The following is a 115,343-nucleotide window of genomic DNA, read 5'->3' as shown; positions in this document are numbered from 1 at the left end:
GAAGTTTTAATAAGATAAAGTTAAACAAAAGAAGCCGTCTGTAAAAAAGAGGGCTTCTTTTGTTTAAAAGCGGGATATTCTTATTTATTTTTCGTATATGACGTAACGCTTCTTAAGAAGATTCCTAGTCCCGCAAAAAAGAATCCTAAGCATAATAAGCTGCCTGGCGTTCCCCAAGTAATTTGATCTAGCATTTATTATCCCCTCCCGTTTATCATTATATAGAATTTATTGGAAATTATCAAAAAATTCTTTTTTAAGGGTTACTGATGAGTCTTCCTACCTTATACGAGAAGAATATATTTGAAAAGAATTCTTTTCTTTATATTTCTTTATTCTTATAATACGTTTTTGATTCTTATGATATAGTAACAACAAAGGGGGCTTAAAAATGGAAATTATTCACGAAAGAGCAAAGTTGCGGTTAATGGATAATACTGATGTCGAAACTTTGTTTTCGATTGTAGAAGGAAATCGGGATATTTGGGCGTATTTAATCTCTAAAATGGATAGTGTGCAAGATATGCAACAATACGTTCAAAAAGCGATAAAGGGTTACGGAAGAGGTACTCAAATACCTTTCATAGTCGTAGATCAACAGTCGAATAAGATTGTAGGAAGTACACGTTTATATAATATTTCAGTAGAAGATAAGACAGTTGAGTTAGGGCAAACGTGGTATCATCCGAGTGTGCAACGTACGAGTATAAATACAGAGTGTAAGTATATGCTTCTTCAGTATGCTTTTGAAAAATTGCATATGCTGAGAGTGCAAATTAAGACGGATACAAGAAATGAAAAAGCACAACGAGCAATTGAAAGATTAGGCGCAGTAAAAGAGGGTGTGCTTAGAAATGAAAGAAAATTACCGAATGGTTATGTGAGAGATGCGGTGGTGTACAGTATTATCTCGAGTGAATGGCCAGGCGTAAAAGAACAATTGTTAGAAAAATTAGAGTTGTATAAAGAAAAGTTATAATTCGTGTTTTGAAAGGTATATTGTTCGTGAGATATGAAAAATATACCTTTTTTCTTACAAAATGCTACTTTATTTTAATTCCTTTTGTTTCATCGTTCCCTTCTGAGAAAAAATTCGTTACAATGTAGTTGTATGGTAATAAACTTATGAATTTAAAAAATGTAATGAAAACCGCAAATGAAAATGAATTGATAATCCTCAATTTTAAATGAAAACCCTTTTATACATAAATAACAAGTAAAGTTCCTTCTTTTAAATAAACTCAAACAAAACGATTTGATATAAATGTTTTTTATAGAAGTATGGATGATGTACGGAGGCAATTACAAATGAAAGAAAATAAGAAAAGTAAGAAAAGACGAATCTTTCAAGTATTTTTACTAATGATTTGTTCTGCTATTTTATATGTAAGTTATGCAGCTTACGATATTTGGAGTTATCGTTTTAAAGCAAATGATGACGTGAAAACGGATGCTGGTATCGTACTAGGCGCAGCTTCATGGAATGGAAAACCATCTCCTGTATTTAAAGAAAGAATTAATCATGCGATTTCTTTATATAGGAACGGAAATATTAAAAAGATTATTTTTACAGGTGGTACAAAGTTCGAGGCAGAACTTGAGGAAGCACGTACTGCAAGAGTATATGCAATGAAACAAGGTGTAAAAGAGGAAGATATTTTAATTGAAACTAAATCCCTTTTCACTGAAGAAAATTTAAAAAATGCGAAGCAAGTTGGAATAGAGAACGGTATACAAACATACACGATTGTAAGTGATCCACTTCATATGAAACGCGCAATGAGAATCGCAAAACATATTAATATTGAAGCGTATGCTTCACCAACGCCGACATCAGCATATAAAACGTTAGATACAGAAATACCATTCTTCTTTAAAGAATTATTCTCGTATATTGGATATGTAACCTCTTTGCCGTTAAAAGCATTGAAGGGGGACTAATATAAGAAAAGGATCTATCCTTAAATAGGAACTTTTCTTATTAGTCAAAAACATTGTATTTTTATCGGAATAGTGAAACAATAGAGAGGTAGCTTCATATAATCATAATGACAAAATGAACGGTTTATGAATCGAGCATAAAGGAGATTATAGTATGGCACTCTCATTTGTTGAAACAGAAGAACAGTCTTTAATTATTGAGAAAATAAATAAATTGATTCCGAAGTTCATGGAAAGGGAGCATCAGCTAAGTGAATTAGGATCATTTCCGTATGAAAATATAAATGATTTGAAAGATATTGGATATACGAAATTAACGTTACCGAAGGAATTTGGTGGTAGTGCGATTTCTTTATATGACTTCGTTTTATTTCAAGAGAAAATCGCGGAAGGCTGCGGAGCTACTGCATTATCGATTGGCTGGCATCTTGGCATTGTGAAGGAGCTAGCGGAAAATCACTCTTGGAATGATGAGATGTTCAAATGGTTTTGCGAAGAAGTACGTAATGGTGCGCTCTTTAACAGGGCAGCAACAGAACCGAAAACAGGGAGTCCGACGCGTGGCGGCAAACCAGAAACAATAGCGGTTCAACAAGGCGAGAAGTGGGTTATAAATGGAAGAAAAACTTTTACAACGATGGCGCCAGTACTTGATTATTTTATTATTTCAGCAAGTATGGAAGGCCGTGAAGAAGTTGGTGAGTTTGTTATTCCAAGAAATACACTCGGTGTATCTATTGAAGAAACGTGGGATAGCGTTGCAATGCGAGGGACTGCTAGCCACGACCTTGTCTTACAAAATGTAGATATAGACAACCGCTTTTTTACGGATGTAAAAGGCGGGAAAGTGAAACAAAAGGGTATTGGCTGGTTGCTACATATACCAGTATGTTATTTAGGAATTGCACAATCAGCAAGAAATTATGCAGTTCAATTTGCGGGATCATACAAGCCAAATAGTTTAAACCATTCTATTAGTTTATTACCGAATGTTAGAAAATTAGTTGGAGAATTAGAACTCGAGCTTATGCAAGCTCGCGTCTTTTTATATCAAATTGCGAAAAAATACGATGAGGCAGAAGATAAACTGTTACTGCAAGCAGAATTAGCGGCAGTGAAATACGCCGTAACAAATGCGGCGATATCCATAGTGGATAAATCAATGCGCATCGTAGGAGCAAAAAGTTTATCAGAAAAAAATCCGCTTCACCGTTACTATTTAAATGTCAGAGCAGGATTACACAATCCACCGATGGATGATGCAACATTGTCTATGCTGGCGGATGCGGCGTTTCGGTCGTAGTATTTAAAGCTTACATTTTATTGTTTATGGATATTATAGTTGTTTTGAAAGCACGGGTTTGATTAGTAATCAAACCCGTGCTTTTTATGTGTATGAAGTACTTGGTTGAGATGTAGGTTTTTAATATAAATGATTATCATGGTTTTTTGATTGTTTCTTGTTGAAAATTCTTATTGTAATGCCAGTTTGGAGGCTGTATAAACATTTTTCGTATTTAATCCCAAATTAATGGTCTTTCTAAGTTTACCATTCGTAAATATTGTAAAAATTGACCTGCATGGACCGCATCATGATAGGCAATTCTTAATAGCATATCACCTAAATATCGTTGATAGCCAACATCACTTCTATCAATAAGTCTTGAATCTAGCTCGGCTATGCTTATTAATTGAACATATTCTATGAAGTCAGTAAAGTATGATTGTGCCAATTCAATTTCTTTTTTTACACAAGTAATTGGCTCGTCATCATACGGGGTACGTATGTCGTTTATTGAACCGTTGTTTTTTATAATCATATGATAGTAAAAAGTTGAGCTCCATACGTGACGAATCATTTCACCAAAGGACATAGCCTCAGGATCAGGCTTCCAATTAAGAAAATTATCGGGAAGAGAATTCCATAATTTTTCTGAGCGCCTTCTCGTTTCTTTTAAATTTAATATACTAAGATCAATTGCATTCATAATACATTCTCCTTTACTATTAAACTTAAAATAATTGTATCAATTTAATAGTTAGGGTATCATCGAAATATGAATGTATATCCGAATATCTCATATATAGCTAAACTAATTGCTGAACCTACAAGAGCAATCATCTTAGAGTGTCTAATGAATAATCAGGCACTACCTGCTAGTGAATTGGCTTATATGGCAAAAGTGTCACATCCAACAATTAGTTCGCATCTTTCTAAATTAGTAGAAGGGAATTTACTTACAGTTGAACAACATGGTAGACATCGTTACTATCGACTTGCTAATCAAGAAGTTGCAGAAGTGCTTGAAAAGTTAGGGACAATTGCACCAACAGTTCAAGTTCGCTCTTTAAAACAATCAAGCCAACTAAAACAAATTCGTTATGCTCGAACTTGTTATGATCATCTTGCAGGCAAACTCGGTGTAGAGATAACTGAAAAATTACTTGATAGGAAATTTATAATTTTAGAGGATGGAGAATACATTGTAACGGAACAAGGTAAGAAATGGTTTCTGAATTTTGGAATAAATATTGATAAGGCAGATATAAAAAGGAGGGTATTTGCAAAACCTTGTCTTGATTGGAGTGAACGACGCTACCATATTTCTGGTTGGTTAGGGTCTGCAATTGCAAAACTGCTTTTTGAACAGGGATGGATTACGAAAACGGATAAGAACCGAGCTGTCCATCTTACAAAGAAAGGTGTAAAGTTATTAGAAGATCAATTAGGCATTGATATGAAAACTGAGGAAAGAAAAGCTTGAAATTAGAAAAGTCCGTCAAAATGACGGGCTTTTTCATTATGGTAGGAGTGTACATGAATAATAGGATGTTATCAATAATCGTTGCTAATAAAAAATCTTTCTTTTCATTCTTCTTTTTTAAGTTTTAAAGGAGAAAGCTAGGCTTCTTATTTTTACTAATGTTATAATAAGAAAAAAGCACGAAAAGAGGTCATCTCATGCTAGAGGTTATTGCAACATGTTTAGAAGATGTAAAACGAATTGAAAGTGCTGGCGGGAAGCGGATTGAATTAATTTCATCTTATACAGAAGGTGGTTTAACACCGAGTTATGCTTTTATAAAGAAAGCGGTAGAAGCGGTAAGTATACCAATTCATGTTATGATTCGTCCGCATGCGAAGTCTTTTACATATACGGAAGAAGAAATTGAAATGATGAAAGAAGATATTGTAGTTGCTCAGAAATTAGGAGTAGCTGGTGTTGTATTAGGTGTATTAAATGAACGAAATGAAGTGGATGAAGGGAAATTAGCGAACTTACTATCTGTTGTAGATGGAATAAATGTAACGTACCACCGTGCGATAGATGATATAGAAAATCCAGTAGAAGCAATGAACACTTTAAAGAAGTTTCATAAAGTGACTCACGTTTTAACTTCAGGTGGACAAGGAAATATAGTAGAGAATATTCCGGTGCTTACAGAAATGCAAAAGGTAAGCGATGGTCAAATTCAGCTTGTAGCTGGAGCTGGGGTGACGAAAGAAAATATAAAGCGATTGCTAGATGAAACTGGAATTTCGCAAGCTCATGTCGGTACAGCGGTAAGAGAAGGAAAATCATGTTTTTCTGAAATAGACCCTAATTTAGTACAAGAATTAGTTGAAATCATAAAATAAGTGCTTAAGAAAGAGGAGAAACGATGAAGGAAAATACGAAGAAAGAATTATTCTCTTGGGCTAAAACGATAGGTTTTACCCTTGTATTAATTGCTATTATTCGCGGTGTTTTATTTACACCTTCTTTAGTGCAAGGTGAATCAATGATGCCCACTTTAAAAAATAACGAACGAGTTCTCGTGAATAAGATTGGTTATAGTATAAGTGGATTAGATCGCTTTGATATTATCGTCTTCCACGGAAAAGAAGGATACGATTTAGTAAAACGAGTAATTGGTTTGCCAGGCGACACAGTTGAGTATAAAAATGATGTTTTATATGTAAACGGAAAAGCGATGGAAGAACCATATTTAAAAAAGTTTAAAGAAAAAGCAGTAGGCCGTGTATTAACTCCAGACTTTACGTTAGAACAAATCACTGGGAAAACGAAAGTGCCAGAAGGCCAAGTATTTGTTTTAGGGGATAATCGTGAAGTTTCTAAGGATGGTCGCATGTTTGGCTTTATTTCAGAAGATGAAATTGTCGGAAAAGGACAAGCTGTTTTCTGGCCGTTGGAACAAGTAAGAGCGTTATAAAGAAAAAGTATGGGAGAAATATTCTTCCGGTGGATTTAAATTACATTTTTTTGTAAAACCGAATGTTCAATTAAGAAAGACAGAGGTCATTTTGATTATTACTTTTCAAAATGGCCTCTGTTTATTTGAAGATAGTATTGCAAGGAGGGAATTTAAATGATAAAGAAAGAATCAGAAATTATCTTAAACAGGAAAGGAGCCAGGAAAGTAAACGAAATTCCTAAAGAGGTCTTACAATTACTACAGCAAGGGAAAGTAGAAAGTGTTAATCTAACAGAATGGCTAGCTATAAATCATATTGAACTACTTAAAAATGTCTTACCTTCAATAGGACTCAAGAATAGTTTGGAATGTATAGTAGCTGAATTAGAAAAACAGAACGTTGAAACAGGAATGAAAGTCATACGAATAACAGGGACTTTATTGGATGAAATTATACTCAAAGAGAATGATAGAAATAAGGAAGACGTACTGTTAAAATTATCTAATCATATTTCAGATAGTGTACGATGTTGGGCAGCGTTTATGAATAAAAAATCAAATGACACATTAAAAGATACATTAACATACATTCGACCTTTTGCGGCGGATCATCATTTTGGTGTTCGAGAAATTGCTTGGATGTCTATTAGAGAAGAACTTTCACAAAATATAGAAGAAAGTGTGGAATTGTTAGTAGAATGGGCAAAAAGTGAAGATGAGAATATTCGCAGGTTCTCTGTAGAATCTATTCGTCCTCGAGGTGTATGGAGTAAACATATTGAAATATTAAAACAAGAACCTGAAAAAGCACTTCCTATTCTTAATTTACTTAAATCAGATCCATCAAAATATGTACAAGATTCGGTTGGAAACTGGTTAAATGATGCAAGTAAAACTAAACCGGATTGGGTAATGAACCTGTGTAAAGAATGGGAAAAGGATGCTGACATAAAATCAACTAGTAGAATTATTAAAAAAGCTAAAAGAACGATTTTGAAAAATAAGTAATATACAACTAATAGACTCAGTAGTTGTACGAAGGAACATTCAATCATGTTAAAAAAGAATAATTTGAATAACTATGAGAAGAGCATGTATTGATCAATACATGCTCTTTATATTTACTTTTTTATTGCAGCTTTTATTCTAATAGGTTTGTAGCAATGTGAACGTTAGAAATTGAACCGTCGTGATTTCTAGGGTTAATTTTATATTCACTGTCAGGAAGCGAATCACTCCAATATAAATTACATTCACTAATAGTTCATTCTTCACGTGTTAAAGTTTTTTCAATCATCCAAGAGCCTTTCATTTTATATAAATCACATATTATTTTTGTTTTTTAATAGCGGACAAAATATATCGGATTATGTACGTGAAAAAAATATTGATAGAATTGAAAGAATATTTTATAATTTTAAATTATATGTTTGTTTCGAAAAACGGAATTTAAGTTCCGTTTTTCGGAACGAAAGGGAGATAGAATGAGTATAAATAAAACGGCAGTTAAGACAATGGATATTTTAGAGTTGTTTTATGAGCATGAAGAGCTAAGTTTAACTGAGATGGTTCAGCTTACAAATATGCCGAAAACATCTGTTTATCGTTTAATTGGTTCGTTGGAAGAGATGGAGTTTTTACAAAAAAACGAAAAGGGGAAATATCGTTTAGGGGTCGTATTTTTACGGTTCGGTCAACTTGTTTCACACCGATTATCAGTAAGAAATATAGCAATTCCTTATATGAAAGAACTTAGAGATAGTTTAGGACAGGCAGTTAATTTAATAATTCAAGATGGTAATGACGCAATTTATGTTGAAAAGCTGGAAGGTGTTCAGCCAGTACGCGTGTATACGGCGGTTGGAAGAAGAGCACCACTTTATGCTGGTGCATGTCCGAGAATTTTACTATCGTATTTTTCTGAGGAAGAGAAACGGAGATACATAGAGGAAGTGGATTTAAAACAGTTTGCAGATGGAACAATTGCTAGAAGTGTTGCAAATGGCAAAAAAGGAAGGCTACACAATTAGTTATTCTGAGTTAGAAAATCATACAGCCGCAATAGCAGCGCCCATTTTCGCAAGTGATGGAACGGTTGTAGCAGGTATGAGTATTTCGGGATTAGCAATTGAGTACAGCGAAAGTAACATTTCATATTTTATCGCTAAGGTGAAAGAAACAGCACATCGCATTTCGAAAGAACTCGGCTTTTTGGCATAGAAAGAGGGAGTAGGATGAAATTTTCTGCGTTAGGGGATCAAGCAATTATTGTTACATTTGGTGAAGAAATTAAGATGGATATATATGAGAAAGTACAGCGGTTATTTCAAGCACTGCAGCAACATCCGTTTGCAGGAATGATTGAGTGCGTTCCGTCGTTTACTTCATTAGCTGTTTACTACAATGTATACGAAGTATGGAAGAGAAATGAGAGAAGTGAAAGGCCATATGATTACGTTCGCCAGTATATAAAGGAGCTGTGTGATTCTTATAAAGAAGAAGTAAAACAGGATGTGAAACATATTTCTATACCAGTGTGCTACGGGGGAGAATATGGACCTGATTTAGAAGAGGTTGCACATTATAAAGATTTACAAGTAGAAGATGTGATTCGAATACATAGTGAAACTACATATTTTGTATATATGTTAGGTTTTACACCAGGGTTCCCGTATTTAGGAGGACTATCAAAAGAATTAGAAACACCTAGAAAAGAAACACCACGGTTACAAATCTCTCCTGGTTCAGTAGGTATTGGCGGAAATCAAACAGGTATATATCCGCTTGAAACACCAGGAGGATGGAATATTATCGGCCGAACTCCTATTTCATTATTTAATCCGGAAGAAGAAATACCAACATATATTCAAAGTGGTATGTATTTACGATTTATCCCAATAACGAAGGAAGAGTACGTATCACTTGAGGGGGCTAAAGAATGGATGTAGAAGTTTTGCATGCGGGAATGTTTACAACAGTCCAAGATTTAGGGCGATCTCATTATCAACAATACGGTGTACCAGTTGGCGGGACTATGGATCAAATTGCACTTCGGATGATCAATATGTTAGTTGGTAATGAGGAGAATGAAGCGGGACTCGAAATGACGATTATGGGACCTAAATTGTTAATAAAGAAAACGACTTTACTTGCGATTGGCGGAGCAGATATGGAACCGTTATTGAATGGAGAACGTATCCCGTTATGGCGTCCCATTTTAGCGGAAGAAGGTAGTATGCTTTGTTTTGGAAAAGTGAAAAGTGGTTGCAGAGCGTATGTAACTTTTGCGGGTGGTATACATATTGAGCGTACAATGGGAAGCAAAAGTACGTACATACGTGCTGCGATTGGTGGTATAGAAGGAAGAATGTTGAAAAAGGGTAACTACTTCCAAATTGGTGCACAACCAGAAATGGCGAGTCGTTTCATTCAAGATTTACAAAAAGATGCGAGAATAAAAACGAAATGGGCAATTAGCAACAGAGTACTACCAAAGTATAAGAAACATCCAAAGCTTCGTGTCATAACTGACTTTGAATATGATCAATTTACAGAAGAAAGTAGAAAGGCATTTTTTACGAAAGAGTATAAGGTATCTAATTATGCTGACCGTATGGGCTATAGGGTTGAGGGAGAAGTTTTAAATAGGAATGAAGAAAAAGAGATTTTATCGAGTCCTGTTACATTTGGAACCATTCAAGTTCCTAATGGTGGACAGCCGATTATATTAATGGCAGATAGGCAAACGACAGGTGGCTATCCGAGAATGGGAAATATCATTTCAGTAGATTTACCTCTTCTTGCCCAGCTAAAGCCGGGGGACTATGTTTCTTTTGAGAAAATTACGCTTGAAGAAGCGGAACAATTGTACATAGAACAAGAAGTAAATATGAATCTATTAAAGAAATTCATCGCTTTACGAAGCTGAAATTAGGAGGAATACATTATGACTACAATCGATTTAAACTGTGATTTAGGAGAAAGTTTTGGCGCTTATAAAATGGGGAATGATGATGAAATTCTTCCGTTCGTTTCCTCTATAAACGTTGCTTGCGGTTTTCATGCGGGTGATCCGTCTATTATGCGTCAAACTGTTGAAAAAGCTTTGGAGCATAACGTAGCAATAGGGGCGCATCCTGGATTTCCTGATTTAATTGGATTTGGTAGAAGAAACATGAATATTTCAGCAAGTGAAGTATACGATTATGTTTTATATCAAACAGGCGCATTAGACGCATTTGTGAAAGCGGCAGGCGGGAAAATGCAGCATGTAAAGCCGCACGGTGCCTTATATAATATGGCGGCAACTAATCCGGAAATTGCAGATGCAATTGCAAAGGCAATTTATTATATAAATCCAAGTCTATTACTTTATGGTTTAGCAAATAGCGAGGCGTTTATACAGGCTGCAGAAAAATACAAAGTAACTCTTGTACAAGAGGCTTTTGCGGATCGTACATATAAGCAAGATGGTACATTAACGAGCCGTACAGAAGAAAATGCGCTTATAAAAGATGAAGACGAAGCGATAAAGCAAGTACTTCAAATGGTGAAAGAAGGCCATGTAAATGCGGTCAATGGAGAGAAAGTAGCAGTTCAGGCGCAAACAATTTGTTTACACGGTGATGGGGAAAAAGCAGTGCAATTTGCAGAAAGAATATACAGAACATTCAAACTTAATGATATTTCTATTTGTGCACCGAAATAAAAAATAGGGGGAAGTGCTGGGATGATTAAATTAATCGGAATACTACTTGTTGCAGTGGGCTTTTTATTTAGATTAAATACACTTTTAGTAGTTATGGTTGCAGGTATTGTTACTGGTATGGTTTCAGGATTAAGTTTTTATGATGTGATCAGCATGTTCGGTAAATTTTTCATAGAAAATAGATATATGTCTATGCCAATTATATTAACTTTACCGGTAATCGGAATTTTAGAGCGTTACGGTTTAAAAGAAAGAGCAGAGGCACTTATAACGAAATCAAAAGGAGCAACAACTGGAAGAGTATTAATGTCATATTTTACGATAAGAGAATCATCAGCAGCACTAGGGCTTAATATTGGTGGGCATGCGCAAACAGTAAGGCCGCTCGTTGCACCGATGGCAGAAGGGGCCGCGCAAGGTAAATACGGTAAACTTCCTGAAAAATTAAGAGAAAAGATTAAAGCAAACGCAGCAGCAGCTGAAAATACAGCTTGGTTTTTCGGAGAAGATATTTTCATCGCAACTGGAGCTATTTTATTAATGAAAGGATTCTTCGATTCAGTAGGTATGCATGTCGGAGTATGGGATATGGCACTTTGGGGCATTCCGACAGCAATATCTGCACTTATTGTAAGCTGGATTAGATTTAGAAGGTTTGATAAATATATAGAGAAAACAATGAAGGCAGAAGGAAAAGAAGAGAAGGAGGCAATTTAATATGAACATCATCACAATGGATACAATCTATTATGTATTAGGGATAATCGTTGCTTTTATCGCTGTTCGTATCGCATTCGATCGTGAACATCCAAACAGATTCGGTTCTAGTTTATTTTGGGCATTGTTTGCAGTTACATTTTTATTCGGAAATGTAATTCCTTCGTTTTACGTTGGCTGTATAGTGCTCGCTATGGTCGTTTTAGCTTCACTAAATAAAGTAACAAAATCAGAGGAAAAAGAAGTTCCAGTACAAGAACGTGTGAAACATGCTGAGAAATTAAAAAATAAAATTTTTATGCCTGCACTATTAATTCCTATTTTTACAATTATCGGTACGTTGACGTTAGGGAAAATTAAATGGGGAAATGTCTCTCTTGTTGATCCAGATAAAGTAACATTAGTTGCATTAGCGCTTGGTGCATTACTCGCATTCGTTGCGGCGATGCGTATTACAAAATCAAAAATAGCAACGCCTGTACAAGAAGGAAGCAGACTATTACAAGCTGTCGGCTGGGCTGTTATTTTGCCACAAATGTTAGCAGCACTTGGCGGTATATTCGCGAAGTCTGGCGTTGGGCAAGTTGTTTCAGATTTAGTCGGACAAGTGCTGCCGACAGAGTATCCGTTCGTTGCTGTTATGGCGTACTGTTTAGGCATGATGCTATTTACAGTCGTAATGGGAAATGCATTCGCAGCGTTTGCTGTTATTACTGGCGGAATTGGCTTACCTTTAATAGTTCAAATGCACGGCGGAAACCCAGCAATTATGGCAGCACTCGGTATGTTTGCTGGATATTGCGGAACGCTGCTTACTCCAATGGCAGCAAACTTTAATATCGTACCTGCGATGCTTTTAGAGCTAAAGGATAAAAATGCGGTTATTAAAGCACAAGTACCAATTGCTCTTTCAATTTTTATCATAAATATGTTTATTATGTACGGCCTTGTATATCGTTTCTAATTAGGAGGATAAAACTATGAAAACAGTATTATTAACAGGGTTTGATCCGTTTGGCGGAGAAAATATCAATCCAGCTTGGGAAGTAGCAAAAGGTTTGCATGAAAAAACAATTGGAGAATACAAGATAATAAGCAAACAAGTACCAACTGTATTTCATAAATCAATAAGCGTATTAAAAGAGTATATAGAAGAACTAGCGCCGGAAATTATTATATGCATTGGACAAGCTGGGGGCAGACCAGATATCACGATAGAACGTGTCGCCATTAATATTGATGATGCAAGAATTGCTGATAATGAAGGGAATCAGCCGGTAGATGTACCGGTTGTAGAAGAAGGAGCGATTGCGTATTGGTCCACACTCCCGATGAAAGCAATTGTAAAAAAACTTCGCGAAGAGGGCATACCGTCATCTGTTTCACAGACGGCAGGTACATTCGTTTGTAATCACTTATTCTATGGACTTATGCATGAACTAGAGAAACATGATAAGAAAATAAAAGGCGGATTCATTCACATTCCGTTCTTACCAGAACAAGCGATTAATTATCCAGGGCAATCGAGTATGTCACTTTCTACTATTCGTAAAGGGATAGAATTGGCAATCGAAGTAACGACGACAGTTGAAGTAGATATTGTAGAGGTTGGGGGCGCAACGCATTAAGTAAAATGAATTGTACAACACCTCCTGTAAACAACTGGTATAATAAGAATAGGAAAATACATAGAGGTGATTTTTGTGCAACAATTTGAAGAAGTACGTTCAATTTTAGAAAAAGCGAAGAAAATTACAGTATTAACAGGCGCTGGTGCAAGTACGGAAAGTGGTATTCCAGATTTTCGTTCAGCAAATGGATTGTATGCTGATGCGAATGTGGAGATGTACTTATCAAGAGGGTACTATAACCGAAGTCCGAAAGAATTTTGGAAGCATTATAAAGAAATCTTTCAAATTAATACGTTCCATCAATATAAACCAAATCGTGGCCATCGCTTTTTAGCTGAGCTAGAAGAACAAGGGAAAGATATTACGATTTTAACGCAAAATATTGACGGTTTACATCAATTAGGTGGCAGTAAGCATGTCATCGATTTACATGGAACACTTCAAACAGCACATTGTCCAAAATGTAAATCAGGCTATGATTTACAGTATATGATTAATCATGAAGTGCCGCGCTGTCAGAAGTGTAATTTCATTTTAAATCCAGACGTTGTTTTATACGGAGATACATTGCCGCAATATCAAAATGCAATCAAACGTTTATATGAAACAGATGTGCTTATCGTTATGGGAACGTCACTAAAAGTACAGCCTGTCGCTTCATTCCCGCAAATTGCAAAGAGGGAAGTAGGAGCAACAACTATTTTAGTAAATGAAGAGTTAACAGGACAGGAATATAACTTTGATTTTGTTTTTCAAAATAAGATTGGTGAGTTTGTTGAAGGGTTATCGTCGGTTAAATAAGTTATTATTTTTATGAAAAACTGAGGTGTATAGAGAACACCTCAGTTTTTTGTTTGAATAAAATTCATGTTATGACGTATGAAGGGGAATGGTAATAAATAGGTTATAAAATCAAAAAACTGAAAATTAAATCTTTTATTTCTTTAGTAATTAATATAAAATTCTATATATATCATATAAATAAATTTGATACATAATGATTTTGCGTAGAAATGTTAATAGAATGAAGCGAGGGAGCGAAATGAGACAGAAAAAGGAGCAGAAAAGACAATCGAAAAAGAAAAAGACTCATATTCCATTTCGGTTAAATGTACTATTTTTTATTGTCTTTCTTTTATTTTCAGCTATTATAATTCAATTAGGTAAAGTACAAATCATTGATGGAGAAACGTATAGAAATGAAGTAAACAAAAAGGAAGATGTAACGGTAAGTACTCCCGTTCCTAGAGGGAAAATGTTTGATCGACAAGGTCACGTTATTGTAAATAATAAACCATTACGAACCGTTACATATACGAAAATGAGAGGAGTGGACTCGAAAGAAGTTTTACAAGTAGCAAGAGATTTAGCTAAGCTAATTGAAATGTCGCAAGAGGACATGGATAAGTTAACAGAGACAGATAAAAAAGATTTTTGGATGCAGTTAAATGAAAAGCGGGCAGCAGCGAAAGTAACGAAAGAAGATGAGAGTAAATTTAGAAAGCAAGAAATAGAAGGAAAAGAGTTAGATAAAAAAGTAGAAGAACTGCGCCGGGAAAGAATTACACAAGAAGAATTAAATGAGCTTTCAAAGGAAGATATAGAAGTATTAGTAATTAAAAGCAAAATGAATGCGGGATATAAAATGACGCCGCAAATCGTTAAAAAAGATGTAAGTGAAAATGAATATGCTGTCGTTAGTGAAAGGTTGGCAAGTTTACCGGGAGTGGATACAACAGTAGATTGGGAACGTGAATACCCAAATGATAAAATACTGCGCTCTATACTAGGTAGCGTTTCTAATGAAAATGAAGGGTTGCCAAGAGAACAATTAGATTATTATTTAGTTCGTGATTATAATCGAAACGACCGTATTGGTAAAAGTTACATCGAAAAACAATACGAAGATGCACTACATGGAACGAAAGAACAGTCTAAAAATATTATGGATAAAGCAGGGAAGATTGTTCGAACAGAAAAAGTGACTGAAGGAAAAAGTGGAAATAACTTGATGTTAACAGTCGATATGGATTTACAGAAAAGAGTAGAGGGAAGCCTTGAAAAGAATTTACGAGCCTTTCATGCTGCAGAGCCGATGATGGATCGTGCGTTCGTAGTAATGATGAATCCGAAAAACGGTCAAATTTTATCAATGGCAGGAAAGAAAATTGTAAATAAAGATGGCGGTATGCAAATAGAAGATTATGCATTAGGAACGATGACAAGTTCTTATGAGTTAGGGTCAACTGTAAAAGGGGCTACTTTATTAACTGGATATCAAACAGAAGCGATTAAGCCGTATACACACTTCTTTGATGCGCCAATGTATTTTAAAGGAAGTTCTAAGCCGAAGAAATCGTGGAAAGAATTTGGGGATATTGATGATTTAAGAGCTTTGCAAGTGTCATCGAACGTTTATATGTTTAATACAGCTTTAAAAATGGCAGGCATTAATTATGTTCCAAACAATCCATTAGATATTAAACAAGAAACATTTAATAAAATGCGCTACTATTTTAGACAATTTGGCCTAGGTGTGTCGACTGGTATTGACCTGCCAAATGAATCGATCGGTCAAATAGGTAGAACTGATAACATACCCGGATTTTTACTTGATTACGCAATTGGACAGTATGATACATATACGCCGCTTCAGCTTGCGCAATATATTTCAACCATTGCAAATGGCGGTTACCGAATGAAACCACAAATTGTACAAGAAGTTAGAGAGCAACCGAATAGACCAGAGGATGCAGGAAAAGTCGTTCGGTCGATTGAACCAGTTGTATTAAATAGAGTGGATATGGAAACTTCGTACATTAATCATGTAAAAGAAGGATTTAGAAGAGTTTTTCAAGAAGCTGACGGAACTGGAACCGGAACATTTAAAGGTCTACCATATAAACCAGCGGGAAAAACAGGAACAGCTGAGACAGTATATGGTGGAGAAAGTGATATTGGAAGAGATGAGAACAACAACCGAAAAAAATGTTATAATTTAACTCTTGCCGGTTATGCACCATATGATGCGGATCCGGAAGTAGCTTTTTCAGTTGTTGTACCATGGGTGAATGATGATAAATCAGGAATTAATTCTGCGATTGGTAAAGAGATTTTGGATGCGTATTTTGAATTAAAAACAAATAGATCAAATACAAATTCAATTCCAGTAGAACAACCGAACAAGGCACAGTAAAAATAGTATCACTGCATGGAAACATATTGTGCAGTGATATATTTTTTGAGTTAAAAAGCGCTTTATAAGGTGGGAATGGATATGAAAAAGGAGATTAAGAGAGGCTGGGGAAAGTACATACTATTTATATTGGTGATAGTCATAGGCTACCATTCTTTTACTTTATGTAAGGTGGAAGGGGAATCGATGCAGCCGACTTTATATGAAGAAGACTACGTATTTGTAAATAAAGCGGTAGTACGTCTTTCTAATTTACAACACGGAGAAATTGTCATTATAAAAGAAGAGGATGAATCGAAATATTATGTGAAACGTGTAATAGGGCTTCCTGGTGATGTAATTAACATAACGAACGGAAAGGTATATGTGAACGATAAAAAGCAAGAAGAACCATATACGAACAAAGATTTATTTAACAACACACAAGTGTTTTATAACTTTCAAAAGACAAAAATTCCACCAAATAAGTTATTTGTAATGGGAGATAACCGCGAAGTAAGTAGAGATAGTCGAAATGGCTTAGGATATATTGAAGAAGATAACATAATTGGCAAGGTGGAATTCGTATATTATCCTTTTTCAAAAATGAAAATGATAGAATAAGTGGGGGATGAGCAAAACCCCACTTATTAAAGTTTCACTTTATTTTCTTAAAAAAACCTTTTGGATTAAATGATATGAAAAATTTATGTTTAGACTCGTCGATTATGAAGTTATTGTTTTTAGTTAAAAACTCTTCCACAGCTTCCATTGGGCCAGGACCCCAATCGGGAAGAAGCGGATTTCCGTTAATGGAGGTATCTTCTACAATTATATAACTGCCAGTAGTGACGATAGATTTATATAGCAAGAGTTCTTTGGAAACATGCTCTTTACTATGATCAGAATCTAAAATAACTAAAATCACATCATCAGGTTTGCGCATACTTACTATTGTTTGGATGGCCTGCACAGAAACAGAAGATGCTGTTAAATACGTAATCCGATTATGTGATGGCCGATTTGGCTGCGGAGTTATATCGATAGTAAGTACGTGACCTTTTCCAATTAAATCTAACATAGAAGCTAAATACATTGCACTACCACCGTGAAAAGTCCCGCATTCAATAATTAAATCGGGCTTTAATTCATAAATGATTTCTTGATACAAAAAGAGATCAGAGGGAAGTTTACAGATTGGAACTCCAAACCAATGTGTATCTTTTAACCACACAAGGCTGTCGTAATATTGTTTTAGAAATTCATTGCTTATAGTATCGATTTTAAATTCTCCTTTCTAAAAAGGATTCTCTCGTTTGACGTAAAGTGTTTACGCATGAAAGTTGTACTATATATTATGTAGTAAGGAATTGTAAGGCGAGTGTTTTTACTTGAAAATAAGCCAAATAACTCATGTGGAAAATGAAAGGAAATGATCGTATGTACAAATACACAATTTGCTTTATTAGAAAAAGCGATAAAATACTGCTATTAACATAGAAATAAAAAGCCGAATATGGGGATGTGGAATGGTGTTGGAGGAAAAATAGAAGAGAATGAAACGCCATACGAAGGAATAATTAGAGAAACGTTTGAGGAAACGGGTATAGAACTTTCAAGTGTAACGTATAAAGGGACTGTTGGTTTTAAAGGTAAAGATGAGCCCCAGGCTAGTGAAGGAATGTATGTGTTCGTTGCTGATTTGCCAGATGGAATGCAAATGAATACACCATTACGTACGGCTGAAGGCTTATTAGAATGGAAAGAAATTGATTGGATATTAGATGGTGATAATAGAGGAGTAGTTAGCAATTTACCAAAATACTTACCGACAGTATTAACAGAAGAAAATAAGTTAAAACATATATTCACGTACGATAACCGGAATATTATTCATTACACAACTGCATGTTTGAAAGAAGATGATGCGAACAAGCGATATGAAAAACAACTTATTTCTCAATAGAAGAGGAAAGTGAAAAATCACGTTTTTGCTCTCGTTATATATGCGAGGTGATTATAAGTTTCAGAAATACAATTCATTGGTCATAATTGTAATATGTATGATATAACTTTTCTTATGGTGAAAGAGTAGAGAACATACGTAAACGGAACAAAAAAGGAGGTGGCTTTGCCACCTCTTTTCCGTTAGTCACGAATCGCCTTAATCATAAATCGATGTTGCTTCACATCAAAATAATCTTTTTGTAAGATGATTTCATGTATACGATATAATTCCTCATAATACCTTTTGACAGTAAAATCAGAAATTTGCCATGGAATTGCTTTTAAATAATAGACGATAGCGCCAATATCATAAAATCGTTGGAAAGGGAATTCTTCTTTTGCTTCAAAGATAGTAAATCCGTTTTCCTGTAGTTCATTACATGCCGCTTCAAGCGACCAACTTGCAAATTCACTATTTAGTGGTGTGTCAAATTGGTCATTAAGTTCCGCGCAATCGAGACCGCCAACTTGTTGTGTAAGAAATGTTCCATTTGGAGAAAGGATTCTTTTTACTTCAGAAGCAGCATATGATTCATGTTGGTTTAGGATTAGATTAAACTGACCATCTTGAAATGGCAATGCAGTATCATCGTTCACCTCTACAACAGTAACCCCCAAAGGCTCTAATTTCTTTCGAGCAATTGGCACGTTTGGAGCGTAGCCCTCAGTAGCATAAATAGTTGACGGGAACGGTTGTAACATAGATAAAAACTCTCCGCCGCCAGTCCCCATATCGAGCATTGATTCTGCATGCTGCATAAGCTGGAAAGCTGTACTGCCATATGACCACGATAAAGGCTCGCTCTTCATTCGACCCGTTTCTGAAATAAAAGAAAAATCCCAACCGCTAAAATTTGTATTAGCACTTTCTAATAAAGTTAAAAATAATGGATCACGTTTCATAATTGTATCCTCCTATTTTGTAAGTAAATGATATGGTGAGAAAAGAAAAAAGGAGGACCTCTTATGAAAGGGGAACGGTTTTACGTTTCGTGTTCGAATAGATTCATATAAATTCGCTCCTTGTGAGAATAGTAATTTATATATTCGGGATAATCGAGTGGGAATCCTTTAAAATTATGGGAGAAGGTAGTTGTTTGATGAAAGATTGGATGGAGTGTACAGAAAAAGGTTGCACTCAAACTTTAGAAAAGGTATTTAGTAAACTTAAATTTCCGCCCAGCCCTTTTATGAGATATGTGATATTTCTCACTACTATTATGTAACAATAAAGTCGTACTGTTTATAAAAGAAGTGACGTTTTTGTATCCCTTTGGATTTACTTATCTATGGGATAAGTAAATAAGTAGACATATAAACTGAATATAAAAACGTTTTAATTCTTTGGAAACATTCCATAATTTAGTATTGTTATATATGGAATAATTTATTTGTACGAAAAGAGGAATAAGATGTTTATACAAAAGTATAAGGATTTGATGCTAGGGATAGTTGGTGCTGTATTAGGAGTAATATCCTTTGTTTATTTTAAAGATTTAGATTATATATAAGACGGGCCTTAAGTTATTATCTGTAACATTAATCATTATAGGTCGGGTTATTGCCTGTGATTCGATCCGTTTCAATAAAAAAGAGAATAATAACGTATAAGATTATTATTATATAAATTTAGCTTGTTGAGCATGGGGAATACTAATCTTACAAAATTGTAAGATTAGAAGTCACATAGTTAGATAGAAGTCATTAACTTATGAAAAAAACTCATCTATAATCCAAATATAAATCATTTACTAAAGGAGTATTCTAATGAAAAAAATTATAAGTTATACGGTTGTTATTGCTATTTTTATAGGAATAGGATTAGGAGTAAAACGTTATGTGCAAGGTCCAGGACAACCAGTCGATGGGATTCTAGTTAGTGGTACTGCAACTGACGTAGAAAAAGTTAAACAAGAGTTTAAAAATGACACTAAACAATCAATAGACTATAAGGTAAAGTACGTCACAATAACAAAAAGGATTCCATTATCAGAAGAAGATAAGAAACAAAATGATACAAATGAAGAATTTGAAATCAACACTACAGAATATGTAGTTATTAATAGTTCTACCGCGGTAAAATTATTTAATAAGGGACTTCTAAGAGCTAGAAAAGATCCAAATTCAGCATCTATTATTTCTGAGAGGGTGAAAGATAAAAATAAAGTATCTAGTGATCAGAATCTATTATTTTCTTATGCGGGTGATAATTTTGAAAATAACCAGTTGAATTTGAACGGTAAGATAGTACCTGCTCAGTATGTTAAACAGCAAATTTGGATTGGGTATGTTCCAATGAACCTTGTTATTCTAAACGACCAAGAATATAATACAATTTCTGAATCAGAGTCAATAATGAAATTGATTCAATTTCAAAAACGTAATTTTGATTATAAAAACAAACAAGAAGTAGACAAAGTTTTACAACAGATTGATAAGCTCTCTTCGAATAATCAGAATAAAATAAACTTTGTAGAGGTACAAGACTAAATTAAAATGAAAATAAGGTGATATAAATGGAAATCGTAAGAATAGAAAATGTAGTCAAAAGTTATGGTGAAGGAAATAGTAGGGTAGATGCTTTGAAGGGCATAAATCTTTCTATACAGCAAGGGGAATTTGTATCAATCGTAGGAGCTTCTGGCTCAGGTAAAAGTACATTGTTACATATTTTGGGAGGGTTGGACCGTCCGAGTTCAGGACAAGTATTTATTGGAGAGAACAATATTTATAATTATTCAGATAATGAACTTTCGATATTTAGAAGAAGAAAAGTTGGTTTTATATTTCAGTTCTTTAATTTAATTCCTGTATTGAATGTGCAAGAGAATATAGCTTTGCCCACTTTACTAGATAATGAACCTGTAGATAATCCTTATATGGACGAAATTATTGAAATTCTGGGACTTCATGAAAGACGAAATCATTTACCATCTGAATTATCAGGAGGTCAGCAACAACGGGTTTCGATTGGGAGGGCACTTATAAATCGCCCACATTTAATCTTAGCTGATGAACCTACAGGAAATCTGGATACTCAAAATACAAAAGAAGTCATGGATTTATTAAGATTGACAGCAAAAAAATATAATCAAACTATTGTATTGATTACTCACGATTTAAAAATTGCATCAACTTCTGACCGTATTATTACAATTGAAGATGGCCAAATCATTTCCGATCAGTGGCTATCCACGAATAAGCCTAAGACGGGAGGAAACTAATCTTGATTGGTAATTATAAACAATTAAGCAGGAGATACTTAAAGGGAAATAAGAAACGAACAATTTTAACTTTGATAGGAATCGTACTCTCTGTATCGTTAATTTCTACAATCGGCCTATTTATGAACGGTACTCAGATTTCTCAAATCGAGAATACGAAAAAGAGGCAAGGGTATTCTTTTCATGCCGTTGTATTAAATTACGATGAATCGATATTGAAAAAAATTAAATATAACCCGCAAATTGAATCATTTGGTTTAATGTCACAGGGAGAAACAGTCCAAGTTGGAGAGGCTGCTGTACAAATGAATTTTGCTGATGATAACGCCTTGGAATTTTTAAAATACAGTATTATTAAGGGCAGATTGCCATCTAATGATCAAGAAGTTGCTGTTGATCCCTGGGTATTACCTTATATAAAAGAAAATATTCAAATAGGTGATTCATTCGAATTAAATGAAAAAAAATACAAATTGGTTGGTTTTCTAAGTGATAGTACATATACACAGGAAAATAAGGTGGGACGGTTACTAACCTATAAGAGTAAGTTTAGCGCTGGTGAAGGAAAAATATTAGTTGGAATTAGCTCAAAAGCAAACTTTAATGAGGTTTTAGAGGGATTCAAGACCATTTCCGGAGAAAATAATATTAATATAAGTAATGAATTAATTCAATTAGAGAAACCAGGTTACAATAATTCGATTATGGCTACGCTAATTATTACAATCAGCATTGTTGTGATAGCGACAATTGTTGTGATTTACAACGCTTTTCAAATCAGTGTCGTAGAACGAACGAGGCAGTTTGGCTTGTTGAGAAGCATTGGTGCAACACGAAAGCAAATTAGACAAATCGTTCTGAGAGAAGCTACTTTTCTGGCTGTTATCGCTATACCAATTGGAATTATATGTAGCCTAATAGCACTTGCCTCTCTGCAGTTCACTTTTTCACTTTTAATGGAAAATAGTAAAGCGGTCTCGATATTTCATGTTGATTGGAATATTTTACTAATCAGTTCGATTATTACCTTGCTTTCTGTAATAGCGTCAAGTTTGTACCCAGCTTATTTTGCAGGGAAAATCTCCCCTTTGTTGGCAATTAGTAGCAGGTTGTCAATTAAAAAGGAACAAATCAAAAAACAAAAGAATTCCATGGTGAAAAAACCTTTATCTATTCCTTTGAGCATGGCTATGAAAAATGTTAAGCGAAATAAAAATCGCTATACCATTACAATCTTATCAATTATTATAAGTAGTGTGTTATTTATTACTTTCTCGTATTTAATGAGTGTTGCATTTGCATCTAAATCTTTTGATAAGTTATCTGTTAAATCGGATATTACAATTAAGATAGTGGATAATAATCCAGATCATTTAGCTGAAAGTGAACAAGTTTTGCATCAATTGAAATCACTTGAAAATATATCTAAAGTATACGAAAAAAAGGAGAATAGCTTTGAAACTAAATTAAAGGATGTAACTCAATCTTCCGCGACAGTAAAGGAAATAGAAAACACGATTGGAAAAAGCTATTCCATTACAATCGTAAATAATTATCAAGAAAATAAAACAAAAAAAGAAGAAAAACTTACTTTACAAGTGCTTGCATATGGTTTCATTACAGTCATTTCTTTAATTAGTAGCGTTAATATCCTCAATACTATAACTATAAGTATCATGACTAGACGAAAAGAATTGGCCGCTTTGAAATCCATTGGTATGTCACAAAAGGATTTGAAAAAAATGATTACCTATGAAGCTTTGATTTACGGTTTTTCGGGAAGTTTACAAGGAATCTTTTTTGGCTGTATATTGTCTTATATTATATATTTAGCTATATCTGATATGTTGAAAATGACATGGACGATTCCTTATGAGGCTTGTATCATTACGTTTGTTTCAGCTTTAATAATTAGTTATTTATCAGTCTTAAATCCATTGAAAAAAATTCAACAAGATAATATTATTGATAATATTAGAGAACAATAATATTATAAGCCTGGCTAGATTATAGCCAGGCTATTGTAATTGGAGTATAAGCTAGGGGAAAAAAAGGAGAGGGCATACTTGAATAAAAAAATATTACTAGTTGAAGATGATGAAGCTCTTGGCATAGCCATCGAATTTTCATTGAGAAATGAAGGTTATGAGGTGATTAGAGCGTCCAGTGTAAAAGAAGCTAAACACCAGTTTGTTCACAATACATTTGATTTGTCCATCCTTGATATCGGCCTACCAGATGGTAATGGTTATGACTTATGTTTGTATTTTAAAAAGAAAAACGAGAATTCGATTATTATTTTCTTAACTGCACTAGATGAAGAAGCAAATGTGGTAATGGGGCTGGATATAGGCGGTGATGATTATATAACCAAACCTTTTCGGGTTAGGGAACTCATGGCCAGAGTGAAAGTACAATTGCGTAAACAAGCGTCGCTAGAAACGCCATCTCAAATTTTAAGATCTGAGAATATAAGAATCGATACGAACCTAGTCAAGGTTTATAAAAATTGTGAAAGTATTACATTGACGAATTTAGAATACAAGCTGCTATTGAATTTCATGAAGAATTCTCACAAAGCATTAAAAAGAGATGAACTCCTACAACAAATAACAGAAGGAGAAAATGTTTTTTTTGATGAAAACACGTTATCTGTATACATAAAGCGTTTAAGAGCTAAAGTTGAAGACAATCCTCAAAAACCACAGTTTATCGTTACCGAAAGAGGATATGGTTATCGTTGGAGCAAGGACGTGATTGGGTGAGCAAGATAATGAAAAATACCGAGTTAAAAAGCTATATGACGATACTAGCCGTCCTTTTATCTATATTTGTGATTTACCAATTTATTATTCAACAATTATTTTATGATCATTTGAAAAGAGACTCTATTGCAACATGGGGGGAAATTACAGCTAGGTTGGTAGAGCAGAATCCAGAAAATGAAGCGGAAATTATGAAAGTCTTATCAAGTCATTCGTCTCACTCAAGTAAATATCAGGAAAAAGGGACAGAGATCCTAAAGCAATATGGATTATATGAAGACTTGGATTCAAAATTTTTTCCTCACTTAAATAATCTAATTATTAATCACAATCAATTTATGATGTGGGGATTGATTGCTTTTGGATTTTTACTTTTTGTTGCAAACTACATGCAACAAAAAATTATTTTCAATAAGATTAGCCAGCTTACTAGAGCTGCAAAAAAGATAATCGAGGGAGATTACTCGGTTGTCATCAATGAAAATAAAGAGGGGGATTTTGCGAAACTGGCGATTTCATTTCGTTCAATGAGGGATATCATTAGAAAAAATATGCATGATTTGCTTGAAGAGAAACGGTTTTTAGGAGAAATGTTGCAGGATATATCTCATCAGTTAAAAACGCCGCTTTCAACTATTTCTATCTATAATGAAATGTTGTTAAATGAGAAACTATCCCGAGAGCAACAAGCTCAATTACTACAAAATAATGATATTCAGATTTCTAGAATGAATGTCTTAATTCAGAATTTGTTAAAAGTAGCAAAAATTGATGCAAAAGCGATTTCGTTTGATAAAGAGCCAGGGAATTTAGTAGATACGACTGAGGAAGTACTAAATCGCTTGCAAAGCATGATAAGTGATAAAAATATTTTGATTGATTGGAATGCCCCAAGAGAAATAGTCGTTATGCATGACAAATTATGGATGCAGGAAGCTTTGTTAAACCTGTTGAAGAATGCAATCGAACATTCTAAACCCGGTGGTAAAATAATGATTCAGGCCAAAAATTCTCCAATCTATACAGAACTAGTAATCCAAGACTTTGGAGAGGGAATTTCAGCTGAAGAATTACCTCATATTTTTGAACGATTCTATAAATCAAGTAGTTCTAAAAAGCACGGATCGACCGGAATTGGATTGGCACTTGTCAAAGCTATTATAGAGGCACATCACGCCTTAATTACAGTTGAAAGTGAAAAAAATGCTTATACAAAATTTACAATTATTTTTATGAAATTTTAATAACAGTTTGGTATATATTTTAATCTTTTTAATATAAAGGGGTTTTTTTATGTTTAATAGATTGAAGTGTTTTCTTTTATCTGAGAAAGAAATAGTTGATACTGTGAAAAAATACAAGGAGGAAAAAATACACGTTTCCATAATAAAAGATTTTTTAGGGGATTTAATCTTAATAAGAACTTTTACATTTTTAATGTTTGTTCCAGTATCAACTTTTATTTTTTCAGTTATAATTTATGGAGCTGTTTTCTTTTTATCAGGCATTAAGATTACTGTTTGGGGCATCACTATAATGTTATTAGTTCCAATAACATTACTTTTCTATATGAATATAACTAATACATCAATTATTATTACTGATTTAGTGAGAAAATTTTTATTAACCATAAAATATCTAAATCCATTTTACTCAATCATAAATAAACCTTGGCTCTTTATTTTTGAATTATTAATTGGTTTTTTATATGTATTTCTGCTATCTTTATTTTCTATTTGGATAGTATTACATTCATTAGAAATAGATTTTTCTGAATTTAGTTCGGAGGACAATCGAAGTTTTCAATTTTCAATTATTATTTTACATACAGCAATTTATTTGTTTATAAGAGTTCATGGCCAGTATTGTAAGACAACTAAGCAAAAAATTAAAAAGCTGAAAATGAAGTTTTATTTATGGTTTTGTTCTATGATTGCAAGTATTGTATATATATTTGAATCACTCTTTAATTATATGAATGGAATCCAAGCAATTTATTTTATTTTTGTTTTAATGATTGCTTTAGAAAGAACAGTGACACATTATAAGAAATTTATAGATTTTTTAGAATGTGAAAATTTGTATGAAAAATATTTTTAGAGAGAAAAGTCTTTTGAAATATAAAAAGTTATACTTACTAAATACTGGACGAGTAAAAAAACGCTATTCTTTTTCTAGAATCATAGGAAAAGATAGCGTTTTTGTTTAATATACTCAAAAACAAAAATCTTTTGGTAAAGTACCATTTTTAATAAATGTTCTTAACCCATGTTTTATAATCCAAGGATTAATAGGATGCTGTTTATCACGTAATTGCTGTAACCACTGAAAAACGAGTTCTTTATCTTCTTTCGTAATATCGTTAATATGATTGGCTACAGATTTTTGAACATATTTAGAAGGGTCATTCATTAATGGTTCAAGAAGTTGTAAATTGTACTTAAAATCACCTTTTAGAGCTCCTATTTTTTTAGCCCAAGGAAGCCTTGGTCTTGTACCTTCAGAAACTAATCTCCTAATGTGGCTGTTTTCATCATGAATCCACTGTTGTAATATGTTTAGTGTATCTTCATGGTATGTTTCAAGAAAGGGCCGAATGGCATATTCAGCAGTATTCCTTTTCGTTATTTCATACATTGCATTAAACGAGATTTTAAAATCGTTAAGCCCATATTTTTCAACGTATTTTGCAACAGGCATGTACATATATCCATTTGTAAATGTGCCTACTTCTGTTGTGTTTTCTGGTCCTAATGTTTTCAGTAATATATGTATTGCGGCATTAAAATCTTTTTGTAAAGCATTGTGTAATTCATCTGCAATTACTTCAATACGCTGTTTTAACTCTAAATTTTCAACTTTACAAGCTACAGAATCTACAAAGATGCTTTTAGAGAAACAAGGATCGTGTTTACAAATAGAATCAGCTATTTTTTCTGCTAATTCTTCATTAAATAAAAATTTTAACGGAATATATTTACCCATTTTTTCACCTCGGTGGTCAAATGAAAACAATTTTTATTTTTTAATCGACAATCCATAAACCAAAGTCTCACTCGGAGTCGTAATACTAAAACCTGTCGTCTTATAATCAAGTTTCACCGTATCACCAGTGTAGTCTTTCGTGAATGAATCCATTTGTACGATAAGCTCTGCATCTTCATATACAACATCATCTGCGTTATATGTATCCCAAATTAAATCGACATCAACGAAAATACTACAAGAGTTCGTCATTGTTCCTCTAATGCGAACGATCTTTTTATCTTCAAGTTCTAATCTATGTATAGCTGCTTTCGCTTCATCAGTAATGCGAATGTTCATTGTATCCCAACCTTTATTTATATTTCCTTTATTATTGCAAAAACAGGAGCAATAGGGAAGTAAAGAGGTTTGCAACAAAAAACGAGCAAACAAATTTGTTTGCTCGTTTCACTTTATTTTAGTTCACATTTATCAAGTGGAATCACTTTTGTTTTTTTCGTAAATTTATAACCTAACCATAGTACTAAGAAGAGTGGTAAACCGATGTAAGAAACGAGTACACCGTTCCAATCAATTGCTTCACCCATAAATGCGCCGTAGTTTTGTCCTAAAATTACGATGATACAAAGTGTAAATGCGAAGATTGGACCGAATGGGAACCATTTTGCTCTATATGGTAAATCATTTAAATCTTTTCCTTGTGCGATATATGCTTTACGGAAACGGTAATGACTAATTGCAATTCCAACCCATGCGATAAAACCAGACATTCCGGATGCGTTTAATAACCAAATGTATACAACACCATCACCGAATAAAGAAGCAATGAAAGCAATACTCCCAACAATTGACGTTACGATTAACGCGTTAACAGGTACACCGCGGCTATCTAATTTACCAAGAAACTTTGGTGCTTTTCCTTGGCGAGCTAAATCCCAAAGCATACGAGTTGATGCATACATACCAGAGTTACCAGCAGATAGTACAGCAGTTAAAATAACAGCGTTCATAACAGAAGCAGCAAAGGCAACGCCCGCTTTTTCAAAAATAAGTGTAAACGGACTTACTGTAACATCACTTGCAGCAAGGCTTTCAGTTGTATAAGGAATTAATAAACCGATAACGAGAATCGCAAGGATATAGAATAAAAGAATACGCCAAAAGATTGAACGAATTGCTTTTGGGATATTACGTTCTGGATCAGACGTTTCACCAGCAGCTACTCCTAATAGTTCAGTTCCTTGGAATGAGAAACCAGCTGCCATAAACACACCGATAATTGCCATGATACCGCCGTTAAATGGTGCATCTGCAACAGTGAAGTTTTTAAATCCAACCGTTTCACCGCCCATAATTCCAAAAATCATCATGAAACCAACAATTAAAAAGATAATAATCGTAACTACTTTAATAAGTGCGAACCAATATTCAGATTCACCAAACCCTTTAACAGATAAATAGTTTAAAAGGAAAATAATAGCTAAACATAATCCGCTCCAAATAAGAGAAGGGGTATCTGGGAACCAAAATTTCATAATTAATGTTACGGCTGCAAGTTCAGCAGCAATCGTAATTGCCCAGTTATACCAATAGTTCCATCCAAGTGCAAAGCCAAGTGATGGATCAACAAATTTTGTTGCATACGTGCTAAAAGATCCAGTAACAGGCATGTAAGCTGCAAGTTCAGCTAAGCTTGTCATTAAAAAATAAACCATAATTCCAATTGCGGCGTATGCAATTAATGCGCCACCAGGTCCAGCTGTATGGATGACACCACCGCTGGCAAGAAATAGTCCGGTACCAATTGTACCACCGAGAGAAATCATCGTAAGGTGACGAGATTTTAATCCGCGTTTTAATTCACCTTGTCCTTGTGTAGTTTGCGTTTTAGAGGTAGATTGATTTGTTGCGCTATTCATGTTCAACACTCCTTTTCTTGTAGGTTAGGAAGGAGCGGGGGAGAAAAATACAAAAAACCGCCAAAGGAATTTGGCGGAACGTTTCACAAATAACCACCCCATCATACCCTTCCGTTAAGATAGCACCCCACGTTTACACGGTAATTTTGTAAACGTGACAGTTCTGTTCCTTTCGGAGACAGCCCCAGCTCATATTTCCAGAGAAGAAATATAAACTTCGGCAACTTTTCCTTTCAAACGGAGTCAGCTGACATTCTCTGTGTCTCGTCCGTTTTACTATTAAAAGTCGCAACCTCTACCTCATCGGATTGATGAGGATTTATATATTGCTAAGATTTTTAATATATGGCAATTGTAATGACTTTCTGAATATATTGCAAGATATTTTGTTAGGAAAAGTCAAAAAATATCGGTTATTGTATAGGAAACGCTTGCAAAACTCCACCCGAACCTACTATTATGTAGCAATAAGCAAAGAAAAAATTGTTATACAAATGTTTCGCAAAAAATATTGAAAAATCCTCTAAATTAAAAGAAAATTCAGAAAAATATAATTCGACATAACTATCAAAAGAGGATTATTCCTTAAATTCGTTTCAAAGAATAAGTATAAATTTAACGAATAGGATGAATATTCTTTTTATTTTTTAGTAAAATTGGGGTATTGTTTAATTGAAAAGGGGAAATCAATATGAAATTAGAAACAGAAAGGCTCTATATAGTGCCGTGTACAGAAGAGAGAATTCAAATTGCTAACGAGCAAGGATACAATAGCGGTCCGCATATTGTAGGGCATGTAAAGAATGTAAAACAAGATGCAGCTATATTACCATGGGGCGCGTGGTATGTTCTTCGGAAAGAAGATGATAGCGTTATAGGTGATATTGGGTTTAAAGGGAAACCAAACGAGAATCAAACAGTGGAAATTGGCTATGGATTTATTGAGAAATATTGGAATAAGGGCTATGCAACAGAAGCTGTAAGAGAACTAATCGATTGGGCTTTCAAAACAGGAGAGGTAGAAACAATAATTGCAGAGACACTTCTAGATAATTATAGTTCGATTCGTGTTTTAGAAAAGTTACATATGAAGAGAGTAAATGCTACAGAAACGATGATTAATTGGAAAATAGAAAAATAAAAAATACCGCTCTAAATTGGGCGGTATTTCTTATAGTTATGGTAGCATTTGCTTCTGATCATTTGGATACTCAGCCGTTGATGCGTTAGGACGATTGGAATGATTTCGAACAGCAATGAAAATAGAAATAATAACGACAAGACCAACTGCAACGTAAGAAAGTGAAATAATAGTTGGATCCACTTTAAATGTAGTAAGCAGTGTACGTATATTCGTAAAGATAATAAGACCGCCAACTAATACCCCAAGTAAATGTGCTGGAACGATACGAACTAACCATGCAGCAATTGGAGCTGCGACAATACCGCCAAGCATTAAGGCAAATACCCAAACCCAGCTTACTTGTTCCCAGCCAAGTGAGATGAAGAAGCCAATTGTTGCAGCGAGTGAAACAGGAAATTCACTCGTATCTACAGATCCAATAACTTTTCTAGCTTCATTTCCTCTTGCTAGAAGAACAGGCGTCGTAATCGGCCCCCAACCACCGCCACCAGTTGAATCAACGAATCCAGCGAATAAACCAAGCGGCACAAGTTGTTTTGCAGACATACGCTTATTTGAAGTGACAATTTGTTTTTGAATGATGAATCGTAATAAAATATAAACCCCTAAAGTAAATAAAAATACGGAAATGTACGGTTTGATTACATCGCCAGGCAAATTACTTAAAAAACATGCCCCAACAAATGCGCCGATTGCCCCAGGTAATGTAAGCCTGGAAACTGTATATTTATCAACGTTTCCAAATTTGATATGAGCTGCGCCAGAAGCTGCAGTTGTAACGACTTCAGCTAAATGAACCGATGCGGAAGCTACAGCCGGTGCAATACCAAACATTAATAATAGTGAAGTAGACGTTACCCCATACGCCATTCCAAGTGCTCCATCGATCAATTGAGCGAAAAATCCAATAATAGCAAAGACAATTAATTTTTGCATAAATAATCCCCCTGTAATAATAAATGAAAAAGACACTTTTCCCGTATGAGAAAAGTGCCTTTGGTTTTTCCAATCAGCAATAATTAAATTTGTTTCATTATAATACATATTAATCGTATAAATCAACTAGGTTTTAAAGTTTTTGAATTGAATGAAAGAAAAATAAAATATACAATAAAAGGATGGAGAGAAAGGGGAGAAAGACATGTTACGATTTGATCATCTCGTTCACACAGTTCATGGTACACCGGAGGAAGCGGCAAAACAAATGCAGGAACTTGGATTTCATACTGTATTAGGCGGAGAGCATACGAACTGGGGTACTTGGAATAGTTTAAGTTATTTTGACTTATCATACATAGAATTTTTGGCAGTTCAACATGAAGAAAAAGCGAAAGAAGCAGAAAACCCATTAGTACAAGAAACAGTGGTGAAACTACAAAATGGAGAAGGAATGCTACAAATCGCAATCCGAACAGATGCAATTGAGGAGCTAGCAGTTAACTTTAAGAAGCACGGCTTACATACGATAGGGCCATTTGAAGGGAAACGCATGAGAAAAGATGGCCGGCTTTTAGAATGGAAAATGTTATTTGTTAAGCAAGAAGAGAACGGACCGAAATTACCTTTCTTTATACAGTGGAATGAAACGGATGAAGAAAGAAGAAACGATTTACGTAACAGTGGGACGATTACTGAACATAAAAACAAAGTACAACAAATTGAAACGATTCATTACGCAGTGAAAAACGTTCGAGAAACAGTGCGGAAATGGAAAGAAGTAATGGGACTATCTACAAGCTCAGTTGTGAAAAATGAAAACTGGAATGCTGAGTGTCAAAGTGTAGTATTTGGAGATATTCATGTGCAGTTTTGTGAACCGATTGGAGAAGGGCTAGTACTAGAACATTTGAATAAGAATGGTGAAAATCCATTTGCAGTAGAGTTTACAGGTGGAAATAAAAGAGAGCATGAAGTGCTAGGTAGTTTGTACATATATTAATAGAGGTGAATGTTGTGGAAGAAATCCTCAGAGAGATAGAGAGAATACTAGAATGGCCTCGTATGTTAAAAGCGACTGTTATTTCAAAAGGCTTTTCATTCGATGAGAAATATAAAATTGAATTAGAGAGTGGGGCCTCGTATTTTATTAAAGTATGCGATTCATCATATTTTGAACGGAAGCAGGAAGAATATGAATATATGCAGCAGCTAGATTCTTTACATATTCCTATGCCAAAATTAATTCATTTTATTAGTCTTACTAAATTCAATAAATGTGTACAAGTTTTTGAATGGATTGATGGATTAGATGGTGAAGATATATTAAGAACGTTGTCTACAGAAGAGCAGTATAGGGCTGGAAAAAAGGCTGGAGAAGTACTAAAAAAGATTCATTTAGTTGAAAAAGAAGATAAAAGTAATTCATGGGAAATGTCTATATGGAGTAAATATGAGAGATACTTAGAAGCGTTGAAAGAATATGAAGTAGACTTTTTTCGTTTAAATACAGTGATAGATTTTGTAGGAAATCATAAAGATTTATTAAAAAATCGTCCCATCGTATTTTTACATGACGATTTTCATCCGGCTAATATAATGATTGACCAAAATGAGTTTCGGGCTGTCATTGATTTTGCTAGATTCGATATTGGTGATCCTATTCATGATTTTTATAAAGTAGCACTATTTACAACGAATATAAGCAAACCATTTGCGGTTGGACAAGTTCACGGTTATTGCGGAGGAGAACCTGATCTACATTTTTTGAAACTGTACTCATTATATGCAGCAATGATATTCCCGGCTGATATCGTATGGACAAACCGAAGCACACCATATTTATTAGATGATATGAAGGAAAGATTAAATGGAATTTTAGAAGATCATAATGATTTTTCATCCTATATTCCAAAATGGTATCAATCAAGCGAATTTAATAAATAAAGGAGTAATTTATATGGATAAAATAGCAGTAATTTCAGATATTCACGGTAATATTCAAGCATTAGAATCCGTGTTGAATGATATTAAATTAAGAGGAATCGAGCGCATTATTTGTCTTGGAGATTTAGTAGGAAAAGGACCTCATTCCAGTGAAGCAATTGAAATCATTCGTAAAGAATGTGAAGTAGTCGTAATGGGAAACTGGGATGATTTTATTACAAAGCCGACTGAATTTGAAGCATTAAAATGGCATCAAAAACAATTATCAGAAGAACAAAATGACTATTTAAGAAGCTTACCATTTTCAATCGAGTTTTATATGAGTGGAAAACTCATTCGTATGTTCCACGCTTCACCGAGAAGTTTGTATGAAAGAATTCAACCACACGCTTCAAGAGAAGAGCGTATTAGTATGTTCGAAAATAGTGATTTGACTGAAAATATAGAAGGGGAAAGAAAACCAGATGTCGTTTGTTACGGTGATGTTCACCAAGCGTTCGTTCAAAATTTCAGAGGGAAAACGTTATGTAATGCTGGTAGCGTAGGAAACCCACTTGAAATAACACAAGCTTCCTATTTAATATTTGAAGGGACTTACAATGAAAAAGAAGCAGCAAGTTTTTCTATCCAACTCGTACGAGTACCGTATGATATTGAATTAGCTATCAGACTAGCAGAAGAACTCGAAATGCCAGAAATTGCAGAATACAAACAAGAATTACGGACTGCACTGTATCGAGGATTTAAGGGGAAATAAGGAGAAATATAAATCAATATTTGTTGTTTATAATTATGTTATGTAGACTAATTACAGGGGAGATATTAGATGGATAAAAAAGAGAATCCGAACGATTGGCCTGTATGGGCGAATGAGTCAGTAGAGATAGTTAGTGCAAATCCTGATTGGCAAGATAAAGGCCGATGTGAAGAACAGCAACTATATGAACTGCTTGCTCCTCTCGGTATAAGCAAAGTAATACATATAGGAAGTACATCCATACCTGATTTACCTGCAAAACCTATCATTGATCTAATGGCTGAAATAGACTCATTTGAAAGAGTACTAGATATTTCAGCTACATTGGCCATATATAATTGGCATTATGTAAGCCCAGAATTAGATGAAAGACCTTGGAGAAGGTTCTTTGTGAAAGTTAAGAATAATAGGCGTGTAGCTCACCTGCATTTGATGGTTAAAGGAACTGAGCGATGGGAGCAACAACTTTTATTTCGCAACCACTTACGAGAAAATCCACAATTAGTTTATGAGTATTCAAATCTTAAACAAGATTTAGCTAAAAAATTTAAACAAGATAGAGAAGCATACACAAAAGCTAAAACAGAATTTATTAAACAAGTTCTAAAATGATACAACCTTGGATTGTAACTATGTTTGAATACAAAAGAAAAAACAAACTTTATTTTATAACTTAAACTTACATGAAAGGCATGTAAACAAAGTGATAGACTGCGATATTTTAATGTATTTCCTTTTATTTATTAGGATAAATTATATATAATTGAATCAAGTTCATATAAGGATAGGCAATTACAGGGGATAAGGCGAAAATATGTTAAAAAACGCAAAAAGGGGACAAGAAATATAATGAATGAAGTACTAGAACTAAAAGAAGAACTACTACAAATTAAAAATAACAATTATGCTGTACCAAAAGACGTAGATGCATATCCATATGCGCAGTGGATGCTAGATTATATCGGATCACCTGATGCTGAACTGCGTGATGATTTGATATATAGTACGCTTCACAAATGGATTACAAATGATGTATTTAGACAAAAAGAGTTAAGAGGATTAATGTTACAAGCAATTAGTCCTGATTATTTATTTTATAAAATTGGTGAAAAGGGAACAGACTCTGTATTTAAACGTGCATTCTCCGTATTAATTCCACCACTTATTTTATCTGTTCATGAAAGAGAACCGTTGTTATCGGAAGAACAATTGTACAGTGTGGCAGAACAAGTGTTGGAATATGTATATTTAGAAGAAGATGTAAGGGGCTACGTAGAAGGAAAAGGCTGGGCACACTCTACTGCACATGCAGCAGATGCGCTCGATGCGTTAGCACGTACAATTCAAAATCGTGAGTTTTCATATGCGATTCTTGCGGCTGTTCGTCAGAAGGTTCGATTGAGTGATTACGTATATGTACACTTTGAGGATGAGAGATTAGTAAAGCCAATTATGTCGTTACATAACCAAAAGCTTTTAACTGAAGAAGAGTGGAGCAATTGGTTACATAGTATAGCAACTGTTGAAGACATCCGACATCCGCAGCATGCTATTTTAGTACAAAATATTAGAGCTTTCTTAAGAAGTTTATATTTTAGAGTTTTAGAGACAGAGGGTAGCACATCCTTTACAGATGATATATTGGAGACTTTGAAAGGGTTGCGTAGGTATTAAAAATACGTTTTTCTAAGAGAAAAGTACATAAAACCACTACCTCCCAACCATACTAATAAAATGTGTTGGAGGTGAGTTTTATGGACAAAAAAGACTTTGAAAAAGTGTATAATGATTATTTACATCAAGGAGAAGAGCAAGCTCAATTTGAAATAGCTCAGGAAGTTACTTCAGGAGCAGAACAAATTGTTGCCGTTCGTAAAAATGATGATGGAGATTTAATAGCGTTTAAAACAAGTAGCGGGAGAGAGTTAGATTATATGACTGCTCTTAATGAAGCAAAATCAGGGAAGTTAGCTCATGTGGACGTATTTCATAAGTATGGCAGAGATATTATACGTAGTGAACCGGATGGAATAAAAGAAAATAACTTAGATAATTTACCTTCATTTTAAACGGGTAAACCTCAAGAAGAGAATGTACATTACGATATTCTCTTCTTTGTTTTGCGAAGTTTTCCTAGCAAATAGACGATTCATTTTTAAAGTGAGATCATACTTTTAAAGAGTGCTCTAAATTTCTCTTTATCTTCTGCTGTAAATGGTTTCGGTCCCTTTGTACGTTTACCACTTTTTCGAACCATTGCACTTAAATATCGTGTTTGTAACAATTGTTCAATGTTATCATTCGTATACTTATAGCCTTTATGGTGTAGAACGATACAGCCTTTTGCTAAAGCGAGCGAAGCAAGACCGTAATCTTGTGTTACGATTAAATCTTCTTTTTTTGCTAACTGCATAATTCGGTAATCTGCAGCATCTGCTCCAGAATCAACATAAATTGTTTCGACACCTTTTGGCTGCTCTGCATTAGAATAATGTGAAAAACTAGTAACGAGGGTAACAGGAATTTCCACATTCGTAGCCTCAAAAATAATCACATCTTTTACAGGACAAGCATCTGCATCAACGTAAATCTTCATTTTATCACTCCTATAAATAGGTTCGAGTTGATAATAATGGTAGATTTAGGTTTTGTCAAACGAGAAAGCTTTATTTAAAGTTATTTTCACATACCAAAATAGCCTGGCGTAAACGAGAAATACCTTCCGCAATTTGATCAATATCCACTTTTCCATAAGATAAACGTATATAACCATCTTTCGCACCGAAAATACTACCTGGCATAAAAGCAATTTCTTGTTTTAAACTTTGCATAATGAGTTGTTTTTCGTTTATAGGTTCTTTTAATTTCCCCCAAATGTATATACCACCAGTAGGGTTTGAAAAAGAGATTTTATCATGAAGTTGCTCGTTTAGGGCACGAACGATAACGTCTCTTTTTTCTGCTAATTGTTTTCGTAACGGTACGATATGAGACTGAAATGGTACGGTTTCGAAAAATTGCTGCATAAGCCACTGCGGGAAAATACTCATTCCTAATTCCATTTGGTGCCGTGCGTCTGACAATCGCTCTACGACAGACTGTGGGGCGACAAGCCAACCGACTCGTAATCCTGGCGCAATCATTTTTGATAAAGAATGTACATAAATGACAGTTCCGTTTTCATCTATTGATTTCAAAGTAGGACAAGGTTGTTTCTTTTCTAGCGTCAGCAAACTAGAGGGATCATCTTCAACGATTGCAATTCGTAAATCTGCGCAAAGTGATAATAGTTTTTTTCTACGGTTTGGATGAAGCATCGTCCCCGTAGGATTTTGGAAGTTTGGATTTAAAAAGATCATTTTAATACGGTGTTTTCTATATAACTCCTGTACATCATTTGGATTAATACCATGTTCATCGACAGGTAACGGGAAAATACGAATACCTGCTGATTGGAATAACGGCAAGGAATAACAGTGTGAAGGACTTTCGAAAGCAACAGCATCACCTGGATTTAATAAACATTGCACGATAAGGTGAAGTGCTTGCTGTGCGCCAGATGTAATCATAATGGATTGTTCAGTCGCCTCAACTTTTAAATATTCCTTCATATATTTTACGACCGCTTGTCTTAGCGGGAGATAGCCTTGCGGATGATCGTAACTTAATGAATGCGTTAACGGTTGTTCACGTAAAATCGCTTGTAGTTGATCGTGGGGATAAAGATTACAACCGAGCTCTCCGTTTGCAAAATCAATAATATTTTCATTTTGTTGTACTTCTGCCCGAATATGGCGAAGTAGTGGTAAGTTTGGTAAAAAAGTACCACCTTCAACGAAATTTCTCCAGTTCGGCGTTAATGTTGGAGAAACACCCCACATATGTGTACTCACTCGTGTTCCTTTACCAGTCGTACTCTCTACAATTCCCATAGCACGTAGTTCATTATAAGCAGTCGTTACTGTACTTCTGTTTACATTTAACTGCGTAGCTAATTTCCGTTCTGAAGGGAGGAAGCTTCCTGGAGGAAGTTCTCCATATGTAATACGTTTTTCAATAAAGTCAACAACTTGCTGATAAATAGGGATTTTACTGTCACTATCTAGTTTCCATTCCATAAAAAACGCCTCCGTATCTCTTATATACATCAAGTATAGCAAATTGGCTGGGTAAAAAAACAGCCAATTGGACGGTGTTATATCCAGCCAATTTTACTATGCTAAATAGGGAAGGGGAGATTCGGATGAAACGATGGCAAATGGAATGGCTCCTAGTATCAGTTGCATTAGTATGGGGAGCAAATTATACAATAGGAAAGTATGGAGTGGCATTTATGTCATCCATTCAATTTAATAGTTTACGATTTTTAGTAGCATCACCGGTATTATTACTTATCACTTTTATGATGGAACGCTCATTACGTATTGAAAGAAAAGATTGGTTACGATTAGTAGCAGTCGGTATCGTTGGTACAACAATGTATCAAACGATGTTTATGCTATCTGTGAAATATACTTCAGCAACAAACGCCTCATTATTAATTGCAATGTCACCTATTTTTACAGGGATATTAGCAGTATTGCACAAACAAGAACGTTTTTCGATGAAAGTACAAATTGGTTCAATAGTGGCCTTTGTTGGTGCAGCATTCGTTTTATTAACAGGGCATACAGGAGGAGCTACTTACGAATATGCGTGGCTCGGAAACATAATTGGATTAGTCGCAGCGATTGCGTGGGGATGGTACCCAATATTAGCGCAACCTCTTATAACAAAATATTCCGCAATGAGAGTCACATCTTGGTCAACTTTAATTGGAATTGTACCTCTCGTTGTATATTGTTTATTCAACGTAAATACATTAACGTGGCCAGTAGACATGCCAAGCTGGGGGTCTCTAGCATATTCAATCGTCTTCGCGACAATCTTCGGACTTGCAATGTGGTATGTCGGTATTAGTAAAATAGGCTCAACGAAAGTAATGGTTTATATGTATCTTGTACCATTGTTCGCAGTTATCTTCGCGGCAGTAACTATCGGAGAGCAAATCAACATGATGCAACTCGTTGGCGGACTTATAATCTTTATCGGTTTATATGTTGTAAAAAAGGGTGGAATTCAAAAGCCAGCTCTCAATTTGAAAAAAGTAAGTTAACAATAAAAAGGATCTCTTTCATATAGAAGGAGATCCTTTTGGTTTTTGTAATAAAAGCGCTTGTTCAACAGCCCATTTTTGATGATCATGAATGAGAAGCTCTACAGCAAGTAAAGGAGACATCCACCGCAAAACATGATCTTCCTCACAGTTTTCAGTTTGTGTCTGCACCATGTGCGCAATATAAAAGAACCCATCGTTTAAATAATAAGTATCTTCTTTTTCCGCATAAAAATATCGCATTGCATTACCGATATATTGATTAATTTCAATTACCCATCCTAATTCCTCTAGTAGTTCACGATGTAAGCATTCATCTTTTGTTTCGGTACCTTCCATACCGCCACCAGGTAAAAAATAACGGTCTCCTTTTTGGATAATAGCAATGTTTGAAGAAGTTGAGTTAAAAATAATTGCATAACAACTAGGCCGTAATACATATGCTCAGTAGGCTTTTTATAACCAAAAATAAGTTTAGATATCATAAAACACGTCACCTCTCTATAAAATACACAAAAGGAATAATAAGGTAAAAATAGAATTGTATAAGTATAATCTTACGAGATTGGAGTGATAACAAAATGATAAATCGAAAGTGTTCGCGCTGTAAAGAAATTACAGGTACATTGCACGGTGGTAAAAAAATTAAGGAAGAATTTCTATGTGAGGACTGTTTGCAAAAAGGAATTGCGAGTGGAGAAATCGAATTATCACAAGTGGAAGAAAAACAAACTTCGTATCTTTCTATAAAAATATTAAAAATAATGAGTGTGATTTATTTAATAGGATCTATTTTAATGGCTTTTTCAACTGGTCCATTTATACATAATCTGGGGTTTGATGAAATGTCCATTTCAGGATCAGAATTAGGTTTAATAAGTATTGTTATGCTAGGTTCTATATTTCAGTCAGTTCTCGTATTTTGCGGGATATGGGTATTTATCCTATTAGTAGAAACAGTCATTAAAATTTATGAAAAAATGAAGTGAGTGAGAGGGAGAAACATATGCGAGTAAGAAACATCCAAGGGGAAGATTATGTAAAGATTCATTCTGTTTTAAATGATTGGTGGGGCGGGAGAGACATGGCTACCATGTTGCCAAAATTGTTCTTCATTCACTTTCAAGAAACGAGTTTTATTATTGAAGAAGAGGGAGAAACGTTAGGTTTCTTATGCGGTTTTTTTTCACAAACATATAAAGATGAAGCATACGTTCATTTTATCGGTGTGAATCCGAAGTATAGAAGAAGAGGAATTGCATCGACATTGTATTCTTATTTCTTTGATATCGCTCGTGCAAATAACCGTAAAGTTGTAAAAGCAATCACGTCACCAGTAAATAAAAAATCAATACAGTTTCATAGGGAGATTGGCTTTCGAATTGAGGCTGGGGATGATGAAATAGAGGGTGTATCGGTACATACAAATTATGATGGGAATGGTGGTAGTAGAGTATTATTTTTGAAAAATGTGTAAAAGTAGGCTAGCACAAAGTTAGCCTTTTTGTTGTGAGGAGCTAGAAATATGGAGAGTAAACAAAGTAGAAATGAGTATTTAAGACGCATACATAAGGTTCAAGATTATATAGAATCAAACATAGACAGTTCACTATCCATTGAAAAGCTAGCGGATATAGCAGGATTTTCGAAGTTTCATTTTCATAGAATTTTTAAAGGAATAGTAGACGAGCCGTTATCACGATATGTAAATCGATTGAAGTTAGAAAGGGCAACAAATCTTCTTACATATCGATTGGATATGACGATTACGGATATCGCTTACCATTTTGGTTTCACAGATTCAGCAGTTTTCTCCCGAACATTTAAAAATTATTACGGTGTAAGTCCGTCTCAATATCGAAATGACAATAGCAAGAATTGCAAAGACGTAAGGGGAATTCCTCAATACAATGAATGTAAGCAGGTTCGAGGAAATGTTGAAATTGTAACAGCGGATGATATAAATGTTGCATACATAAGACATATCGGTACATATGGAGAGTTAACGATAGCTTTTCCGAAAATGATAGAGAAAGTATTTCATTACGCAGCTAAACAAAACTATCATGTATTTGATGATACGAAAGTATTAACCATTTACCACGATCATCATGAATTTACTGAGGACTATCATTTAAGAACAAGTTTATGTATAACAATTCCGGATGCGTCCGCAGTAGAAACGAACGACATAGGAATAATGATAATACCTTCTGGAAAGTATGCAGTAGGACATTTTGAAATATTCCAAGATGAATATAAAGGGGCATGGGACTTTATATACGGTGAGTGGCTGCAAAATAGCGGATATAAACCGAGAGATTCATATCCTTTTGAAATGTATAAAAATGATCCAAGACGGCACCCGGAAAAGAAACATATAGTTGATATATATGTACCTATCGAACCTTTTTAATTATAGGTTAAAGGGGAATGAATGATGAAAAATGCTGAAAAGTTAAATCTGATTATAAAAGAAGAATATGAAAATATGAATGGGATGTTAGTAGTGCAAAAAGGGGATTATATTTTTGAAAACTATTATAACGGTCATGGTCCAAATGATGCATTTCATATAGCGTCAGTTACAAAAACGGTAATCTCTGCCCTAATTGGGATATGTATAGATAAGGGCTATATAAAAAGCGTTGATCAAAAAGTAATAGAATTTTTCTCGGAATATAACGTTAATTCATCTGAAATAACAGTACGACATCTGTTGACAATGACAGCTCCACATCCTTTCGTAGACTGGCAGGAGCCGTTAGAAGAACTATGTATGCAACGAGATTGGGTACAGTATACGTTAAATAGGATAGGACAAGGCGGAGAAATTGGATCTTTTAAATATTCATCTGCAGGAGCACATGTACTATCAGCGATTATTACGAGTGTAACAGGAAAAAGTGCCCGTGAGTTTGCGAATGAATACTTATTTCAACCACTCGGCATGAGCGAAATTCCAAACTACAATATGAAAGCATTTGGATTTGATGACTTATTCGGAAAAGCTGTAAAGGGATGGGTTCACGATCCAAACGGTATTTCGACGGGTGGCTGGGGACTAACGTTAACGGTTAGAGATATGGCTAAGTTTGGACAGCTGTATTTGAATGAAGGTATTCATAATGGAAAACAAATACTATCAAAATCATGGATAAAAGAATCAATAGCGATGAATTCAAATCAATATGGTTACTTATGGTGGTTACGAGAAGAAGAGGGTGTCTATTCGTATTGTGCAATGGGTGATGGTGGGAATATGATTTGCTGTATTACGGAGAGGGAATTGGTGGTGGCGATTGCGTCTGAAAGTATACCGAATGCAGGGGATAGATGGAAGTTAATTAAAGAGTGTATACTTCCTTATTTAAAAGATTAATATGTTTATATTATGAAAATAAGAATAAAAGGTCTAGTTATACTTGTTTTGTTTTCCATAATATAAATAAGTGTTGTGAGAACAAAATTGTTCAACTAAGATTATAAAACTTCAACACCTATACGATTATTGAATAATTGCAAGGTGTTGAAGTACTTTATGAGCAATTAAAGGTACTTTCAACTAAAAGTGGAAACACCTTTTTTCTTTAGTTTTAATTATTCTTTAACTTTGTGATGTATAAGATACATTATGCCGAGCACAATTGCTAGTAAGATAAATTTAATTAATTCTATTAGGCTGGCATCCCACTTGTTTTGCACTACATCTGTTAAATAAAATACATTAAACATACCATGTAAAATTGCGGGTGATATTACAGAACCACCGTATTCTCTCGCGTATGTCAAAATTATAGATAATATAAATAATAAAGCGAGATAACTTAATATTCCTACAAACCAAAACTCATAATTTTTATAAAAGATTGCTACTGGTAAATGCCATAAAGACCAAAACGAAGCTGTAATAATAGCTGTTTGCATGAATGAATATTTTTTTCGTAAATAGTAATGAAAATTTCCGCGCCATATAATCTCTTCTAATAATGCAGATAAAAATCCAACTGTAAGACCAACGAGTAAGAGAAATCCTAATTCATTCCAATGATTATATAAGAACTTAATATCATAAATATAAAAATAAAAATGGAGACATAGTCCTAGAAGTAGTGGGAATAATATGGAGAAGATTAGTGTTTTTATTTTTGGACGTGTAATTCCAAATGTGTGAACTATTTTTTGCTTCTTATATAATTTTTGATATAAAATAACAGCTAAAAACGGAACAACCATCGTAAACCCCAAATAATTACGACCATTTTCTATGTTCAGCAAGATGACATATACAAGTGATGTAAGAAAATAAATACATAATGTTGAATGATAAACTATGTGTTTATTAATATTTTTCACCTGCCTAAGTATGTATAAGTGGTTAATCGAATATCCGATATTTTAATTATATATGAAATGGAAATCGACAGAATGAATATTTCCATATTATTGTTTTTAAGATAGAAAAAGTGTCGAAATTGCATATATTGAACTTGTAGAAAAAATTTAATTATCCCCGTAACTTTTCACAACAAAAAATCGTTAAACAAAAGAATAGATTTTTTATCACGAATGGGGGAGAACCATGAAAATTCTAATACTAGGCGGTACACGATTTTTAGGAAGAGCTTTCGTAGAAGAGGCGTTGAAAAGAGGGCATGAAGTTACAATATTCAATCGTGGAACAAACAATGAAATTTTTCCAGAAGTGGAACATTTAATCGGTGACAGAAATGGTGATGTATCAAGTTTAGAAAATCGAAAATGGGATGTTATCGTAGATACGTGTGGGTTTTCTCCGCATCACATTCGGAATATTGGAGATGTCTTAAAAGATAATTTAAAACATTATATATTCATCTCAAGCCTTTCCGTATATAAAGATTGGATTCCGCATGACATAAAAGAAGACTATATATTACAACCTGAACCGACGGAAGAGCAAATAAAGGCTGTAGAAAATGGTGAAATATCTCCTTATGAGCATTATGGTGCGCTGAAAGTATTATGCGAAAAAGAAGCAGAGAAGTATTGGCCGGGGCGTGTTTTACACGTAAGAGCAGGACTTCTTTCAGGAATGTTCGATTATACAGATCGACTTCCATACTGGATCGGGCGTGTAGCAAAAGGAAGTAAAGTGTTAGTTCCAGGAAGAAAAGACCATCCAGTACAGATAGTTGATATAAAAGACGTCGCAAACTGGGGACTAAACATGGCAGAAAACAAAAATGCAGGTACATTCAATGTAACAGGTCCGAATTATGATTTGACGATGGAAGAGCTATTAAATACGTGTAAAAAAGTTACGGATAGTGATGCTGAATTCGTTTGGATAGAGGAATCGTTTATGAATGAACATAAAGTGCAGCCTTGGACAGAGATGCCTTTATGGCTTCCAGAAACTTTTTCATTAGAAGGTGAAACGAAGCCGTGGAAAGGTGGATTTTCAATTAGTATTGAAAGTGCTGTTAAAGAAGGACTTACTTTTAGAAGGTTAGAACATACAGTTACAGATGTGTATGAGTGGATGAAGAGTGTGGACGAATGGGAATTAAAAGCAGGGATTTCAAGGGAAAGAGAAAAGATGTTATTGGATAAGTGGTATGGAATAAAGAGAGTTTAAATAAGAATCTTGTGAAAAAAGGACTCTGTTTATTGGTTAAACAGAGTCCTAATATGAATCTACCACTCAATCGGTTCTTCCCCGTACATCTCCCATAGTGTAGGAAACATCTTTTTTAAACCTTCCTCATCGTCTTCATCCCAATCTAACTCGATATCAACTTCCTCAAACTCTTCATTTGTTAAGACATGGTATAGTGTAAAGTAAGTATCATCTTCATCCCCAGTCTTCTCCATGTAAACTTCTTGCCCGAAATATAGAGTAAGTTCTTCAATCTCTGGGACGTCATACTCACTCAAGTTTTCTAATACAGGAATTAATCGTTCTGGATCTTCAATACAAGCTTCGTATGTCTCTTTTCCTTGATATAATAACCATCCGCGGAAGTAATCGAAAGTATCATCTGAACAGCCACCCATAATAATATAGGCTGCTGTCCATAAACGGGAGGTATAGGAGTCTTTCAAAAGGCGATGCATATGCGTATCAAAAGCTACAATTTCATGTACTGTACGTTTAGCAAGGTGAGAAGTAAGCCATTCTATTTGTTCTTCTTGGTCCTCACCTTTCGTTTTTGCACGATGAAGTAGTTCCCAAAATTCTTCTTCGGTTATCGTTTTTTCTTTTATGTAATCTTCCCCAGGCAACGGGTCTGTATATCCTTTTTTACGTTTGGAAGCAACTAGTTTATTAGCTTCTTTCATACATTCTTCTTCTGTTTCAAACTCTTTAGCTTTCACACTGCCAGCTGTGCCAATTTTTCCGTAAAACACAACATAGTCTTTTTCTTTCACAACGATTTTCCAAAACTTATTTGATTTCTCAGTTTGCTGGATTAATAACGTTTCCATCCGTACCCCCATAATGTTTTCTAGTGTGCAATATGATTGTAACATATGTATATACACTTGTAATGATGAAAAATAATAGTTTAGAAAATTCAAAAATCATTGAATGAAGTGAATAAATTTAGTAACCTTATTTGTACAGTAATTACATAATATTTTTGTAATAATTCGATATTTATATGAGGGGGCATTACGGATGGATCTTACGTTTAAAGTTGAGGAAACATGTTTTAATTACCGCGTTGGAGCAATTTGTAAACATGATAATAAAATACTCATTCTGCAAGGTGACGGTGAAGATTTTTGGTATGTACCCGGCGGTAGAGTAAAAATGCTAGAGAATAGTGAAGATGCATTAAAACGAGAGCTTGCGGAAGAGATAGGTGTTCCTATTAAAAGGAAAAGGTTAATATGGTCAGTAGAAAATTTCTTTACACTTTCTGAGCGAAAGTTTCATGAAATTAGTTTTTATTATGAAGTAGAGCTACATGAGTTACCTGCGAGTGGAGCGGATCAATATATTTTGGAAGAAGAGGGTAGAACGTATTTGTTTAGATGGGTGCCAGTAGAAGAACTGCATACATATAACTTACAGCCTGCATTTATAAAAGAGAAAGTAAAGGATGTATCAGTTCACACAGAACATATCGTATTACAAAAGTAAATGTATTCGGAGGGGAAAATGGTGAAGGGAACTAAAAAAGAGGTACATATAAATGACAAACTAATTCGTTACACACATATCGAAAAAGGTTCTAGTACGGTTTGCTTTATGTTTTCAGGTTCAGGATACAATTATGATAAGCCGTTATTTTATTACGCAACGATGTTAATGCTTGAACATAAAATAGATGTAGTACATATTCATTATTCTTATGACGAACAAGTAATGAATAAATCAATGGAAGAAATAACGAAAGTAATGATGGATGATATTAATCCTATAATGAAGGAAGTATTAAAGGGTAAGCAATATAACGATACTATGTTTTTAGGGAAGTCACTTGGAACAATTCCGATTGCAAATGATTTAATGAAGAGAGAAGAATTCGCGCAGTCAAAAATGATACTACTTACACCTTTACTAACTTTTGATTCTATTTTTGAGGCGATTTTACATAGTCATCATGAAGGGATATTAGTAATTGGAGATAAAGATCACCAATATAATGCAGATCAAATTGATCAGTTGAATAAAACGAATCTAACGATCGATGTTGTTAAAAATGCAAATCATTCTGTAAATGTTGGGGAATATGAAACAGAGAATTCAATTGAGGCGATAGCAAATATAATAGAAAAACTTAAAGAAGTTATTAGGACAAACTAACCTATCAATACATGCAAAAAGAGGTGCAATTTGCACCTCTTTTTTACTTAATAAGCCCTCAAAACATGAAGTAAATAATCCTTACGATTCAGCGGATTATAATCAACACGTTTTCGAGTAGGGAAGGGAGCCATAAGCTTTGTGAAACCAGCTGGCTTCGTTGTAAATATGCCTTCTCCTTCTGTAAATGAATGTAGTATTCGTTTGAAACTCTCTGTTTTCGCAACAGGTAATGATCCTGTTAACTGATAAGAATTGTAATTGAATATAGGCTCTGCAAAAGTTGCTGGAACGGCAGCGAGTTTATACATTGCGGTACTAATTGCATGCTCCGGTACAGTTAATTCAAACTCATTTACTGGTTCATATACATATGTTTCAGCTTGCTTTAAAGCATCCATTAATACGATCGGTGTCAAATTTCTAAAGTCACTTGCTGTTGTAACAGGACTAGCATAACCAGTATGTGTTAACGTGACGATAATATCTGTAACTTCCCATCCGTATAAACCTTGTTTTAACGTTTGAAATACAGTATCTTCAATTGCTTTATGAAATGCTAATGGAAGTGATCCCAGTTCAACACCTAACTTATATGTTACGCCAGAATTAAGTTCATCACGTTCGATTTTAAAACCAATTGTTGCGTAAAATGGATTCGCTTTTTCGCCCATTACTTCAACACTTTTCCCTATGCCAATGGGTTTTTCAATACATACGACACGCGTATTTGAGAAAGTAACTTGCAAATTATATTTCTCATAAAGAGTTGTTTCAATTACTTCTTTTTGAACTTCACCGAAAAGGCGAATATATAGTTCATTATGAATATCATCTTTCCACACTTTAATAAGCGGATCTTCTTCACATAGCTCCATAAGTGCAGCGTATAGATCATGAATACGTTCTTTTGGTAATGCTTCAATAGCAGCTTCCATTTGTGGTTCGGCAAAGTGAATATCTTTTATATAATCAGTCCGTTCACCGATAATATCACCAATTTTAATATCACTAAGTCCCCACACTTTGCAAAATTCTCCGCTAGGAACGATTGAAGCTTGAACTGCATTTCCGTTATGAAACATACATATTTTCTTAATCTTTTCTTTATGAGCTAGAGCATCATCACGCAGTATATGAACATATTTTCTAACGTGTAAACGACCAGAAAAAACTCTTACATATGCAATCTTTTCCCCAGAAGGTTCACGTTCAATTTTAAAAACAACACCGGATAATACTTCATTTTCTGCCGACTTATTAGCGGGAATTAAGTCTGAAATATTTTCGAGCAGTTCAGTTACACCTGTACCTGTCATGGCTGAACCGAAAAAGATAGGGAACACATTTGCTTGCGCTATCTGTTTAATGAGTTCCTCTCTTAATAGTGCGCCCGGTACGATTTCATTATTTACATATGACTCAAGTAATGATTCATTATATGGTGCTAACAGTTCCATACAATTTTCATATGATTTGTATTCAATGATTCGGGCTTCTTTCGTTCCTTCGTTTTCTACAGAGTAGAAAGGGAATGCTTCATTTGAAAGAACCTCTTTTATTTGTTTCATAACTTTTTCAGTATTTGCACCGCTACGATCAATTTTATTAACGAATAAAATAGTCGGTATGTTTAGTTTCTGTAATGTTCGCATTAAAATTTTTGTTTGCGCTTGCACACCTTCAGCAGCAGAAATAACTAAAATTGCACCGTCTAGAACACGAAATGATCGCTCCACTTCAGCGATAAAATCAGCGTGTCCAGGTGTATCAATGACATTTACTTTTATGTCATTGATACAGAAAGAGACGACAGATGCTTTAATCGTAATTCCGCGTTGTCTTTCTAATTCCATTGAGTCAGTTTGCGTATTACCACTATCTACTCGGCCAATTTCTTTAATCACATTTGTTTCATAAAGAATACGCTCAGTCAAACTCGTCTTGCCAGCGTCTACGTGCGCGACAATCCCTATATTTATTGTTGTCATATGTGAATATCCTCATTTCATTTTCCATTTTTAATTCCTCATTTCTATTTGTGTATTGCCGCATTACAATCACTCTCCAGTCATTTAAATTAGTACTATTATAGTGCAATTAACATTATTTGTAACGCGATAAAGCGCCTTAATTTGGAAAAATATAAATGAAAACAAAATGCTTGCATTCTAAATAGATATAGATTATATTAATTGACATATCAACTATTGATATATCAAACGTTTTTATTTTGTGTATAAAGGAGGGATAGTTTGACAAGTTCATGCTCAAAAGAAGCGATTATTTTATATAAATTACACTTTCTAAATAAAGAAGTAAGTTCGAAGTTTGAAGGTTGTACGGGTATGAGCCAGTCCCGATTAGAGCTTATACTTCAGTTATATGAAGTAGGTGAAATTAGTCAAAAAGCACTTCAACAAGAAGTGAATATTGATAATGCTGCGATAACGAGGCATTTAAAGCAGCTTGAGGCAAATGAAATGATTACAAGACGTAAAAATCCAGATGATAATAGAATTACGTTAGTTTCTCTTACTGAAGAGGGACGAAATAAAATTCAGGCGTTTCAAGAGGAAAAAGAACGTTTTGCAGCTTCAGCATTTAAAGGGTTAAGTGAAGAACAGCGCGATAATCTTTTAACTATGTTAAATCACATTCAAGAAAATATAAAAGAACTATAAAAAGGGAGAATTCAACTATGACTAACTCAGTAAAAACAAATAATTTTAACGAAATTTTAACAGGACGCCGTTCAATTCGTAAATACGATTCTTCAGTGAAAATTAGTAAAGAAGAAATGACAGAAATTCTTACAGAAGCAACACTTGCACCATCTTCTGTAAACATGCAACCATGGAGATTTTTAGTGATTGAAAGTGACGAAGCGAAAGCGACACTTGCACCACTTGCGAAATTCAATCAATCTCAAGTAGAAACATCTTCAGCAATGATTGCTGTATTTGGTGATTTAAACAACTTTGATAACGCGGAAGAAATTTACGGTACAGCTGTAGAGCGCGGTTTAATGCCAGCAGAAGTAAAAGAAGATCAAATGAAAAAACTTTCAGCTTACTTCTCAATGGTTACACCAGAAGTTATGAAAGATACAGTACTAATTGACGGTGGTCTTGTAGCAATGCAATTTATGTTAGCGGCTCGTGCTCACGGTTATGATACTTGTCCAATTGGTGGATTTGAAAAAGACCAAATCGCAGAAGCATTCGGATTAGATAAAGAACGTCACGTACCAGTTATGTTAATTTCAATCGGAAAAGCTGCTGACAGTGGTTACCAATCAGTACGCCTTCCAGTTGAAAAAGTTGCTGAATGGAAGTAATTTTATAAATACAGAAATAAGTGAGATATGAGAGGGGAAACATCATGATTATAATTCACGCAATATTTCAAGTAGATCCAGCAAAACAACAATCATTTTTAGAAGAAATTCGTCCGCTAATTCATAGTTCAAGAGAAGAAAGTGGAAATGTATCTTATGATCTTTATAAAGATACGGAAAAAGAAAATGTGTATACGATGGTAGAAGTATGGAAAGATGAAGCAGCAGTTGCAAGTCATAATAAGAGTGAACACTTCACATCTTTCGTTAGCAAAGTAAAATCGTTTTTAACTGCTCCTCTTGATATAAAAGCTTATAATGGAGCGTTAGTAAAATAATATGGTGAAAAGGATATCCTTAGCGTTTGCTATGGGTATCTTTTTTTATTTTGATAGGAATATATTTACTTCTACTGTGATGTGTTATAATTTGGAAATGAATAATTCTTAATTTTCAGAATAAATAAAGTTAGGAGATATATACATGAGTACATTAAAGAAAATTACGGACAATATTTCGAAGGTTATTATAGGAAAAGATGAAGCGATTGAACTTGCAGCTATAGCACTTATAGCAAGAGGGCATATTTTATTGGAGGATGTACCTGGGACGGGGAAAACAACATTAGCGAAAAGTTTGGCTAAAAGTATAGATGCTAAATTTCAAAGAATTCAATTCACAGCGGATACTTTGCCTGGAGATGTTATTGGTCTCGAATATTTTGATGTGAAGGAATCGGAATTTAAAACGAGGTTAGGTCCTATTTTTGCAAATATAGTAGTAGTGGATGAAATTAATCGAGCTGTACCAAGAACGCAATCTTCGTTATTGGAAGTGATGGAAGAACGTACTGTTACGATTGCGAAACAGACACATTCATTACCAGAACCTTTTTTAGTTATTGCAACGCAAAATCCTCTTGAATCGGCCGGTACATTTCCTTTACCTGATGCACAACTAGACCGTTTTTTACTAACTATACGTCAAGGCTATCCTACGAGAGAAGCAGAAAAGGAGATGATGAATCGTTTTCAAATGAATGATCCGTTAGAAACGTTACATTCAATTATTTCAACTGAAGAAATTATTACAGTGCAAAAACGAGCAAGAGAAGTGTTAGTAGGGAATGATGTGCAAGATTATCTACTTGAGATTATTGAGGCAACGCGTAAACATGAGTTAATTGAAATTGGAGTAAGCCCGCGGGGGACGTTGGCATTTATGAGAGCGATTCAAGCAAGGGCAATATTAAATGAAAGAGATTATTGTACGCCAGATGATATTAAGACGCTCGCAGCATCTGTTTGCGCTCATCGTTTAACGTTAACGATTGAGGGGGAGATGAAAACAACGAGAGAACAAATCATGAAAGAAATTCTTCATACGATTAATGTGCCAGTGGAGAATGTACAATGAATCAACAACTTGTGTATACACCTTTAGCGGAGCCTTTAGTAATGGGAGTTATGTCAGGTGTAGCCGTTATTTTATGTGTATTTTCAAGTAATCTATTGTTTTTATCTCTCGTATTTTTGTATGTAATTTTAATAGGTGCGATGCATGTATACATACGTAAAGTATCTCGTGTTGAATGGGAATACAGTCAAGGGAATTCAAACGTTTTTATAGGTGAAGCGAATGTGTGCAAAATGAAAATTTCAAACAAGTCGTTATTCCCTATTTTCAATATCGTATTTCGATTTAAATGTGAAAATAAGTTAACTTGGAATCATGATGAAATAAACAAAAATCATAGTACAGGTTCAAATTATTATATAAATTTTAATATAAAAGGAAGAGAATCAGTTTCATTTGATTTGCAAGCTGTAGCTGTAAAAAGAGGAATTGCGAAATGGGAAGAAGTTGAAATTGTCATTACGGATCCCTTTGGATTCATAACGAACCATATAACGTATAAACAAGTTGAAACGCCGTCTTATTTAGTTTTACCAGCTGTTCCGAAAATCCAAGTTCCTGAATTGCAAGAATGGTCACGAGGGTTTCGAAAAGCGATGTCATCCCCCTTATATGATGAAACGAAAGTAATGGGAGTGAAGTCGTATGAAAATGAAGATTTTCGTTCTATCCACTGGAGTGCAACAGCGAAAACAGGGACGATAACCGCGAAAAAGTACGAGCGAACACAATCAGATAAATATGCGATATATCTCAACTTGCAAAATAAAAGCGGTATTTCTTTGCGAAATGATACAGAGGAACTCATTGAATTAACGGCAGGCATATGTAAACAACTGCTTATGCAAAACTGTTCATTTGAAGTATGGATCAATAGCGTAAAAGATAACGGTTTGCTACATATAAAGAACGGTCATAACCGAAAACATTTGCAAAATGTATTAAAAGTACTTGCCTCAATATCGGACCAAGATACTCCTGTATCGTCTACTTATTTTTACACAGCAGGCTTTCGGCGAAAAGAATTGGATGCAGTTCCTTTAATTCTTGGTACTTCCCCAAAGAAATACAGTAGAACGAATAAATGGGTCGTAATTAAAGAATAAGAAGGGGTTTATGTTATGGCTAATAAAGAGCGACATATGAAGGTGAAGATCTGGAGTATTAGAGTTTTCATGATACTTTTCTTTACGGTTAGTGCGATAACGTTATCACAAGGTGTTGTGCATGTACAAGACATAGTAAAAGGGCTTTTTTCTAGTAAGACGGAGACAATATCGGAAAGAAATTATGATTTTACTAGTTTAGACGAACAGTTTGATGAACCTGAAAGAATTATAGATGAAGAAACAGGAGTTGTAGATACAAGAACAAAAATAGATAGGAAAATTCCACTTTTTGTACGAAAAAATTCATGGACTGATGTGTTTTCTGTTCTTTCAAATTCATGGATTAGTGTCGTTTTTTATGTAATTATTGCAGTGGTCATTCTATATGCTTTTTATAAATTAATGAGGAAAAAGGTAATGAATTCAGAAATAGAACAGGATAAACAATCGATAACAAAAGAAAATACGGATAGAACCGAAAAGAACAAGAAAGTGAAGCATCAGTTTGAACAGCCGTTACCTAAAGATAAGATAAGGCAAACGTTAGTGGAATGGGAAAGAACTTTACCATTTCACGAACAGAGAAGGTCATATGAAACGATGCAACAATGGTTAAGTAGAATTTGTAGAACGCGAGATATTATTCCGATATATGAGTCTGTCCGTTATGGAGAAAAGACGTATACGGAGTTAGATGTAGAGAAGACTGTACGATGGATAGAGCGAGACGGGAAAGCGTGACATTAATATAAGTAAATGAAATTAACTGTAAATTAATTTCATTTACTTATATTTAATTACATGGTAATGTATACTTACTTTTTTATATCTCTACCAATGGAAAAAAGTTGCCTTAGTAGAGTATTGCTCGTTACATTTTTTATGAGTTTATCTTCGCTTCATCAGTATAGAATGAAAAAGAGATGAATTGATTACGGGTAGCATGTAAATAAAAAATTATAATTTATTTTTAAATTTTTATAAGGGTGTGAAAATAGAATGAAACCTGTATTGAAAAACATACTCCTTTCCTTTATTTTTTCTGCAGCAGGGATGTGTTGGTTTCTGTTTATGTTAGTTAGAGGAGGCGGAGACTGGTTATTGTCTTGGGTAGGTGTATTCATGGCCTTTTTATCTTTATACACGTTAATAGATTTATATTGTAAGTATACATACGATAAAAAATGGAGTAAATTGTTTATCAAAGCAACAGTTACTACCTTTAGTTTTGCAGTATTGGGAATCACCTTTGGTATTGTACACGAGCTATTACAGCCATGGAGTCTCAGTTTAATGGTTTGGTATTGGTTGTTAGTGTTACTTTTATTTGTAACGACCATAATATTATTAGTTTTTGTATTATTTGTTAATCGTAAAAATTATAATATTCCTGGGAGATATAGAATACTTATACTGCTTAATCTATTTCTTACGTTAGCACCAGTGCTGTGGCCATTAATACTTACTATTATCGGGAATGGCATGAACGCTAGTGCAGGATGGTAAAAGTAAATGAACTAAAAAGTTGATATAGGGTTTTAAATATGTAAAAGAACGAGTTTTCAAAAATTGAAAACACGTTCTTTTTTTATTTTCATACATTACTTTTTCTCATCTGGGCGTCTAATTTTGAAAGTAAGTATTTCGTAAGGAATGGATAAGAAAAAAGAGAGTTTTATCATTTAGGATGAAAGTATAGCTTGAATCAATACGATATGAATAGAGGAGAGAAAGCCTTATGAAAAAATGTTATTCCATTAAGTTAGCGAGTTTGGCAGTTTTATTAGCGGGTACTACTTTATTCACACCCGGTTTTACTGTGAAAGCAGAGTCTATTCAAAATATTTCTAATTCATCAGAAGCACATGACCAAAAGAATCGGAATGGTTGGAAACAAGTCATGCAGGAAACAATCCAAATTGGAGCGCCAGGGGTATTAGCTAAGACGTATAATAACGGTAAAATTAGTAGTTATAATGCTGGTTTGGCGGATTTAAATAGTAAGAAACCAATGAAATCGGATTATCGTTTTCGGATTGGAAGTGTGACGAAGACTTTTACTGCTACGACTGTTCTTCAATTAGTAGGAGAAAATCGTGTGCAGCTTGACGATTCGATTGAAAAGTGGCTGCCCGGCCTCATTCAAGGAAATGGTTATGATGGCAATCAAATTACGATACGTCAACTTTTGAATCATACGAGTGGTATAGCTAATTATTTAAAGTCAAAAGACGCTGATATTATGAATTCGAAAAAAACGTATACAGCAGAAGAAATAGTAAAGATAGGACTTGCTCTACCCCCAGATTTTTCGCCAGGTAAAGGTTGGTCGTATTCAAACACAGGATACGTAATACTAGGAATGCTTATTGAAAAAATAACGGGTAATAGTTACGCAGAAGAAATCGAAAAGCGCATTATTGAACCTTTGGATCTATCAAATACGTTTTTACCAGGGAATTCACCCGTTATTCCAGGTAAGAATCATGCTCGAGGGTATATGAAAATTGACGAAACAAGTGAATTGAAAGACATGACGTATTATAATCCGAGTTTAGCTAATTCAGCGGGAGATATGATTTCAGATGCAGACGATTTAAATAAGTTCTTTTCATCTTTACTCGGTGGTAAGTTATTGAAGGAACGCGAGCTAAAAGAAATGCTTACTACAGTTCCTGTAGAAGGAAAAGGGGTTGGTGATGGATATGGTCTTGGAATCTATGAGACTAAACTTCCAAATGGTGTCTCAGTATGGGGTCACGGAGGATCAATTCCTGGGTTTATGACTTTTGCAGGCGGAGTAATGGGAGGCAAGCATACATTTGCTGTCAATGTTAATTCTTTAGGTCCGGTTGATATTCTTACACAGTTTGATAAAATGATGCAAGTTGAATTTCAGAAATAGATGGAAAGAATGTGAATGGAATCCTGCTTTAAAGGACAGTATTAACATTCATAGTAGAACATCAAGAGTAATTCAACAATAAAAAAGGATGTCAGTTACACGACATCCTTTTTTATTGAGAATCAAAGAAGTATGTTTTGAATTTTGAAAATTGTTATTTTTGCAATTGTTCCATATAATGAAGGGTAGAGGGGTTATACAGGGGAGTTATGAATGGAGAATACTTTAGTTAGTTAATTGTTTTTATTTTAATAAATAAAAGTAAATTGATGTGGAGTGAAATTCATTGGGAGAAAATCAGTTTAGATGGAGTAACAAGCAATTACGAGAACATGTTGAAATAATAGACGGTACACGAAGTCCACACAAATTATTAAAGAATGCAACATACTTAAATTCCTATATACGTGAATGGATGCAAGCAAATATTTGGATTTATGATGACCGTATTATATATGTAGGAGAAAAGTTGCCAGAGCAACTATATAAATGTGAAGTCATTGATTGTGATGGAAAGTATGTCGTTCCCAGTTACATAGAACCGCATGCACATCCATATCAGTTGTATAACCCAGAGACGCTAGCAAATCATGCGATGCAATTTGGGACAACGACTTTTATTAATGATAATTTAACTCTATTTTTCACATTAAAACGTGAAGAATCATTTCGTTTAGTAGAGGAATTTAAAAAGATTCCAGCTACTATGTATTGGTGGTGCCGTTTTGATGGACAGACTGAATTGCAAAACGGGGAATCTTTGTTTAATAGTAAAGAAATAATAGAATGGCTGAAACAAGAAGCTGTTCTTCAGGGTGGGGAGTTAACAGCATGGCCAAAATTATTACATGGTGATGATGAAATGTTAACTTGGGTGCAGGAAACGAAGCGATTGCAGAAGAAAGTAGAAGGCCATTTTCCGGGTGCATCTGAAACGACTTTAGCGAAGTTAAAACTGTTAGGTACAGATTGTGATCATGAAGCGATGACAGGGCAGGAAGCTTTCACTCGTCTTATACAAGGTTACACCGTTTCTCTTAGAAATTCTTCCATTAGACCGGATTTAGAAGTTTTATTAAAAGAATTGTTGGAATTAGGCGTGAAACAGTTTGATAGATTTATACTTACTACAGACGGCTCACATCCTTCGTTTTATGAAAATGGAATGACAAACGTAATGATTTCTACCGCGATAAAACAAGGAGTGCCAGTAATAGATGCATACCATATGGCAAGTTATAATATTGCTCGCTATTATAATATGGAACATGTACATGGTTCGATTGCGACAGGTAGAATTGCTAATATCAATATTTTAGAAAGTAAAGAAAACCCAGTACCAATTAGTGTCCTTGCAAAGGGGAAATGGGTGAAGCGTGACGGTGTAAATACGCATGAAGCATTACATATAGACTGGAGTAAATATAAAGTAACTCCATTATCATTAGATTGGTCAATAGAAAAAGAGGATATGATTTTCTCTAATAAAACGGGGATACACTTATTAAATAACGTTATTACAAAACCATATACTAGTGAAATCAATATAGACTGTGATGAATTATCCACAGATCATGATGAATGCTTCCTCATGATGATTGCTCGTGATGGTACTTGGCGAGTAAATACAGTTGTAAAAGGTTTTGCGAAAGAATTAGGTGGTCTTGCTAGTTCTTATTCCGGCACAGGTGATATGATTCTCATTGGAAAAAGTAAAGAAGATATGCTTACAGCTTTTCGTAGAGTAAAAGAGCTCGGTGGTGGAATGGTCGTAGCAGAAAACAATGAAATGTTACACGAAATAGCATTACCATTGCTCGGGATTATGTCTAATTTAAAAATGAGTGAATTAATACAGGAAGAGAAACAGATGGTGAAATTACTACAAGAGCGTGGCTACGCGTATGATGATCCAGCATTTACAATTTTATTCTTTTCTGCGACGCACTTGCCTTTTATACGAGTAACACCTATAGGATTATATGATGTGAAAAGTAGTAAGGTACTGGCTTCGCCGGTGAATTTAATAAAGCAATATTAAAAGGAAAGGCCCTATAATAGTCTAAATTATAGGGCCTTTTACATTATTAGTATAAGAATATTGTAAGCCTCAAATGATATAGTATCTAAATCATTTGAGGTGATATGTAAATATGAAAAAAATATTTTACATTTTAAGCATATTTATTCTGTGTGTATCGATACAACACGTTGTACATTCCCAATCAGATGCACCAAGGTTATCTTCGGATTGTCTCGAAGAAAGAAAAGTTCGAGATGAAAAGTATGTGAAGAATATAATACAGGACATTAAATCCACATTTAATTTAAATATTGATGAACATAGTTTTTGGGAAGTAAGTAAAAGAGATCTGGAGGCTGCCCATTTGATGTATGGTGGAAAGGAAAATGATTCTTATTATAATTCGCTAACTAAAATTTATGATAGTGGTGGATTTAGCGAACAGCCCAGCTTATTTGTGAGGGCGCAAGAAGCATTTTTACTTTATAAAGAAAAAGATAATATCAATGTAATGAAACGCCTAAAACTAGACGTTGAAAAAGGGGAATGGCTCGTTATAAAAACGAAAAAGAAGAAAGGGAAAAAAGTGAAATTCAAGCCTTTGCAATGTGAAAAAGATTATATGAAAAAGAGAAATGAATAACAAAATACTTATTCATGCTGTTTTTATTCAATGATATTTTGCTGTTGATTTGAAATAGAAAAAGGTAAACGAACATATTAGCTTTATGGAATATGTTTGTTTACCTTTTTTTGAGAGATTTAAAAATTGGGGATGTTTTTAGTTGGAAATTATGTACTGGCTAATGAACTTATAACATTCAATGAATTTGTTCTTCATAAACATTAGATTTTGTGTCAAATGATTTATACATTGCCGAACCACCTATGTATATTTTATTCTACAGTATTTATAAAAGAATATTGGCCATGCATAAGAAATATGATTGGCACAGTTTTTGCTTGTATTAAATGTAAGGAAGGGAGATTGTATGTAAGGAATCTGTACTCGTAATAGTATAAAACAAGCTACTATTGCATTATTAATCATAGTTGTATTTATAGCGGAACTGTAAATACATACAAATAAGTAGGTTTTCGGTTTAAAAATTCTGAATTTTCTTTTAAATTATTAGGGGGCAATGGTATGGTTAAATATTCGAAAATTTCTAAGTGGATTCTTGGTGTTGGACTAGTGACAATAACATGTAATGGTTTGCAAATTCAAGCAGAGACAAAAGAGAAAAATGTGAAGAACGTATTACAAATGGAGCCGGTAGGAATACAGAAATCTGTTGATGAATTGGCGCACCCTTCAAAAGTACAAGAAAATGCATCTTTTACAAAACGGTTAAAATTAGCGGATTTATCGCAGCGTCCACTAGCACCAAACGATAATATTAAACCGTTAGCTGAAGAAAAAAAGTATTCAATGGCTGAGTTAAATCAATTAAATAATAAACAATTAACTGATCTTCTTGTGACAATTAAATGGTATCAAATTCCAGAATTATTTCAGTTTAATAGTGATAGTCTTAAATTCTATCAAGATGATAGTCGAATGCAAGCAATTATTAATAAACTAGCAGAACAAGGACAAGCTTATACGAAAGATGATTCAAAAGGGATTGAAACATTAGTAGAAGCTCTACGTGCAGCATTTTATTTAGGTTTTTACCATGATGAATTAAGCAAACTAAATGAGCGTAGCTACCATGATAAATGTTTACCAGCTTTAAAAACAATTGCAAAAAATCCAAATTTCAAACTTGGTACATCAGAACAAAATAAAGTAATTGCATCATATGGAAAATTAATTGGAAATGCATCAGCAGATGTTGAAACGGTTTTATATGCAGGTGAAATTTTTAAACAATATAATGATAATCTTGCAACTTTCATTGAAGACCGAACAAAAGGAGACGCTATATATGAGTTGATGAAGGGAATTGACTTTGATATTCAGACGGATATGTACACGACTGGAAAAGAGCCAAAAGATACGATGTGGTTTCGAAATATTGATAACTTTATTAATGAAGTAAATCGTTTTGCACTACTTGGTACAGTAACAAATAAAAACGGATGGTTAATTAATAATGGAATTTACTATGCTGGACGATTGGGCAAGCTTCATAGCACGCCGACAAAAGGACAACAAGTTGTTACAGATGCAATGCGAATTTATCCATATTTAGGAGAGCAATACTTTGTTGCGGCAGAACAAATTACTACAAATTATGGAGGAATAGATGCGAACGGAAAAACTGTAAATTTAGATCAAATTCGAGAAGAGGGTAAAAAGAAATATTTACCGAAAACGTATACGTTTGATGATGGAGCAATTGTCTTTAAAGCTGGGGATAAAGTTAGCGAAGAGAAAATTAAACGTCTATACTGGGCGGCAAAAGAAGTGCGTTCTCAATTTTATCGTACAGTTGGTAGCGATAAACCACTTGAAAGTGGACATGCTGATGATGTGTTAACGATGGTTATTTATAATAGCCCAGATGAGTATCAATTTAATCGTCAACTGTACGGATATGAAACGAATAATGGTGGGATTTATATTGAAGGGACAGGGACTTTCTTTACATATGAACGTACACCAGAGCAAAGTATTTATAGTTTGGAAGAATTATTCCGCCATGAATTTACGCACTACTTACAGGGAAGGTACGAAGTTCAGGGATTATGGGGACAAGGAGAAATGTATCAAAATGAACGTTTAACATGGTTTGAAGAAGGAAACGCAGAGTTCTTTGCAGGTGCAACGCGATTAGATAGTGTAGTACCGCGAAAAAGTATAATTGGTGGGTTATCTAATGATCCTACAAAACGTTATACAGCATCACAAACATTAAATGCGAAATATGGAACGTGGGATTTTTATAATTATTCGTTTGCGCTGCAATCATATATGTATAATAAGCGCCCTGAAATGTTCGATAAAGTGCATGATTTGATTCGCGCAAATGATGTTTCAAGTTACGATGCATACCGTGCTACATTAAGCAAAGATAATAAGTTAAATGAAGAATATCAATCTTATATGCAAATGCTTATTGATAATCGCGATAAGTATACAATTCCACAAGTATCAGATGAGTATTTAACTCAGCATGATCCAAAATCGCTTTCGGACATTACTTCAGATATTACGAATGAAGCGAAATTAAAAGATGTGAAAGTAACAAAGAATAAATCACAATTCTTTAATACATTTACACTACAGGGGACATATACAGGAAGTGCGGCTAAAGGAGAAGTTGAGGACTGGAAAGTGATGAATGAAGCAACAAATGATATGTTGAAACGTCTTTCAGGAAAAGAGTGGACTGGATATAAAACATTGACTGCTTATTTTGTAAATTACCGTGTAAATAATGCTGGGCAATATGAATATGATGTTGTGTTTAGCGGAGTGAATACGGAAGAAGGTACGGCTGTAGAAAAAGAACCAAATAATTCATTTGAAACAGCAAACCCACTATCTTTGAATATTTTGTTAAGAGGAACCTTGAGCGATCAAGATCAGGGGGATAAATTTGTTATTGATGTAAAGGATCAAAAAGATTTACAAATTTCTGTTACGAACGAACAAAATCTTGGACTGAACTGGGTATTATATTCTGAATCAGATCTAAATAATTATGTAGCTTATGCAACGAAACGTGATGGAAACAAATTGCTTGGAAATTATAATGCAAAGCCAGGGAAATATTACTTAAGTGTATATAAGTATGGTGGTGGAACAGGGAATTATACGGTACAAGTAAAATAGTTTACTATAATTTATTTTGAAAGGAAACTTATTGCATTTTTTAGCAAAATAAAGTATGTAATGTTAAAAATTAAACTATATCAATATATCCCTGTTCTAATTATAGAACAGGGATATATTGGCTTTATATTTTTAAATTAAATAATCTCATTGGATTTTGACAAGAAAATAATTAATATAGATTTGAATCCTCATTCGTAAAGAATACTTTAATCTTCTTAATGCTCTTTCATTTTTGTCTCAATGCTTGTTTTCAAATCAGTTGATACTTGATTGAAATACCCCAAAACGATCTCCCTAATATCATCAGATATAACTTTCAAATCACTAGCTAAGTTCTCAGCGAGATGTTCTTTTTCTATCGGTTTTAACTTCGTATAAAATTCACCAGCCTGCGTAAAGTCATTCTGTTTTGCTATAGAAGTTCTTTCAAGTTTACCTTCAACGTACCTTCCGTCACCGCTTGTAATTTGATTAGCGGGTGTCCAATCTTGCTGTTGGTTAATCGTTAATTTGCGAAATTCGGGACCAATTCTTCTTCTTTGTGAATCACTGTAAATGTTAGCGCGCCCTTGCAACATTTTATCATCTGATAGTTCTGCACCATCCAGTAAATTAGAAGGGGAGAATGCGACTTTCTCTACTTGTTCCATAAAATTTTCAGGATTTTTATTTAATACCATTTTCCCGACTGGTATGAGAGGATACGTCTGTTCATCCCATACTTTTGTGTCATCTAAAGGATCATAAGATAGGTAAGCTTCATCTTTCGGATCCATGAGCTGGACGTATAAACCATACTCCACTGGTTTACCATTTTCAATAGCATCATATAAATCTTTCCCGCTATAATCAGGATTTTCAGCAGCTAGTTTAATTGCTTCTTTATTAGTAATGTACTGTACACCTTCAAATGGGTACCAATGATACTTTACATACTTTCGATTACCTTCCGCATTTCTCCATACATATGTATTAACACTATGTCCTGGAATGTGGCGAAGACTTTTGGCCGTACCATTATTAGAGTATAAACGGAAAACAAAATGAATAGATTCAGGTGCTTTAGCGACAAAATTCCAAAATCTATTAGGGTCTATTAAGTTATTTTTAGGTGAAGGCAATAATGCTTGAATCGTTTCAGGGAAACGCATTGGGTCACGAACAGAAAAAACAGGAATGTGATTACATAAAAGGTCAAAAATGCCTTCTTTTGTATAAAATTTTGTAGAAAAACCGCGTACATTTCTAGCAGTATCCGGTGTTCCTTTCGTACTAACAGCTAACGAAAATCGCACCATAACAGGAACTTTCTCATTAGAATTTTGTAAAAAACTTAATTTAGTATGTTCAGACATCGAATATATCGTTTGAAAATAACCGAACGCACCAAATCCTTTTACATGAACAGGTCTTTCTAAAATTTTTTCATGAATAAATTCTTGTAATGACTCATGCAGTACACTATCTTGCTCTAGTACGGGTCCACGTGAACCAACTGTTTGAGAGTGAAGTTTAGCTTGTTCATTATGTTCGTCATTTTCATTAAAGTCTTTCCCTAGTATAGATTGCCCCTGTTTATCATAGTTTTCATCCATCGATATAGCCTCCAAATCTTTTTTGTCCAATGTTACTAAATATGATTCTATAGCCTTAATTATGTATGACACGCACAGTTCAAAGCAGTAACATACCGCTAGATGAAAAAAACACATATGTAGTGGACCTGTTGAAATAGAAGAAATTATGGAAAAATGAATATCGGGAAGAGAAAGCACGCGTTTTACTAAAAATGTGGAAGAAAACCACTATTAAAATTTCAATCTTAAAACTTAATTTATAAACGATTATATAGAGAATGAACGTTAAAAAAGGAAAAATAACTAGGAGGAATTTAACATGTCGGATTGGTTTCAATTAGATAAAGAATATATGATGTCTACATATTGTCGTACAGAGGTTGCAATGGAAAGAGGAGAAGGGTGTAAACTGTATGATGTAGATGGTAAAGAGTATTTAGATTTATTTTCTGGCGTAGGAGTAAATGTATTAGGATACAATCATCCTAAAATTGTACAAATGACAATGGAGCAAGTTGCGAAATCGTTGCATTTACCGTTTCATTTTTTAAACCCAGTTGCAATTGAGTATGCAAAGAAATTAGTAGATTGTACTTTAAAAAGCGGAAAAGTCTTTTTTACAAACTCTGGTACGGAAGCGACAGAAACAACATTAAAATTAATTGATAAATATAGATTTATTGCGAATGAAGAGCGTGATGGAGTAGTTGTGTTAAAAGATAGTTTTCACGGGAGGACGTTAGGGGCACTGCATTTTACGAGACAAGAAAAGGTATATCAAAATTTCCCTAAAACATCTATTCCTGTATATGAAGTAGAGCGCGAGAATATAGACCAATTAGAAGAAACCATTATTAAAGAAAATCCAATTGCGATTATGCTAGAGCCTGTTTTAGGTAGCGGGGGGATTTATCCTTTATCAAGTGAATATTTACATGGTGTTCAAAATTTATGTGAAAAATATAATGTACTTCTTGTCGTTGATGAAGTTCAAAGTGGTATGGGGCGAACGGGAAAATTATTTGCTTATCAAAATTTTAATATTACACCAGATATTATTCAAATTGGTAAAGGAGCAGGAGGCGGGATACCGCTAGGAGGAATTATTGTAGGTGAAAGGTTATGTGATGTATTTTCACCAGGAGATCACGGGACAACATTTGCTCATTCATCAATGGGAACAGCTTTAGGTTTAACTGTATTAAATACATTACTTGATGATGGGTTAATGCAAGAAGCTTATGAAACGTCACTATATTTGAATGACAAACTGCAAGATATTCAGAAAGAAAATGCTTATTATATTCAGGAAGTACGTCATGCGGGGATGATGTTTGGGATAAGTGTGAATGACACGAATGAAAATGTAAAGAAATTACAGATTGAGTTAATGAATAAAGGGATGTTAGTCGATGTAACACAAGGGAATATTATTCGATTACTTCCGCCGTATATTATTACGAAAGAGGAAATTGACGCATTCACTTATGAGTTTATTTCCTGTGTTCATAACATAGCTGCTACAGCAAGTATTTAAAAAAATATAAAAAAATATAAAAAGCTGAAGAAGCCGCTATTTTAGCGGCTTCTTCAGCTTTTTAAAATAGTAAATTACTTAACATAGAGAGCATCTCATTGGACAAATAATTAATTATGTGAAACAATAATAACAGATAAGGAGACGTTAATTTTCCTTAAGTGCTTCGAATTAATTTTATTCAATAAGAGAAGGTGTGCTTAAAGAAGTTAAATTAAATAAGGAGCTGTTTTATTATATGCAACAAAATAATGATTTAAATTTTGAACCTCAAGACGTTAATATTGTCAATCCTAAACAAGCCAGGAAAGCAGTAATTGCTACTGGTATAGGGAACGCAATGGAGTGGTTTGACTTCGGATTATACGCGTATTTAGCGGTTATCTTAAGTCAATTATTCTTCTCAGGTGTTGATAATAGTGGATTGCAACTTGTACTTACATTCGGTACATTTGCAGCAGCCTTTCTCGTTCGACCAATCGGAGGTGTATTCTTTGGTAGAATAGGAGATAAGTACGGCCGAAAAATCGTGTTAAGTACTACTATTATTTTAATGGCACTTTCTACATTATTCATCGCATTACTACCAACCTATGAACAAATTGGTGTATGGGCACCAATACTACTTTTAGTTGCCCGAATGATTCAAGGCTTCTCTACAGGCGGCGAATATTCAGGAGCAATGGTTTATATCGCAGAATCTTCTCCAGATAAAAAGCGTGGTATACTCGGTAGTGGTCTTGAAATTGGAACACTCTCAGGTTACATTGCTGCATCGGTAATTGTTACCATTTTGACGTTATTGTTAACAGATGAGCAAATGCTCAGCTGGGGATGGCGTATTCCGTTCTTAGTAGCTGCACCAATTGGTTTGGTCGGTTTATACTTACGCCGTCATCTAGATGAATCTCCAATCTTTGAAGAGATGGAAAAAGCACAAGAGGAATCTGAAGACAATGAACAATTTTCATTTATGGATATTATTAAATATCACAAAAAAGACTTCTTATTAAGCACAGTAATTGTCGCCTTCTTTAATATTACGAATTATATGATTCTTTCGTATATTCCTTCTTATCTAACTCAAGTACTTAAAGTCAAAGAAACAACGGGCTTATTAATTATTTCTATTACGATGGCACTTATGATTCCACTAGCACTATATTTTGGTAAATTAAGTGATAAAATTGGTAATAAACGCGTCGTGCAAATTGGTTTACTTGGTTTAACTGTATTTGCAATTCCAGCATTTTTACTAATAGGTAACGGACATATTGCAGCTATATTTGCAGGTATTTTCGTACTAGGTTTCTTCTTAAGTGTATATGAAGGAACATTACCTTCATTATTACCATCACTCTTTTTCACTGATGTACGTTATCGAGCACTTTCGATCTCATTTAATATTTCTGTATCAATATTCGGTGGAACAACACCGCTCGTATGCTCATACTTAGTTCATGCAACTGGTAACCCGCTTGCGCCAGCATTTTATTTGACGGGTGTAAGTATTATTGGATTAGTTGTATTTAGTGTATTATTTGTTACGACTTCAGGGCGTGCGCTAAAAGGTTCATATCCTACAGTAGAAACGAAAAAAGAAGCACACCTAATCGCTAAAGAAGACCCTGAAGAAACACTTTGGTGGCATGAAGAGTCATTAGAAATTGAAGCAGGGAAGAATGCTTCCATTTAAAAAGCAGCGTAGAAGTATAAAAAGACTCCTATGAATATAGGAGTCTTTTTGTTACGTTATTTCTTTCGTTTCTTCAAACTTTTCTGATAGGCATAAAGCTTATGAATCTCTTCCTTAAATTCATGCAGAAGTACAATGCTTTTACCATTTGAATAACGCACCGTATTATAAGCATCTATAATAATATCACTTTGAATATTTACATCTTCTTCATCATTTATTCTTTCTAGCCAAGCTTCAACAGTTTCTCCCCGTTTTCTATTTAAAGGAGGGGTTAACTTACTCTCTAGCTTGAAAATTTCCTTCCGAATTTCGTTATGCGGCGGTTTATTTCGTTTAAAACGATTTTGGTTTGTTCCTTCTTTATTAGTAATAATAGTAGATTCGAAGGCGGGCATATTTGGTAAACTGAATTGTTTTCGTTTTTTTACTATTTTCCAAACGACGTAAATAGCGATAGCTGTACATGCTATTATGGTAATGCTATTTATGAGTGTGGGGTCAAAATCAGGAAGTTTTTCCCCATTGTCTTCAATTTTAGGTTTTAAGAGATGCCCTTTACTTGCCCAAACCCCTTCAGTATCTTTCAATTCAGCTGCTATGAGAAATGGATTTATAACATAACCGACTCCTAACGCGACTACTTCTGTGATAAAGCTAAAAATAAGACGAATAAAAGGAAAAACTAAAACAAGTACTATACTCATTACACCAATCGTAATGATAGAAATGAAACGTAATAACTGTTGATTCCGATTTGCCCCAGTTAACCAAAATGTAATCATAATGTGTATAACTAATAGTAACAGCTTCCACAAAGGTGGAAAGGGCGCATAAAATATGGCTGAAATACTAAACCAAACAATACCGCCTAACGATTTTTGAACTGGATATCCTGGTCCGACTACATGTACGATAAAGAAGAAAAGCGGTAACATAATTGTGCCGAATAGAGAGAATGGGAGAAGGAAAGAACAACCAATTATTTGAGTAATGAACAGTATGACAAATCCGTTTGTTTTTTTATTCATAAATTTATGAATAAGAAATACACCTATATAGCCTGTTGCTAAAAATATGGCAATAGCAACAAGGTCATCCCTTTCTGTTAATAATGAAAGGAGGAGAAGCAAAATAAAGTCATTAACGTGATAGAGCCAAGTTTTCAACCGATTCCACCATCCCTTCGCTATTAATGAGGAACGTTGGCTGCGAGAGAAGAGGGAGTTCATTTTTCTGTAAACCAATGTATATCATTGTAGACGAACGTTCTCTCTTTCTCGTTACATAATGAAGGAATCCTTGTTTCGGAAGTAACGTACTATCATCTGAAATACGTGCTAATTCTTCTAAAGCTTTTGCATATTGTGTTTGCCCTTCATGTAACGATAAATGTAATGCACCACCTTCTGCTAATACACTAATAAATAATTCAAACGGTATGTGATGCTTCGTTGCATATTGGCAAATGTATGTTGCGAATGAAATTAAATCTTCAACATTATCTTTCCAACCAAATCCACGATCGGCAGCTAAAGAAAGACAAATCGTCCAACTATAATTTTTTACAGGTTCAAATTGCTTCGCTTGTAATTCTTGCATTTTAGCAGATGCCTTCCAATGAATAGAGCGGAAAGACTCACGCTCATATCGCTTTACACCGATAATAGATGTTTCATCATTGTAAAAAGAAAAATTAGTTCGATAAGAACCAGTTAGAAGTTGCTGAAGTTCTTGCAAACCTGCTACTTCTTTAGGAGAAGGATACACAATAATTTCAGTTTTTAACTTATCGAAAACAGGTAAGTGTACATTTAATAAATGAAAAGGATCTTTTAAAACGCATTCGAACTGTTCAATTTGAAACACACCACGTTTCGTTGCGGTTAATGTTAAATCCCATTTTTGCGCCGAATGTGCAGGTTGTGAAAATGGAAAAGAGAATAACGTTTTTGATATTCGTTCAATTCCTTGATCTTTATGCTGTATAAGAGACGAATCTAAATGAAAATAACAAACACCATTAACGAGAGGGATATGTGCACCGTTTTTCAAATGAATAAAAAACTTTCCAGATTCATCAGGGAAAAGCCGAGTTGTTTCTCTCTCGTTTATAACTTCAAATTTTTTCTCTATGTAAGCGACATATTTATAAATGAAAATCGCAAATAAATAATAGGAGAAAAAGAGAAACATTATAATTCGTTGCGGCATAAAAAACGTAAATAGTATAGCGCCTGGCACAGTTAGTTGAATAATATGGAGTTGAAAAAATAAAGGTACAGTTACAACACGCTGTCCATTCATACTTGCTCAATCTCCACAGGTACGTCAACTTCTTTTAAAATACTTTGCATTATATCATTTTTAGTTGTGCGCAGGGCACCTTCCATTGATAAGACAATACGGTGATTCCAAACAAAAGGAGTTAAAAATTGTATATCTTCAGGGGTGCAATATTCTCTCCCGCGTAAGAAGGCTAATGCTTGAACTGCGCGCACTAAAGAAAGTGTGGCACGTGGGCTTACACCGTTAGCGATGTAATCGTGATTTCGAGTAGCTTGTGCAAGTTTAATTATGTAATGTTCTAACGGTTCTGATATGAAAATTTCTTTTATTCGTTTCTGTGATTCTAATATATCTTCTAAAGAGATAACAGGTGTGACACGTTCTAGCGGTATATCGTTACGAAAACGTCGCATCATTTGTAACTCATCTTCAGGAGTTGGATAACCGATTGAAATCGTCATTAAAAAGCGATCAAGCTGTGCATCTGGAAGAGGGAAAGTCCCTTGTGATTCAATTGGGTTTTGTGTTGCAATAACAAAGAACGGTTTTGGGAGAGGAGTAGACTGTTTTTCAAGCGTCACTTGTCGCTCTTCCATCGCTTCTAACAAACTAGATTGTGTTCTCGGCATTGCACGGTTAATTTCATCTGCTAGCAAAATGTTTGTCATAACGGGTCCAATTCTTAACTCAAATTCACTTGTTTTTGGGTTAAAGTATTCAATACCTGTTACATCACTTGGAAGTACATCAGGGGTAAATTGAACACGAGAAAAACTACCGCCAATACTTTTTGAAATGGTTTTCGCCAGTAACGTTTTCCCAGTACCAGGCACGTCTTCGAGTAGTACATGTCCATCAGCAAGCAGTGAAACAAGCAGTAGATCAATAACGTTTTCTTTACCAACAAACACAGATCCTATGTTTTCTTTCAATTTATTTATCATATGTACCATTCCTTTCAGTATAAAAGAGCTAATATTTCTATATTTTAACAAATTATTCAGAAAATTAGTATGATTTTTTAATTCAAAGAAATAGATATTTAATTATTAAATTAAGCTTGCATATTTTGGAATATGATTATACAATATCGGTATACGATGTATCGTAAGTCGATATATCATAAGACGATGTATCGGAGGTAGTTATAATGAATGCGAAGGCGCAAAAATATATTCCGTTAACTGAGGCGACATACTACATATTATTGTCACTTGTAAAGCCAATGCATGGTTATGGAATTATGCAAATGGTAGAAGAGATGACAAATGGAGAAGTAAAACTCGGTCCTGGTACGTTATACGGGAATACGACGAAATTACTAAAAGAAAAATTAATTGTTGAAGTTGCCTCTACAGATAGAAAGAAGTGCTATGAGTTAACAACGTTTGGGAGAGAAGTGTTAGAGCTCGAGTATAACAGGTTACAGAGATCTGTAAGGAATGGGAATAGTATATTAGGGGAGTGAATGGAATATGGAGACAAAGAAGGTATTCAAACCTTTCGCGATATGGAGCTTGGAAAAAGAAGAAGCTTTTTTAAGAAAAATGCATCAAAAAGGATGGGCTTTACAAAAGTATAATGTAATGTATACGTTTAAGAAAACTGAACCGAAAGATGTAATATATAAAGCGGATTTTAGACTGGATTATAAAGATTCGAAAGAAAAACAACTAGAATATATTGATATATATGAAATGTGTGGCTGGAAACATGTAACGAGTTTTGCGAAATGGAATTATTTCTGTAAAGAAGTAGACGAGGAAAATGAGTTACCTGATATTTATTCAGACAAAGAAACGAAGATACAAAAACTTGTTGAATTGATACAGTTCGTTGCAATTATGTTTGTAACGTTAATTCCAGTGCTTTACTTATGTTTTCTTGGAGTATCAGAATCAGGATTATATAGAGGTATGGTAGGGTTTTTAGTTTGTATATATTCATATGCGTTTATTAATTTATTTAGAAATCTTAAAAAATTGAAAAAGGAAATATTTTAACAAAGAGTGATATTCTTAGAGAAGATATATTGGGAAATCATCTTCTCTAATCTTTATATATATTTATTTTGTTCATTCTTTTTTACATAATAAAAGACTACCTTTTTAATTCATAGAATTAACAGTTACAAAGATAATACCAGTAACAATACCTAAAAAAATCATAAATGAAGAAGAAATAATTAATAATAAAGAATTAGCAATAAATATCACTTTATTAGATTTTTGATTTTTAAAATGGTAATAAAGTAAAAGACCACAAATAGTAGAAACAATCCATATTGTTAGACCGTAAGGAGTCGTTATTTTTTCAAAATCGAAGATCCAAAAGTAAAAGATGACTATGTGGCAAGTTACTAGTAGAAATGTTGATGGAAGCATTATCTTTTTATTTAAAATCGTTTGTTATACCCCCCTTATGTAAATATTACCAAAGGGGTGTGGTTTTAATATATAATAAGGAAGAAATACATCTTTAATTAACTTATTAAATGGAAAAATCCCTTATAGAAAAATCTATTTCTACAAGGGATAATAATGTTTTTATTAGAAAGACTGATTTTGCGCAGGTTTAATAAATTGTTCTGGGTTTTCAACAAGTCCGCATACAGCACATTGGACGCGGTATGTAGGTCCTTGATAGGCCATATGAAAAGCATTCATCGTTTCATTTGTGTATTCTTCTTCTACTTGACCAGTTTGTGGATTTAATTTGACTGGTTTTACTTGTTGTTCAAGAATATTAAAGCGAGTACGATTCGTTTTACAGCTTGGACATAGCATTGGTTCCATATGTATACACCTCCATTTGTATCATTTCTTAAAATCTTTAATTTTATGCAAGCAAAAAACTTTCTCAATATAAATAGGTGTTTAATGTATTTAAAATTCAGAAAAAATAAAATATAATAAAAGTACGAACTGGTTATGTCCAAACCAAATCTCCTGTTTTATGCCAATAAGCTGGGGGGCCGAGAAATCGGCCTCATTTTTTTTGCTCATTACTACAAGGAACAAGGTTTTTGTGAGACTTTTGTCGAAATTTTAGGGATAGATATAAAGGGGGATGTAAAATGGATTTGAAAATGAAGTACATCATTTTATATGTAGAAAAGTTTGAGGAATGTTTAAAATTCTATAAAGATATTTTACAGTTACCTATAAAAGCAGAGCATGGTACATATATTGAATTTAATACTGGAACTACCATTTTAGCGATGAATACGCGGCAAGATGTGAAAGAATTAACAGGACTACCGCTTACAGAAGGTGAATTAAAGTCTTCTCATTTCGAATTAGGATTCGTTGTTGAGAATGTACAAGAAACGATTGAGCAATTTAGAGAACAAGGAATCAAGATTTTAGTTGAACCTATTGTAAAACCGTGGGGACAAACAATTGCCTACATTGCTGATCCAGATGGAAATTATATTGAAATTTGCAGTTCATTAGAATAGAGGGAGAAAGAGAGATGGGATTTCCAAAACTAGAAACAGAACGTTTACTCTTAAGAGAACTTACACTATTAGATGCAGAAACGATGTTCCAATATTTTTCGAAAGAATCAGTTATACGTTATTTCGGAATGGATTCTTTTGAAAATATTGAGCAAGCGAAAACAACGATTCAAACGTTTAAAAATCGTTATGAAGAGGGCAGTGTATTTCGCTGGGGAATCGAGAAAAAAGGGACGGGCCAATTAATCGGAACGTGCGGATTTCATTTAATTAATAATAATCATAAACGAGCTGAAATTGGTTATGAATTAGATGATACATATTGGGGACAAGGATATGCATCGGAAGCATTACAAGCGATTTTAGCTTACGGATTTGAAATGCTGCAACTGATAAGAATCGCAGCGGTTGTATATGTAGAAAATAAAGCTTCTCAAAAGTTGTTAATAAAAGCAGGATTTCAAGAAGAAGGATTACTTCGAAAACATATGATTCAAAATGGAGTTGCTCATGATACCATTTTATATTCTTTATTAAAAGAAGAGTGGATGAAGTAATGAGTACAAACGAACTTATAACGATTATGAAGAATCATAGGGAAAATAGATTCATTTTAGGTATAGATGGTTTAAGTCGTTCAGGAAAAACAACATTCGTAGCAAATTTAAAAGAAAATATGAAACAAGAAGGCATTCCGTTTCATATTTTCCATATTGATGATCATATAGTGGAGCGTAATCGACGCTATTATACAAACCATGAAGAATGGTATGAGTATTATTGTTTACAGTGGGATATTACATACTTGAGGCAGAAGTTTTTTCAGAAGTTACAACATGAGACAAAATTAATTTTGCCTTTTTATCAAGAGGAAACAGACTCATGTGAAATGAAAAAAGTACAGATTCCTATTGTAGGCGTAATTGTTATTGAAGGAGTTTTTCTGCAGCGAAAAGAATGGAGAGATTTCTTTCATTATATGGTCTATTTGGACTGTCCAAGAGAGACAAGGTTTCTACGTGAGAGTGAGGAGACACAGAAAAACCTTTCAAAGTTTGAAAATAGGTATTGGAAAGCAGAGGATTATTACTTAGAAATGGAATCGCCGAGGGATAGGGCGGATTTAGTCATTAAATGATTTGAACATAGAAGGTGAATAGAATGAATATTTTATGGGATTTTGATGGGACGTTATTTGATACGTATCCTGCATATACAATGATGCTTTCTGAAATATTAGGTGATTCAGTAGAAAAACAAGAAATATACAAAAACTTAAAAATATCATACTCTCATGCAATTCAGTATTATAATATTTCATGCGAGCAGGAAGAAAAGATTAAAGTTTTGAAGGGAAAATTCACGTCAAAAGATATGAAACCTTTTGCAGGTGTCGAAGAGGTTTTGAAATTTGCAAATAAAAATGTGATTATGACCCATAAACATAGGGAAGGGGTTATGGGTATTTTAAAATATTACGGCTGGGAAAAATACTTCGTAGATATGGTTACAATTGACGATGGCTTTCCTCGAAAGCCAAACTCTTTAGCTTATAATCATCTGCATAAAAAATACAATATTGATTTAGCTATTGGAGATAGAGAATTAGATTTATTACCTGCAAAAGAATTAGGTATTTCAACATGTATGTTTCAAGGTAATTGTGATGTAGCGGATTATTCTTTATCACATTACTCGGAGTTTTTTAAGGTAGTGAGTGATAGAGAGTTTTCTTTATAAAAAAAGTTATTAATAAAGACTGTATCTTTCATTTTAAAGGTACAGTCTTTATTTTTTAGAGCTATTATATACCAATTGCCGTGGATTAAAGAATGATTGTATATCTTTAGTAAAGAAATAGTCAGGTTAGTTGTTAGATAGAAATAAACTGACAGATAAAGTGATAGTGTCCGTTTTATCTGCTTTTTATCATAACCAAATTATGGTTATTCATGCTAATATAAACTCATAGCTATATAGAAGGGGTGGGATTAGTATGAAAACAGAAATAGTTCCTAAAAAGAAGTACAGTATAATAAGCTATATATCTTTACTCATCGGCATTTTGTGTTTTCTATTCGTTTTTATAACGCCAACAAGGATAGCGAATGCAGGTAATATAGTTGGAGATTATATTACAATTGCCCTGACAGGTGTAGGTATCATGCTTTCAATAATCACAATGACGAAAAAAACAGAGAAGAAGGGGATTGCTATCCTTTCATTAATACTGTCCTCATCATTTTTTATATTTTGGATCATAGCGATTATCCTATTGTTTACTGGTCAAATTAGTTTTGCGCCGTAATGTGAAATAAAAAGAGTCCTTTTCGTATGATAACGGGTATAGTTACGGGAGTGAAAATATAAAATAACATACAAATTAGGGATGTAAATCACTTATGATTTAGCATCCCTTTTTTTATTGTTATTTCAGTGTTTAAGCGCTTTTATATAGTTAAATAGCGTTCTAAATAATAAGATAAATGGAAAATTTATGTTAAAATAATTATAGAGATTGTGAAAAAATGTTCTTAAACTAGCGTTCAGATTACTTTAAGAAGGTTTTTTCAAAGGTAATGGTAAATATCATATTTTGAAGGGGTGATTGTAGTGGATTAAGTGATTTTTTTAATCTTGGTTAAATACTTTGAAGATAGGGGTTTATAACTATGAATACAAAACTAATAATAGTAGAAGGGTTACCTGGATTTGGAAAATCAACCACTGCAAAGCTAATAAATGAAATTCTAAGCCAAAATAAAATTGAAGTTGAACTATTTTTAGAGGGAAATTTGAACCACCCAGCCGACTATGATGGTGTATCTTGTTTTAATAAATTTGAGTTCAATAGATTATTATCTAACAGTGGAGATTTTAAAGAAGTGCTCCTTAAGAAAGTTCTAAAAAAAGGAAGCAATTATTTATTACCATACAGAAAGATGAAAAATGAGTTTGGTGACCAGTTTTCGGACGAATTATTTAACATTATTTTAAAAAATGATATATACGAATTACCATTCGATAAAAATGTTGAATTAATTGCTGACAAATGGAATGACTTTACTGAAATCGCTCTAGAAGACAATAAGGTTTATATCTTTGAATGTTGTTTCATACAAAATCCATTAACTATTGGGATGATTAAATATGGTGAACAAAAAGAAAAAATAATAAATTATGTAATGAAAGTTGCAAAAATCATAGAGAATTTAAACCCAATGTTATTGTATGTAGAACAAGATAATCTTGAATTTTCATTTAGGAAGGCGTTAAAAGAAAGAACTCCAGAATGGTCCACAGGAATTATCGACTATTACACTAACCAAGGCTATGGGAAAGAACATCACCATTCAGGTGTAGAAGGAGCGATAAAAGTTCTTGAAGCTAGAAGGAATTTAGAATTAGAAATATTCGATATGTTAAAAATGAAAAAAGAAACAATCAATAATACAAAATATGAAATTGACTCATATAGGTCAATGTTAAAAGATAAGTTAGCCATACAAATGGTGAAATAGCTTTTTACACTAACTGGTGCTTTAGTTGAAGAAGGAAATAAAAAACGCTCAGAATATTTTCTGAGCGTTTTAGTTTGTTATTTCTAATGTTTATTAGCATTTTTCTCTTCCTAAACTGAACCCATTACTCGTATGAAGGACTCTTTTTATTCGGTATCTTTAGGTTGATATTCTAAAATATCCCCCGGTTGGCATTCTAATGCTTTACATATTGCTTCTAAAGTTGAAAAACGGACTGCTTTTGCTTTTCCATTTTTCAAGATAGAAAGGTTAGCCATTGTAATTCCAACCTTCTCCGAAAGTTCTGTTACACTCATTTTTCTTTTTGCTAACATTACATCAATATTAATAATAATTGCCATATTATTCACCTCAGACCGTTAAATCATTTTCTGATTTTATATCTATAGCATCTTTTAATAGTCTTTGGAGAACGGCAGCAAAGACCGCGATTACCATTGAAGCAAAAATCATAATCATTCCGATAATAATAATGCCAGGGGCATCATCTCTCTCTGCCACGAGATAGAAAAGTGGCATACCTAATACATATAATACACTAATTGCCAATGCGCTGTACTTAATATTTTTTAAAGCTTGAACAGATAACTCTGAGAATGCGTTGTTTTTATCAATATAGTTTAAAAGCTTAAATGTTTGGTACAGTGCGAAGTAATAAGGTATTGCTGTTGCGTATAAATTGATAAATACAAGATATTTAATATATGAAATATCTGGATATAATTCTGCGGCGAAATTTCCTATTTTAGGGACTAAAAAAATGCACATAGCAAGAACGGGGATTCCGATCAGAATCACAACGGTCTTTAAAAAGAGTGTGGATCCTTGTTTCATAAAAAGCACCTCATTTATTTATTATCTTATTAATTTAACATGAAATTTATTGTTTAACAATAAATTTTTATTCCTTTTAATCGAGGATTTATTGTTACGCAAGTAATTAATGAAAAGGATGCTAAATCTTTTTTATAAGATAGATGACACATACCGGTATTTAATTAAGGAAAGAAAGAGAAAGTAACTATTGTTAGCTTTATAAGAATTGGGAACTAATAAAACATATGTAGGTTGTGGAATGAAAAAGGAAATAAGGTGTATTGAAATGAATGCAAAGTTTATGGAGGAACAATCATGGTTAATTATGGTGTGAAGATGAAAAAATTACTATTAGTGGGAGCTATAATAGTAAGCGTATTAAGTACGGAAAGTATGATGAATTATCATGCGGCCAAAGCTAAGGTGAAAAAAGTAGAACACCAGCCTAAAAATATAATTATGATGGTTATGGACGGAACGAGTTCAACGGCGACAACATTGGCTCGCTGGTATAAAGGGGCACCGCTTACGTTAGATCAAATTGTAACAGGAGGTGTTCGTACGTTTTCGGCGGAATCAGCTATTACAGACTCAGCGCCAGCAGCAACAGCATTAGCAACTGGAAATAAATCGAATTCAGGATATGTAGGCGTACTACCTTCTATTGTAAATTCACCTAACTTAAAGCCAATAAAAGAAGAGGACAAGTTACGACCGGTCGCAAACGTATTGGAAGGTGCAAAACGTACTGGCCGTGCAACTGGAATTGTTGCTACATCTGAAATTCAGCATGCTACTCCGGCGGGATTCTCGGCTCACCATGTCAATCGCAAGCAATTTGACGTAATTGCGAAGCAGCAAGTATATCAAAATATAGATGTCGTATTAGGCGGGGGAAAAGCGGCGCTGCTACCTATGAAAAGTAATGGAATCCGAAAAGATGGTGAAAATTTAGTAAAGGTGATTCAAGACAAAGGATACGATTTTGTTGAAACGAAAGATGCGTTATTGAACTCCAAATCTAATAAAATTTGGGGCTCTTTCTCAAATCATGCTCTTGCGTTTGATATAGATCGTATAGCAACAAATCCAGAACAACCAACACTTTCTCAAATGACAGAAAAAGCAATTCAAACATTATCAAAAGACAAAGATGGTTTCTTTTTATTCGTAGAAGGTAGTAAGCCTGATTGGGCAGCGCATGCTAATGATCCAATTGGGATGATTAGTGATGTATTGGCATTTGATGAAGCGGTAGCAAAGGCGTTACAATTTGCGAAGAAAGATGGGGATACGATGCTCATAGCTTTAACTGATCATGGTAACAGCGGTATCTCTATAGGGAATAGAAATACGACAAAAGGATACAATACTACACCGGTTTCTGCATACATTGATTCATTGAAAAAGGCGAAAATGACACTTGAAGGAACTATAAATAAACTGAAATCTGATTTATCAAATGTAGAAGATGTAGCTAAACTATACGGTTTGGATAATCTAACTCATGATGAAAAAGAAAAATTAAAAGCGGCAAAAAAGAAAATGGATGTAGGACGAATTCTTACTACATTATTGGCTAATCGTGCAAATATCGGCTTTACGACAGGAGGACATACAGGTGAGGATGTATTTTTACATTCTTATGGACCTCAAAAACCAGAAGGCTTAATCCAAAATACAGACATTGCGAAGACGATGGCGAAAGCGATGGGCTTTAACTTAGAAGAAGTAACGAATAAAATATTTTTAGAGAGTGAACAAGCCTTTAAGAAAGTCGGTGCAACTGTAACAGCTGACAAAACCGAAGGAGCAAACTCGTTACTCGTGGTAAAACATAATAAAGTAGAAGCACAACTATTTGGTAACAAAAATATAATTCGTATCAATGGTAAAGGGTATGAATTAGGAAGTATTATTGTAGAGAGTAATGGAAAGTGCTATGTACCAGAAGAAGCAATTCAACTATTTGTAAAGCATTCTCGTTAAAAAATTGCTAACCAGTTAAGCTAACTGGTGGCAATTTTTTGCGTTTATTCTAAATATAAGGGTTCGGATTGTTTTGGAAAGTTTTCCAGATGAGACTTGTATAAATGTTAAAGGGGAATTATATTTTTTTCTTACATTAAAAAATTTCGTTTTGTAGAATAGAGAATTTATACATATAGTAAAGTCTAATGTATTATCAATTAATATTTATGAAAAATATATTAATACTTTAGAGTTTCTTTAATTTTCATTATTTCTTATTTAATATTATTCGTTATATTTATAATATGTTTATTTCAATTTATCGTATTGTAGCGCAGTTTCATATAATTATAAAGCAAGCATCAAAATAAAATCTCCACTAGAGTAAATTTATTATTTTTTTGCGTCTTTTTTATCCCGCTATTTGCTGGGCAGTAAGACCCCCACCTCAAAATTCAGCGAAAGCAAAGAAGTTAGGTGGGGATCGGGCTGCCTGTAAAAGCCCGATTGGTGAGGGCTGATTAAAGTTTCACTTTATTTACGAAAATTATTATGCAGCTAAGAAAACTGTAGTTCATTGAATTAGAGGTATATTAGAATTTGGTTGAAGAAAGAGAGAGGGAATAAAATGAATATAGTGCACTTACGTCCTAAACAGCGGTCTAAGTATCGCATTATGCTAGGGACGTGGTATTACTCTACAAAGAGATACATTCAGTGGTTAGTAGACGGAAAAACATATGCAAAAAGGCTCCAACAAGAAAAGCTACCTTGTACAGCAATTCAGCACCGAACGATATTACTTCGTAAGCTCAAAGATGTAGATATGTGGTATCAACAGAATAAGGTTGTTAATTTGAAAATTGCTGTTAAAAAACTAAATGGTATCGTCATTAGACCAGGAGAAAAATTTTCTTACTGGCGTTTAATAGGTAAGCCTACGAGGAAAAAAGGGTATGTAGAAGGTATGGTATTACACTACGGATCTTTTCAAACAGGTATTGGAGGAGGTCTTTGTCAGCTTTCGAATTTAATATATTGGATGACTTTACATACACCACTGACAGTAACAGAACGATATCGTCATAGCTTTGATGTCTTTCCTGATTCTAGGCGAACTCAACCGTTTGGGAGTGGAGCGACTTGTTCCTATAACTATTTGGATTTACAAATTAAAAATGAAACGGACCAACCGTATCAACTTCACCTTTATATGACAGATGAATATTTAGTTGGTGAATGGAGAACAGTCTATCCGCAACTTTATCAATATGAAGTATATGAGAAAGAACACTCAATTCAACCTGCATACTGGGGCGGTTATATACGACATAATGTGATTCAACGTAAAGTATATAATCAACAGAAACAGTTAATAGAAGATCAATATGTAACGGAGAATCACGCTATAATGATGTACGAACCACTATTAGCTTGTAATAATGAGAATAGTGAGTAATGTGGTAATCCATAGATTAAATAGTATAGAAAATATTTAATTCTTATTTTTATTAAAAAAATATAAATCTCAGATTTACTGGATTTTGATTGTAACTAAGAACATATAAAAGTTCACTGTTATTTATAGGAGAGCCTATTTGTTTTTCTATCTTTTGTATTTCACTCTGCATAAAAAAATATTTCTCAACATTTTATTTGTTGAAAAAGATTGAATATTCGTATTATAACGAATATTATGTTGTTATCGGCAAAAAACGATAATTTGCAGACACTGGGGAGGAAATACATTGAAAAAGAAAAAGAAATTAAAACCATTAGCGGTATTAACAACAGCAGCAGTACTAAGTAGTACGTTTGCTTTTGGAGGTCACGCAGCGTATGCTGAGACACCAACATCATCTCTACCAATAGATGAGCACTTAATACCGGAGGAGCGTTTGGCTGAAGCGCTAAAACAACGGGGGGTAATTGATCAATCTGCATCACAAGCTGAGACTTCAAAAGCTGTCGAAAAATATGTTGAGAAAAAGAAAGGGGAAAACCCTGGGAAAGAAATCTTAACAGGAGATAGTCTTACGCAAGAAGCCTCTGACTTTATGAAAAAAGTAAAAGATGCAAAAATGAAGGAAAATGAACAGGCGCAGCAGCCTGAAGTAGGCCCAGTAGCTGGACAAGGTGCAGCATTGAACCCTGGGAAATTAAATGGAAAAGTACCTACTACATCAGCGAAGCAAGAAGAATACAATGGAGCTGTTCGAAAAGATAAAGTACTTGTTTTACTTGTAGAATTTAGCGATTTTAAGCATAACAATATTGATCAAGAGCCAGGATACATGTATTCTAAGGACTTTAATCGTGAACATTATCAAAAAATGTTATTTGGTGATGAACCATTTACTTTATTTGATGGATCGAAAATTAACACATTTAAGCAATATTATGAAGAACAATCTGGTGGTAGCTATACAGTTGATGGGACTGTAACAGAATGGCTTACTGTTCCAGGAAAAGCATCAGATTATGGTGCTGATGCGGGTACTGGGCATGATAACAAGGGGCCTTTAGGACCAAAAGATTTTGTGAAAGAAGCATTAAAAGCAGCGGTAGCAAAAGGAATCAATTTAGCAGACTATGACCAATTTGATCAATACGATCAAGATGGTGATGGAAATAAAAATGAGCCAGATGGAATTATTGATCATTTAATGGTTGTACATGCTGGCGTTGGTCAAGAAGCTGGCGGCGGTAAATTGAAAGATGATGCGATTTGGTCACATCGTTCAAAACTAGGTTCAAAACCATATGCAATTGATGGCACGAAATCTTCTGTTTCGAACTGGGGCGGAAAGATGGCTGCATACGATTATACAATCGAGCCTGAAGACGGAGCGGTTGGTGTGTTTGCACATGAGTATGGCCATGATTTAGGCTTACCAGATGAATATGATACAAAGTACTCAGGACAAGGTGAACCTGTTGAGTCATGGTCTATTATGAGTGGTGGTAGCTGGGCTGGAAAAATTGCAGGAACAGAGCCAACGAGTTTCTCACCACAAAATAAAGAGTTTTTCCAAAAGAATATGAAGGGGAATTGGGCGAATATCCTTGAAGTAGATTATGACAAACTTAGCAAAGGCATCGGTGTTGCGACATATGTAGATCAAAGTACTACAAAATCTAAACGACCTGGAATCGTTCGTGTTAACTTGCCGGACAAAGATATAAAAAATATCGAATCGGCGTTTGGTAAGAAGTTCTATTATAGTACAAAAGGAAATGACATTCATACAACACTTGAGACACCAATATTTGACTTAACAAATGCAAAGGATGCTAAGTTCGATTATAAGGCATTTTACGAACTTGAAGCGAAGTATGATTTCCTTGACGTATATGCGATTGCAGAAGATGGAACGAAGACACGCATTGATAGAATGGGCGAAAAAGATGTAAAAGGCGGCGCGGATACAACTGATGGTAAGTGGGTTGATAAATCATACGATTTAAGCCAATTCAAAGGAAAAAAAGTAAAACTGCAATTTGAGTACTTAACAGATATTGCAGTAGCTTATAAAGGATTTGCGTTAGATAATGCAGCATTAACTGTAGATGGAAAAGTTGTTTTCTCTGATGATGCAGAAGGTCAGCCAGCAATGACGTTAAAAGGCTTTACTGTGTCTAACGGATTTGAACAGAAAAAACATAATTACTATGTAGAGTGGAGAAATTACGCTGGTTCTGACACTGCGTTACAACATGCACGTGGCCCAGTATTTAATACAGGAATGGTTGTATGGTATGCGGATCAAAGCTTTACAGATAACTGGGTAGGCGTTCATCCAGGTGAAGGGTTCTTAGGAGTAGTAGATTCCCATCCAGAGGCAATTGTAGGGACATTAAACGGACAACCTACTGTGAAGAGCAGTACGCGTTATCAAATTGCCGATGCGGCATTCTCATTTGATCAAACACCAGCATGGAAAGTAAATTCACCAACTCGCGGTATCTTTGATTATAAAGGATTACCAGGAGTGGCAAAATTTGATGATTCTAAGCAATATATCAACAGCATCATTCCTGATGCAGGACGTAAGTTGCCGAAACTAGGACTGAAGTTTGAAGTAGTAGGCCAAGCTGAAGACAAGTCTGCAGGTGCGGTTTGGCTTCATCGATAAAATAAGGTAAAACGAAGAGGAGCTGCCACAAGTCGGTGAAACTGACTTATGACAGCTCTTTTCTTCTTGTGAAAAAACTCTCTGTTTTTTTATGTACTTATTGGAAAAATTCGAAGTTTCTTTGATACATAAAATGCTCCGTCTGTCCAATTATAGAAGCTATTTTGGACGTAAGAAATTTGTAAGTAATGAGTAAGAAAAAAGAGATTTTCATAGTATAAAATATTTATTATAGCTACTTTTAACACCTGATACTAATAGTGTGCTATAATATGAATTAGCAACAAAAAGGAAAGGAATTAGAACAATGACCTTAGAAAATACTAAAAATTTAAAAAAACAAGTTGCTCCTTTTGAAAAATCAACGATTAAAAAAAGTGTTTGGCAACTGATCAACACAATCGTGCCATTTATTATTTTATGGTACCTTGCTTATAAAAGTTTGTCAGTTTCTTATTGGTTAACATTAGTTCCAGCACTGTTAGCCGCTGGATTTATGACAAGGATTTTCATTATTTTTCATGATTGCACCCATTATTCGTTCTTTAAAAGTCGACGTGCAAATAGAATAGTTGGAACGTGTATGGGTGTTTTAACATTATTCCCATTTGATCAGTGGGGGCATGAACATTCTATTCACCACGCTACAAGTGGTAATTTGGATAAGAGGGGTACAGGGGATATTTGGACGCTTACAGTAGATGAATATGTAGCAGCACCATTTAGACTCCGTTTAGCATATCGTTTATATCGCAATCCATTCGTTATGTTTGGGTTAGGCCCGATTTATGTTTTCCTGCTTAAAAATAGATTTAACCGAAAAGGTGCTAGAAAAAAAGAACGTATGAACACTTATTTAACAAATATTTTAATCGTTGCTATTATAGGAATGCTTTGCTGGGCAATTGGATGGCAATCGTTTCTTTTAGTACATGGTTCTATATTTTTAATAGCAGGTTCAATAGGTATTTGGTTGTTTTACGTACAGCACACATTTGAGGATTCTTATTTTGAAGAGGATAAAGATTGGGAATATGTGAAAGCGGCAGTGGAAGGAAGTTCTTTTTATAAGCTTCCTAAAATTTTGCAATTCTTAACTGGTAATATTGGATTCCATCATGTTCACCATTTAAGCCCAAGAGTACCTAACTATAAACTAGAAGAGGCACACAATAATACGCTTCCGTTAAAAAATGTACCAACGATTACGCTTGCTACAAGCTTACAATCACTACGTTTCCGTCTTTGGGATGAGAAAAGTAACAATTTTGTTAGCTTTAAAGATGTCAAAAATATAATTAAAAATAATGTTTCTGTTCGAGTGAAATCTGAACTATAATTGCATCGTATATAATACTCCCCTTAATCATTTTCGATTTAAGGGGAGTTTGTGTTTAAAGAGTAGATGCCAGATAAGAAGAAAATTTACATAATTCAAATTGTAATTGAAGCAGATTAGGAATAGCTCGTACGTAAGTACAAATATAAGATGACAGTAAATGCATTATGTTAACAAATTTATAGTAAATGGGGAATCGTACAACATTATATCCAAAAATAAGAAAAGACTTGAACGGAAATTCCATTCATTTTTCTTGGTGTTCCTCATTCCATACACTTAAATAGGACGCATATTCTAATTCATCTGGATTCTTATGTAACATAGAAATGAATTCTAATTTATTTCCATCACAATCTAGAAAGTATACACTTGCAGCAGGCATCCACCTTTGGACAATTGGCTCTTGATTTCCTTTTCCTTGACTTCCTATCACTGCTATTCGACGTTCCTCTAACCACGCTTTAGAAGTCATTAAAAACTCTAAATTTACACCAAAAGCAAAATGTCTCGGCTCAAAGTCTTCAATGTTATGTACTTCCCATAGTCCAAGCATTTGTTGTTTATTTTCTCCGACCCAAAAGAAAGCCACTCTTCTTTTGGAGAGTTTTCTTGCTAACGTTAATCCTAGCTTGTTTTGATAGAAATTTATTGCGTTTTCTAAATTTCTTACATGTAAATGAGTTTCGTATATGTTCTGTATTATTATGATCATTCCTTTCTTTATTGGTAACTACCAATTAAATAGTGAATGTAATTTTAAAGTTGAAATATGTATAAGCCTAGTAATGTACATCTATATCCGATATACCTAGTTACTATTATATTGAAATTGGAATGTGATAAATCCCACTGAGGTAGTAAGTGTTTAAATGAACACTCTACTACTTTTGTAGGAGAGGGGATATATCTATTAAATTCAGATGAAATCATATTTAAATAATGAAAAACGCTATTCTTTTCGTAAGAATAGAGTTTTTTTATGTTTTTAAGTTGGTGGCCATAGGGTAGAATTTGAAAAATGAGGATTTACAAAGCTAAGAAATTTGACTCCACAAAAAAATCGATTTCCTGTGGAGTTAAAGGAATCGACTTTTTTATTTACCTTGATATATTAACGCAGCTATTAACTTAATAGTAAATAAGTATAATCCACTATTTCTCCCAAAGTTCGATCAATCGACCTTCAGGATCCTTAATCCAAATAAACTTTCCAAATTCACTGATTTCTTCTTTCTTCTCAAGAGGTACACCAATATTCTCAAGATGCTTTATAGTCTCGTTTAGATTATGTACTTCGAAATTTAACATCACTTGTTGTTCTTTTGGAAAATAATTGTCATTCTCTGTAAAGAAAGAAAAGATGGTCTCATTTCCTAACTGGGGTTTAATCACAGTTCCATTCCAATCTTCTATATCAAGTTTCAACACTTCACTGTACCATTTTTTTATAACTTCAAGATTCTTAGTTCTCCAAAATATTCCTCCAAAACCTTTTATCATCGTATCTAACTCCTGTCTATCTTTAAATATATATTAAATATATCAAAACAAAACAGTAATAGTAAGCAGAATCATCAACTTATGAATAGTAAAAATAGTAATTGTTAGTATTATAGTATTTACTACATTAACACTTTCTACAACATCATTAGCAGAACTTGAAATTTCGGGAAAGGTATAGAAATGCTCATTTTTCAACCCAAAGTTCACCTGAGCAATCCAGAACTTAAAGTGTTATAAATAATTCTTTCAATAGTAGGGGGAAATGAGAGAAGGAACGATAAAAGACCACACATGAAGTGAAACGCCATGTGTGGTCTTTTATGTATCGTCAAATATTACGAAGTCTCGCTAATTTTAGTTTCACTATGAGTGTTAGTAGAATTTCTTTTCTTAACTTTAAAGTGATAGTAAGTGTAGCAAAAGATGATAAATGGGACAGTGCAATAGATTCCAAGTCGTTGTTCTGGGATAAAAATAAGACTGATTAATATAATGCCATACAATCCAAAACCAAGAATTGGTACGAGTGGATAAAGTGGCGTTTTAAATTTTAAGTCTTCTAATTTTCCGCCGTCTGCTAAATAATGTTTGCGGAAAAAGAATTGAGAAACACAAATTGACATCCAAACAATAATGGTAATGACTCCGGAAATTGAAATGAGCCACAAGTAAACAGTTTCAGCAGCTACTACGCTTGTCAAAAGAGAAAAAGCAGAAATAGCTATCGTCATGATTAAAGCGTTGAGAGGAATCCCACGTGATGATAATTTCTTTAAAAAGGCTGGAGCCATTTCGTTTTTTGATAAAGACCAAAGCATTCGAGTAGCAGCGTATAGTCCTGAGTTTGCAACAGAAAGAACAGCAGTAAGAATAACAAAGTTCATAATATCAGCTGCATATGGAATACCGATATTATCAAAAACAGCAACGAATGGGCTCTTTGTTAATCCAGCTTCTTCCCAAGGAATTAAAGCAACAAGAACAAAGATTGCTAAGACGAAGAAAAACATCGTGCGCCATATAATATTTCTAATAGAACGAGGTAAAGTTTTTGCTGGATCTTCACTTTCACCTGCTGCGATTCCAACAAGTTCTGTACCTTGGAAGGAATAGTTGACTGTAACCATTGTTAAAAGAATAGCGGCAAGTCCATTTGGGAATAAACCACCATGATTTACGAAATTTGATAATAGCGGAGCGGGTTCGTCACCTTTTAAATCAATAAAACCGAACATAGCGGCGCCGCCAAGAATAATGAAAGCGATAATGGCAGATACTTTTATACTTGAAAACCAAAATTCTGTTTCTGCATAACTACGAGCAGATAATGCGTTAATAGTGAAGATTGTAACGCCAAATATTAAACACCAAACCCAAACAGGAATATCAGGAAACCAGCGCTGCATTGTAATGCCGGCAGTTGTAAATTCAAGACCGGTCGTATTCGCCCAGCTTAACCAATACAACCATCCGATTGTAAAGCCAGTTGCAGGATTGATGAACTTAGTGGCATATTCTTGGAAAGAACCTGAAACAGGCATGGCTACAGCAAGTTCACCAAGACATAGCATAACGAAATACATTAATAATCCACCGGCCATAAAAGCAAGTACGGATCCGCCAGGTCCAGCTTGACTTATAATAAAGCCAGATCCGTTAAATAACCCCGTTCCAATCACACCACCGAGTGCAATCATGAATAAGTGTCTACTTTTCATCGTCCGTTTTAATTCATTGTTTGTATTGCTTACTTGCGCCATTGTTTTCCTCACTTTCATAGTTGATAGAATAAAGTTTGATGTTTTTCCGTATTATGGAATGTATTCCGTGATGTGAAATCTTGTTATAATTTTCAGATAATTAAAAAGAAAAGTCAATATTTTTTTGTTTGCGTTTTCAATTCTTTGTTAGTGATATGTTTTTATTGTTAGAAAATTAAATAAATAGATTGATTTCATTTCGAATGTTTGCTAAATTGATAGTTAATTAAGCATACTAACATATTACGAGTAAAGTTGAGGCGAGTTATGGTACAGTCCATTGATCGAGCGATAAGTATTATTAAATTATTGAATTCTACAAATGAAAAAGAGTATTGGGCTATTTCTGATATAGCTGATGGAACACATCTCCCGGTTAGTACAGTACATAGATTACTTAACTCTTTAATGGAGCATGGGTTAGTTACACAAATTTCAGAGACAAAACAGTACAAAATTGGACCAATGTGGATGGAAATAGGGTTACGTCAATTGGAGAAGGTAGACTACAGATCTGTTGCAAGAGAAGTGATGAAACGTTTAGCTGCTGAAGTGGAGGAAAGTGTCTATTTAAATATTCCAAACGGAACACATTCTATTATCATTGAAAGAATTGATAGTCCTTTAAAAATTCGAGTTATCGATAATCTAGGGGAACAAATTCCACTTTCAATTGGTGCCGCAAATAAAACGATGCTTGCCAATATGAAAACGAATGAAATGGAACATATTGTAGAAAATTTACTTTCTTCATTACCAGAACAAAAGCAAATTCTTCTTAATCAAATAAAGCAAATAAAAAATGAAGGATATGCTGTCAGTTATGGTGAAAAAACAGAAGGGACAGCTTCAGTAGCTGCACCTATTATCGGATTTAATCATAAAGTAGTAGGAGCATTAAGTGTTGGGTTAATTAGTCATCGTATTAATGATGATCGACTATCTTTTCTTATTAGCAAGGTAAAACAAGCGGCTCATGAAATATCAATAAAAATCGGCAGTACATCAGAACTATAATTTTGATAGCTGTCGTCATTTTTTTTATTCATATACTGGAATTAGTTTTCATAATGCGGAAAAATAGGGGGATTTATATGTCAAAGTGGCAATCAAAAGAACAATTGATTCAATTATTAAGCGGTCTTGTTGAAATTCCTAGTATTACCGGTTCAGAAGCTGAAGTAATATTGCCAGACTTTGTTGTGGAACAGTTATCTGATTTACAGTACTTCAAAGAAAACCCGCATCATTTACAAAAAAATCCGACAGGGGACGGACGATATTTTGTTACAGCACTAGTAAAGAAAAGCGATAGTACAAAAAATACTGTAATTCTAGTAAGTCACTTTGATGTTGTAGATGTACAAGATTACGGAGTGTGGAAAGAAGATGCATTTAATCCTAAAAAGTTAACATCTATGTTTTATTCTCATAAAGATGAACTTCCAGACCATGTACGTGAAGATATAGAACATGGAGAATGGCTGTTTGGTAGAGGAACAATGGATATGAAATGCGGCCTCGCATTACAAATGGCAATGATTGAACAAGCATGTGAAGGAAGATTCGATGGGAATGTTCTTTTATTGGCTGTACCAGATGAAGAAGTGAATTCTATAGGGATGAGGGCGGCTGTTCCGAGATTGTTAGATTTAGCAAGAGAGCATAACTTAGATTATAAAACGGTCTTAAACTCAGAGCCTATGTTTTCAAGACATCCTGGTGACCAAAATAAGTATATTTACACTGGCTCTATTGGTAAAGTGTTACCTGGTTTTCTTTGCTATGGAAAAGAGACACATGTAGGTGAACCTTTTGCAGGCTTAAATGGGAGTTATATGGCCTCATTAATAACAGCAGAATTAGAGTTAAACACAGACCTTTGTGATATTGTAGAAGGGGAAGCGAGTCCTCCGCCAACTAACTTACTTCAAAGGGACTTAAAGGAGGATTATTCTGTACAAATTCCGCATCGTGCAGTTACATTATTTAATTTGTTTTTATTAGAAAAATCAATGACAGATGTAGTTTCATTGTTACGTCAAAAAGTAACGAAAGTAGCAGAGAAAATAGAAGAGTCGTATGAAAAACATGCATATCGTTTTTCTAAATATAATCCATTTATACCACCTAATCTTAAAGTAAATGTATTAACTTATGAAGAGCTTATCACATATGCAATTGAGCAACATGGACAAGAAAAAATAAATCATATTCAATCTAATATTATAAAAAATAGAGAAGATAAAGATGATCGTGCGGTAACGATTGATTTAGTAGATAAATTAGCGATTTTATGTAAAGAAAAGGCACCGATGATTGTACTTTTCTTCGCTCCGCCGTACTATCCAGCTGTGAGTTCGCGCAACAATCCTTTAATAAAAGAGGTAGTTGTAGAAATGGAAAAGTATGCACACTACAATCATAAGATTACATTTGAAAACCAAAATTATTTTGGGGGGATTTCAGATTTAAGCTATGTAGGCTTGCAGTATCCACTGGATTCAATGAGTTCTCTTGTAGACAATATGCCATTATGGGATAAAGGTTATTCAATTCCACTTCAGGAATTAGAAGAGTTTGATGTTCCAGTATTAAATATGGGGCCGGTAGGAAAAGATGCACATCAATGGACAGAACGTCTAGATGTAAACTACGCATTTGAAACACTAATAGATATGTTACCGAAATGCATTGAAAAATTATTAGTTTCTAATAAAATTACACAATCATAGTAGGGAATAGGTAAGGGATAAAACAGAACCTTTAAAGAAGATTCGAATGAAATTATTTTAATATAATTAAAAAGCGGAACGGCCAAGCTCAATTTTATATGAGTTTGGCCGTTTATCATGTAGTGAATTTTTAATTAAAATTATGTGAATTCATAGCTAACGTAATCTCTTTTATAGTTTTATTTTTTAGTTTGACCAGATAGTTCAACAGACTTTTGCGTACAACGTTGCATAGCTGAAATAATCGCTGTTCGTAATCCTTTTTCCTCTAATGTTGCTACAGCTTCTATTGTCGTTCCACCAGGAGAACAAACCATATCTTTCAATTCACCTGGATGTATTCCTGTTTCTAGTACCATTTTTGCAGAGCCTAACACAGCTTGAGCAGCGAATTTATATGCTTGATTTCTTGGCATACCATCTAGTACAGCAGCATCTGCCATCGCTTCTATAATCATATATACATAAGCTGGTGAAGAACCACTTACAGATGTTACAACATCCATTAATTTTTCACTTACGATCTCTGTTTGACCAAAACTATTGAAAATGTTTAGTACATCTTCTAAATCTTTTTCTGTCACCATTTCATTAGGGCATAATGCAGACATTCCTTCTCCAACAAGAGCAGGAGTATTAGGCATTACTCTTACAACCTTTAATTTTTTATTAAAGGCATTTTCAGTACTTTCAATACTTTTCCCAGCAGCGATCGTAATGATGATAGCATCGTTTTTGATTACTTCTTTTATTTCATTAATTATTGATGCGTATAGGTCTGGTTTGATTGATAAAATTAAAATATCAGCATTTTTAGCTACTTTATTGTTGTCGGTAGTTGTAGTTAGCCCATATTTTTCACTAGCATTTTTTAAATTAGCAGTGTTTAAATCTGAACAAATAATATGATTTGAAGACACTATATTTTTGTTTATCATTCCGCCAATCATAGCCATTCCCATATTTCCGCAACCGATGAATCCAATTTGTTTATCCATAATAACTCAATCTTGCTCCTTTTATAATCAATTATATCGGTTTGATATTATTTTCTTAGAATAAGAATAACATCCCTGTGCAATATAAAGAAACATTCTAAGAGAATATATTCCTTTTTGCAACACTAAAAGATAAAAATTAATTATATTCGACATTATGTAAATATATACACTATAATTTAAGATTTTATGTTTATGAATATGAGTTAAACTTATATCATTTTGTATTTTCATTCAGTAGGGCGATAATTTCATACAAATAACTTGTGGCTCTATTTATTTTTTAAAATACCTCTTGACACCGAATCGAACTATATCGCATAATATAAAAAAATTAGATTGAAAATCGTTGAAGGGAATTAGTACATATGTCTTCTTGCGAAAGAGAGTGGAATTCACCGGCTGAAAGATTCCTCGTATAGAATATATCGAACCTATCCCTGAGTCTTAAATGAAAGTTTAGGCGTTCGCCTGCGTTATAGGCACCAAGTGGATATCTATGTATATCAATTAAGGTGGTACCGCGGAACAATGACCGTTTCGTCCTTTTTATTTTATTAAGGGCGAAGCGGTCATTTTTATTTTGCTCTTAAATACTTCAGTGCAGCATTGATGAGAATAGATATAGTTACAAAGTGAATGAAGTGTAATTTATAAAAAACTTTGATTTTAGACTTGGAGGATAAAAAAGTGAAAAAACAACGAGTTGTTGTAAAGATTGGGAGTAGTTCCTTGGCAGATAGTCACGGAGGCATCTCTACAGAACAGCTTTCAGATCACGTTGCCGCATTGGCTCGGTTGAAAGCTGATGGGCACGAGGTTGTGTTAATTACATCTGGAGCCGTCGCTGCAGGTTTTTCAGCGCTAGGATATCCTAGCAGACCTGTAACGATTAAAGGGAAACAGGCTGCAGCAGCTGTCGGACAAAGTTTGTTAATGCAGGCGTACACGGAGGAATTCCGTAAATATGGCATCGTTACTGCGCAACTTTTGTTGACGAGAAGTGATTTTTCTAGAAAAGAACAGTATAGTAATGCTTACGCTACGTTAGGAGAATTATTAAACCGTTCCGCTCTTCCAATTATTAATGAAAATGATTCCATCTCTTTAGAGGAGCTGACGTTCGGTGATAATGATATGCTGTCAGCTTTAGTAAGCGGGCTTGTTTCGGCGGATATGCTTATGATCTTTACAGATGTGAACGGGTTATATGACAAAAATCCTCAGAAAAATGCGGATGCAAAAAAATATTATTTTCTTCCTGAAGTTACGGAAGAAATTTCTTCTCTTGCAGGAGATGCTGGCTCAAAACTTGGGACTGGCGGTATGAAATCAAAAATCGATGCTGCAAAGACAGCACTCTCTCTTGGTGTGAGTGTATTTATCGGAACAGGACGTGGACAGGAAAAGTTTGTAGATGTTTTGAAGGGTAAGGGTGATGGAACGTATGTCGGTAATGCTCCTCAAAAAGAAATGAAGATGAACAAGCAATGGATTGCCTTGCATTCGCTTGTTAGCGGACAAATTGAAGTAGATGCTGGGGCAGCTACTGCCATCATTCAGCATGGTAAGAGTTTACTTCCAGCTGGTGTTACGAATGTATCAGGATTTTTCCAAGTGGGTGAAGTTGTAGAGGTTGTAACGCAACAAGGGCGCGTAATAGGAAAAGGACAATGCACATATAGTGCAGAGGAACTAAGAGATGTAAAAGGTATGCAAAGCCAAGATATTCAAGTAAGAGGCGAGAGACATAGTTATGAAGTCATCCATAGGGATCATTGGGTTTCACTTTAAAAAGGAGGAAATAAAAATGAATGAAGTGTTGGCAAAGGGGATAAAAGCAAAAGAGGTTGTTAGGGAACTTGTACTAAAATCTACAAATCAAAAAAACGAAGCACTTGCTGCAATTGCAAATCAATTAATAAGTGAAACAGCTTATATTTTAGAGGAAAACAAACGGGATATAGAAGAAGGTAAGGCAAAAGGGTTTTCTGATTCTCTCCTTGATCGCCTTATGCTGAATGAACAGCGTATTGTTGATATGACAGAAGGGATTAAGCAGCTAATTGAATTACGTGATCCTGTAGGAGAATGTGTAAGTGCATGGGAAAGGCCAAATGGACTATCTATTCAGGAAATGCGCGTACCACTTGGTGTTGTTGGGATGATTTATGAGGCAAGACCGAATGTAACAGTGGATGCTGCTACAATTTGTTTGAAAACAGGAAACGCAGTCATATTACGTGGTAGTTCTTCTGCTATTCATTCTAATAAAGCGATCGTTGCCGTTATTCACAGGGCGCTCAAACAAACAAGCTTACCTCAAGAAAGCGTCCAGCTTATAGAAGATACAACGCGAGATAGCGCAAAGCAGTTGTTTACAATGAAGGATTATCTAGACGTTCTTATTCCAAGAGGTGGCAAACAATTAATCGATACTGTTGTGAGAGAAGCGTCTGTTCCAGTACTTGAAACAGGTGCGGGAAATTGTCATATATTCATTGATGAAACAGCGGATAAACAAATGGCATTGGATATTATTATAAATGCAAAAACGCAGCGTCCATCTGTATGTAATGCGATTGAAACGATTGTTCTTCATGAGAAGTGGGCAGAGAAATATGGTAGCGAGTTGTTTTCTTCTTTGAAGGATAGAGGTGTGGAGCTACGTGGTGATCAAAAAGCATTTGCAATGGATTCTTCAATTGTACTTGCTTCAGAAGAAGACTGGGGGACAGAATTTTTATCTCTTACACTAGCAGTGAAAGTGGTTTCCACTGTTGAAGAAGCGATTCATCATATAAATACGTATGGATCTATGCATTCTGAAGCAATTATTACTGAAAACGAGGAAAACGTCAGCAAGTTTTTTACTTCTGTAGATGCCGCGGCACTTTATCATAATGCATCGACTCGTTTTACAGATGGATCCGAATTTGGATTCGGAGCGGAAATTGGTATCAGTACACAAAAGTTACACGTAAGAGGCCCAATGGGGCTTCCAGCATTAACTTCTACAAAATATGTGATTCGTGGAAATGGACAAATTCGAAAATAATAATAAAAGACACTCAATTGGCTTGGGTGTCTTTTATTATAAAAATTATTTACCATACAAATAGCCCAACGAGCATAGCGCTTAATAAAGAAACAGCCATCCCGCTAACAAGAAGCTTCCAAACATTTTTACCGATGATTGATGATTTTTCTCCGCCAAATAATGAATTGTAAGTTCCGTAAATCATACCTACTGTACTAAAGTTAGCAAAAGAAGCTAGAAATGTCGTTGCAACCGCAACCGTATGCGGTTGTAGCGACTTTAAGTTTGATTTTAAATCCATCATTGCAACAAATTCATTCGTCGTTATTTTGATCCCCATTAATTCAGCTACGTACATAGCATCACTGCCTGATAAACCGAGTAAAAATGCAAAAGGACTAAAGATAATGGAGAAGATTTTTTGAATTGTTAACCCCGTTACAAAAAATCCTAAAATCCCATTTAAACATGCTGTTAAAGCTACATAACCAATTACCATAGCTAAAATAACGATAACCATATTCATCCCAACTAACATACTGTTTGAAATAGTAGAAAAGAAATCCTTTTTTTCATGTTTTGAAGGTGTGTAAACAACGTCTTCTTCTTTCGAAACTTCCACAGGATTTAATACATTGGCTAAAATTAATGCGTTAATACAGTTTAATGGGATTGCGCTGAAAATATATGTTGCTGGAACCATTGATAAATAAGCACCAAGAATGGATCCGCTAACGCTACTCATACTCATAATTCCAAAAGTTAATAATCGATTTTCTTTTAAAACAGATAATTGATCACGAACAACCGCAAGTGCTTCGGTGTTTCCTAAAAACATCATTTGAATCGAAAAGAAACTTTCTAACTTTGGTAAACGAGAAATCTTTGAAATAACTGCACCTACTTTATCAATAATCCAAGTTAAGATTCCAAAATAAGAAAGAATATCAAAGAACGTGATAACAAAAATGATAGGAAGTAACGCGCTAAAGAAGAAATCAATGTGTGGACTGTCCATAGCGGAAGGAAATGCAAATCGAATTCCTTCATTCGCACATGCCAGTAGCCAACTGAAAAATGACGCAATTTTATTAATGATAATACTGCCTAGCTTTGTGCCCAACATAAACCACGTAATAAAAAGCTCCAATATGATGAGGATTACAATTGGTCTCCATTTTATATGTTTTTTATTAGGCGAACATAAGAAAACGATTAATATGACAACGAAAATCCCTAACATATTTAATATGAAATGCATGTCAACCACTCCTTGAGCTTTATTATTTGTATATAAAAAAGCTCTTATTCTTCTTAATTTAGAATGAATGTGGTTTAATTTATATTTTTGTAAATTCTAAAAGAATAGAAGGTAAAATTCGATAAAGATAGAATTTAATACATAGCAAACAAGGAGGGGATAAAAATGGAGGTCTATCACATAAAGAGTAAAAAGAGGGAAACATACAACGTTCAGGTGAAATATTCGATACTTTTCGAATGTGCACTTGGCATTGCAGCAATTACTCATAAAAGGTTAATTGATACTCTTGAAAAGACTGAAAGTGAATGGAAAGGAATTAGACAATCATTAACAGATGAGATGGAAGAACACTTACAGTTTGTAGAAGAACATAATACGTGGAAAGCATTGCTTCAGTTATTGTATGAAGAGGATTTTCAAGATTTATCGCAGTTTAATTTTAAAATTGATTTACTTTCAGAAGAAGGTTTGAAGTATATATGTTTACCGTTTTTAGGAGAGAAGTACCAAGAAAAAAGAACTTTAGCGGCAAGTGGAAACGTAACTGCAATACATGAACTAATGGAACTGACACAAGAACATCAGTTTTTCTCTACGTATATTCGTTTTATATGTGATGTTGATGTCCAAGTGCTGAAATCTCATTTAATTGCTGTTATGACAGGTTGGTATGAGAGTGTAATTAAGAAAGAGGAAGAAGAAATACTTTCTATATTAAAACGAGATTATGAAGCAAAAAATGAAATGAATAAAAAGATGAAGCCGGAAGAGTTTGTCGAATGGGCGACTGGCGGAGTGAACTATATGCCAGAGCCAAGTGTTCATCACGTACTTCTTATTCCGCAAATGACGTACAGACCGTGGAATATTGAAGCAGATATTGAAGATACGAAAGTATTTCATTATCCAGTTGCGAATGAAAGCATTCATCCTGAAGATTCGTATGAACCGAATTATTTTTTAGTTCAAAAACATAAGGCTCTTGGGGATGAAGCGAGATTGCGAATTGTAAAAATGTTGTTTGAAAAAGAACGTACTTTACAGGAAATAACGGAAAGATTGCAGCTTGGTAAATCGACAGTACACCATCATTTGAAATTGTTACGTGCAGCGAAGTTAGTTGATATACATGACGGAAAATATGTATTAAGGAAGAAAGCAGTACAGTCGTTAGCAAAAGAATTAGAAGCGTTTTTGAATAGATAATATGCAACAAGAATGTACATAAAGGGAGGAATTTAAGAGAAAAGTTGGTGAGCTATAGTGAAGAGTGTATTGAAAAATCGTTCTTTCTTTTTTATGTGGATTGGTAGTGCAATCTCAGAATTAGGAGGGGCTTTCGGAACGTTATGTAATTCAATTCTAGTATATGAATTAACAGGATCGGAAATGGCTTTAAGTAGTATGTGGCTATTATATTTCATCCCATCACTCATATTGCAATTAATAAGTGGCCCATTTATTGATAAATGGAGCCGGAAGTGGATTATGATTTGTTCACAATGGATACGAGCGTCCGTATTCTTATTACCTTTGGTGATGCTAGTTACAGGTAGTATAGAAGTTTGGCACATTTATGTTGTTCAAATTGTAGTAGGACTTATTACACCACTTTATACACCTGCAAGTCAAGCAATTACACCGAGCATTGTAGGGAAAGAACAACTTCAAGATGCAAATGCGTACATTGATGGAATGACTCGCCTTATGATGTTTCTTGCGCCAGTATTAGGCGGAGTAGTCATTCATTTGATTGGAACAGAACTTACATTATCTTTCGTATGTATTTGTCTATTTGTTAGTGGTGCTTTCTTATTTTATATAAAAGAAAATAGAACGTCGCAACCTATTCGGAAAACGTGGCTAGAACAATTTCTTCACGGTTTTACATATTTTTTCACAAAACCAATCATCGTTTGGCTCGGTATATTTCTTACTTTCGTGCAATTTGGAGTTGGGGTAACGATGGTCACAAATCTTCCTTATATAAAAGACGAGCTATCAGCGGGATATGCGGAATATGGTTATTTTATGGCCGGATTCCCACTTGGCTATGTAGTTGGATCTATACTAGTCGGAAAAGTAACATATAAAAGCCGGCGTATACTTATGCTCGGAGGATTGTTTATAGGGGGACTCACATACATTTCATTAGGATTCAATCATAGTATTATCATTGCAATAATAATTGAAGTAATAGCAGGGATTTGTATTGCATTTTTCAATGTTCATAACACGACAATATGCCAACAAACCGTCCCAAATAATATGATAGGGCAAGTATTTTCAGTGCGTTTATTTTTTATACGATCCGCTATGCCATTAGGTGTGTTAGTAGGGGGAATATTGAGTGAAATGTGGGGAGTAAGAGCGCTATATGTAATCATCGGTGCAATTATATGTGTTACATCTTTAATAGGGATGTTACTTCCATATTTCAAATTTTTAGATGAGGCGATAGAAAAGAAATCAGCATAATTCAAAAAATTAAAACTTTACAATTGAAAATAATTATCATAATCAATTATAATAGAAGAATACTAGTATTCGTATAACAAAGAGGGAGTGGGATATATGTTTATCGAAACGAAAACATTTACAGTAAAAGAAGGTACATCAAATATAGTTGTAGAACGTTTCACTGGAGAAGGTATTATTGAAAAATTTGAAGGCTTCATCGATTTAAGTGTTCTTGTGAAAAAAGTAAGACGCGGCGACGAAGAAGTTGTCGTAATGATTCGCTGGGAATCTGAAGAAGCATGGAAAAACTGGGAAACAAGTGAAGAACATTTAGCTGGACATAGAGCAGGCCGTGGTAAACCAAAACCAGATCATATTATTAATGTGGATCATGCAGTTTATTATGTAAAATCATCGAAAGCGGCTTATCAGCAGTCGTAATATATAAGTAGAGGATACATGTTGTAGAAGCAAACATGTATCCTCTTTTTTATTACTGGGGGGATGTAAATGATAGGAAATCTTTCATTCATTAAAAAAATGTTCTAGGATATAGAAAAAAATATTAGACTTATAAAGCATAGTCTTAGATGGAACGCTTGAATATCTTACCTTACATATTTAAGGGTTATGAAAATGAGTCTATATCCCTTCTGTTTAAAAGGAGATGAGTACATGAAGCTGAATCATTTAAATTTATGTGTTGATGATTTATCAGAAGCGAGACATTTCTTTGAAACATTTTTTGATTTTCAATTTTTGGAACAAAAAGGGAAAGCACTTGTAGTTATGAGTGATGAGAGTGGATTTATACTTGTGCTAAGTGATCCAAAAGCATTTAAAGGGAATAAGGAAGTTACGTATCCGGAAGCTTTTCATATTGGTTTTTTAGTGGATACTTCAAATGAAGTTGATCAAGCGTATAATCGTTTAGTAGCAGGCGGCATTGAAATAGATAAGGAACCTTATTCGATGCGAGGTAGTAGTTATGGTTTTTATTTTACAGTATTTAATGGCTTATTAATTGAAGTGTCTTGTCTTGATTATAGAGAAGGTAAGAAAGTTTCAAAGCTTAATAGTAATCACCAAGAGTAATCATTTGAAGGTGCATATTTAGCCCCTTATCCAGTTTGGAAAGGGGCTTGTTTATTTTATTACCTTATTTATCTTACTATTTGTGGATTGAGTAAAGTCTCACTTTATTTGTCTATCTGAATTTCAAATTCAAGCACAGCTTGATCTTTCCTAAACGGCATACTGAGTTCTTTAAATCGTAAGCTTATTCCAGACAAATTATCAGGAAGGACAGGAGATATAACGAATTGATGATTCATATGTCCATCGGTGCCGCCACCACCTTCTGACCAGCAATCGTATGTATCATCTATTAATAATTGGAAGAAACTATGAGGCTTATTTTCAATAAAATCTTCATCCGTGGAATCCCAATCGCTATATAAATAAACTATACTAGCATTTGCATATTGCCGAATAAAAGTTACAGTATACATGACGCCATTATGTTCATAAGTTTTAAAAACAGGTACATGTTTTTTGAAGCCAGTTGGTTCAACGCGAGGTTTAAATTCTTCTTCATCCATCATGGAAGAGAATAATGAGTTTAGATAGTCTGGATAGAATTCGTATTGCTTAGCCCATTTATAAATCGCTTCATCATGTGGAAAACCTGGGTCATCACCTGAAAGTTCTTTTCGTTCTTTTAATAGGGCGCAAATTTTTTCATCAATAGAGTATAAGCGTTCATCGTAATGATCGGTAGGACGTTCGAAAGTCATTCTTCGCATAATCATTCCTCCTTTACTTTATTTTAACAAAAAAGACAGACTAATAAATAGTCTGTCTTTTCACATTAATTCTTCACATCATCATAAAGTTCAAGTGCCTCTTTCACATTCAATCCATTTTTCACAATACCATGTATTGCTTGAATCATCGCAGCTGGGTGCTCGGATTGCCATATGTTTCGGCCCATGTCTACTCCGATAGCGCCTTCTTGCAATGCATTGTACGTAATGTTTAATGCGTCTTCAATTGAATCTAGTTTTGGGCCACCCGCGATGACGACTGGGGCAGGGCATGTGCTCGTTATTTTTTCGAATCCTTCGCAGTAATACGTTTTAATAATATCAGCACCCATTTCAACACATACGCGGGAAGCAAGTGCTAGAAAGCGAGCTTCACGTTTTTGTAATTCCTTTGCGACTGCGGTAATGCCGAGTACTGGTAGGCCGTAATCATGAGCTTCAGAAACTACATTTGCGAGATTTGTAACAGTTTGTGTTTCATAGTCTGATCCGACAAAAACAGAAACGCCAACGCCAATTGCGTTTTGCTTCACTGCTTCCTTCACAGGTGTAACAATTGTTTCATTCGCTAAATCTTTACCGACGACAGTAGCGCCACCGGATACACGCATAACCATCGGTGTGCTGCAGTTTTCAGGAATACAGGAGCTAAGTACACCGCGTGTTAAAAAGAGGGAGTCTGTATAAGGAAGTAAGTTTTTAACTGTTTCAAGTGGTTGTTCTAGCCCGTGAATTGGCCCTAAAAAGTAGCCGTGATCTATTGCTAACATAACCGCTCTACCATCAGGTAAAATTGTATTTAATCGATTTTTAAATCCCCAAGTCATTCAAAATCACTCCTTCGTTAATGTTGGATTTTCCGTTTGTACAGTATCTTTATTTGGTAAATGTGGTGACTTAATAAAAACAGCTTTAAAAGGTTTGTCAGAATGGTTAATAAGATAGTGAGATTCATGAGGACGAACTTGCAGGACATCACCTTGTTTAATTGGAACTCTTTCATTATTCACATAGAAATCTATTTCACCTTCTAATGCATAAAAGACCTCTTCGCACGTCGTATGATAATGGTTTTGAAACTCCTGGCCCGGTTGAATGACAACAAGGCCAAGATCAATATTTGGACCTTGTATTAAATATTTCGGCCCGTTATCACCGAAGCGATAGGAGAAGTCATTTTCATTCGCTTTTAACATACAGTTCACTCCTTTATGTAATGTGTTACAGTGCACCAGGCGCAATCCACATATGTGAGGTGAGCCCTTTATCAGCTAAAGCGAGCTGACTGTCATATACAGTTTTCCATGTTTCATAGAACTCTTTATATAGTTCGTGATTTTCAGTGATTGGTTCAAATGTATTTTCCCACTGTACAAATTGTTCGGCAGTCTCTTCCATAGATGAATATATGCCAGCGCCAACTCCAGCAGCAATTGCAGTTCCTAAAGCAGCTGCTTCTTTCACAACGGGTACTTTTACAGGAATGCCGAGTACGTCTGATAGAATTTGTGGCCATAGTTTCCCTTTAGCGGCACCGCCAGCAAAAACAACTTCAGAAGGGAATGTACCAGTAAGATTTTCAATTAGTTTTAAGTTTCCAAGTGTAACGAAGGCCGCATTTTCTTCAATAGCACGGAACATTTCCTTTTTTCCGCATTTGTCAGCGTCTAAACTTAAATTTAAGAATGAAGGTGCGGCATGACGCCAAGAAATGTAGTTCATAACGTTTGAAAAAGTAGGGATAATACCATATGAACCGACAGGTACGTCTTTCGCTTGTTCTTCTAATAATTCATAAGCGTCTACACCGAGTTTTTCAGCGAACTTTTTTTCTTCTTGGCAAAAAGCGTCTCGAAACCAACGCATAACGAGGCCAGGGAAAAAGGCAATCGTTTCATATTGCCAAAGGTTCGGAACGACGTGACAATTTACTCGAATTGCAGCATTTGGATCCGTTGTTGACTCTGTAATATTCACTTCCTGTTGCCAAAAGCTGCCGCCGCATATTAAAGTTTGATTTGGCTTTACGACTCCAGTCCCGAGTGCTGCCATTTGAGCATCACCGCCACCAGCGACGACAGGAATCCCTTCAAGTAAACCAGTTAGTGCTGCACACTCTTTTGTAACATTACCAATTACAGTGCCAGCTTCATTTACTTTTGGTGAAAATGGCAACGTTATACCACATTCTTTAGCGACTTCGTTATCCCAATTTCTATTTTGTAAATCAAAGATTCCGGACGTACAACCGTTGGAAGGATCGATTTGCAGTACGCCGCTTAATTTATACAAAATCCAATCATTTAACATCGAAAAGGATTGAATATTGTTGTAGATGTCTGGTTCATGTTTTTTAATCCAAAGTAGACGTGGTAAAGCACCTAATGAAAAAGTTTGCCCAGATTTTCTGTATAAATCTTCTTCAAGATGTGAGCGGATTTCTTTTAGCTCACTAACTTCAGCGGATGCACGGCCATCAACATTTGCACATGCCCATATTTCTTGCCCATTTTTATCATATAAAACAAAACCTTCTCGCATACTTGTAGCGCTAATAGCTTGAATAGAAGAGGGAAGTATATTACTTTTTTGCAGAACTTCTTTCGTACACTGTTGTACAAGTTGCCAGTTTTCTTCTACATCAAAATTCATAGAACCGGGGTAACGAGGATCAGTTTTATGAACCCATTCTTTTTGACTTACTGCAATTTGATTGCCATGTAAATCAAAAAGAACAGCTCGAATGCTTCCTGTACCAGCATCGAAAGCTAATAAAGTAGACATTAAGAATCACCTTCCTTTCTTAATAAGGAGAGCGCAGTTTCTTCATCAGTAATTAATGTATGAATAAATTTCCCTTTTAAAGCCCCATAAATGGCATCTATCTTTTGAGTACCTCCAGCCACACCAATGACATGCTTCATGCTGCGAAGAATCGTAAGTGGTGTGCCAATTAGACGATTATGATGCGAGAGCTCTAATAACTCACCATTCGTATTATAAAACTGTCCTAAAATATCGCCCGCTCCGTTTTGACTTCGAATATATGTCATTTCACGTAGCGTTAATTTTTCTTCTTTTACAATCGTAGCGTCTTGAGATAACCCGCCAATACCGACAACTGCCGTATGTGCAAGTGAAGCGACATGAAGCATATCTTTCACACTTGGTTCTGATAAAATACTTTGTGCCATTTCAGTAGAAGATGCTAGAAAAGGAGTAGGAATAATATGAAGATCACCTTGCATGTAGTGTAAATAGTTTTGTTTTCTTGGAAGATAGTGGTTTACTCCGCCTGTTAGCGTTACGAATGAAAGATTAATAGAACTTTCAAAATGAATGTTTTCTAGCATTTTACTTATTGTTTCACCCCAGCCGATGCCGAGTAAATCACCTTGTTGGAGATGAGTCTCTAAATATTGTGCAGCGGCTTTTCCGAGAGAAGTAGCATAATTGTCTATTGGAGTAGGGATAATAAAGGCATCTTTCAAGTGGAACTTTTTCATTAAGTCACGTTCAATGCTCAAGCAATGCAAACCGGTTCCTTTTACGTGAAATGTAACGATACCTTCACTGCGTGCCTTATCTAATAACCGGACGACTTTATTTCTTGAAATATGAAGAAGTGAAGCAATCTCTTGTTGTGTTAATTGATCTTTATAATAGTACCAGGCTACTTTAGTTAATAAATTTTCTTCAAAGTTCAGCTGTGACATACTCTTCATCCCTTTCAACAATTGACCAATGCTTAAACATATGTGTCACATATTTTGTTTATTCCAGTTGAAACGATTAATAGTACATTGAAAAAAGTGTTCTAGATATGAAAAAAGGAATATACAATGCTACAAAACAAGTAGAACAAATAATCATTTTCTCAAAAAATGTTCTGGGTAAAGGCAGGTGACATCATGTGGAGAATGTGCCCTTATTACAAGTGAAGAAAATGAGTAAGGCGTTTTCGAATCAACTTGTGCTAAAGGAAGTGAACTTACAAGTAGAGCATGGTGATATATACGCTTTAGTTGGTGGAAATGGCGCCGGGAAATCGACATTAATGAAAATATTAACGGGGTTATATTCGTATGATAGTGGAGAAATGTATGTGAAAGGAAAGAGACAGCAGTTTGCAAATCCAAAAGAAGCACACCAAGAAGGGATTTATTTAATACCACAAGAACCGCTCATTTTTCCTCATATGACCATTGAAGAAAATATATGTATTGGATTAGAGGGGAATAGAAAGAAACTAAAAGTAAAAGTTCAGCAATTAATTAACAGTTTAAGTTGGGATATTGATCTTAATGAACAGGGAGGATCGTTATCCATTGCGCAGCAACAGTTAGTAGAAATCATTAGAGGATTAATACGAGACGCTGAGATTCTTATTTTAGATGAGCCAACATCGACATTAACAACTCATGAAATTAAGAGTCTTTTTGTGCTGATGAAAAGCTTGCAAGAAAAAGGAATTGGGATGATTTATATTACGCATCGTTTTCCAGAAATCTTTGAAATTGCAAACAAAGTAGCAATACTACGTGATGGAATGGTTGTAAGCCAAGGTGATGTATGTGACTATACATATGACATGCTGATGGAAGGACTATTGCCAAAAGGATATAAACAGAAAGAGAAAATAGAAGTAGTTCAAGAGACAGCAAAGACGAAAAAAATATTAGAAGTGGTTGATATAAATGGTCACGCATTCGAAAATATATCATTCACTGTACATGCGGGAGAGGTTGTAGGTGTTGCTGGCATTATAGGATCTGGCAGAACGGAATTAGCAGAAGCGATATTTGGATTGAAAACTATAAAATCAGGGTCTATCTTATTAGATGGAAAATCAATTGATACGTGTTCTTTGCATAAAAGGCTAGACGAAGGACTAGTTTATGTGCCAGAGGATAGGGCGAGGAATGGAATTTTCTCAATTGCTTCTGTTAAAGAAAATATTTCAGCAGCAAGTTTACAGCAAAATAATCGCTTTTTTATAAATCAAGAAAAAGAAAGCGCTTTAGTTAATTTGTTTATAGAACAATTCCGAATTGTTGTACAGAATATGAATGAAGAACTCGCATCTTTATCGGGAGGAAATCAGCAAAAAGTCGTACTTGCGAAGTATCTCGCATGTAATCCGAAAATTATTATTCTTGATGAACCGACTCGCGGAATTGATGTGAAAGCAAGGCTTGAAGTGTATGAGACGATAGAAAAAATGAAAAAGGAAGGACTTGCAATTTTATTAATCTCTTCAGATGTTGAAGAAATTGTTCAATTAGTAAACCGTGTATATGTAATGAGAAATGGACGATTTGTTTCTCATATGGAAAAAGAACAACTGAGTGTGAATGAAGTTACACGCCTTGCAAACGGAGGTGTAGCGAAATGAAACGTATGTTAAAAATGCATGAAACGTCTATCATACTGTTACTACTAATGTATATAGCTATTGTAGGAATGATAAACCCTAGTTTTATTCAATTTAATTCATTATCTTTAATGATGAAATCTAGCGTTATTTTAGTCGTGCTAGCAATTGGCCAATCGTTCGTCTTATTTACGAAAAATATAGATGTATCAGTTGGTTCAAGCATGGGGTTAAGTGCAGCAGTTTGCGGAATGATGTTAACGAATGGGGATAGTGCATTCTTGTCGATATTTGTAGCTATTATACTTGGGGCCATTATCGGTTTCGTAAATGGTATTGGAGTTGCGAAGTTTCGGGTACCAGCCATTATTATGACATTAGGCATGTTAGGAATTGTTAGAGGTGCAATGTTAATTTTCACAGGCGGGAAGTGGATTGAAGATATTCCAAACGATTTTAAGCAGCTGTCATCTATCATCATTCTTGGTTTACCTATAACTGTATGGTTCGTTTTTATTATTTTACTACTACTATACTTCTTTTTAAGAAAAGTGCCATTGGGAAGATACTTTTATGCAGTAGGTGATAATGAAGATGGCGCGAGGCTTATTGGTATACCTGTTAATAAAGTGAAGATATATGCGTTTATGATTTCAGGCATAAGCGCTGCGCTCGCTGGTTGCATATTTGTTATGAATATCGGGTTCGTCCCAAATCAAACAGGTACAGGATTAGAATTACAAGTAATCGCAGCCGCTGTACTAGGAGGAATTCATTTAAAAGGAGGAACAGGTTCTATATTTGGAGCTGCATTAGGAGCGTTATTTTTAGAAACAATAAGCAGCTCACTCGTCTTTTTAAAAATACCAGCATTTTGGAATAATGCCATTTCAGGCTTTTTATTATTACTCATCATCATATTAGATAGTGTTATGAAAAAGTGGAAGGCAAAAAGGAGGATGAATCTATGAAGTATTTATATAGATGGGAAGGGGTTCTAATTGTATTACTTCTTATAGAATTCATCCTTTTTAGTTTTATAAATAGTGATTTCTTAAATATTAGTAATCTCCTTTTTAGTACAAATGATTTCCTATTTATCGCAATTGCGGCGATACCAATGACTTTCGTTATTGTAACAGGAGGAATTGATGTATCGGTCGGATCAATAATGGGGCTCACTTCGATCTTGATTGGTGTACTTTGGATGAACGGAATACCTATTTTGTTTGCTGTCATAATCGCCCTAATAATTAGTTGTTTAGCAGGAGCTTTAAATGGACTCATTATAAAAATGACAGATGTAGAACCACTAGTCGTTACACTCGGAACGATGTTTTTATACGGAGGAATTGCGCTTGTCATTTCAGGAGGGGCGGGTGCTTCTGGATATGAAGGGATAAGCGGTTTACCTGATACTTATGTAAAACTAGCAAATGGTAGTTTTATAGGAATACCCAATTTATTATGGTTACTTATTTCATTAACAATTGTATACACAATTTTGTTTCACCGAACGATATATGGACGCTACGTAAAATTAACAGGTGCGAATGAAAATACAGCAAAATACACCGGGATTAAGACGAAGAAAGTAGTAATCATTGCTTACATACTTTCTGGGTTAGGAGGTGGATTAGGGGGAGTTTTCTTAACTGCATATTTCGGTTCTGCACGTGCTGATATAGGAAGTGAAACAATATTACCAATCATTACAGCAGTCGTATTAGGCGGGACACTTATTACAGGTGGAAAAGGAAGTATTTTCGGTACTGTACTTGCAAGTATTTTTATAGGCCTTATGCAATATGGCCTACAAATGACAGGCTTAACAAATGAACAATCAAATGTCGTAATAGGTATTATCCTTATTCTTTCAGTTATTATGAGACATTTCAAATTACATCAATTTTTAGCGGGGAAAAGACAGAGTTGGCATAAGGGGGAAATGTCATGAAGAGAAAACTAGGGATTGTATTGATTGTATGTATTTGTTTAATAGGTTTAATCGCTTGTTCTAGTCAAACGGCAGATAAGAAAAAAGCGGATGATGTGAAATTTGCATTTATCCCGAAATTAACTGGAGTTGGCTTCTTTACATCGGGCGGTGAAGGAGCAAAGGAGATGGGAGATAAGCTAGGCGTACAAGTGAAATATGATGGGCCGTCTGAAGCGAGTGTATCAGGGCAAGTAAAGTATATAAATAATTTTATTAACCAAAATTATGATGCACTTATGGTTTCCTCTACATCAGTTGATGGTTTATCGCAATCATTGCAACGTGCTAAGAAAAAAGGAATGACTGTCTTAACGTGGGATTCTGATGTGAATCCCAAAGACCGTTCTTTTTATATAAGTCAAGGGACACCAGACCAACTTGCTAACTTATTAATTGAAATGACTTCCAAGCAAATTGGAGATAAAGGGAAAGTAGCGTTCTTTTATTCTAGTCCAACAGTAACGGATCAAAACCAATGGGTAACGAAAGCGAAAGAAATTATTAAAAAGAAATATCCGAACTGGGAAATTGTAACGACGCAGTACGGTGAAAATAATGCACAAAAATCTTTATCCGTAGGGGAGAACATATTAAAAACGTATCCAGATATTAACGCAGTTATTTGTCCAGATGCAACAGCACTCCCAGCCATGGCGCAAGCAGCTGAAAACTTAAAAATGGATAAAAAAGTAGTGGTAACTGGATTTTCTACACCGAACGTTATGCGTGATTATGTAAAACGAGGAACAGTACAACAATTCGGATTATGGGATGTCAAACAGCAAGGTGCGTTGGCAACTTATGTAGCAAATGAGATTGTTGTAAAAGGAAAGAAGTTAAAAGTAGGGGATAGCTTTGAAGTAAAAGGAATCGGAAAAGTGAAAGTAGAGCCAAACTCCATTCAAGGATATGATTATGAGGCAGAAGGAAACGGAATTATCGTATTGCCAGAACGAGTTGTATTTACGAAAGATAATATTGATAAGTATAATTTTTAGTAGACAAAAAAAACGTCCGAATATATCGGACGTTTTTTTTATTTCTTCATTAATTATGAACAGTTTCTTTTTCGTTTAATCCAAGTGTACGACCAGTCGAAGTGTGAAGATCTTGGAACAATCTTGGATTTTCAGTTAGTGAAATGCCATATGAAGGAATCATTTCTTTTATTTTTTCTTCCCATTCTACCATGCGGCTTGGGAAACATTTTTCTAATACTTCAAGCATGACGTGAACAGCAGTAGAAGCACCTGGTGATGCACCTAGTAATGCGGCGATTGAGCCGTCAGCTGCACTTACTACTTCTGTACCAAATTGAAGTGTTCCTTTACCGCCAGCATCAGTATCTTTAATTACTTGTACACGTTGTCCAGCAACTACAATATCCCAATCTTCACTTTTCGCGTTCGGAATGAATTCGCGTAATTCTTCCATACGTTTTTCGTGCGATAACATAACTTGCTGAATTAAGTATTTTGTAAGTCCCATTTCTTTTACACCAGCAGCTAACATCGTTAAGACGTTATTCGGTTTTACAGAACCGATTAAGTCAAGATTTGAACCAGTTTTTAAGAATTTAGGTGAAAAGCCTGCGAATGGTCCAAACAGTAAAGCTTTTTTATTGTCTATATATCTCGTATCTAGATGAGGTACAGACATTGGCGGAGCGCCAACTTTAGCTTTACCGTACACTTTCGCATGATGCTGCTCTACAACTTTTTGGTTTTTACATACCATAAATAGTCCACTTACCGGGAATCCACCGATATGCTTTGATTCAGGGATACCAGTCTTTTGAAGTAGAGGTAGACTACCGCCACCGCCGCCAATAAAGACGAATTTAGCAGTATGATGCTCAATTTTACCACTATTCATATCGTGTACTTTCACGTCCCACAAACCATTTTTCGTGCGCTTAATATTTTCAACACTATGCTTGTAGTTTAGCTCGACATTTTTTGTTTTTAAGTAATCAAACAACATACGTGTTAATGCACCGAAGTTAACATCTGTTCCAGAGTCAATCTTCGTTGCCGCCATCGATTCATTAGATGTGCGGCCTTCCATAATGAGTGGAAGCCATTTTTTTAATGTTTCAGGAGCATCGGAAAATTCCATACCTTGAAACAGTGGATTTTTTGAAAGCGCTTCAAAACGGTTTTTTAGAAACTCAACATTTTTTTCCCCTTGTACTAAACTCATATGAGGTAGTGGCATAATAAAATCTTGTGGATTACGAATTAATTTGCTCTTTACAAGATATGCCCAAAATTGTCTTGAAAGCTGGAATTGCTCATTCACTTTTACAGCCTTACTAATATCTATAGATCCGTCAGGTTTTTCGGAAGTATAGTTCAGTTCGCATAGCGCAGAATGCCCTGTACCTGCATTATTCCATTCGTTAGAGCTTTCTTCCCCGGCACTTGCGAGTTTTTCAAAAACTTTAATTTCCCATTCTGGTGCTAATTCTTTTAGTAATGAGCCTAACGTTGCACTCATAATTCCTGCACCAATTAAGATAACGTCTGTTTTTTGCTGCATGTTGCTCATGATAATCTCTCCATCCCCTATATTGGCAAAAAAGTGTAGGTGTTTTCTATGTCTAAGCCGTAAAAGAGAAACACCGCCTAGGCCCCACCTAGGTGTATACCTTTTTTGTCTCAATTATATAACCATCTCATACTCTATTATAATAATTAATAGACTAAAATATCTAGTGTTATCTGATAATTTTAAACTATTTAACGTTTTATTCGCTAAAAATCTTATTTAACAAGCTCTTTTAAGGTGATAAATAGAAAAAAATTACAGTTTGAAATTATCTCGAAAAAGCTTACGTATCCTCAAGTGACTAAATCGAGTACCTTTTTATGGGATTATTCTTTCTGTAATGGTAAGATTATTCTGAAAAATAAAAAGGAGGGACTCTAATGTGTACAAAAGAACAAATTTCAAACTTATTTCGAAACTTTTCAATAAAGGAATGTAAAGGGTCAAGTGATTTATATGAATATTTATCAATGAAAATTGCTGAAGATGAGGAAGTACTTACACTATCGTCCTGTGCTCAGGTAGGTCAACCAGTCCCAAACTTACTATTAGGTGCAGTACATTATTTATTGTTAGCAGGGAAAGAACATCATTTAAAAACGTATTATAGTAGTTTAGTTGAAAATGCCGATACAAATTTAAATAAAGCTTTTGATCATTTTAAAGATTTCTGTAAAGAGTACCGAGAAGAAATCATTACATTGTTACAAACGAAACTCGTTCAAACGAATGAAGTAAGACGGTGTGCATACTTATACCCAAGTTTCTGCTACATATTTAACAAAGTGAAGAAGCCGTTAGCGTTAATTGAAATTGGGACAAGTTCTGGGTTGCAACTGTTCTGGGACCAATATAGTTATTCGTACGGGACGGATGAAATGTACGGAAATATAAATTCAAATGTGCATGTAACTTCTGAAATAAGAGGGGAGAATGTACCGCATTTTCTAAAAGAAGGCCCATCTGTCGTAGAAAGAATCGGACTGGACTTACATGTGAATGATTTACATAATGAGGAAGATTATTTATGGTTACGTGCTTTAATTTGGCCAGAACATAAAGAAAGGCTTGAGATGTTTGATCAAGCTGCATCTTTAGTAAAAAATGAATCTGTCCAATTCATAGAAGGAGACGGTGTAGAGCTATTATCATCTATTATTGAACAAATAAGTGAAGAAGCTGTTATTTGTATTTTCCATACACACGTCGCAAATCAAATACCAGAACAAGTAAAACATAAGTTAGAAAAACAAATACAAGAAATTGGCGCAAAACGTGATGTATTCCACCTTTATAACAACATGTGGGATCGTGACCTTCATATTGATTATTATATTAACGGAAACGAATATCGTGAAACGGTTGGAGAAACAGAAGGGCATGGGAAATGGTTTAGCTGGAAGATTGGAAATGAGACGCCTATTTAGATTAATAGGGGCGCCCTCACTTGTAAAAGGTGGGGCCATAGGCTCAATCATGGACTAAATGGTTAAGGAAATAAATTTATTAGTAACATACAAAAAATGCTTCGGAGAAATCCTAAGCATTTTTTGAATTACATTTAAACCCCATAATGGATCATGTACTTCTGTTCTGCTGCGGCTTGTACAATTTTTGAAGCTAACTCATTCAGCTCATCATATTTTCTGAAGAACTTTGAAGATGTAACTGTTTCATAGAAAATTGCTAATGATTCAGGCGGGATAATTGTAATACCGTAATGAGCTAAACCGTGTTCTTGATTTTTGACTGTATGAAAGTAGGTTTTCATAATTGATAAATTTCGATTTAAGCTACTGATAATATCATCATCAACAGAAATACAATGATATTTCTCTGGTGTATAATCTTCGTAATTTTTTTGAGAAGTAAAATCGTCAATTATTCCAAAATCATGGACACATGCCATCATTATCATCCTTTCAGCTTTAATAAAGTGAGTTCTATTAAAGTAAAATGGTCATTCGTTTAAGTGTAATAGAAATAGTTATGTAGTTCATAAAATATCTTCGGTTCTTCTTCGTGAAGACAGTTTATTTATCGATAAACTCATCGGGAGCCCAAGTGGCGATTTCATTCCCAGGTGCAGCGACTACAAGCCATTGCTCACATAGAACACCAGATTGCCAACATTCATAATAATCATGAAAACCATTTACAAAAATAATTTGTCCACTCTCTAATGTAATAATTAAATGAGGGCTTTCTAAGCCGAGTCGTATATCGGTAACTTTTTGTCTTCTTATCTTAAATATTCTTTCATATTCTTCTTCCTCAGAATAAACTTCAAATTCATCTTCATTTAATGGGTATCTTTTTTGAGGTTTATTAAATAAACACCATTTGGATTCGATATTGATATATAATTGTCCGTCATAATCAACTGAGTCGTGAAAGTTTGTGAAATGAATCTTTATAGCGGCTGGAGAAATACCAAATTGTAATCCATCAACTTGTGATCCGATGAATAGATTTTCCAACACTTTTTCAGCGTAAATTTTATCCTCTTGATTCATTCTTGAAATCCTTCTTTTCTTAAAAATATACCTTATATTTTTATTGTAATAAATAAATTTTCATGTAAAATGAACCTTTTGTGAAAAACGAGCGAATATAGTGTGAAAGATTACGAGAGGGGAACGAAACTTTGGATGAAGTACAATTAAAAGAATGGCTATATAAAAGAAAGTATGTTGCCCAAAAAAGAGTTTGAGAAAGTGTTACTTTGGATTGTTGAATAGATATTTAGCAAAAAAAAGTAACTAATAATTATATTATGTAAACTTAGTTTATAAAACACCCATTTAAAAAATGGATGTTTTATATTTTGATATACTAGGTGGAATATATAGTTTAAAAAAGCGGAATACTTTGCGGAAAGTTAAAGACATTTTTCGGATCATATTTTGCTTTTACTTCCATTAATCGGTCAAAGTTGCAACTGAAGTATGCATCTGGCCAATTTTTAATGGATAGGTCAGGAGTATTAACATAGACACCTTTTGTAAATGGAAGCATTGCCAAACGGAAGTCTTCAACCCATCGAATACTTCCGCCAGCACCTTCTGGTTGCTCCCAAGTAGCGAATATTGACATGTTTGATAGTGCTTTTCGGTAAAAGTAAGCAGTCGCCTCATTTGGCACCTCAGCAACAGCACCGCCTAATCCGTGGAAAAATACGGAGGTGGTGGAAAAGGGAGGTGCATTATTAATAAAGTGATCGATAATGGATAGTCCTTCTTCTGGTAATAGTTCATATACATATGGACCAACACTTTTAAATGGTAAAGGTGTTGCAGGTTGCTTCTCAGCTATTTTCGCTGCTGCTTCTGCCCATGGTATTTCTTCGATAGTTACTTGCAGTGGTGAACCGGCTTCTAGTAATGGCTGTAGTAGCGACTGCAATTCTTGTACAGAACCGAGAAATACACCTTGCATTAATAATGATGGTTCTAATCCTGCAGACATAAAAAGAGTAGTTGTAAGTCGTTTATTAGCGCAAGGTAGCGTATATTCTTGCCAAGAGGTTAATACAGGTTTTAAATCTGATATCCCCCAGCTTATTTCTGCAAATCCTACCGTATTAATTTTATGTGTTCGAAACTTAAACGAAGTACATATTCCAAAGTTACCACCACCAGCACCGCGCGAAGCCCAATAGAGATCGGAGTTACACTTGGCGTTAGCGCGTATTATACAACCATTCGCGTCTACCATTTCTAATTCAAGTAAATGATCGAGAGTTAATCCAAACGGACGAGAGAGAATACTATGTCCGCCACCTAAAGTAACACCTGCAATCCCGGGAGTAGGACAAACACCACTCGGCACAACTAATCCTTCAGCTGCAAGTGTTTCAATTAAAGAAATATTTCTCCATCCAGTCCCGATAGTTACAGTTCCATTATTGTGATCTATTTCTAATTGCTTCATTTCACTTACATCAATTACAAGACCAGCATTACTGACGGATAATGCCTCATAATTATGACGTCCAGAGCGCATGCGTATAGGAACGTTATGTAGCCTTGACCAGCGAACAGCGTTTACTACATCCTGCGTATTTTGAGCAAAAATAATGATTAACGGAAATTTGTTGAAGAATGTATTGAATTCTTCACGCGCTGAATTATAATCAGGATCATTAGGTGTAACGATACGACCAGTAAGTTCAATTTTTTGATTATTCATTTCAGTCATCTCTCCTTGACGTGAAATATTTATAATGTGGAAATACAGAACATAAAGAAGAACTGACAATACTTTATAAGTAAATGAATAAAGGAAAAGGATTATTCCAATAAAGAAAAAGGCAGTGCTACTTAAGTAGCACTGCCTTTTTGTAATTATATGTATGTGCTCAAAATTTCCCCAGGTAATCCATCAATCTCACAAACTTTCTCCGATGTAAAACCTACGCTTAGTAAAATTTTGCGAGAAGGGATATTATTTGGATCGATCATTGCTTTTAGTAGGTTTACATCTGTTTGCTTCACTATTAAAGCTAGATGTTAATTTTTGATTATGTACGTACATACAATGTGTAATTAAGTGAATGATTAACATAGTAATTACAGAAAAGGGTGAATGAAGCATATGAATCAATTTGAGCAAATGATGTACGTTGGTATCATCATGTCTATTGTACTATCCGTAATGATTTTAGGGTCCTTATATTATAATCCTCGACTTTCATTAACTGATTATCCAAAAGATATTCAAAAAGTAGTTTTTCCAAAATCGATTCATGAAAAAAAGCAAACCATTTACTTTAATATTGTATACAATGCTATTCTTTTCGGTTGTCCTTTCGTTTCTACATATATATTACATAAGCATGAAAAATTATTGTATATTGATGCTTATTTACACACTTTTGGTATTTTAATGATTTTCAATTTAGTAGATTTACTTATAATTGATTGGCTAATTTTTTGCTGGATTACTCCAAGGTTTGTTGTGATTCCTAGTACGGCAGGTATGAAAGGATATAAAGATTATAAGTTTCATTTAAGAGGGGCTATAGTCGCTACTCAAATTTTAGCAATCGTAAGTTTATTTTTGGCGGGAATTGCAACAACTATTTAGTGTGAAGAAGGGCATGAAGCTTTTATAAAAGATAAGGAGATTTATAATATATAGAATTAGAAATAAGAATTTGTTAGTATTGAAGTGAGGAGTTTTAATAACAGTATATTAAGCCGTATTAATATACTGTTGCAAATGTTTTGATATTATGTAAAATTATACAATTTTACAGAGACATTTGATAAAATTCAAAAAAATATAATGGAGGCTAATATGAAAAAAGTAATTGGCGCAGCAACAGCAACTATTTTTGGATTGGGGGCGTTTACCACAACTGCTACCGCAGAAACAATCGTAACAGCAGATGTACTTAACGTACGTGAAAAACCGACTACAGAATCAAAAGTGGTCGAAAAAGTAAAGAATGGGCAAGAGTTAAAAGTCATCAATACCGAAGATGGCTGGTCAAAAATTGAATTGAACGGTAAAGAAGTGTTTGTAAGTTCGGAGTTTACAAAAGATGTGTATCATGTAACGGCGAATTTGTTAAATGTACGTACCGAAGCAAACACAGATTCAGAAATTCTTGGCAGACTAAAAAAAGATGATGTAATTGAATCAACGCATCAAGTAAAAGACGGATGGTTGGAATTTGAGTATAAAGGAAAAATTGCTTATGCAAACGTTTCTTTCCTATCAAGTACAGCACCAACTGAAAAGAAAACTGAAGAGAAAACGAAGCAAGTAGCGAAAGTACAAAAATCAGTTAAAGAAAAGAAAGAAGTAAAGACGCAGAAAGTAGCAAAAGCGAAAGAAACAACGAAAGCACAAGAAATAGTAAAGCCTAAAGAAGA

Annotated in this window: 112 protein-coding genes, 4 pseudogenes, 1 riboswitch and 1 other annotated feature (1 of these 118 running past the window's edge); of the genes and pseudogenes, 80 read left to right on the top strand and 36 right to left on the bottom strand. The window is 34.5% G+C overall.

What is annotated here, in order from left to right:
- From ATL10_RS13290 to ATL10_RS13275, 4 genes are all read left to right on the top strand, one after another.
- Window positions 1-2, top strand: a 2-nt sliver of a protein-coding gene (locus ATL10_RS13290) for a YjiH family protein (RefSeq protein ID WP_098289638.1). The gene continues 1,327 nt to the left of window position 1, outside the view; only 2 of the gene's 1,329 nt are visible here; its start codon lies off the left edge, out of view; the stop codon is cut by the window's left edge — 2 of its three bases fall inside, at window positions 1-2.
- Between the two features lie 389 nt (window positions 3-391).
- Window positions 392-979 carry a GNAT family N-acetyltransferase gene (locus ATL10_RS13285; RefSeq protein WP_000402588.1) on the top strand — a complete coding sequence of 196 codons (588 nt, stop codon included), beginning with the start codon at window positions 392-394 and terminating at the stop codon, window positions 977-979.
- A 329-nt stretch (window positions 980-1,308) separates the two neighbouring features.
- Window positions 1,309-1,941: a YdcF family protein gene (locus ATL10_RS13280; protein ID WP_000662218.1), complete on the top strand. Its 633-nt coding sequence runs from the start codon at window positions 1,309-1,311 to the stop codon at window positions 1,939-1,941.
- A gap of 154 nt (window positions 1,942-2,095) precedes the next feature.
- A complete protein-coding gene (locus ATL10_RS13275; RefSeq protein ID WP_097923964.1) occupies window positions 2,096-3,244 on the top strand; it encodes an acyl-CoA dehydrogenase family protein in 1,149 nt (382 codons plus the stop codon).
- Window positions 3,245-3,458: 214 nt separating this feature from the next.
- Here the strand turns inward: ATL10_RS13275 and ATL10_RS13270 are convergent, their stop codons facing one another.
- Complete coding sequence (locus tag ATL10_RS13270; protein WP_098329284.1) at window positions 3,459-3,929, bottom strand: DinB family protein; 471 nt, start codon at window positions 3,927-3,929, stop codon at window positions 3,459-3,461.
- Window positions 3,930-3,998: 69 nt separating this feature from the next.
- Here ATL10_RS13270 and ATL10_RS13265 point away from each other — a divergent pair, with 69 nt between their 5' ends.
- The 14 genes and pseudogenes from ATL10_RS13265 to lepB (ATL10_RS13200) all read left to right on the top strand — a co-directional run bounded on the left by ATL10_RS13265 (window position 3,999) and on the right by lepB (ATL10_RS13200) (window position 16,993).
- A complete protein-coding gene (locus ATL10_RS13265) occupies window positions 3,999-4,706 on the top strand; it encodes an ArsR/SmtB family transcription factor (RefSeq protein ID WP_001103831.1) in 708 nt (235 codons plus the stop codon).
- A gap of 197 nt (window positions 4,707-4,903) precedes the next feature.
- A complete protein-coding gene (locus ATL10_RS13260; protein ID WP_000895115.1) occupies window positions 4,904-5,581 on the top strand; it encodes a copper homeostasis protein CutC in 678 nt (225 codons plus the stop codon).
- Window positions 5,582-5,604: 23 nt separating this feature from the next.
- Window positions 5,605-6,156 (top strand): signal peptidase I, encoded by a 552-nt coding sequence (lepB, locus tag ATL10_RS13255; RefSeq protein ID WP_000662498.1) that lies wholly within the window; start codon window positions 5,605-5,607, stop codon window positions 6,154-6,156.
- A 156-nt stretch (window positions 6,157-6,312) separates the two neighbouring features.
- Window positions 6,313-7,146 (top strand): DNA alkylation repair protein, encoded by an 834-nt coding sequence (locus ATL10_RS13250; RefSeq protein WP_069355860.1) that lies wholly within the window; start codon window positions 6,313-6,315, stop codon window positions 7,144-7,146.
- A 476-nt stretch (window positions 7,147-7,622) separates the two neighbouring features.
- Window positions 7,623-8,358, top strand: a pseudogene (locus ATL10_RS13245) (IclR family transcriptional regulator).
- Between the two features lie 14 nt (window positions 8,359-8,372).
- Complete coding sequence (gene pxpB / locus ATL10_RS13240) at window positions 8,373-9,086, top strand: 5-oxoprolinase subunit PxpB (protein ID WP_000672264.1); 714 nt, start codon at window positions 8,373-8,375, stop codon at window positions 9,084-9,086.
- Window positions 9,077-10,066: a 5-oxoprolinase subunit C family protein gene (locus tag ATL10_RS13235; protein WP_098235351.1), complete on the top strand. Its 990-nt coding sequence runs from the start codon at window positions 9,077-9,079 to the stop codon at window positions 10,064-10,066. Before pxpB ends, ATL10_RS13235 begins: the two co-directional genes overlap by 10 nt.
- An 18-nt stretch (window positions 10,067-10,084) precedes the next feature.
- Window positions 10,085-10,846 (top strand): 5-oxoprolinase subunit PxpA, encoded by a 762-nt coding sequence (gene pxpA, locus ATL10_RS13230; RefSeq protein ID WP_097947362.1) that lies wholly within the window; start codon window positions 10,085-10,087, stop codon window positions 10,844-10,846.
- Between the two features lie 21 nt (window positions 10,847-10,867).
- Window positions 10,868-11,563, top strand: coding sequence for a DUF969 domain-containing protein (locus ATL10_RS13225; protein ID WP_000593392.1), 696 nt, complete (start codon window positions 10,868-10,870; stop codon window positions 11,561-11,563).
- A gap of 1 nt (window position 11,564) precedes the next feature.
- The gene (locus ATL10_RS13220; RefSeq protein WP_075719963.1) at window positions 11,565-12,527 is read left to right on the top strand and encodes a DUF979 domain-containing protein; all 963 of its coding nucleotides are present in this window, start codon (window positions 11,565-11,567) and stop codon (window positions 12,525-12,527) included.
- A gap of 16 nt (window positions 12,528-12,543) precedes the next feature.
- Window positions 12,544-13,191, top strand: a complete 648-nt coding sequence (gene pcp / locus ATL10_RS13215) for a pyroglutamyl-peptidase I (RefSeq protein ID WP_061659991.1) — start codon at window positions 12,544-12,546, stop codon at window positions 13,189-13,191.
- 75 nt (window positions 13,192-13,266) lie between these two features.
- Window positions 13,267-13,995 carry an NAD-dependent protein deacylase gene (locus ATL10_RS13210; protein ID WP_063547776.1) on the top strand — a complete coding sequence of 243 codons (729 nt, stop codon included), beginning with the start codon at window positions 13,267-13,269 and terminating at the stop codon, window positions 13,993-13,995.
- A gap of 241 nt (window positions 13,996-14,236) precedes the next feature.
- Window positions 14,237-16,390, top strand: coding sequence for a peptidoglycan D,D-transpeptidase FtsI family protein (locus ATL10_RS13205; protein WP_090977695.1), 2,154 nt, complete (start codon window positions 14,237-14,239; stop codon window positions 16,388-16,390).
- 81 nt (window positions 16,391-16,471) lie between these two features.
- Entirely contained in the window at window positions 16,472-16,993 is a 522-nt protein-coding gene (lepB, locus tag ATL10_RS13200) for a signal peptidase I (protein WP_002094069.1), read from the top strand.
- A gap of 34 nt (window positions 16,994-17,027) precedes the next feature.
- Here lepB (ATL10_RS13200) and ATL10_RS13195 read toward each other — a convergent pair whose 3' ends face one another.
- Window positions 17,028-17,651, bottom strand: coding sequence for a cephalosporin hydroxylase family protein (locus tag ATL10_RS13195; protein WP_276567460.1), 624 nt, complete (start codon window positions 17,649-17,651; stop codon window positions 17,028-17,030).
- Window positions 17,652-17,809: 158 nt separating this feature from the next.
- Between ATL10_RS13195 and ATL10_RS13185 the strand changes: the two are divergent.
- Window positions 17,810-18,335: pseudogene (locus ATL10_RS13185) on the top strand (NUDIX hydrolase).
- Between the two features lie 182 nt (window positions 18,336-18,517).
- On the opposite strand, the gene ATL10_RS13180 reads toward ATL10_RS13185, so the two are convergent.
- Window positions 18,518-19,279, bottom strand: a complete 762-nt coding sequence (locus ATL10_RS13180) for a class I SAM-dependent methyltransferase (RefSeq protein ID WP_100910163.1) — start codon at window positions 19,277-19,279, stop codon at window positions 18,518-18,520.
- Window positions 19,280-20,143: 864 nt separating this feature from the next.
- Here ATL10_RS13180 and ATL10_RS13175 point away from each other — a divergent pair.
- From ATL10_RS13175 to ATL10_RS13150, 6 genes are all read left to right on the top strand, one after another.
- Window positions 20,144-20,866 (top strand): lipoprotein BA_5634 family protein, encoded by a 723-nt coding sequence (locus ATL10_RS13175; RefSeq protein ID WP_110496990.1) that lies wholly within the window; start codon window positions 20,144-20,146, stop codon window positions 20,864-20,866.
- A 26-nt stretch (window positions 20,867-20,892) separates the two neighbouring features.
- Complete coding sequence (locus ATL10_RS13170) at window positions 20,893-21,600, top strand: ABC transporter ATP-binding protein (RefSeq protein WP_000407086.1); 708 nt, start codon at window positions 20,893-20,895, stop codon at window positions 21,598-21,600.
- A 2-nt stretch (window positions 21,601-21,602) separates the two neighbouring features.
- Complete coding sequence (locus tag ATL10_RS13165; RefSeq protein WP_097822352.1) at window positions 21,603-23,588, top strand: ABC transporter permease; 1,986 nt, start codon at window positions 21,603-21,605, stop codon at window positions 23,586-23,588.
- A gap of 78 nt (window positions 23,589-23,666) precedes the next feature.
- The gene (locus ATL10_RS13160) at window positions 23,667-24,365 is read left to right on the top strand and encodes a response regulator transcription factor (RefSeq protein WP_001035094.1); all 699 of its coding nucleotides are present in this window, start codon (window positions 23,667-23,669) and stop codon (window positions 24,363-24,365) included.
- An 8-nt stretch (window positions 24,366-24,373) separates the two neighbouring features.
- Window positions 24,374-25,609: a HAMP domain-containing sensor histidine kinase gene (locus ATL10_RS13155; protein WP_110496988.1), complete on the top strand. Its 1,236-nt coding sequence runs from the start codon at window positions 24,374-24,376 to the stop codon at window positions 25,607-25,609.
- 49 nt (window positions 25,610-25,658) lie between these two features.
- Window positions 25,659-26,465 carry a hypothetical protein gene (locus tag ATL10_RS13150; RefSeq protein ID WP_000483294.1) on the top strand — a complete coding sequence of 269 codons (807 nt, stop codon included), beginning with the start codon at window positions 25,659-25,661 and terminating at the stop codon, window positions 26,463-26,465.
- Window positions 26,466-26,579: 114 nt separating this feature from the next.
- Here the strand turns inward: ATL10_RS13150 and ATL10_RS13145 are convergent, their stop codons facing one another.
- From ATL10_RS13145 to ATL10_RS13135, 3 genes are all read right to left on the bottom strand, one after another.
- On the bottom strand, window positions 26,580-27,350 hold the full coding sequence (locus tag ATL10_RS13145; RefSeq protein WP_098284725.1) for a DNA alkylation repair protein: 771 nt from the start codon (window positions 27,348-27,350) through the stop codon (window positions 26,580-26,582).
- Between the two features lie 33 nt (window positions 27,351-27,383).
- Window positions 27,384-27,689, bottom strand: a complete 306-nt coding sequence (locus ATL10_RS13140) for an iron-sulfur cluster biosynthesis family protein (protein WP_001026167.1) — start codon at window positions 27,687-27,689, stop codon at window positions 27,384-27,386.
- Window positions 27,690-27,802: 113 nt separating this feature from the next.
- Complete coding sequence (locus tag ATL10_RS13135) at window positions 27,803-29,269, bottom strand: amino acid permease (RefSeq protein ID WP_001083396.1); 1,467 nt, start codon at window positions 29,267-29,269, stop codon at window positions 27,803-27,805.
- A 112-nt stretch (window positions 29,270-29,381) separates the two neighbouring features.
- Window positions 29,382-29,575: riboswitch (Lysine riboswitch) on the bottom strand.
- A 385-nt stretch (window positions 29,576-29,960) separates the two neighbouring features.
- On the opposite strand from ATL10_RS13135, the gene ATL10_RS13130 reads away from it, so the two are divergent.
- Window positions 29,961-30,410, top strand: coding sequence for a GNAT family N-acetyltransferase (locus ATL10_RS13130; RefSeq protein WP_025117841.1), 450 nt, complete (start codon window positions 29,961-29,963; stop codon window positions 30,408-30,410).
- A gap of 36 nt (window positions 30,411-30,446) precedes the next feature.
- Here the strand turns inward: ATL10_RS13130 and ATL10_RS13125 are convergent, their stop codons facing one another.
- A complete protein-coding gene (locus ATL10_RS13125) occupies window positions 30,447-31,349 on the bottom strand; it encodes a sulfite exporter TauE/SafE family protein (protein WP_097923947.1) in 903 nt (300 codons plus the stop codon).
- 205 nt (window positions 31,350-31,554) lie between these two features.
- Between ATL10_RS13125 and ATL10_RS13120 the strand changes: the two genes are divergently transcribed.
- From ATL10_RS13120 to ATL10_RS13095, 6 genes are all read left to right on the top strand, one after another.
- Window positions 31,555-32,352 (top strand): VOC family protein, encoded by a 798-nt coding sequence (locus ATL10_RS13120; protein ID WP_097923945.1) that lies wholly within the window; start codon window positions 31,555-31,557, stop codon window positions 32,350-32,352.
- Window positions 32,353-32,366: 14 nt separating this feature from the next.
- On the top strand, window positions 32,367-33,296 hold the full coding sequence (locus tag ATL10_RS13115) for an aminoglycoside phosphotransferase family protein (protein WP_110496986.1): 930 nt from the start codon (window positions 32,367-32,369) through the stop codon (window positions 33,294-33,296).
- 13 nt (window positions 33,297-33,309) lie between these two features.
- On the top strand, window positions 33,310-34,053 hold the full coding sequence (locus ATL10_RS13110) for a metallophosphoesterase family protein (protein ID WP_088115492.1): 744 nt from the start codon (window positions 33,310-33,312) through the stop codon (window positions 34,051-34,053).
- 69 nt (window positions 34,054-34,122) lie between these two features.
- Entirely contained in the window at window positions 34,123-34,665 is a 543-nt protein-coding gene (locus tag ATL10_RS13105) for a GrpB family protein (protein ID WP_053564111.1), read from the top strand.
- Between the two features lie 237 nt (window positions 34,666-34,902).
- Window positions 34,903-35,727 (top strand): DUF2785 domain-containing protein, encoded by an 825-nt coding sequence (locus ATL10_RS13100; RefSeq protein WP_075717767.1) that lies wholly within the window; start codon window positions 34,903-34,905, stop codon window positions 35,725-35,727.
- Between the two features lie 80 nt (window positions 35,728-35,807).
- Window positions 35,808-36,122 (top strand): DUF3892 domain-containing protein, encoded by a 315-nt coding sequence (locus ATL10_RS13095; protein WP_000358159.1) that lies wholly within the window; start codon window positions 35,808-35,810, stop codon window positions 36,120-36,122.
- Between the two features lie 86 nt (window positions 36,123-36,208).
- Here the strand turns inward: ATL10_RS13095 and ATL10_RS13090 are convergent, their stop codons facing one another.
- Together ATL10_RS13090 and pdxR are read right to left on the bottom strand one after the other, a co-directional pair.
- Complete coding sequence (locus tag ATL10_RS13090; RefSeq protein WP_000708772.1) at window positions 36,209-36,649, bottom strand: YaiI/YqxD family protein; 441 nt, start codon at window positions 36,647-36,649, stop codon at window positions 36,209-36,211.
- A 70-nt stretch (window positions 36,650-36,719) separates the two neighbouring features.
- Window positions 36,720-38,171: a MocR-like pyridoxine biosynthesis transcription factor PdxR gene (gene pdxR, locus ATL10_RS13085; protein ID WP_069355842.1), complete on the bottom strand. Its 1,452-nt coding sequence runs from the start codon at window positions 38,169-38,171 to the stop codon at window positions 36,720-36,722.
- 125 nt (window positions 38,172-38,296) lie between these two features.
- On the opposite strand from pdxR, the gene ATL10_RS13080 reads away from it, so the two are divergent.
- A complete protein-coding gene (locus ATL10_RS13080) occupies window positions 38,297-39,208 on the top strand; it encodes a DMT family transporter (RefSeq protein ID WP_053564117.1) in 912 nt (303 codons plus the stop codon).
- 18 nt (window positions 39,209-39,226) lie between these two features.
- Here ATL10_RS13080 and ATL10_RS13075 read toward each other — a convergent pair.
- Window positions 39,227-39,693: pseudogene (locus ATL10_RS13075) on the bottom strand (NUDIX hydrolase).
- 96 nt (window positions 39,694-39,789) lie between these two features.
- Here ATL10_RS13075 and ATL10_RS13070 point away from each other — a divergent pair.
- Genes ATL10_RS13070 through ATL10_RS13055 form a run of 4 tightly spaced genes read left to right on the top strand, consistent with a single transcriptional unit; the run spans window position 39,790 to window position 42,590 of the window.
- A complete protein-coding gene (locus tag ATL10_RS13070; RefSeq protein ID WP_000610492.1) occupies window positions 39,790-40,197 on the top strand; it encodes a DUF3980 domain-containing protein in 408 nt (135 codons plus the stop codon).
- Window positions 40,198-40,214: 17 nt separating this feature from the next.
- Window positions 40,215-40,685, top strand: a complete 471-nt coding sequence (locus ATL10_RS13065) for a GNAT family N-acetyltransferase (protein WP_075717775.1) — start codon at window positions 40,215-40,217, stop codon at window positions 40,683-40,685.
- 48 nt (window positions 40,686-40,733) lie between these two features.
- Window positions 40,734-41,624 (top strand): AraC family transcriptional regulator, encoded by an 891-nt coding sequence (locus tag ATL10_RS13060; RefSeq protein ID WP_075717777.1) that lies wholly within the window; start codon window positions 40,734-40,736, stop codon window positions 41,622-41,624.
- 24 nt (window positions 41,625-41,648) lie between these two features.
- Window positions 41,649-42,590: a serine hydrolase domain-containing protein gene (locus ATL10_RS13055; protein WP_075717779.1), complete on the top strand. Its 942-nt coding sequence runs from the start codon at window positions 41,649-41,651 to the stop codon at window positions 42,588-42,590.
- Window positions 42,591-42,808: 218 nt separating this feature from the next.
- Here the strand turns inward: ATL10_RS13055 and ATL10_RS13050 are convergent, their stop codons facing one another.
- Window positions 42,809-43,564: a CPBP family intramembrane glutamic endopeptidase gene (locus tag ATL10_RS13050; protein WP_080451038.1), complete on the bottom strand. Its 756-nt coding sequence runs from the start codon at window positions 43,562-43,564 to the stop codon at window positions 42,809-42,811.
- Between the two features lie 226 nt (window positions 43,565-43,790).
- Between ATL10_RS13050 and ATL10_RS13045 the strand changes: the two genes are divergently transcribed.
- Window positions 43,791-44,828, top strand: a complete 1,038-nt coding sequence (locus tag ATL10_RS13045; RefSeq protein ID WP_110496984.1) for an SDR family oxidoreductase — start codon at window positions 43,791-43,793, stop codon at window positions 44,826-44,828.
- 59 nt (window positions 44,829-44,887) lie between these two features.
- On the opposite strand, the gene ATL10_RS13040 is transcribed toward ATL10_RS13045, so the two are convergent.
- Entirely contained in the window at window positions 44,888-45,679 is a 792-nt protein-coding gene (locus tag ATL10_RS13040; protein ID WP_075720336.1) for a DUF4240 domain-containing protein, read from the bottom strand.
- 193 nt (window positions 45,680-45,872) lie between these two features.
- Here ATL10_RS13040 and ATL10_RS13035 point away from each other — a divergent pair, with 193 nt between their 5' ends.
- Both ATL10_RS13035 and ATL10_RS13030 read left to right on the top strand, forming a co-directional pair.
- Window positions 45,873-46,340 (top strand): NUDIX hydrolase, encoded by a 468-nt coding sequence (locus ATL10_RS13035; protein ID WP_000366230.1) that lies wholly within the window; start codon window positions 45,873-45,875, stop codon window positions 46,338-46,340.
- Window positions 46,341-47,006 (top strand): alpha/beta hydrolase, encoded by a 666-nt coding sequence (locus ATL10_RS13030; protein ID WP_181419324.1) that lies wholly within the window; start codon window positions 46,341-46,343, stop codon window positions 47,004-47,006.
- A 47-nt stretch (window positions 47,007-47,053) separates the two neighbouring features.
- On the opposite strand, the gene ATL10_RS13025 is transcribed toward ATL10_RS13030, so the two are convergent.
- Window positions 47,054-48,997, bottom strand: coding sequence for an elongation factor G (locus ATL10_RS13025; protein ID WP_098509130.1), 1,944 nt, complete (start codon window positions 48,995-48,997; stop codon window positions 47,054-47,056).
- Between the two features lie 264 nt (window positions 48,998-49,261).
- Between ATL10_RS13025 and ATL10_RS13015 the strand changes: the two genes are divergently transcribed.
- The 11 genes from ATL10_RS13015 (at window position 49,262) to colA (ending at window position 61,583) form a co-directional block, all read left to right on the top strand.
- Window positions 49,262-49,690: a MarR family winged helix-turn-helix transcriptional regulator gene (locus tag ATL10_RS13015; protein WP_000204169.1), complete on the top strand. Its 429-nt coding sequence runs from the start codon at window positions 49,262-49,264 to the stop codon at window positions 49,688-49,690.
- Window positions 49,691-49,707: 17 nt separating this feature from the next.
- Entirely contained in the window at window positions 49,708-50,346 is a 639-nt protein-coding gene (locus ATL10_RS13010; protein ID WP_061660012.1) for a nitroreductase family protein, read from the top strand.
- Window positions 50,347-50,390: 44 nt separating this feature from the next.
- Window positions 50,391-50,684: a putative quinol monooxygenase gene (locus ATL10_RS13005; protein WP_000583827.1), complete on the top strand. Its 294-nt coding sequence runs from the start codon at window positions 50,391-50,393 to the stop codon at window positions 50,682-50,684.
- A 145-nt stretch (window positions 50,685-50,829) separates the two neighbouring features.
- Window positions 50,830-51,762, top strand: coding sequence for an AAA family ATPase (locus tag ATL10_RS13000; RefSeq protein WP_000105647.1), 933 nt, complete (start codon window positions 50,830-50,832; stop codon window positions 51,760-51,762).
- Window positions 51,759-52,868 carry a DUF58 domain-containing protein gene (locus ATL10_RS12995; protein WP_001075956.1) on the top strand — a complete coding sequence of 370 codons (1,110 nt, stop codon included), beginning with the start codon at window positions 51,759-51,761 and terminating at the stop codon, window positions 52,866-52,868. Before ATL10_RS13000 ends, ATL10_RS12995 begins: the two co-directional genes overlap by 4 nt.
- Window positions 52,869-52,883: 15 nt before the next feature.
- A complete protein-coding gene (locus tag ATL10_RS12990; RefSeq protein WP_001284442.1) occupies window positions 52,884-53,612 on the top strand; it encodes a hypothetical protein in 729 nt (242 codons plus the stop codon).
- Window positions 53,613-53,870: 258 nt separating this feature from the next.
- A complete protein-coding gene (locus ATL10_RS12985; RefSeq protein ID WP_000805743.1) occupies window positions 53,871-54,377 on the top strand; it encodes a DUF3902 family protein in 507 nt (168 codons plus the stop codon).
- Window positions 54,378-54,609: 232 nt separating this feature from the next.
- Complete coding sequence (locus ATL10_RS12980; RefSeq protein WP_000710680.1) at window positions 54,610-55,776, top strand: serine hydrolase domain-containing protein; 1,167 nt, start codon at window positions 54,610-54,612, stop codon at window positions 55,774-55,776.
- Between the two features lie 286 nt (window positions 55,777-56,062).
- Window positions 56,063-57,817: an adenine deaminase C-terminal domain-containing protein gene (locus tag ATL10_RS12975; RefSeq protein ID WP_110496982.1), complete on the top strand. Its 1,755-nt coding sequence runs from the start codon at window positions 56,063-56,065 to the stop codon at window positions 57,815-57,817.
- Between the two features lie 112 nt (window positions 57,818-57,929).
- Entirely contained in the window at window positions 57,930-58,442 is a 513-nt protein-coding gene (locus ATL10_RS12970) for a hypothetical protein (protein ID WP_000719367.1), read from the top strand.
- 504 nt (window positions 58,443-58,946) lie between these two features.
- A complete protein-coding gene (gene colA, locus ATL10_RS12965) occupies window positions 58,947-61,583 on the top strand; it encodes a collagenase ColA (RefSeq protein WP_000241872.1) in 2,637 nt (878 codons plus the stop codon).
- Window positions 61,584-61,801: 218 nt separating this feature from the next.
- Here the strand turns inward: colA and ATL10_RS12960 are convergent, their stop codons facing one another.
- The gene (locus tag ATL10_RS12960; protein ID WP_110496980.1) at window positions 61,802-63,181 is read right to left on the bottom strand and encodes a catalase; all 1,380 of its coding nucleotides are present in this window, start codon (window positions 63,179-63,181) and stop codon (window positions 61,802-61,804) included.
- 301 nt (window positions 63,182-63,482) lie between these two features.
- Between ATL10_RS12960 and ATL10_RS12955 the strand changes: the two genes are divergently transcribed.
- Window positions 63,483-64,700: an aspartate aminotransferase family protein gene (locus tag ATL10_RS12955; protein WP_001286460.1), complete on the top strand. Its 1,218-nt coding sequence runs from the start codon at window positions 63,483-63,485 to the stop codon at window positions 64,698-64,700.
- 238 nt (window positions 64,701-64,938) lie between these two features.
- The gene (locus tag ATL10_RS12950; protein ID WP_001186932.1) at window positions 64,939-66,396 is read left to right on the top strand and encodes an MFS transporter; all 1,458 of its coding nucleotides are present in this window, start codon (window positions 64,939-64,941) and stop codon (window positions 66,394-66,396) included.
- Between the two features lie 56 nt (window positions 66,397-66,452).
- Here ATL10_RS12950 and ATL10_RS12945 read toward each other — a convergent pair whose 3' ends face one another.
- From ATL10_RS12945 to ATL10_RS12935, 3 genes are read right to left on the bottom strand one after another with little or no spacing between them, the layout of a single operon-like run.
- A complete protein-coding gene (locus tag ATL10_RS12945; protein ID WP_098236887.1) occupies window positions 66,453-67,565 on the bottom strand; it encodes a DUF4018 domain-containing protein in 1,113 nt (370 codons plus the stop codon).
- A complete protein-coding gene (locus ATL10_RS12940; RefSeq protein ID WP_097923933.1) occupies window positions 67,540-68,703 on the bottom strand; it encodes a DUF58 domain-containing protein in 1,164 nt (387 codons plus the stop codon). The genes ATL10_RS12945 and ATL10_RS12940 overlap by 26 nt, the downstream gene beginning before the upstream one ends.
- The gene (locus ATL10_RS12935; protein ID WP_097923931.1) at window positions 68,700-69,629 is read right to left on the bottom strand and encodes an AAA family ATPase; all 930 of its coding nucleotides are present in this window, start codon (window positions 69,627-69,629) and stop codon (window positions 68,700-68,702) included. Before ATL10_RS12935 ends, ATL10_RS12940 begins: the two co-directional genes overlap by 4 nt.
- A gap of 206 nt (window positions 69,630-69,835) precedes the next feature.
- Here ATL10_RS12935 and ATL10_RS12930 point away from each other — a divergent pair, with 206 nt between their 5' ends.
- A complete protein-coding gene (locus ATL10_RS12930; protein ID WP_000991893.1) occupies window positions 69,836-70,153 on the top strand; it encodes a PadR family transcriptional regulator in 318 nt (105 codons plus the stop codon).
- A gap of 79 nt (window positions 70,154-70,232) precedes the next feature.
- A complete protein-coding gene (locus ATL10_RS12925) occupies window positions 70,233-70,688 on the top strand; it encodes a DUF2812 domain-containing protein (protein WP_313886351.1) in 456 nt (151 codons plus the stop codon).
- A gap of 105 nt (window positions 70,689-70,793) precedes the next feature.
- Here ATL10_RS12925 and ATL10_RS12920 read toward each other — a convergent pair whose 3' ends face one another.
- A complete protein-coding gene (locus ATL10_RS12920) occupies window positions 70,794-71,069 on the bottom strand; it encodes a hypothetical protein (protein ID WP_043315281.1) in 276 nt (91 codons plus the stop codon).
- A 165-nt stretch (window positions 71,070-71,234) separates the two neighbouring features.
- Window positions 71,235-71,480, bottom strand: a complete 246-nt coding sequence (locus ATL10_RS12915; RefSeq protein WP_000433609.1) for a hypothetical protein — start codon at window positions 71,478-71,480, stop codon at window positions 71,235-71,237.
- Window positions 71,481-71,761: 281 nt separating this feature from the next.
- Here ATL10_RS12915 and ATL10_RS12910 point away from each other — a divergent pair, with 281 nt between their 5' ends.
- The 6 genes from ATL10_RS12910 (at window position 71,762) to ATL10_RS12885 (ending at window position 75,666) form a co-directional block, all read left to right on the top strand.
- A complete protein-coding gene (locus tag ATL10_RS12910; protein WP_000364497.1) occupies window positions 71,762-72,145 on the top strand; it encodes a VOC family protein in 384 nt (127 codons plus the stop codon).
- Between the two features lie 14 nt (window positions 72,146-72,159).
- Entirely contained in the window at window positions 72,160-72,702 is a 543-nt protein-coding gene (locus ATL10_RS12905) for a GNAT family N-acetyltransferase (RefSeq protein ID WP_090977717.1), read from the top strand.
- The gene (locus tag ATL10_RS12900; RefSeq protein ID WP_016512646.1) at window positions 72,702-73,283 is read left to right on the top strand and encodes a kinase; all 582 of its coding nucleotides are present in this window, start codon (window positions 72,702-72,704) and stop codon (window positions 73,281-73,283) included. The genes ATL10_RS12905 and ATL10_RS12900 overlap by 1 nt, the downstream gene beginning before the upstream one ends.
- Before the next feature lie 23 nt (window positions 73,284-73,306).
- Complete coding sequence (locus tag ATL10_RS12895) at window positions 73,307-73,885, top strand: HAD-IA family hydrolase (RefSeq protein ID WP_016512647.1); 579 nt, start codon at window positions 73,307-73,309, stop codon at window positions 73,883-73,885.
- 256 nt (window positions 73,886-74,141) lie between these two features.
- On the top strand, window positions 74,142-74,453 hold the full coding sequence (locus ATL10_RS12890; protein WP_000845548.1) for a hypothetical protein: 312 nt from the start codon (window positions 74,142-74,144) through the stop codon (window positions 74,451-74,453).
- A 364-nt stretch (window positions 74,454-74,817) separates the two neighbouring features.
- Window positions 74,818-75,666: a P-loop NTPase family protein gene (locus ATL10_RS12885; RefSeq protein WP_001093199.1), complete on the top strand. Its 849-nt coding sequence runs from the start codon at window positions 74,818-74,820 to the stop codon at window positions 75,664-75,666.
- Window positions 75,667-75,812: 146 nt separating this feature from the next.
- Here ATL10_RS12885 and ATL10_RS12880 read toward each other — a convergent pair whose 3' ends face one another.
- Both ATL10_RS12880 and ATL10_RS12875 read right to left on the bottom strand, forming a co-directional pair.
- The gene (locus ATL10_RS12880) at window positions 75,813-76,028 is read right to left on the bottom strand and encodes a helix-turn-helix domain-containing protein (protein ID WP_000974623.1); all 216 of its coding nucleotides are present in this window, start codon (window positions 76,026-76,028) and stop codon (window positions 75,813-75,815) included.
- Window positions 76,029-76,038: 10 nt separating this feature from the next.
- The gene (locus ATL10_RS12875) at window positions 76,039-76,521 is read right to left on the bottom strand and encodes a DUF2975 domain-containing protein (RefSeq protein WP_000809125.1); all 483 of its coding nucleotides are present in this window, start codon (window positions 76,519-76,521) and stop codon (window positions 76,039-76,041) included.
- A gap of 297 nt (window positions 76,522-76,818) precedes the next feature.
- Between ATL10_RS12875 and ATL10_RS12870 the strand changes: the two genes are divergently transcribed.
- The 4 genes from ATL10_RS12870 to desA all read left to right on the top strand — a co-directional run bounded on the left by ATL10_RS12870 (window position 76,819) and on the right by desA (window position 83,949).
- Window positions 76,819-78,492 carry an alkaline phosphatase gene (locus ATL10_RS12870; protein WP_097914129.1) on the top strand — a complete coding sequence of 558 codons (1,674 nt, stop codon included), beginning with the start codon at window positions 76,819-76,821 and terminating at the stop codon, window positions 78,490-78,492.
- 610 nt (window positions 78,493-79,102) lie between these two features.
- Window positions 79,103-79,933 (top strand): VanW family protein, encoded by an 831-nt coding sequence (locus tag ATL10_RS12865; RefSeq protein ID WP_110496978.1) that lies wholly within the window; start codon window positions 79,103-79,105, stop codon window positions 79,931-79,933.
- A gap of 289 nt (window positions 79,934-80,222) precedes the next feature.
- Window positions 80,223-82,610: an immune inhibitor A domain-containing protein gene (locus tag ATL10_RS12860; RefSeq protein WP_110496975.1), complete on the top strand. Its 2,388-nt coding sequence runs from the start codon at window positions 80,223-80,225 to the stop codon at window positions 82,608-82,610.
- A gap of 307 nt (window positions 82,611-82,917) precedes the next feature.
- Entirely contained in the window at window positions 82,918-83,949 is a 1,032-nt protein-coding gene (desA, locus tag ATL10_RS12855; RefSeq protein ID WP_000171496.1) for a Delta(5) desaturase DesA, read from the top strand.
- Window positions 83,950-84,196: 247 nt separating this feature from the next.
- Here desA and ATL10_RS12850 read toward each other — a convergent pair whose 3' ends face one another.
- The 3 genes from ATL10_RS12850 to ATL10_RS12835 all read right to left on the bottom strand — a co-directional run bounded on the left by ATL10_RS12850 (window position 84,197) and on the right by ATL10_RS12835 (window position 87,215).
- The gene (locus ATL10_RS12850) at window positions 84,197-84,655 is read right to left on the bottom strand and encodes a VOC family protein (RefSeq protein WP_025117857.1); all 459 of its coding nucleotides are present in this window, start codon (window positions 84,653-84,655) and stop codon (window positions 84,197-84,199) included.
- Between the two features lie 449 nt (window positions 84,656-85,104).
- On the bottom strand, window positions 85,105-85,452 hold the full coding sequence (locus ATL10_RS12840) for a VOC family protein (RefSeq protein ID WP_000589590.1): 348 nt from the start codon (window positions 85,450-85,452) through the stop codon (window positions 85,105-85,107).
- 338 nt (window positions 85,453-85,790) lie between these two features.
- Window positions 85,791-87,215, bottom strand: coding sequence for an amino acid permease (locus tag ATL10_RS12835; protein WP_000079995.1), 1,425 nt, complete (start codon window positions 87,213-87,215; stop codon window positions 85,791-85,793).
- A gap of 267 nt (window positions 87,216-87,482) precedes the next feature.
- Here ATL10_RS12835 and ATL10_RS12825 point away from each other — a divergent pair, with 267 nt between their 5' ends.
- Both ATL10_RS12825 and ATL10_RS12820 read left to right on the top strand, forming a co-directional pair.
- Window positions 87,483-88,232, top strand: coding sequence for an IclR family transcriptional regulator (locus tag ATL10_RS12825; protein WP_000250751.1), 750 nt, complete (start codon window positions 87,483-87,485; stop codon window positions 88,230-88,232).
- 53 nt (window positions 88,233-88,285) lie between these two features.
- The gene (locus ATL10_RS12820; protein WP_003274521.1) at window positions 88,286-89,950 is read left to right on the top strand and encodes a M20/M25/M40 family metallo-hydrolase; all 1,665 of its coding nucleotides are present in this window, start codon (window positions 88,286-88,288) and stop codon (window positions 89,948-89,950) included.
- Between the two features lie 179 nt (window positions 89,951-90,129).
- Here ATL10_RS12820 and proC read toward each other — a convergent pair whose 3' ends face one another.
- Window positions 90,130-90,948 (bottom strand): pyrroline-5-carboxylate reductase, encoded by an 819-nt coding sequence (gene proC / locus ATL10_RS12815; RefSeq protein ID WP_000360722.1) that lies wholly within the window; start codon window positions 90,946-90,948, stop codon window positions 90,130-90,132.
- Window positions 90,949-91,288: 340 nt separating this feature from the next.
- Window positions 91,289-91,499 (top strand) — a binding site (T-box leader).
- Between the two features lie 139 nt (window positions 91,500-91,638).
- Here proC and proB point away from each other — a divergent pair.
- Window positions 91,639-92,742, top strand: a complete 1,104-nt coding sequence (gene proB, locus ATL10_RS12805; protein ID WP_000744798.1) for a glutamate 5-kinase — start codon at window positions 91,639-91,641, stop codon at window positions 92,740-92,742.
- A gap of 16 nt (window positions 92,743-92,758) precedes the next feature.
- Window positions 92,759-94,006: a gamma-glutamyl phosphate reductase gene (gene proA / locus ATL10_RS12800; RefSeq protein ID WP_001006625.1), complete on the top strand. Its 1,248-nt coding sequence runs from the start codon at window positions 92,759-92,761 to the stop codon at window positions 94,004-94,006.
- A 49-nt stretch (window positions 94,007-94,055) separates the two neighbouring features.
- Here proA and ATL10_RS12795 read toward each other — a convergent pair whose 3' ends face one another.
- The gene (locus tag ATL10_RS12795; protein ID WP_000545481.1) at window positions 94,056-95,249 is read right to left on the bottom strand and encodes a NupC/NupG family nucleoside CNT transporter; all 1,194 of its coding nucleotides are present in this window, start codon (window positions 95,247-95,249) and stop codon (window positions 94,056-94,058) included.
- Window positions 95,250-95,414: 165 nt separating this feature from the next.
- On the opposite strand from ATL10_RS12795, the gene ATL10_RS12790 reads away from it, so the two are divergent.
- The 4 genes from ATL10_RS12790 to ATL10_RS12775 all read left to right on the top strand — a co-directional run bounded on the left by ATL10_RS12790 (window position 95,415) and on the right by ATL10_RS12775 (window position 98,807).
- Window positions 95,415-96,458 carry an ArsR/SmtB family transcription factor gene (locus ATL10_RS12790; RefSeq protein ID WP_000454535.1) on the top strand — a complete coding sequence of 348 codons (1,044 nt, stop codon included), beginning with the start codon at window positions 95,415-95,417 and terminating at the stop codon, window positions 96,456-96,458.
- A 57-nt stretch (window positions 96,459-96,515) separates the two neighbouring features.
- A complete protein-coding gene (locus tag ATL10_RS12785) occupies window positions 96,516-97,730 on the top strand; it encodes an MFS transporter (protein WP_000843810.1) in 1,215 nt (404 codons plus the stop codon).
- 96 nt (window positions 97,731-97,826) lie between these two features.
- Window positions 97,827-98,153, top strand: a complete 327-nt coding sequence (gene hmoA / locus ATL10_RS12780; protein WP_000469496.1) for a heme-degrading monooxygenase HmoA — start codon at window positions 97,827-97,829, stop codon at window positions 98,151-98,153.
- Between the two features lie 234 nt (window positions 98,154-98,387).
- The gene (locus tag ATL10_RS12775) at window positions 98,388-98,807 is read left to right on the top strand and encodes a VOC family protein (RefSeq protein WP_000773084.1); all 420 of its coding nucleotides are present in this window, start codon (window positions 98,388-98,390) and stop codon (window positions 98,805-98,807) included.
- A gap of 104 nt (window positions 98,808-98,911) precedes the next feature.
- On the opposite strand, the gene ATL10_RS12770 is transcribed toward ATL10_RS12775, so the two are convergent.
- The 5 genes from ATL10_RS12770 to ATL10_RS12750 all read right to left on the bottom strand — a co-directional run bounded on the left by ATL10_RS12770 (window position 98,912) and on the right by ATL10_RS12750 (window position 103,272).
- Window positions 98,912-99,517, bottom strand: a complete 606-nt coding sequence (locus ATL10_RS12770; RefSeq protein ID WP_141534627.1) for a hypothetical protein — start codon at window positions 99,515-99,517, stop codon at window positions 98,912-98,914.
- 65 nt (window positions 99,518-99,582) lie between these two features.
- Window positions 99,583-100,365: a 3-hydroxy-5-phosphonooxypentane-2,4-dione thiolase gene (gene lsrF / locus ATL10_RS12765; RefSeq protein ID WP_000219782.1), complete on the bottom strand. Its 783-nt coding sequence runs from the start codon at window positions 100,363-100,365 to the stop codon at window positions 99,583-99,585.
- A gap of 6 nt (window positions 100,366-100,371) precedes the next feature.
- Window positions 100,372-100,734 (bottom strand): cupin domain-containing protein, encoded by a 363-nt coding sequence (locus tag ATL10_RS12760; protein WP_000909986.1) that lies wholly within the window; start codon window positions 100,732-100,734, stop codon window positions 100,372-100,374.
- Between the two features lie 25 nt (window positions 100,735-100,759).
- Entirely contained in the window at window positions 100,760-102,322 is a 1,563-nt protein-coding gene (gene lsrK, locus ATL10_RS12755; protein WP_097846446.1) for an autoinducer-2 kinase, read from the bottom strand.
- Entirely contained in the window at window positions 102,322-103,272 is a 951-nt protein-coding gene (locus ATL10_RS12750) for a sugar-binding transcriptional regulator (RefSeq protein WP_139213291.1), read from the bottom strand. Before ATL10_RS12750 ends, lsrK begins: the two co-directional genes overlap by 1 nt.
- A 179-nt stretch (window positions 103,273-103,451) precedes the next feature.
- Between ATL10_RS12750 and ATL10_RS12745 the strand changes: the two genes are divergently transcribed.
- Genes ATL10_RS12745 through lsrB form a run of 4 tightly spaced genes read left to right on the top strand, consistent with a single transcriptional unit; the run spans window position 103,452 to window position 107,909 of the window.
- The gene (locus ATL10_RS12745) at window positions 103,452-104,933 is read left to right on the top strand and encodes a sugar ABC transporter ATP-binding protein (protein ID WP_110496969.1); all 1,482 of its coding nucleotides are present in this window, start codon (window positions 103,452-103,454) and stop codon (window positions 104,931-104,933) included.
- Window positions 104,930-105,883, top strand: a complete 954-nt coding sequence (locus ATL10_RS12740) for an ABC transporter permease subunit (RefSeq protein ID WP_088115448.1) — start codon at window positions 104,930-104,932, stop codon at window positions 105,881-105,883. The genes ATL10_RS12745 and ATL10_RS12740 overlap by 4 nt, the downstream gene beginning before the upstream one ends.
- Window positions 105,880-106,869, top strand: a complete 990-nt coding sequence (locus tag ATL10_RS12735) for an ABC transporter permease (protein ID WP_139213292.1) — start codon at window positions 105,880-105,882, stop codon at window positions 106,867-106,869. The genes ATL10_RS12740 and ATL10_RS12735 overlap by 4 nt, the downstream gene beginning before the upstream one ends.
- Window positions 106,866-107,909 (top strand): autoinducer 2 ABC transporter substrate-binding protein LsrB, encoded by a 1,044-nt coding sequence (gene lsrB / locus ATL10_RS12730; RefSeq protein ID WP_000823652.1) that lies wholly within the window; start codon window positions 106,866-106,868, stop codon window positions 107,907-107,909. The genes ATL10_RS12735 and lsrB overlap by 4 nt, the downstream gene beginning before the upstream one ends.
- Window positions 107,910-107,958: 49 nt before the next feature.
- Here lsrB and ATL10_RS12725 read toward each other — a convergent pair whose 3' ends face one another.
- On the bottom strand, window positions 107,959-109,461 hold the full coding sequence (locus ATL10_RS12725; RefSeq protein WP_023522282.1) for a malate:quinone oxidoreductase: 1,503 nt from the start codon (window positions 109,459-109,461) through the stop codon (window positions 107,959-107,961).
- Window positions 109,462-109,841: 380 nt separating this feature from the next.
- On the opposite strand from ATL10_RS12725, the gene ATL10_RS12720 reads away from it, so the two are divergent.
- The gene (locus tag ATL10_RS12720; protein ID WP_090977735.1) at window positions 109,842-110,888 is read left to right on the top strand and encodes a DUF2332 domain-containing protein; all 1,047 of its coding nucleotides are present in this window, start codon (window positions 109,842-109,844) and stop codon (window positions 110,886-110,888) included.
- A 134-nt stretch (window positions 110,889-111,022) separates the two neighbouring features.
- Here ATL10_RS12720 and ATL10_RS12715 read toward each other — a convergent pair whose 3' ends face one another.
- From ATL10_RS12715 to ATL10_RS12700, 4 genes and pseudogenes are all read right to left on the bottom strand, one after another.
- Complete coding sequence (locus tag ATL10_RS12715; protein ID WP_003270899.1) at window positions 111,023-111,373, bottom strand: hypothetical protein; 351 nt, start codon at window positions 111,371-111,373, stop codon at window positions 111,023-111,025.
- 121 nt (window positions 111,374-111,494) lie between these two features.
- Window positions 111,495-111,977, bottom strand: coding sequence for a hypothetical protein (locus ATL10_RS12710; protein WP_016512655.1), 483 nt, complete (start codon window positions 111,975-111,977; stop codon window positions 111,495-111,497).
- Window positions 111,978-112,314: 337 nt separating this feature from the next.
- The gene (locus ATL10_RS12705) at window positions 112,315-113,652 is read right to left on the bottom strand and encodes an FAD-binding oxidoreductase (protein WP_016512656.1); all 1,338 of its coding nucleotides are present in this window, start codon (window positions 113,650-113,652) and stop codon (window positions 112,315-112,317) included.
- Between the two features lie 155 nt (window positions 113,653-113,807).
- A pseudogene (locus ATL10_RS12700) lies at window positions 113,808-113,960 on the bottom strand (GNAT family N-acetyltransferase); the annotation flags it as partial.
- A 97-nt stretch (window positions 113,961-114,057) separates the two neighbouring features.
- Here ATL10_RS12700 and ATL10_RS12695 point away from each other — a divergent pair.
- Window positions 114,058-114,549, top strand: coding sequence for a hypothetical protein (locus ATL10_RS12695; protein WP_016512657.1), 492 nt, complete (start codon window positions 114,058-114,060; stop codon window positions 114,547-114,549).
- 213 nt (window positions 114,550-114,762) lie between these two features.
- Window positions 114,763-115,343: SH3 domain-containing protein (locus ATL10_RS12690; RefSeq protein WP_258375773.1), on the top strand; the 581-nt coding region annotated here is incomplete at its 3' end.

Source organism: Bacillus sp. 196mf, assembly GCF_003217275.1.
GTDB classification, from domain to species: Bacteria; Bacillota; Bacilli; order Bacillales; family Bacillaceae_G; genus Bacillus_A; species Bacillus_A thuringiensis_S.
Note: the sequence above shows the minus strand (reverse complement) of the source record. Positions and strands in the feature narration are given on the sequence as shown.

Excerpts from the sequence above, each read along its gene's own strand:
- ATL10_RS13060 (WP_075717777.1), top strand. The coding sequence starts at position 40,734 with ATGGAGAGTAAACAAAGTAGAAATGAGTATTTAAGACGCATACATAAG.
- ATL10_RS12970 (WP_000719367.1), top strand. The coding sequence starts at position 57,930 with ATGAAAAAAATATTTTACATTTTAAGCATATTTATTCTGTGTGTATCG.
- ATL10_RS13080 (WP_053564117.1), top strand. The coding sequence starts at position 38,297 with ATGAAACGATGGCAAATGGAATGGCTCCTAGTATCAGTTGCATTAGTA.
- ATL10_RS12910 (WP_000364497.1), top strand. The coding sequence starts at position 71,762 with ATGGATTTGAAAATGAAGTACATCATTTTATATGTAGAAAAGTTTGAG.
- ATL10_RS13285 (WP_000402588.1), top strand. The coding sequence starts at position 392 with ATGGAAATTATTCACGAAAGAGCAAAGTTGCGGTTAATGGATAATACT.
- ATL10_RS13150 (WP_000483294.1), top strand. The coding sequence starts at position 25,659 with ATGTTTAATAGATTGAAGTGTTTTCTTTTATCTGAGAAAGAAATAGTT.
- ATL10_RS12915 (WP_000433609.1), bottom strand. The coding sequence starts at position 71,480 with ATGGAACCAATGCTATGTCCAAGCTGTAAAACGAATCGTACTCGCTTT.
- ATL10_RS12960 (WP_110496980.1), bottom strand. The coding sequence starts at position 63,181 with ATGGATGAAAACTATGATAAACAGGGGCAATCTATACTAGGGAAAGAC.
- ATL10_RS13005 (WP_000583827.1), top strand. The coding sequence starts at position 50,391 with ATGATTATAATTCACGCAATATTTCAAGTAGATCCAGCAAAACAACAA.
- ATL10_RS13155 (WP_110496988.1), top strand. The coding sequence starts at position 24,374 with ATGAAAAATACCGAGTTAAAAAGCTATATGACGATACTAGCCGTCCTT.
- pdxR (WP_069355842.1), bottom strand. The coding sequence starts at position 38,171 with ATGGAATGGAAACTAGATAGTGACAGTAAAATCCCTATTTATCAGCAA.
- ATL10_RS12930 (WP_000991893.1), top strand. The coding sequence starts at position 69,836 with ATGAATGCGAAGGCGCAAAAATATATTCCGTTAACTGAGGCGACATAC.
- lepB (WP_002094069.1), top strand. The coding sequence starts at position 16,472 with ATGAAAAAGGAGATTAAGAGAGGCTGGGGAAAGTACATACTATTTATA.
- ATL10_RS12705 (WP_016512656.1), bottom strand. The coding sequence starts at position 113,652 with ATGAATAATCAAAAAATTGAACTTACTGGTCGTATCGTTACACCTAAT.
- ATL10_RS13175 (WP_110496990.1), top strand. The coding sequence starts at position 20,144 with ATGAAAAAAATTATAAGTTATACGGTTGTTATTGCTATTTTTATAGGA.
- ATL10_RS13010 (WP_061660012.1), top strand. The coding sequence starts at position 49,708 with ATGACTAACTCAGTAAAAACAAATAATTTTAACGAAATTTTAACAGGA.
- ATL10_RS12880 (WP_000974623.1), bottom strand. The coding sequence starts at position 76,028 with ATGGCAATTATTATTAATATTGATGTAATGTTAGCAAAAAGAAAAATG.
- ATL10_RS12920 (WP_043315281.1), bottom strand. The coding sequence starts at position 71,069 with ATGCTTCCATCAACATTTCTACTAGTAACTTGCCACATAGTCATCTTT.
- ATL10_RS12890 (WP_000845548.1), top strand. The coding sequence starts at position 74,142 with ATGAAAACAGAAATAGTTCCTAAAAAGAAGTACAGTATAATAAGCTAT.
- ATL10_RS13270 (WP_098329284.1), bottom strand. The coding sequence starts at position 3,929 with ATGAATGCAATTGATCTTAGTATATTAAATTTAAAAGAAACGAGAAGG.
- pxpB (WP_000672264.1), top strand. The coding sequence starts at position 8,373 with ATGAAATTTTCTGCGTTAGGGGATCAAGCAATTATTGTTACATTTGGT.
- ATL10_RS12825 (WP_000250751.1), top strand. The coding sequence starts at position 87,483 with ATGGTACAGTCCATTGATCGAGCGATAAGTATTATTAAATTATTGAAT.
- ATL10_RS13105 (WP_053564111.1), top strand. The coding sequence starts at position 34,123 with ATGGATAAAAAAGAGAATCCGAACGATTGGCCTGTATGGGCGAATGAG.
- ATL10_RS13205 (WP_090977695.1), top strand. The coding sequence starts at position 14,237 with ATGAGACAGAAAAAGGAGCAGAAAAGACAATCGAAAAAGAAAAAGACT.
- ATL10_RS12710 (WP_016512655.1), bottom strand. The coding sequence starts at position 111,977 with ATGAATCAAGAGGATAAAATTTACGCTGAAAAAGTGTTGGAAAATCTA.
- lepB (WP_000662498.1), top strand. The coding sequence starts at position 5,605 with ATGAAGGAAAATACGAAGAAAGAATTATTCTCTTGGGCTAAAACGATA.
- ATL10_RS13135 (WP_001083396.1), bottom strand. The coding sequence starts at position 29,269 with ATGAATAGCGCAACAAATCAATCTACCTCTAAAACGCAAACTACACAA.
- ATL10_RS13235 (WP_098235351.1), top strand. The coding sequence starts at position 9,077 with ATGGATGTAGAAGTTTTGCATGCGGGAATGTTTACAACAGTCCAAGAT.
- ATL10_RS13125 (WP_097923947.1), bottom strand. The coding sequence starts at position 31,349 with ATGCAAAAATTAATTGTCTTTGCTATTATTGGATTTTTCGCTCAATTG.
- pcp (WP_061659991.1), top strand. The coding sequence starts at position 12,544 with ATGAAAACAGTATTATTAACAGGGTTTGATCCGTTTGGCGGAGAAAAT.
- ATL10_RS13170 (WP_000407086.1), top strand. The coding sequence starts at position 20,893 with ATGGAAATCGTAAGAATAGAAAATGTAGTCAAAAGTTATGGTGAAGGA.
- ATL10_RS12900 (WP_016512646.1), top strand. The coding sequence starts at position 72,702 with ATGAGTACAAACGAACTTATAACGATTATGAAGAATCATAGGGAAAAT.
- ATL10_RS12925 (WP_313886351.1), top strand. The coding sequence starts at position 70,233 with ATGCATCAAAAAGGATGGGCTTTACAAAAGTATAATGTAATGTATACG.
- ATL10_RS12940 (WP_097923933.1), bottom strand. The coding sequence starts at position 68,703 with ATGAATGGACAGCGTGTTGTAACTGTACCTTTATTTTTTCAACTCCAT.
- ATL10_RS13145 (WP_098284725.1), bottom strand. The coding sequence starts at position 27,350 with ATGGGTAAATATATTCCGTTAAAATTTTTATTTAATGAAGAATTAGCA.
- ATL10_RS12720 (WP_090977735.1), top strand. The coding sequence starts at position 109,842 with ATGTGTACAAAAGAACAAATTTCAAACTTATTTCGAAACTTTTCAATA.
- pxpA (WP_097947362.1), top strand. The coding sequence starts at position 10,085 with ATGACTACAATCGATTTAAACTGTGATTTAGGAGAAAGTTTTGGCGCT.
- ATL10_RS12735 (WP_139213292.1), top strand. The coding sequence starts at position 105,880 with ATGAAGTATTTATATAGATGGGAAGGGGTTCTAATTGTATTACTTCTT.
- ATL10_RS12865 (WP_110496978.1), top strand. The coding sequence starts at position 79,103 with ATGAATATAGTGCACTTACGTCCTAAACAGCGGTCTAAGTATCGCATT.
- ATL10_RS13275 (WP_097923964.1), top strand. The coding sequence starts at position 2,096 with ATGGCACTCTCATTTGTTGAAACAGAAGAACAGTCTTTAATTATTGAG.
- ATL10_RS12715 (WP_003270899.1), bottom strand. The coding sequence starts at position 111,373 with ATGATGGCATGTGTCCATGATTTTGGAATAATTGACGATTTTACTTCT.
- ATL10_RS13130 (WP_025117841.1), top strand. The coding sequence starts at position 29,961 with ATGAAATTAGAAACAGAAAGGCTCTATATAGTGCCGTGTACAGAAGAG.
- ATL10_RS13090 (WP_000708772.1), bottom strand. The coding sequence starts at position 36,649 with ATGAAGATTTACGTTGATGCAGATGCTTGTCCTGTAAAAGATGTGATT.
- lsrK (WP_097846446.1), bottom strand. The coding sequence starts at position 102,322 with ATGTCTACTTTATTAGCTTTCGATGCTGGTACAGGAAGCATTCGAGCT.
- ATL10_RS12905 (WP_090977717.1), top strand. The coding sequence starts at position 72,160 with ATGGGATTTCCAAAACTAGAAACAGAACGTTTACTCTTAAGAGAACTT.
- lsrF (WP_000219782.1), bottom strand. The coding sequence starts at position 100,365 with ATGACTTGGGGATTTAAAAATCGATTAAATACAATTTTACCTGATGGT.
- ATL10_RS12725 (WP_023522282.1), bottom strand. The coding sequence starts at position 109,461 with ATGAGCAACATGCAGCAAAAAACAGACGTTATCTTAATTGGTGCAGGA.
- ATL10_RS12870 (WP_097914129.1), top strand. The coding sequence starts at position 76,819 with ATGGTTAATTATGGTGTGAAGATGAAAAAATTACTATTAGTGGGAGCT.
- ATL10_RS13070 (WP_000610492.1), top strand. The coding sequence starts at position 39,790 with ATGATAAATCGAAAGTGTTCGCGCTGTAAAGAAATTACAGGTACATTG.
- ATL10_RS13100 (WP_075717767.1), top strand. The coding sequence starts at position 34,903 with ATGAATGAAGTACTAGAACTAAAAGAAGAACTACTACAAATTAAAAAT.
- ATL10_RS13030 (WP_181419324.1), top strand. The coding sequence starts at position 46,341 with ATGTATTCGGAGGGGAAAATGGTGAAGGGAACTAAAAAAGAGGTACAT.
- ATL10_RS13225 (WP_000593392.1), top strand. The coding sequence starts at position 10,868 with ATGATTAAATTAATCGGAATACTACTTGTTGCAGTGGGCTTTTTATTT.
- ATL10_RS13045 (WP_110496984.1), top strand. The coding sequence starts at position 43,791 with ATGAAAATTCTAATACTAGGCGGTACACGATTTTTAGGAAGAGCTTTC.
- ATL10_RS12760 (WP_000909986.1), bottom strand. The coding sequence starts at position 100,734 with ATGTTAAAAGCGAATGAAAATGACTTCTCCTATCGCTTCGGTGATAAC.
- ATL10_RS12980 (WP_000710680.1), top strand. The coding sequence starts at position 54,610 with ATGAAAAAATGTTATTCCATTAAGTTAGCGAGTTTGGCAGTTTTATTA.
- ATL10_RS12950 (WP_001186932.1), top strand. The coding sequence starts at position 64,939 with ATGCAACAAAATAATGATTTAAATTTTGAACCTCAAGACGTTAATATT.
- ATL10_RS13120 (WP_097923945.1), top strand. The coding sequence starts at position 31,555 with ATGTTACGATTTGATCATCTCGTTCACACAGTTCATGGTACACCGGAG.
- ATL10_RS13260 (WP_000895115.1), top strand. The coding sequence starts at position 4,904 with ATGCTAGAGGTTATTGCAACATGTTTAGAAGATGTAAAACGAATTGAA.
- ATL10_RS12790 (WP_000454535.1), top strand. The coding sequence starts at position 95,415 with ATGGAGGTCTATCACATAAAGAGTAAAAAGAGGGAAACATACAACGTT.
- ATL10_RS12795 (WP_000545481.1), bottom strand. The coding sequence starts at position 95,249 with ATGCATTTCATATTAAATATGTTAGGGATTTTCGTTGTCATATTAATC.
- ATL10_RS13035 (WP_000366230.1), top strand. The coding sequence starts at position 45,873 with ATGGATCTTACGTTTAAAGTTGAGGAAACATGTTTTAATTACCGCGTT.
- proC (WP_000360722.1), bottom strand. The coding sequence starts at position 90,948 with ATGGATAAACAAATTGGATTCATCGGTTGCGGAAATATGGGAATGGCT.
- ATL10_RS13180 (WP_100910163.1), bottom strand. The coding sequence starts at position 19,279 with ATGAAACGTGATCCATTATTTTTAACTTTATTAGAAAGTGCTAATACA.
- ATL10_RS13040 (WP_075720336.1), bottom strand. The coding sequence starts at position 45,679 with ATGGAAACGTTATTAATCCAGCAAACTGAGAAATCAAATAAGTTTTGG.
- ATL10_RS13140 (WP_001026167.1), bottom strand. The coding sequence starts at position 27,689 with ATGAACATTCGCATTACTGATGAAGCGAAAGCAGCTATACATAGATTA.
- ATL10_RS12875 (WP_000809125.1), bottom strand. The coding sequence starts at position 76,521 with ATGAAACAAGGATCCACACTCTTTTTAAAGACCGTTGTGATTCTGATC.
- ATL10_RS12985 (WP_000805743.1), top strand. The coding sequence starts at position 53,871 with ATGAAACCTGTATTGAAAAACATACTCCTTTCCTTTATTTTTTCTGCA.
- ATL10_RS12775 (WP_000773084.1), top strand. The coding sequence starts at position 98,388 with ATGAAGCTGAATCATTTAAATTTATGTGTTGATGATTTATCAGAAGCG.
- hmoA (WP_000469496.1), top strand. The coding sequence starts at position 97,827 with ATGTTTATCGAAACGAAAACATTTACAGTAAAAGAAGGTACATCAAAT.
- ATL10_RS12740 (WP_088115448.1), top strand. The coding sequence starts at position 104,930 with ATGAAACGTATGTTAAAAATGCATGAAACGTCTATCATACTGTTACTA.
- ATL10_RS13110 (WP_088115492.1), top strand. The coding sequence starts at position 33,310 with ATGGATAAAATAGCAGTAATTTCAGATATTCACGGTAATATTCAAGCA.
- ATL10_RS12885 (WP_001093199.1), top strand. The coding sequence starts at position 74,818 with ATGAATACAAAACTAATAATAGTAGAAGGGTTACCTGGATTTGGAAAA.
- ATL10_RS13055 (WP_075717779.1), top strand. The coding sequence starts at position 41,649 with ATGAAAAATGCTGAAAAGTTAAATCTGATTATAAAAGAAGAATATGAA.
- ATL10_RS12990 (WP_001284442.1), top strand. The coding sequence starts at position 52,884 with ATGGCTAATAAAGAGCGACATATGAAGGTGAAGATCTGGAGTATTAGA.
- ATL10_RS13250 (WP_069355860.1), top strand. The coding sequence starts at position 6,313 with ATGATAAAGAAAGAATCAGAAATTATCTTAAACAGGAAAGGAGCCAGG.
- ATL10_RS12995 (WP_001075956.1), top strand. The coding sequence starts at position 51,759 with ATGAATCAACAACTTGTGTATACACCTTTAGCGGAGCCTTTAGTAATG.
- ATL10_RS13265 (WP_001103831.1), top strand. The coding sequence starts at position 3,999 with ATGAATGTATATCCGAATATCTCATATATAGCTAAACTAATTGCTGAA.
- ATL10_RS12935 (WP_097923931.1), bottom strand. The coding sequence starts at position 69,629 with ATGATAAATAAATTGAAAGAAAACATAGGATCTGTGTTTGTTGGTAAA.
- colA (WP_000241872.1), top strand. The coding sequence starts at position 58,947 with ATGGTTAAATATTCGAAAATTTCTAAGTGGATTCTTGGTGTTGGACTA.
- ATL10_RS13025 (WP_098509130.1), bottom strand. The coding sequence starts at position 48,997 with ATGACAACAATAAATATAGGGATTGTCGCGCACGTAGACGCTGGCAAG.
- ATL10_RS12895 (WP_016512647.1), top strand. The coding sequence starts at position 73,307 with ATGAATATTTTATGGGATTTTGATGGGACGTTATTTGATACGTATCCT.
- ATL10_RS13095 (WP_000358159.1), top strand. The coding sequence starts at position 35,808 with ATGGACAAAAAAGACTTTGAAAAAGTGTATAATGATTATTTACATCAA.
- ATL10_RS12955 (WP_001286460.1), top strand. The coding sequence starts at position 63,483 with ATGTCGGATTGGTTTCAATTAGATAAAGAATATATGATGTCTACATAT.
- ATL10_RS13000 (WP_000105647.1), top strand. The coding sequence starts at position 50,830 with ATGAGTACATTAAAGAAAATTACGGACAATATTTCGAAGGTTATTATA.
- desA (WP_000171496.1), top strand. The coding sequence starts at position 82,918 with ATGACCTTAGAAAATACTAAAAATTTAAAAAAACAAGTTGCTCCTTTT.
- ATL10_RS13220 (WP_075719963.1), top strand. The coding sequence starts at position 11,565 with ATGAACATCATCACAATGGATACAATCTATTATGTATTAGGGATAATC.
- ATL10_RS13280 (WP_000662218.1), top strand. The coding sequence starts at position 1,309 with ATGAAAGAAAATAAGAAAAGTAAGAAAAGACGAATCTTTCAAGTATTT.
- ATL10_RS12835 (WP_000079995.1), bottom strand. The coding sequence starts at position 87,215 with ATGGCGCAAGTAAGCAATACAAACAATGAATTAAAACGGACGATGAAA.
- lsrB (WP_000823652.1), top strand. The coding sequence starts at position 106,866 with ATGAAGAGAAAACTAGGGATTGTATTGATTGTATGTATTTGTTTAATA.
- ATL10_RS12695 (WP_016512657.1), top strand. The coding sequence starts at position 114,058 with ATGAATCAATTTGAGCAAATGATGTACGTTGGTATCATCATGTCTATT.
- proA (WP_001006625.1), top strand. The coding sequence starts at position 92,759 with ATGAATGAAGTGTTGGCAAAGGGGATAAAAGCAAAAGAGGTTGTTAGG.
- ATL10_RS12840 (WP_000589590.1), bottom strand. The coding sequence starts at position 85,452 with ATGATAAAAGGTTTTGGAGGAATATTTTGGAGAACTAAGAATCTTGAA.
- ATL10_RS12820 (WP_003274521.1), top strand. The coding sequence starts at position 88,286 with ATGCGGAAAAATAGGGGGATTTATATGTCAAAGTGGCAATCAAAAGAA.
- ATL10_RS12770 (WP_141534627.1), bottom strand. The coding sequence starts at position 99,517 with ATGCGAAGAATGACTTTCGAACGTCCTACCGATCATTACGATGAACGC.
- ATL10_RS13065 (WP_075717775.1), top strand. The coding sequence starts at position 40,215 with ATGCGAGTAAGAAACATCCAAGGGGAAGATTATGTAAAGATTCATTCT.